We start from the raw sequence: 113,255 nt of genomic DNA, 5'->3' as shown, positions 1-113,255 counted from the left end.
GTGGAAGTGCGCGGCGAGGTCTATATGGCCAAGAGCGACTTTCTGGCGCTCAATGCCCAGATGGAGGCCGAAGGCAAGCAGACCTATGTGAACCCGCGCAACACGGCATCCGGTTCCCTGCGCCAGCTCGACGCCAATGTGACGGCGAAACGCAAACTGCGGTTCTTCGCCTATGCGCTGGGCGAGGTTTCGAATGGCGGCCAGCCGGCGCGGATTGCCGATACGCAATATGGCATCGTCGAGAAATTCCGGGAGTGGGGATTTCCGGTCAATCCGCTGATGAAACGATTCACCTCCGCCGAGCAATTGCTTGAGCATTATAATGAAATCGGCGTCGCACGGCCCGATCTCGATTACGATATCGACGGCGTGGTCTATAAAGTCGACCGGCTCGATCTGCAGGAACGGCTGGGCTTCCGCTCGCGCAGCCCGCGCTGGGCCACCGCCCATAAATTTCCGGCCGAGCAGGCGTTTACCACCGTCGAGAATATCGAAATCCAGGTGGGGCGCACCGGTGCCTTGACGCCGGTGGCACGTCTCACCCCGATCACCGTCGGCGGTGTCGTCGTCACCAATGCGACGCTGCACAATGCCGATTATATCGAAGGCATCGGCAATAGCGGCGAGCGCATCCGCCCCGAAGATCACGATATTCGCATCGGCGACACGGTGATCGTGCAGCGCGCCGGTGACGTCATTCCGCAGGTGCTGGATGTGCTTCTGGAAAAGCGCCCGGCCGAGGCAGTGAAATATGCGTTCCCGGAAAAATGTCCGGTCTGCGGCAGCCATGCGGTGCGGGAGCGCAATGAGAAGACCGGCAAGCTCGATTCGGTCACGCGCTGCACGGGCGGGTTCGTCTGCCGGGCGCAGGCGGTGGAGCACCTGAAACATTTCGTCTCGCGCAATGCCTTCGATATCGAAGGCCTCGGCACCAAGCAGATAGACTTCTTCTTCGAAAGCGACGATCCGGCGCTTTCGATCAAGACTGCGCCTGAGATTTTCACCCTCAAGGCGCGGCAGGAAGCCTCGCATCTGACCAAGCTCGAGAATATCGACGGCTTCGGCAAGGTCAGCGTCAGAAAGCTGTTCGACGCCATCGATGCCCGCCGCGAAATCGATCTGCACCGCCTGATCTTCGCGCTCGGCATCCGCCATGTGGGTGAGACCACGGCGAAGCTTCTGGCGCGCTCCTATGGCACCTATGAGCATTTCGAAGAGAGCATGAAGGCGGCAGCCGACCCGGCGAGCGATGCCTGGGTCGAACTCAACAGCATCGACGGCATCGGCGAGGTGGTGGCCCGCGCCATCATCGAATTCTACAAGGAGCCGCGCAATCTCGATGTCATCGACCGGCTGATACGGGAGCTTCGCCCGAAGGAGGCCGAAAAGCCCTCGACCGATGGCAGTCCGGTGGCCGGCAAGACGGTGGTGTTTACCGGCTCGCTGGAGAAATTTACCCGGGACGAGGCGAAGGCGCGCGCCGAAAGTCTGGGCGCCAAGGTTGCCGGTTCCGTTTCGAAAAAGACCGATATTCTGGTGGCAGGGCCGGGAGCCGGGTCGAAGCTTGCCAAGGCCACGGAACTGGGCGTGCAGACCATGGATGAGGACGAATGGCTGGCCTTGATCGGCGGCTGATGCACCGTCATGGCAATGTTGTCATCTGCCGCTAGAGCTTTGCGCCTGACACGGAGAGCACAGCATGGATGACCGCATTGTCGTCAACACAGAGCAGGTCCGGGCGCTGGTTGACAGCCAGTTTCCGCAATGGGCGGGGTTAAATATCCGGCCGGTGGAACTGAGCGGCTGGGACAATCGCAGCTTCCGTCTTGGCGATGACATGCTGATCCGCATGCCAAGTGCCGCCCGGTATGTTGCGCAGGTGGAGAAGGAGCATCGGTGGCTGCCGGCGCTTGCGCCGCTCCTGCCTTTTCCGATCCCTGCGCCGTTGGCGCTCGCGCAGCCGGGACAGGGTTATCCGTTTCGCTGGTCCGTCTATCGCTGGCTTGAGGGCGAACCGCTCGCCCGGTATCTGGATCGCGTTGATCTTTCAACCATCGCCATCGATGTTGCCGCGTTTTTAAGGGCATTGCACGAGGTGGATGCTTCGGATGGCCCACCCGCAGGTGCACATAACTTCCATCGCGGCGGCTCGCTTTCTGTCTATGACGGGGAGGCGAAGGCTTCGGCGGCGCGGCTTGCCGATGAGGTGGATCAGGCGCTGGCCATGGAGATATGGCAGCTTGCGCTTTCGAGCCATTGGCGGAAGCAGGGAGTGTGGGTGCATGGAGACATTGCCGAGGGCAATCTGCTGGTGAAGGACGGCCGGCTTTCGGCCGTCATCGATTTCGGCAGTTCCGGCGTCGGCGATCCGTCTTCCGATCTCATCCTCGCGTGGAATGTGCTCGATGCCGAAAGCCGCGCCGTTTTTCGCCGGGCGCTGGAGCTGGATGAGGCGACATGGCAGCGCGGGCGCGGCTGGGCGCTGTGGAAGGCTTTGATCGTGCTGGATGCGGAGCGCGGACGTAACGACAAAATGGCCGAATGGTCGCGGCGGACCATTCGGGAAGTGTTTGCGGATCACCTGGATAACTGACCGGAACTATCGAAGACGCGCCATCACGTGGGCATCGACATATTTTCCGTCACGATAGGCGTCGTTGCGCAGGGTGCCTTCGCGTTCGAAACCGAATTTCTCGTAAAGCCGGATTGCCGGGAGATTGTCGGTGAAGACGTTCAGCTCGATGCGGCGTATATCGTGCCAATTGTCGGCCGTGTCGATCAACGCCGCGAGGATATATGATCCGACGCCCTTGCCCGCAAAATCGTCGTGGACACTGATCACCAGATCGGCGATGTGGGACTGTCTTCCCGCCCTGCGAAACAGTCCTGCATTGGCAACGATCTTTTCACGCCATTCGCCAACGATGGCGATATCGTTCGGGCCGCGGTTTTCCATCGATTTTCGCGTTTTTTCAACGGACTGAAACGGCTGTCGGAGCGTGCCGTGACGGACGCCGGGCAGGTTGAACATTTCGGTCAGGGCTCCCGCATCGTCCAGGCGCGCCGCACGCAGGACGACTTCGTTCAAGCTGAATTGAGATTCTTCATTGTCGGCAAATTTCATGTTCTGCGTGCCTGTCTCCTTGGGCGTATGGGAGCAGGCTTGCGAACCCTGCTCTAGTGGCAGGGTGGAAATGGATCGCTTAACGCGACGACATACCTCTCCCCGCCGGGTGGCCGGTGATGGTATGGCGAAGGGTGATGTTCTGTTTCGTTGCGATCATGCGCGCAGGATGCTTTTGCCGCATGGTCCTGTCAAGCGGGTGCGTTGCGCAGCAGGCTTCTGAGTTTTGCCGGCAGCCTGCCGTCGATCGCGGCAAGACCGGCGGCGATCATTGCCATGCCGGCGAAGTGCTTCATCTCCAGTTGCTCTCCGAGGAGCAGCGAACCGAGCAGGATGGCGCTGACGGGAATGAGGAAGGTGACGAGGGCGAGGTTGGTGGCGCCGGCGCTGGCGAGGATGCGGAAGAAGATCAGATAGGCGAGCGCTGTCGACAAGAGGGCGATGCCGACAAGCGCGCCCCAGGTTCCGAGGCCCGGCATGGCGAGCGTCCATGGTTTATCGATGAGGAGGGCGGCCGGGATGAGCATCAGTGTCGAAGAGGAGATCTGGCCGGTCGCGGTCATCAGCGGCGGCACGCCCATGGCCTTGAAACGGCGGCCGAATATGCCCGCAAAGGAATAGGAGATGGCCGCGCCGAGAATGGCGATCTGGCCCCAGAGGCCGGATGAGCCGGTGAAGGCAGCGGGGCCGATCATGATCGCCACGCCGGCAAAGCCGATCAACACGCCGGTGAGCTTGTTGCCGGTCATCTTCTCGTCGGCGGTCAGAAAATGGGCGACGATGACGGTGAAGAGAGGTGTGGTGGCATTAAGAATCGAGGCTAGTCCGCTGGCAATATGCGTCTGGCCCCAGACGATCAGGCAGAAGGGAATGATGTTGTTGAGCAGACCCATACCGAAAAAGGCGCGCCACACCGCCCATTCGCGCGGCAGGCGAAGCCCCATGATGCGGCAGACGATCAGAAGTGCGATTGCCGCCAGGCTGACGCGCAGCGTGACGATGGTGACAGGCGGTAGTTCCTTGACGGCGACACCGATGAAAAAGAACGATCCGCCCCAGAGAAGCGAAAGCGCGACAAGCATCGCCCATTCACCGGCATCCATCTGTTTCTGTATCGCCATCGTCATCTCCCAAAAGCATGAGTATCGACATGATCGCAGGCGGGCTCGTCGCCATCCACCCGATATCAGTTGAGCTTAGCTCAAACTGGAGATGGATGGTTTTAACTGCGTTTCAGGTCTTGTTGCGTCTATTTACTCCCTGTTTTATGGTGTTTTCAAACGATTGTTTCTCGTTCGATAATTGAGATGAGCTAAACCATGGCAGCCGAACTTCCGTCTTTGAAAGGGTTGCAGGCCTTCGAGGCCGCGGCACGGTATCGCAGTGTCACGCTTGCTTCCAATGAGTTGAATGTCACGCCCGGTGCCGTCAGCCTGCAAATCCGGGAACTGGAGGCGCGGCTTGGCGTGCAATTATTTTTCCGCAAGCCGCGCAGCATCCAGCTGACGCGGGAGGGGGAGCGTTATTACGGCGCGCTTCGCACCGCCTTCCGGATGATGCGCGAGGCGACGGCGGAACTGACGGCGCGCTCCGAGATTACGGTTCTGACGCTTAGCTGTACACCGACCTTCGCCGTGCAATGGCTGATGCCGCGATTGCCTGCCTTCCAGCAGCAACACCCGCAGGTGGATGTCCGCATCAGCGTGACGAACCGATTGGTGGATTTTTCGAGGGACGATGTCGATCTGGCGGTACGGCACGGGTTCGGTCGTTATGAAGGTCTGGAGAGCATCCGCTTCATCGATGACAGCACCCTGCCGGTCTGTTCGCCGCAGCTTCTGGAAAAATATGGGCCGCTTCAGGAGGCGGGGGACCTGAAATCCATTCCGCTTCTGCACGATGAAAACCGCAATGAATGGCGGCGCTGGCTGGAGGCGGCGGGGGCTTCGGAGGTGGATGCCTCCGGCGGCACCGTCTTCATCGACAGCAATGGTGCGCTGGATGCGGCCAAGGCCGGGCACGGCATTGCGCTGACCCGGCGTTCTCTGGTTTCCCGCGAACTTGCGGAGGGCGCATTGATTGCGCCCTTCGGCAAGGACATGGCCAGCACGCTTGCCTATTTCCTCGTTTATCCGCGGCGCATGCTGGATAATCCCGATCTGGTGACGCTCATTGACTGGATGCTTTCGGAAGGGGGTTCTGCCGAGGCCGGTTCTCTTTGACGTCAATCCGGTCTATGCCGGAATGAAACAACGGGAATCACTCTTGAAAACCATCGCCATCGATTTCGAGACCGCCAATGAGGAACGGGGCAGCGCCTGCTCCGTCGGGCTTGCGTGGATAGAGGACGGCGAGATCGTTCGCGTCGAGGAACGGCTGATCCGGCCGAAGGACATGCGGTTTTCGCCCTTCAACATCGCGGTGCATGGCATCCGCCCGGCCGATGTCGAAGATGCGCCGGAATTTCCCGAGGTGATGGAGGAGTTCATCGACGACTTCCACGGCGCCACCATGATCGCCCACAATGCCGCCTTCGATTTCAGCGTCATGCGGGCGTCCTTCGATAAATACCGGCAGTCCTATCCCGATCTTTCCTATCTGTGCAGCGTCAAGATTGCCCGGCATGTCTGGCCCAATCTGGCTTCGCACAAGCTGAATGTCATCGCCCATCACCTGCAGCTGCGTTTCGTGCATCACAATGCCGCCGAAGACGCCGTTGTCTGCGCGGCCGCTTCGATTGCGGCGGCCAAGGCCTTGCGCGTCGCCCATATCCGCGATCTGCCGGAAAAGATCGGCATGGTCGCGGGGCGTCTCACCTCCACCGGTTACCAGCCCTGCAGCATGAAAAAACGCGCCGTCTCACGGGTTGCGTAACGGTGGCTTCCACCTATGTTTGAAGCAGCGTAACGGAGAAGATGCGATGACGATGAAAACTCTGTCGGGTTTGTTTGCGGGCTTTCTGGCATTGCTTCCGGTGACAGCGGCGCATTCGCAGGTTGTGGGAGAGGTCGGCGTCGACTGGATCGGCAACGATATCGTCATCGAGGCGATCGCCGATCCCAAGATCAAGGGCGTGACCTGCCATGTGACCTATTTCGAGCGCGGCGTCATCGACCGCCTGAAAAACGGCAACTGGTTCGAAGACCCTTCCAACAATGCCATTTCCTGCAGCCAGACGGGGCCGGTGGAGATCGGCGACATTGATCTGTCGAAGGGCGGGGAAGAGGTGTTCCGGCAGGGCATGTCGCTGGTCTGGAAGAAGCTCGTCGTCAGCCGCGTCTATGACAGGGCGAACGATACGCTGATCTATCTGGTGCATGCGCGGGAGCTGACCGACGGTTCGGCCAAGATGGCGATTTCCACGGTGCCGCTTTATAACCAGCAGGTCACATGGCAAAAGGGCAAGCCGTGAGATTTTGTCCGACCCTGTCCGTCATGCCGGACTTGATCCGGCATCCAGCCACGGCGCGTCTGCGCCGTGAAAGAGTCTTTTGCGATCAAGGACTTGATCGCGCTGGACCCCGGATCAGGTCCGGGGTGACGGAGTACTTCTGAAACGGGACTGCCAGACTATGCAACCCGCGCCGCTTCAACGGCGCTGGCGCCAGGCGCTCCAAATCCTATCAAGAGGCAATAGCCAGCCTTGATCAGGCCGCTTCGCGTGCCAGCTCGTCCGCAATCACGGTGTCGAGGTTGAGGAAGCAGACCATGCTCTTTTCCAGCGCCACGATGCCGCGGCAGAAGCTGCGCTGCTCTTCCGGAATGATATCGGGTGCGGGCTGCAGGTCTTCGGAGCGGATGGTCATCATGTCGGAGACCTGTTCCACCAGCAGGCCGACCAGCTTGCCGCCGATATCGGTGACGATGATGGCGGAGCGTTCGGACGGTTCGGTCATTTTCATGCCGAGGCGGCCAGCCATGTCGATGACGGGGATGACGGCGCCGCGCAGGTTGATAAGGCCGAGAACATAAGGCGGGGTGTGCGGCATCGGGGTAACCGGCGCCCAGCCGCGGATTTCGCGGATCGCCATGATGTCGATGCAGAATTCCTGATCGCCCAGATGGAAGGAAACGATTTCGAGATATGCGCCGGATTGCTTGATGGCGTTGGACATGACGGCAGGTTTCCTCTGATGGCTCTCTAACAGGCCCACGCAGGATTGAGCTTTATGCGGTGGCCGGAGAATGGACCGGGAGACATCATGTCGAGGCTTAAAAACCGCTATGGTCATAATGCGCAGCAAGATTTTAAACTTTCCCTAACAATTGCTGCTGCTGCGCCGGCAAAACCCAGTATTTTGGCGGTTTTCGCGCTCACGCAAACAGGTTATGATGGGCATATGAACGCACTCGTTTCCCATCCGCTGAAGTTTATTCTGGCTAGTCTTGCGGCTGTGGCCTCGCTTGCCATCGTGCTTCTTGCCTTTGACGGCTGGGTGCGGCACGGCACGGATATTTTCCTGTCCACGGTACAGAGCGGCATCGCCTGGTGCCTGTGAGGCGTTTTCCGGCTGCGGATTTGTGACAAATCAGCGCGGTTCCCGCAAATACGCCCAGTTGATTTGCCGTCCCCGTCGCCTTTCGTTATCTGTCTGCCAGGGCCTGCGATGTGCCGCCGGCTTTCGGGGTAGGATTGGACAATGAGAAATATTCGCATCGTATTGTGGGCCGTTGTGCTCGTTCTCGCCGGCGTTGTCAGCTGGTTGACGATCGAAATGACGAAGACGCGTAATGAAATGGTGGAGACGGCCTATGGCGTGCCCTTCCAACTCACGGCGCAAAACGGCCAGCCGATCACCGAAAAGGCCTTTCAGGGCAAGCCGACAGCGCTGTTCTTCGGTTTCACCCATTGCCCGGAAGTCTGCCCGACAACCCTGTTCGAACTGAACGGCTGGATGGAGAAGGTGGACCCGGCCGGCGACAAGCTGCAGGCCTATTTCGTCTCCGTCGATCCCGAGCGCGATACGCCTGAAATCATGCAGCAATATGTCTCCAACGTCTCGAAGCGCATCACCGGCATCACCGGCCCGGCCGACAAGATCGCCGAGACGCTGAAGGGCTACCGCATCTATGCCAAGAAGGTGCCGGTGGACGAGAAGGATCCGAATGGCGATTACACCATGGATCACACGGCGTCCGTCATCCTGCTGGATGCCAATGGCCGCTTTTCCGGCACCATTGCTTATGGTGAGAACCCCGAAGTTGCCGAGCAGAAGCTCCAGAATCTTCTGAAGGGCTGATAGAGGCGGCATAATTGCGCCGGGCTTATTGGACTGGCCGAGGTTTTGTGGCAAAGGCAAGAACAATAACCTCATCCAGAGAAAGCAGCCCGCCGTGAGCGAAATCCGACTTTACGTCACCACGACCGAAATCCAGGCGGGTGAAATCCTCGATCTCATGTCGGACTATTTCGGCGAGGAGGATGTCGCGATTGCCACGACCGAGGTGGATGAGAAGCGCGATATCTGGGAAGCCTCGGTCTATCTGATGGCCGAGCAGGAGGAAGAGTTCCGCGAGCGTGTCAGCGCCCTGCTTGCTCCCGCCTTTCCCGGGCTCGTCATCGAGAAGGAGATCGTTCCTGATGTCGACTGGATCGCCAAGTCGCTCGAGGGGCTGAAGCCGGTGCGCGCAGGGCGTTTCATCGTGCATGGCGCCCATGATCGCGACAAGGTGCGGGCGAACGATCTGGCGATCGAAATCGAGGCGGGACAGGCTTTCGGCACCGGCCATCACGGCACGACGGCCGGTTGCCTTGAGATGATCGAGGAGGTTCTGCGGGCGCGGACCGTGCGCAATGCGCTGGATCTCGGCACCGGCAGCGGCGTTCTGGCAATTGCCGTGCGCAAGATGCGTCCCATTCCCGTGCTTGCGACGGATATCGACCCCATCGCCGTCAAGGTGGCGAAGGAGAATGTGCGGCTGAACGGCATCGTCTCCGGGATGGCGCTGGAGACCGCGCCGGGCTTCCACTCGGACGCCTTCCGCAAGCACGGCCCGTTCGATCTCATCATTGCCAATATTCTGGCCCGGCCGCTCATCAAGATGGCGCCGCAGCTCGTCACGCATCTGGCGCCCGGCGGCACCGTCATTCTGTCCGGCATTCTGGCGTCGCAGCGCTGGAAGGTGCTTTCCGCCTATAATGGCGCCCGGCTTTCCCATGTCCGCACCATCTGGCGCAACGGCTGGGTCACGCTGCATCTGCGCAAAGACTGAACCAGCGGCGACATCCCTTTCGAGCAAAAGAAAAGGCGGCGCTTTCGCGCCGCCTGGAAACCCGCGAGCATGGGAGGAGCTTGCTCAAGCGGGTCGACGTATTCCTGTTCGGCGCGGTGGAGGGAGGATCGCCGCGCCGGACATCATCAGAATACGTAGCTGGACTTTGCCTTGCGACGAAGATCGGCGCGGTTCATGCCGAGCGCTTCCAGCGACTTGTCGTCGAGGTTCAGAAGGGCGGCGTTGACATGGCGGCTGACCTGACGCTCGCGTGCTTCAACGACGCGATCGAAGGCGGTGCGGAGGAAAGATTTTGCCATTGCTTCAAATCCTTGTTTGCCAGGAGAGTGTCTCTCTCGCTGTGTTGATCTGAAGATAAGCGATGTGTTTTTGTTTAGTTAGAGGGGATATCTCAGGGTAGGTATGCGTTTATTGCATCTCACTTTGCCTTGAGTATTACTTATTTCGCAAAATATGCACAATTTATCGCCGCGATCCGGTCTGTCATATATGGCTTGAAACCGGCTTTGTCCGCGTGGCATTGTCGTTGCGCGCCAATGATTTGACGGCGCACCTTGCAGCTTTTCTCATGACAGTTCCCGAAAGACGCCCATGTTCCAGACCTTCGAAAACAAATCCGCGCCGCAATTCGGCAAGGCCCGTGTCGAGGCGCTGCGCGCCGGTTTCGATGCCCTTGGTATCGACGGTTTTCTGGTGCCGCGCGCCGATGAATATCAGGGAGAATATGTGCCGGAATGCGCCGAGCGCCTGTCCTGGCTGACCGGCTTTACCGGTTCCGCTGGCATTGCGCTGGTGACGCGCACGGAGGCGGTGGTTTTTGTCGATGGACGTTATACGACGCAGCTCAAGTCGCAGGTCGATCAATCGGTCTTCAGCGGCGGCGATCTGGTTGGCGCGCCGCCTTCCGTCTGGCTGGCCGAACATGCTCCAAAGGGTTTCCGGCTCGGCATCGATCCGTGGCTGCACACCGGCGCGGAGTTGAAGCGGCTGGAAAAGGTGCTTGCCGGCAAGGGCGGTTCGGTCGTTCTTCTGGAAAAGAACCCGCTCGATGCCCTTTGGCAGGACCGTCCCTCCGAGCCGCTGGAGCCCGTCGTCATCCAGCCGGAGGCCTTTACCGGCAAGCTGGCGAAGGAAAAGATCGCCTCGCTGGCGGAGACGGTCTCGGCAAAGGATGCGGATGCCCTGCTGGTCACCGATCCGTCGTCCATCGCCTGGATTTTCAATGTTCGCGGCAACGACGTGCCGCATACGCCGCACCCGCTCGCCCGCGCCATCATCTATGCCGACGGCAGGGCGGATATTTTTCTCGACAAGCGCAAGACCGGCATCGAGACCGAGGCCTATCTGGCGCAGCTCGCGACACAATTGCCGCCGTCGAAGATCGCTGACCGTCTGCATGCTATCGCCAGCGCCAAGGGCCGCGTCATGGTGGATGCGGATTTGACTCCGGTGGCGCTGACCGGCGCAATCACGGCGGCGGGCGGCTCGCTGATAGAGGAGGCCGATCCCGTTCGCCTGCCGCGCGCGCGCAAGAACAAGGCGGAGCTTGCCGGCTCGGCAGCCGCCCATGTGCAGGATGGCGCGGCCATGGTCGAATATCTCTGCTGGCTGGACCGCCAGCAGCCGGGCAGCGTTACCGAAATCGCCGCCGTCAAGGCGCTGGAGGCCGCTCGGGTCAAGGTGGGGCAGGGGTTGCAAAACCCGCTCAAGGACGTGTCTTTCGATACGATTTCAGGTGCCGGCGAACATGCCGCCATCATCCATTACCGCGTCACCACCGATACCGACCGCACACTTGCGGAGGGGGAGATGTTTCTCGTCGATTCCGGCGCGCAATATGTCAACGGCACCACGGATATCACCCGTACCGTCGCAATCGGTGCCGTTCCGGAAGAGCAGAAGCGTTTCTTTACACTGGTGCTGAAGGGCATGATCGGCATCAGCACCGCGCGGTTTCCGAAGGGAACGCGCGGTTGCGATCTCGATCCGCTGGCGCGCATCGCGCTCTGGAAGGCGGGAGCGGATTACGCCCATGGCACCGGCCACGGCGTTGGCTCCTATCTTTCGGTGCATGAGGGGCCGCAGCGTATTTCGCGGCTTTCGACGCAGGAGCTTTTGCCCGGCATGATCCTGTCCAACGAGCCGGGTTATTACCGGCCCGGCGCTTTCGGCATCCGCATCGAGAACCTCATCTATGTCCGCGAGGCGGAAGAGGTCGCCGGCGGCGACCAGCCGATGTTCTCCTTCGAGACGCTGACCTGGTGCCCCATCGACCGCAGGCTGGTCGTCGCCGCTCTCCTGACCGATGAAGAACTGGACTGGCTGAACGCCTATCACGCCGGGGTTCTGGAGAAGCTGTCTCCCTTGATCACCGACGAGGAGGTTAAGACGTGGCTCGTTGCCGCCACGAAGCCATTGGAGCGGGTCGCTTAAAGCAGCCCGAAATGCCTGATGGCGATGACGATGGCCCAGCCGATGGCCAGCATCGTCAGGCCGGGAAAGCGCAGGCAGACCAGAAGCGCTGCCACCATGCCGATCTTCACCTCGTATCCGCCTTCGAAAAAGGCGGGTGCGACGAGCGTGGTCAAAACCGCGACGGGAACGGCGTTCAGTCCCGCCTCCATGCGCGGCGGGATGGATTTCATCCGCGTCATCAGCACATAACCGCCGATGCGGGTCAGATAGGTGGCGATGGCGGCGAGGGCGATCAGGATCAGCGTATCGATATGCAGCATGTCGCTCATGGCGTTTCCACCCCGCTTTCAGAATTCGCCGTGCCATTCGGCTTCGGTGGATAGAGGACCGCGACGAGAATTCCGGCGACGGCGCCGAGGCTGACATGCCACGGCGAGCCGACGATGTGATAGGCGACCGTTGCACCAACCGCGCTTGCCAGCATGACAGGGTAGAAATTCTCCCGCTGGCGGAAGCTCAAGACCATACCCATGAAATAGATCGGCAGCAGCACATCGAGACCGATGGCTTTGGGATCGCCGACCATATTGCCGAGCGATGCGCCGAGAATGGTCATGGCCAGCCACAGCACATAGACCGGTGCTGCAAAGCCCATGTACCAGGAAAAGCCGACCGTGCCGGTATTTTCGTATTTTCTGACCGATTCGGCGAATTGCGGATCGACCAGTACGAAGAAGCCCGCGGCCTTCTGCAGGAAAGACCAGTTCGAGATCATCCGGGCAATGGCGGCCGAATAGAGGATATGGCGGAAATTGACGGCGAAAACGGATAGAACGATCAGCCAGGGGGCAACCTTCTGGCCGAACAATTCGATACCCACGAGCTGGCTCGCGCCCGCATAGACGGTGCCGCTCATGATCGTGGCTTCGGTGACGCTGAGCCCGTTATCGACGGCGACCGCGCCGAACAGCGCACCGAAGGGGGCGGCGGAGAGGGCGATCGGGAAACCGCTCTTCAATCCCTCGCGAAAATCTGCATTGAACATTTCTGGAAACTCCTTGCCCGCCGCTCTATCGCCGTCCCGCCCGGCTGGCAAACGAATTGCATGAATGGATCGATTGATTCCCTTGAACCTTCCGTTACGGTAACGCCCCATATGGCCGGAGCCGGGCGGATGGTTTCACCGCCTTCCTCCCGTACCCCTCAACAGTCAGACGATGGAAGATCGATGCTGGAAAAGCAGGAAAAGGCCGCCCTGGCCGCACGTATCCGGGACTATCTTGCCCGGGAGACCGAAACCGAAATCGGCCTTCTGCAGGCGGAAATCTTCGTGGATTTTCTGGCCGAGGAGCTGGGTCACGTTTTTTATAATGAGGGGCTCAGGGATGCACATGCCGCGATCCTGAGACGCCTTGAGGATGCGGCAGGCGATATCGACGTGCTGGAGAAGCCGAAGCCGCGCTAAACTAGTCCCGCAATATGTCGCGGCTTTTGAGAATGGCCGCGCCTTTTTCCCGCATCGTCGAAATCGCGGCCTTGATGCCCTGCGGATCGATGCCGCGGCTAGCATCTTCGATGAAACGGACATTCACACCGGGCAGCATGTCGAGGGCATCGAGCACCGAAAAACTGACGCAATAATCGGTGGCAAGGCCGCAGACGTCGAGTTGCGTGACACCCTGACGGCTCAGATAGTCGGCCAGTCCCGTCGTCGCGCCCTGGTCATTGTCGCGAAAGGCGGAATAGCTGTCGACGGCGGGGTTTTCGCCCTTCTGCTGAATATAATCGAAGGCGTCCGTCTTGAGGTCGGGATGGAATTCCGCATCCGGCGTGCCCTGCACACAATGGTCCGGCCACATCATCTGTGGTTTGCCGGAGAGTTCGCCCATGTCGAAGGGCTTCTTGCCGGGATGCTGGGAGGCGAAGCTGCCGTGATTTTCAGGGTGCCAGTCCTGCGAGGCGACGATGAGATCGTAGCCGCCATTGTCGATCAGGGCATTGGCGATGGGCACGACCCTGTCGCCATCGGCAACGGCCAGATTGCCGCCCGGGCAAAAACCGTTCTGGATATCGATGAGCAGCAGCGCCTTCATGATGTGCCTCCCTTTTTAGGGCAGGATGCCAAGCCGGCTTTAACGGATCAAGCCCCTTTCGACCTATCCGGCAGGCACGGGTGTTTCGGGCAGGGGCTTGCCCTGTCGCAGTCCTGCCGCATTTGCAGCAAATTTCCGGCCAAGTCGGAATTTACCTGACAATGCGGCGACGGAAATTTTTTAGGCCGATGACGACCCTCTAAGGGGCATTTCCCCGGACGACGCAGTGCGGATGCACGCAGTCTCGGCGCAAGTCATTGTTTTGCCTTCGCCTTACAATGCGCAGACCTTAACGAATTATTTTTGCAGGGACTCGTAAACACTTTGGTTACCATAATTCGTCATGCTTCGAACCAGTCAGTTCCGAAACCGGCGTGGTGTTTGCCCGCCCTTCGGATGTCCCAAAATCCCTCCGGCGTCGGCCGGGTGTGCGTGAACGGTTCGAGTAACGAGTATCATGGCGTTTTCTGCTGCGGCCTATAATGGCGCCGGTCTTGCCGGTTCGTCTTCCGTCAAGAGAGGCAAATCCTTTGCGTTCGGCCGAATGTCCGCCCTTCTCGGTGGCGGTGCCTTTGCCGGCCTTTTCGCCTTCGCCGCCTTTGCCTCGCTGCACAGCATGGCCGCCGCTTCGCATGGTGTCGGGCAGTTTGAAAAGACGTTGGTGACGCGATTCGCTTCCACTGAAACGGCAATTGCCCACGCGGCCGCGCGGGATATTCACGTTCGCAAGTTTTCTCGCCTGAGCGACCACAGCCATGGCCAGCAGAAGGCGGTTCGGCTCGCCGGCATCATGCCCGAGATCGGTACGAAGGAATTCGGCGAGCGCTTCGGCGCGGCTGCCAATGCCAAGGGGCAGGCGACAGTGAAGCAGCTTGCCGCCCTCAAGCCGTCGGCGATCGTCGATTCGGCGCTGGGTCGCACCTCCGAGGTTGCCTATCAGAGCGCCGTTCCGCAGCATCCGGCATTTGAAGTGGCGCTGGCGCGGCCGCAGATCGAGGAAGAGGCAAGCAGCCTGCTGCCCGATGATGTGCCGCTTCCGAGCTTCCGTCCCGAGGTTGCAACGGCTCAGACGGTCGAGCCGTCACCGCGTCCCGCGACATCGTCCAAGACCGAGGACCATGTTCCGGCCGTCGCTTCGGCGCCGGCTTTCGATGCGCCGGTTCCCCTTCGCGCCCCTGCGCCGCCGAAGCAGAGCACCGGCGCCATGCTCGCCTTTGCAAAGCCTGACAATCCGATGCGCGAGCCGAGCAAGATGGATGCGGTTCCGTGGCCGGATCGCGGCAATGGCACGGCGATCTACGATATTTCCTCCGGCGTGGTACACATGCCGAATGGCGAGAAGCTCGAAGCGCATTCCGGCATCGGTAAGATGCGCGACAATCCCGATTACGTGCATGTGAGAATGCGCGGTTCGACGCCGCCTTCCAGCTATCGTCTGACGATGCGCGAGGCGCGGTTCCACGGCGTCGAGGCCATTCGCCTGACGCCGGAAAACGGCGTCAACCCGCATGGTCGAGACGGTCTTCTGGCGCATACCTACATGCTGGCGAAACGCGGCGAATCGAATGGCTGCGTGGTGTTCCGGGATTACCCGCGCTTCCTTGCGGCCTTCAAGCGCGGCGAAGTCAAGCGCATGGTGGTGGTGCCGAAGTTGAACGGCAACCGGCCGACACTTGCGAGCAGCGGCGGTAAAAGCGGCGGCAAGACCCTGCTCGGCATGTTTTCGCGCGGCAGCGATTCCTGAGCTTTCCGCATTTTCCTGACGTAAAACCGCTTTGCACTTTTACTGGAAATGCTCTAGCGACCGCGCCGCTGTGTCAGCACCATGCCGGCGAAGATGAGCAGGATGCCGAGTGCGCTAGCCCAGAGTTTCGGCGGATGATCGCCGAAAAGATCGAGAACCACGCCTGAGACCATCTGGCCGCTGATGACCAGAAGGGCGGTATTGACCGCACCGATGCGCGGAATGAGCCAGCTTCCCGAAGCGATGAAGACGACGCCGATCGGCCCGCCGATAAAGGCAAGCCAGGGCGCATCGGCCGCGCCCGGCGGAATGAGGCCGCCGACGATGAGGCCGATGACCGTCAATACGGCAAAACCGACAATGTGGTTCCAGAACGATGCGATGAGCGGCGAGTTGGACAGGCTGAGGCGGCCGTTGATCTGGCGGCTCAGCGCCACGAAGACGCCGCCGGTAAAGGCCATGGCGATCCAGACGATCATGCCGTTCTCCCGACAAGAATGATGAGGGCGCTGCCGCACAGGATCAGCGCCACAGCCGCCATGTCCCGCAGGTCCGGCTTTCTTCTGGGCAGGCCGAAGAGGCCGAAAAGATCCGCCAGGAGGCTGAAGATCACCTGTCCGCCAAGCCCGAGCGCAATGGTGCCGGAAAGCGCCAGCGGCGAATTGACGGCGGTGGAGGTGAGGATGACGATGGCGGCACCCACGACCCCGCCGCAATAGGCCCAGAGCGGCGCTTTCGGTTTTTCTGCCGCGCCCACGTCTTTCTTCGGACGCATGATGGCGAGATAGATCAGCGCCGCCACCGTGCCGGTGCCATGCGCCGTCCAGGAGGAAAACAGCGCATTGCCGTAATGGGCAAGCTGACCGTTGAAATGCACCATCAATGTCAAAAGGCAGCCGCTGGCGAAGGCGGCGGCAAGATGCAGCGGGTTGAGGCGTGGATGCGTCGTGTCTGTCATGGCGGGCCGGCAAAGCTGAAGATGGAGACGAGCTTTAGCCCATATGTGCCTGAAGCGGAATCGAATTGCGCCGGCTCACGGTTTTAGACGACATTATCCTGTGCGTTGCGGAACAAGCGATGCGGCCACGCATTATTCCACCATGAAGAAAACGACGCGCAAACCATTGAACCGGATGACGATTTTCGTCATTTCGATTTTCATTCTCGCAGCCGTGATCGCGGCCGTCTATCTCGTCGGCTTCACGCCTGGCGAAGTATAAGACGGATCGATCAATGACCGGCCGGGGCGGTCTTGCCTTTGCCGCGCTCCATCGCAACGCACACTTTGGCGACGGCGAAGCGAATGCCGCGCAGCAGGAACCGGCTGGTTTCCAGATAGGCGCGATAGGGCAGAACGGTGAAATAGCGCCAGCGCGGCAGGCGGTAGATGCGCAGATTGTTCTGGATCTGGCTTTCCCCATCCGCATCCTGCGTGGCGCAGAGCGGGTAGAGGAAGGCCGCCTTCAGCCCCGCGAGATATTCCAGATCGAATGCGATGTCATAAGCGAGCCGCATGGGGATGAGCTTCGATATCCATTTTCCGGCGCGGCGGTTGACGAGATAGGCTCCCGAGCCTTTTTCCCGCGTGAGCGCGATGGCAAGCGAGCGGCCATTGGAAAGCGGGCGGAACGGGAATTTCCGGCCATTGCTGACGGTCGTGAGCCGCAGCAAATCCCAGTCGCCGCCATTCAGCACCGCCTCGTCTATGGCGTTGAGAAAATCATCGTCGAAGACCACGTCATCCTCGAGGATGAGCGCGATATCGGCATCGCCCGCCATGAATTTATTGGCGCAGGCGACATGGCTGAGATAGCAACCGATTTCCGGCGGCGAGGTGCGGCGGCCATGCATGAGCATGTAGGAAATCTCGCTAAATTCCGGGATGGGGTAATTCAGTTCCCTGCCATTGACGCCGGGGACACGCTCCGCCTTGAGCCCCATGGCGTCGAGGCGCGCGGTCATATCCGCGAGGCGTTTGGTGGCGCTGTCCATATTGATCAGGAAAACGGCGAGCCTGCGCTGGCTTTTCGGTAATATATACAAAGCTGTCCTCGCCGGTTCCACTTCCCCATTGCAACTCCTTTATTGCAACGGCATGACGCAGGCTATGGAAAAAGCAGCCTTCAGGCACTCACGGTTGTCGAATCAGACCTTTTCCACAAATCCGTCCAGCACGCGCTTCTGGCCGGCGCGATCGAAGTCGATCGTCAGCTTGTTTCCTTCGATGGCGGAAATATTGCCATTGCCGAATTTGAGGTGGAAGACGCGGTCGCCGACGAAAAATTTCGATGGCGTGTCGGCGACGGATTTCGCCACCAGTTCACCATCGATAGTACGGGTGCGCGGGCCGCTTTCGCCATAACCGATCCGTTCCACCGCATGGCCGGAGCGCGTGCCCCAATTGTCGCGGGTGGCGTCGCTGCGGTTCTGCTGCGCGCGTTTCCAGCCGGGGGTGGAATAGTTGTTTGTGAAAGGATCGGCCTTGTCGAAACGCGACTGGCCGTAGCCGCCGCGTCCGCCATAACCGCCGTAACTGCTGTCGGATGCCGCGACATCCACATGGGCGGGCGGCAATTCATCGAGGAAACGCGAGGGCAGGGTGGATTGCCACAGCCCGTGAATGCGCCGGTTCGACACGAACCAGATATGGCAGAGCTTCTTGGCGCGGGTGATGCCCACATAGGCAAGACGGCGTTCTTCCTCCAGACCGGAGCGCCCGCCTTCGTCCAGCGCCCGCTGGTGCGGGAACAGGCCTTCTTCCCAGCCGGGCAGGAAGACGGTGTCGAATTCCAAACCCTTGGCGGAATGCAGCGTCATGATGGAAACGGCGTCGAGATTTTCGTTCTGTTCGGCATCCATGACAAGCGCCACGTGCTCGAGGAAGCCGCGCATGCTCTCGAAGGCCTCCATCGAGCGGATGAGTTCCTTGAGGTTCTCAAGTCGTCCGGGGGCCTCGGCCGTCTTGTCGGCCTGCCACATGGCGGTATAGCCGCTTTCGTCGAGAATCTGCTCGGCAAGCGTGGTGTGCTCGGTGTTTTCCAAGAGGCCCTGCCAGCGGCGGAAATCCTGCACCACATCGAACAGCGCCTTGCGTGCCTTCGGCTTCAGCTCGTCGGTCTCGATGATGTCGGCGGCTGCGGCCAGCATCGGAATATCGCGGGCGCGGGCATAGTCGTGCAGATTGCGGATCGTCGTATCGCCAAGACCGCGCTTCGGCGTGTTGACGATACGCTCGAAGGCGAGATCGTCGGCCGGCTGGCAGACAAGGCGGAAATAGGCCATGGCGTCGCGGATTTCGAGGCGCTCATAAAAGCGCGGGCCGCCGATGACGCGATAATTGAGGCCAAGCGTGACGAAACGGTCTTCAAATTCGCGCATCTGGAAGGAGGCGCGAACGAGGATGGCCATGTCGTTCAGATTATGGTTCTTGCGCTGAAGCTGTTCGATTTCCTCGCCGACCGCACGGGCTTCCTCCTCGGAATCCCAGGCGGCATGCACCACGACCTTTTCGTCATCCGGGCTGCTGCGTTCGGTGAACAGCGTCTTGCCGAGACGGCCCTCATTATGGGCGATCAGATGCCCGGCCGCGCCGAGAATATGCTCGGTGGAGCGGTAGTTTCGCTCGAGCTTGATGACCTTGGCGCCCGGAAAATCCTTGTCGAAGCGGAGGATATTGTCCACTTCCGCGCCGCGCCAGCCATAGATCGACTGGTCGTCGTCGCCGACGCAGCAGACGTTTTGCGGTTCGCCCTTGGCGCGCTGGGCCAGCAGCCTGAGCCACATATATTGCGCCGTGTTGGTGTCCTGATATTCGTCCACCAGAATGTAGCGGAACTTCTGGTGATACTCCTTCAGAATATCGGTGTGGCGGCGGAAGATGCTGATCGGGTGCATCAGAAGATCGCCGAAGTCGCAGGCATTCAGCGTTTTCAGTCGGTTCTGATAGGCGGTGTAAAGTTCGCGGCCCTTGCCGTTGGCGAAGGCGCGGCTGTCGCCCTCGGGAATGTCCGGCGGCGTCAGGCCCTTGTTCTTCCATCCGTCGATCATGCCGGCGAACTGCTTTGCCGGCCAGCGCTTGTCGTCCAGCCCTTCGGCTTGAATGAGCTGCTTGATCAGCCGCACCACGTCATCCGTATCGAGAATGGTGAAGTCCGATTTCAGGCCGACGAGTTCCGCATGGCGGCGCAGCAGCTTGACGCCGATGGAGTGGAAGGTGCCGAGCCAGGGCATGCCCTCCACCTCGCCGCCAATCAGAACACCGATGCGTTCTTTCATCTCGCGGGCGGCCTTGTTGGTGAAGGTCACGGCAAGGATCTCGCGGGGGTAGGCGCGGCCGGTGGAAATGATATGAGCTATGCGGGTGGTCAGAACCCGGGTTTTGCCAGTGCCTGCGCCTGCGAGAACGAGAACGGGACCATCCAGCGTCTCCACCGCCTCGCGCTGCTCGGGATTGAGGCCGGAAAGATAATCGGGTTTGGGTCGCGTCTGATCGCGCGCCGCCATGGCGCGGGCGGCAATGCCAAGCCCGCCGCCGCTTTCCGCACCGGCATTGTTCGTTGCCCTGCGCGGTGCGGCGGGTTCCTCATCGAAGAACGGCATATCGTCAAAACTGTTGCTCATGCGGCCCAATGTAGTGATTCGGGATATAAAGGCCAGAACCGTGTTCTGCTTTTATTCCGGTATCAACCGTCAAAACGCCCATTCCAAGGCATTTTTTCACTTCATGTCTGCCTGTCGGCGTCGAAAGCGGCGTCAACGGGCACTTGCAGCGCCACCGCAAGCTGGTTGGTCTTGGCGGCAAGCGCGATGACGCGCAGCAAATCGGCATGCTGCTCTGTCGTCATGCCTTTCGCTTTGGCGGCGGCCGTGTGGGAATGGGCGCAATAGGAGCAGCCATTGGTGACGGAAACGGCGATATAGAGCATTTCCTTCACCACGGGATCGAGCGCCGAAGGTGTCGCCATCACCGCCTTCACCTCACCCCATGTCTTTTCAAGCAGATCGGCATCGAAGGCGAGGTAGAGCCACATATTATTGATGAAATCCGATTTGCGGGTGGCGCGGATGTCATCGAACACCGCCTTGACGCGAGGATCGGTTTCCGGGTTTTCGGTCTTCGTCACGGTGCTCATCGCTTCCTCCGGTTATGGCGTCTCGGGGGCAGATTAGCCCAATGGCGGATATTTGCGACAGGAATGCGTGGCCCGGATTGCCGTTTGGCTGCGCCGGGCGGCATTTGCGCCCAAATTACAATTACGTAAGGAACGGATTTGTGCGTTGCCTTGCCTTGGCCAAGCAGGAATACTGCATCTGTCCCGGAACGTGTCGTTTTCGGGAATGCTTTGTGCTGCGCGGATCAACCGGAGAAATATATGCGGGTCTGGAAACAGGTGGGTGTCAGTGTAGCCGTGGTGGGAGCGGGGCTCTGTCTCTGGGGCTTCTATTCGCCCGAAGCCCGCAATGTGTTCGCCGCGATAGGGCTTGGCAAAACGCCTGCCGGGGCGATTGAAGTCGCCGCATCCGGCGGCCCGGCAGCCGGTGCGTCCACAGGCCAGAATGCCGGCGGTGCGCGCCGCAACGGCAACGCCACACTGGTGGTGACGGCCCCGGTGAAGAAAGGCACGGTCAATGACCGGCTGAACGCCATCGGCAATGGCGAGGCGATCCAGTCGGTTGTCGTCATGCCACAGGCCTCCGGCACGCTTTCCGAAATTCGCACGTCGTCCGGCGCTCGTGTCGTGAAAGGCCAGGTGCTGGCGCGGCTCGACGATGAAGAGCAGGTGATCGAGCGCGACAAGGCGCAGGTGGCGCTGCGCAGCGCCGTTGAAAAATCCAATTCCTACAAGAACCTGAAATCTGTTTCCCGCCTCGATGTGCTGGATGCGCAGATCGCCGAGGAAGCCGCCAAGCTGGCGCTGAGCACTGCCGAACTCAATCTGAAACGCCGCGACATCGTTGCGCCGATAGAGGGTGTGGCGGGTATTGTCGCCGCCAATATCGGCGATAACGTCACCACGCAGTCAACCATCGTCAGCATCGACGACCGTTCGGAAATTCTCGTCAATTTCTGGGCTCCCGAGCGGTTCGCAACCGCTATCAAGGTCGGCATGCCGGTGGAGGCGACGTCGATTTCCCGACCGGGCGAGACTTTCAAGGGTGAGATCGAGGCCGTCGACAACCGCGTCGATGAGGCGAGCCGCACGATCCGCATCCGGGCGAAGTTCGGCAATGAGAAGGACGAGCTGAGGGCCGGCATGTCCTTCGGTGTCACCATGCGCTTTGCCGGAGAAACCTATGCCTCGGTCGATCCGCTGGCCGTGCAGTGGGATGCGGAAGGCTCCTACGTCTGGCGTGTGACCGACAATAAATCGAACAAGGTGCGGGTGCAGATCGTGCAGCGCAATCCCGATGCCGTTCTCGTCAAGGCGGAGTTGGCGGATGGCGAGCCTGTCGTGATCGAGGGCCTTCAGCGTGTGCGCGAAGGCGGCGCGGTCCGCGTCGGCAGCCAGCCGAAGCCCGAGGAGGTTGCCAGCCAATGACGACGCAGCCGCCCTCCGGTCAGGATTCCAAACTCGCCTTTACGGCATTGTTCGTGCGCCGGCCGATTCTGGCGGCGGTTCTCAATACGCTGCTGGTCGTTGCCGGCCTTGCGGCGCTGGTGGGTGTCGAAGTGCGCGAACTGCCTGACGTCGACCGGCCGACGATCAGCGTCAGGACCACCTATGAGGGGGCCGCACCCGAAACCATCGATCAGGAAGTGACGCAGACCATCGAAGGTGCGGTGGCGCGTGTCAGCGGCGTCAAGTCCATCTCGTCCAACTCGCAGTTCGGCACCAGCCGCGTGACGCTGGAATTCGGCGACAATGTCGATCTCGCCGTCGCCGCCAATGACGTGCGCGACGCCATCGGCCGCGTCACCAACCAGTTGCCTGACGATGCCGACGAGCCGCAGATCATCAAGGCGGATTCCGACAGCCAGCCGATCATGCGCCTTGCCGTCACCTCCTCCACGCTCAGCATGGAAGACCTGACCAAGCTGGTGGATGACGAGATCATCGACCGTCTGGCCGCCGTCGACGGCGTGGCCGATGTGGAGCTCTACGGCGATCAGGAAAAGGTTTTCCGGGTCGATCTCAATCAGGCCGCATTGGCGAGCCGCGGTCTGACCGTGACCGACGTTTCCAATGCGCTTGCCAGCGCTGCCCTCGATGTGCCGGCGGGATCGCTGAAAAGCACGACGCAGGATATTGTCGTGCGCGCCACGGCCAGCCTGACGAAGCCCGAGGATTTCTCCAACCTTCTCATCAAGAACAATATCCGCCTCAGGGACGTCGCGACCGTGATGCTGGGTGCGGATGACGAATCCACCTCGTTGCGCTCCAATGGCGTGCAGGGCGTCGGTCTTGGTGTCATCCGTCAGGCGCAGTCCAACACGCTCAGCATCTCGACCGGCGTGAAGGCCGCCGTCGACGCCATGTCGGCCAATCTGCCCGAGGGCACGCGTATCGTCGTGACCAGTGACGATGCCGTCTTCATCGAAGGCGCGCTGCACGAGGTCGAACTGGCGCTCGGTCTCTCGGCGATCATCGTCGTCGTCGTGCTCTATCTCTTCCTGCGCGACTGGCGCGCCACCCTCATTCCGGCAATCACCATGCCGGTGGCGCTGATCGGCACCATTGTCGCCATCTATATGGTCGGCTTCTCGGTCAATATCCTGACGCTGCTTGCCATCGTTCTGGCGACGGGCCTCGTGGTCGATGACGCCATCGTCGTGCTGGAAAATATCGTGCGCCGCCGGGCGGAAGGCATGGGGCCGCGGGCCGCTGCCGTTCTCGGCACGCAGGAAGTCTTTTTCGCAGTCATCGCGACGACGGCGACGCTTGCCGCCGTTTTCATTCCGCTCTCCTTCCTGCCGGGCCAGCTTGGCGGTCTGTTCCGCGAATTCGGTTTCGTGCTGGCCTTCGCGGTGGGCTTGTCCTCCATCGTGGCGCTGACGCTCTGCCCGATGCTCGCCTCGCGTATGCTGAAGGAGGGGCTGAAGGAGCCAACGGGGCCGCTCGCATGGTTCGGCAATGTCTTTGCCTCCACCTACAAATCGACGCTTTCCGCCTGCCTCAACAATCCGCTGATCGTCATCGTCGTGGCGCTGATCTTTTCCGGTTTGTCATGGATCGCCTTCGGCATGATCCAGAACGAGTTGACGCCGCGCGAAGACCGCGCCTCGATCATGATGCGGGTGACAGCGCCGCAGGGCGTCAGCCTCGAATATACCCGCGACCAGTTGCAGCGGATCGAGGAAAACCTGCAGCCGCTGCGCGACAGCGGTGAAATCCGCAATATTTACTCCATCACCGGCATGAACGGCTCGTCCAATACCGGTTTCATGGTGCTGACGCTTGCGCCCTGGGCCGATCGTGAGAGGACGCAGAACCAGATTGCCGCAGATGTCACCTCCGCCGCCAACAGGGTTCCGGCGCTGCGCGGCAATGCGATGCAGCCGAACAGCCTCAGAATTCGCGGTGCCGGCAACGGCCTGCAGATGGCGATGGTTGGCAGCAACTATGCGGCGCTGACCGAGGCAACGCAGAAATTGCTGCTTTCCATGGAGGAAAGCGGCCTGTTCGATACGCCACGTTTCGACAATGAGCCCAATCAGGCGCAGATTTCCGTCTCCATCGACCGCGAGCGTGCGTCGGATCTCGGCATCGATATCACCGGCCTGTCGCGCGCCATGCAGTCGCTGCTGGAAGGACGCTCGATTGTCGACGTCTTCGTGGATGGCGATGCGATCCCGGTGCGGCTTTTGTCCTCCACCCGGCCGATCAACGATCCGACCGATCTTGAAAACGTCTTCCTGAAAACGGGTGACGGCAAGATCGTGCCGATGTCGGTCATTGCCACGCTGAAGGAAAATGCGGTTGCGCCGCAGTTGAACCGCGAGCAGCAGCTTCCCTCCGTCGGCTTCACCGCCAACCTCAAGGATGGCGTTTCGCTGGGTGAGGCCCTGCAAAAGGTGAATGAGCTCTCGCAATCCGTCCTGCCGCCCGGCGCACGCCTGCTGCCGCTGGGTGAGGCTGCGACGCTGGAGGAAAATTCGAGCGGCATGTTGCTGACCTTCGGTTTTGCCATCGCCATCATCTTCCTCGTGCTCGCCGCGCAGTTCGAAAGCGTGCTGAGTTCGGTCATAATCATGACGACGGTGCCGCTCGGCCTTGCCTGCGCTGTCATCGCGCTGCTGGTCACCGGCTCGAGCCTCAACGTCTATAGCCAGATCGGGCTCGTGCTGCTCGTCGGGGTGATGGCGAAAAACGGTATTCTCATCGTCGAATTCGCAAATCATCTGCGCGACCAGGGCGCAACCGTGCGGGAAGCCATTGAAAAGGCCACCAGCATTCGCCTGCGCCCCGTCATGATGACGATGATTGCGACCATTCTCGGCGGTGTGCCGCTGGTGCTGGCGCAGGGTGCCGGCGCGGAAGCGCGCATCGCGCTCGGCTGGGTCATCGTCGGCGGCCTCGGTTTTGCGACGCTGGTGACGCTTTACATCACGCCGGTCTCCTACCTGCTGATCGCCCGCTTCGCCAAGCCGCAGGCGGATGAGGAAATTCGCCTTCACCGCGAGCTTGAACTTGCCGCCCGCCGCAAGGCGCTGGAAGAGGACAAGCCGCTGCTCGCAGCGGAATGAAAAACGGTTGCCGCCAAACAGTGTTTGGCGCAATCGCGATGCTGGACAAAGCGTTAACCTTATCCCATACCACCTGACGGAATTTCGTAACGGATCGAATCCTTTACGGGCAGATGTTGCGGTGGAGACGGACGATGGCGCTGAAAGATGTGGTGGCGGGAAAGCGGAACGAAGAGGGTATCGCGTCTTCGCTCGCGGTGCTGAAGCAGCAGCTCGGCGACAGGCTCCAGACCGGACAGGCGTTTCGCGAGCAGCACGGCCACACCACAACCTATCTGACGCTGCAGGCGCCTGACGGTGTCGTTTTTGCCGAGAGCGCGGACGATGTGAAGGCGGTGGTAAAGGTCTGCGCGCAATATAAGGTGCCGGTCATTCCCTTCGGAACGGGGTCTTCGCTGGAAGGGCAGGTGAATGCGCCGAACGGCGGAATCTGCATCGATTTCAGCCGGATGAATCGCATCATTGAGGTGAATGCCGAAGATCTTGACGTGACGGTGGAGCCGGGGGTGACGCGCGAGGACCTTAATGTCTATCTGCGCGATACCGGCCTGTTTTTCCCCATCGATCCCGGCGCCAATGCCTCCATCGGCGGCATGGCCTCGACGCGGGCCTCCGGCACCAATGCCGTGCGTTACGGCACGATGAAGGACAATGTGCTGGCCGTTACCGCCGTTGTTGCCAATGGCGAGGAAATCCGCACCGCGCGGCGCGCCCGCAAATCATCTGCGGGTTACGATCTGACACGGCTTTTCGTCGGTGCTGAAGGCACGCTCGGTGTCATCACTTCCGTGACCTTGCGGCTTCAGGGTATTCCGGAAAAAATCGCCGGCGGGGTCTGCACTTTCGACAGCATCAAGGCGGCCTGCGATGCCGTCATCATGACGATCCAGATGGGGGTTCCGGTCGCCCGCATCGAATTGCTGGACGAAGTGCAGGTGCGGGCCTGCAACGCCTATTCCGGCCTGAACTATGCGGAGAAGCCGACACTTTTCGTGGAATTCCACGGCACCGAGGAAACGGCGGCGCTGCAATCGCAGCAGTTCGCCGAAATCGCGGCCGAATGCGGCAGCGTCGACTTCCGCTGGACAGGCGATGCGGCCGAGCGCAACAGGCTATGGAAAGCGCGGCACGACGCCTATTGGGCCTCGCGGGCGCTTGCCCCCCATCTCGACGGGCTTTCCACCGATGTCTGCGTGCCGATTTCGCGTCTTGCCGACTGCGTTGTGGAAACGCAGCGGGATATCGAGGAGAATGGCTTTCTCGCGCCGATCGTCGGCCATGCGGGCGACGGGAACTTCCACGTCCTTATTCTGTTCGATGGCAAGGACGCGGAAAGTGTGGCGAAAACCGAGGCCTTCGTCGCCCGTCTCAACCGCCGCGCCATCGCTATGGAGGGCACCTGTACCGGCGAACACGGCATCGGGCAGGGCAAGATGAGTTTCCTCGCCGAAGAGGCCGGCAATGCACTGGATCTCATGCGCGCCATCAAAACGTCGCTCGATCCCGATAACATCTTCAATCCGGGCAAGTTGTTCCGGCTTGTCTGATCATTCTCACAATTGATTGGTACAAAAGGCTGCTTGCCGTTAAGGCAGAAAAGAATAGGTTTGCAGCGTTCGCGAAGGGAGATGCAGGTCAGTGCTCGGACGTATTCTGGTTTTTCTGGGCGGACTGCTGGCCGTGGTGCTGTTTTCGGCGCTGCTTATTCCCTATTTCGTCGACTGGACGGATTTCCGCCGCGATTTCGAGGATCAGGCGAGCCGTATTCTCGGCAAGAAGGTGGTGGTGCATGGCCGGGTTGAAGCCCGTATCCTGCCTTTCCCTTCGGTAACTTTGCACGATGTGCGGGCCGGAACGGATGCGGATGGATCGCCGCTCATTCAGGTCGCCCGTTTTTCCATGGATGCGGAGCTTGCGCCTTTCCTCTCCGGCGAGGCGCGCATTTTCGACATGCGCATCGAGGAACCCAAGGCCAGGATAAGGCTGTTGAAGGACGGCACGCTGGACTGGATGCGCGGCAGCCGGGCGGAAATTCCCGCCCGCACCGTGGTTCTGGAAAGCGTGCAGATCGAAGGCGGGCAGATCGAATTCATCGATGAGCAATCCGGCCGCAACCGTGTCGTGACCGGCCTCAATGCCGACATGTCCGCCAATTCGCTGGCCGGGCCGTGGAAGGCGGAGGGACGCGCCGCCGTCGATGGCCATCCGGGCTCCTTCTCGCTCTCCAGCAGCGAGCCGGATTATGCCGCCGGCCGCATGGGGCTCAGGGTGCGGGTGGTGCCGGACGAACATCCGGTCGAGGTCGATCTCGATGGGGCGATTGCTGCAACAGCGGGCAAGCCCGCCTATAGCGGTTCTTTCGCTTTCAGTTTCCGCGAAGACGAAAAGCAGAAGCAGCAGGCCGGACAATCGCTGTTTTCCTCGCCGCGCACCCGCGGCAGCTTTGAACTCACCAATGAGAGCGTGCGCATCCCGAGCTACCGCATGGAGCTCGGCGGCAGCGAAAATCCCTATGTCGTGACCGGGGAAGCGACGCTCGATACCGGCGCCAAGCCGGAATTCCTGCTGACGGCCGATGGCCAGCAGATCGATGTCGCCCGCTTTGCGCCGCCCGTCGTGCAGGCGGGCAAGACCTCGCGCCAGCCCACCGCCTCGGTTCGCCAGCGTATCGAGGCCTTTGCGGCCATGGTGGCCCGCATTCCGGTGCCGCCGGTGCCGGGCAAGGCCAGCATCAGCCTTCCGGCGCTCGTTTCCGATGACACGACCATTCGTGACATCAGGCTGGATGTGCGTCCTGAAGGCAGCGGCTGGCAGGTGGTGAATGCCGTTGCGACCCTGCCGGGCAGGACGCAGCTCGAAGCCAAAGGATCGTTGACGCTTCTCGGCGGCCCTGCTTTCAACGGCAATCTGCTTCTCGCCTCAAACCAGCCTTCGGGTCTGGCGAACTGGCTTTCCGGTTCCGTCGATCCGGCGATCCGCCAGCTCAATGCTGCCGGTTTTTCTGCCGATGTCTCGCTGACGACGCTCAACCAGCGTTTCGACAATCTGGAGCTTGCAGTTGGCGATGCGTCGCTGAAGGGTGAGCTGGAGCGACGTTCCGACGGCAAGACCTCCAATCTTTCCATCGATCTTGCCGGAAACGAAATCGATCTCGATGCGCTGAAGGCGCTCGGCAGTCTGGCGCTTGGCGATCAGGTCGGCAGCTCCGTCCTTGACCACCGCATTACCGCAAAATTCAAGGCCGACCGGTTCAACATGGCCGGTGTGACCGCCAATCACGTCGAGACCGCCTTCACCATGGCGGGGGGCGTTCTCTCGCTGGAGAACATGACGGCCGGAGACATCGCCGGTGCGGAAGTCAGGGCAAGGGGTGAGCTGCAGGGTTCGCTGCTGAAATATGCGGGCAAGGGCACGGTGAACCTGCATGCGGCGGATATGCAGCCGTTCTTCACCATGCTGCAGCAGAAATTGCCGAACCATCCATTCCTCAGCCGTCTGGCGGCGAGCGCTCCGTGGTACGCCAATTCCGATCTTTCAATGGATGTTTCGGTCAATAGCGAAAATGGCGGCGCCAATGTCGCCGTTTCCGGCACCGTCAATGGCAGCCGGCTGTCGGCCGTGGCCAAGATGCCGGATTTCCTGTCGATCACCGATGATACCGCCATGTCGCTGGAAGCGGTTCTGAAAAACCAGTCGACGGCCATCCTGTTCGGGCAGGCGGGGCTCGATCCGCTGCCCTTCGATGCGGATGGCGAGGGGCTTTTGTCCATCAAGCTCAACGGCACGCTCGGCTCGCCCGCCCAGACCGAACTGCGTTTCTCGACGGAGCGCACGCATTTTTCGATGAACGGTTCCTTTGCCGTTTCGTCGGCCAATTTCGGTGAGGGCAGCGCCGACGTGGCGCTCGAAAGCGCCGACATCGAGCCCTATCTCATCATGAACGCCGTCGGCCTGCCGCAGCTTGGCGGCGGCATGGCGTTGAAGGCCAATGCGAAAGTGGCAGTGGATGGGCAAAAGATCGCGCTTTCCTCGATAGGCGGGCAGGCCGGCGGAAATCCGTTCTCGGGCAATCTGGCCTTCCAGCGCGCCGCGCCCTATCCCGTCACCGGCGATCTTACTGTCAGAACGGCCGATCTCGCCTGGCTGGGCGATGCGATCTATGGGCCGGTGATCGATCCGGAAACCGGGGCGCTCAATGCCAAGCCGCTGGCCATGGCCGCGTTCCCGCAGCTCAAGGCTTCGCTTGCCTTGAAAGCGGAAAGCTTCGAGGCCGGGCCCTTCGGCACGGTCACGGGTGTTTCGGCCAAGGTCACGCATGATGCGGGCAGTCTCTCGCTCGATGATGTTGCCGGCACCTTCATGGGCGGCAAGCTGACGGGGCGGCTCGCCATGTCGACGGGCGAGGGGGCGGGCATTTTCCGCACCAAGATCGCGGTGACCGATGCCAATCCGGAGCCGATCCTGTGGGCGAATGCCAACGGGCCGGTCGCGGCAGGCCGGGTCGCCATCGACCTGACGGCCGAATCGACCGGCAAGAGCGTCGGTGAAATGCTGAAATCGGCAGGCGGTTCGGGTGAAATCCGGGTCGGTGGGCTGGTGCTGAAGGGGCTAAATCCCGGTGCCCTGCCGCCGATCCTGCAGGCGGCCGATGGCTTGCAGCAACCGATCGACGCGCCCAAGGTGCGGCCGCTGGTGGACCAGAGCCTGTGGCAGGGTGAAATCGGCCTCGGCGATGTGGCCTTGCCATTCTCGCTGAATGGCGGCGCGCTTCATTTCAAGAATCTGCGGGCGGGGATCGATCCGGTAACGCTGACGGCCGATGCGACGGTCGATCTTGCGGCTTCGACAGTGAATGGCGACCTCGAGCTCCTGTTCAATCCCGGCACCGAAACGGTTGCGGGGGCCGAGCCTTCGGTGCGGCTGAATTATAACGGCCCGCTTGCCGCACCGGCTTTGACGACCGATGTTTCGGCGCTCAGCAATTACCTGTCGCTCCGGGCTTTCGAAAAGGAGCGCCGCCGGGTGGAGGCCATGCAGGCCAGCGTTCTCGAAAAGCAGCGACTGCGCCGGGAAGTGGCGCTTTATCGCTCTCAGGCGGCCGAGCGGCAGGCCGAGAAGGAACGGGCGGAGGCGGAAGCCATGGCCAAGGCCGAAGAGGAGGCGCGTTTAAAGGCCGCAGCCGAAGAACGTCTGCGTCAGGAAAAGGAACAGCAGGAGCGGTTGCAGCAGCAACAGCAGCAACAGGAACAGGGGCAACAGCCGACGCCCGAGCGGCAATCCGCGCCTGTTCTGGTGGTGCCTCCGACGGAAAACGCCATCCGGCAACTGGCGCCGGAAAACGCTCCCGCCACGCCGTAAGCTTGCGTGGCAAGCGAGGTCGATTTCCCTTTAAGCTGGTTGACGGACGGCGCGGGGCTTACCTCCGTATGCCGCGTCATGCTCCGGCCTGTTTTTAACGTGTTTAGATTTTTGGCGCAGTTCCGAGGACGTCGAACGAAAGTGCGTTCTTCACGGGCGACTTCAAGGGCACCGGACAGCAATGGTTTGACCTAGCGATAAGGCCAAATCCGGCAAAGGTCTGCGGCCTTCCACGGTGAGCATTTTGCGTTGCTCATCAATTGTTTTGACGGAAAAATCCTGACGAAATTATCAGACCCAGGTTTCGCGTTCGCCGAATGGCGTGTCGGCGTCGAAATTTTTGGTGCCGATCCTGGCGCTTTCACCGGAAAGGCCCGGCTTTTCCACATTCTCGCTCGAGGATGCCGATTTTTCGGCGCTGTTTTCGAGCGCCTCGAGCTGAGCCTTGAGCGACGCGATTGCGCTCTTCAGCTCTTCCTGTGCTTTCGCTTCCGTGGTCTGGGCAAGCTCCGACTGCTTTTCGGCAATCTGTGCTTTCAGTTCGGAAACGCTTGAAGACGATGTGGATGAAGAAGAAAGCAGGGAAACGGCGGCGCTCGTTCCCGAAACGGCAGAAACCATGGTCGCCTCGTGGCGGATATGTGGAATGGAAGGATATGAAACAAAATCTGGAAGCAAGGCTACGCAATACGGGGATGCCTTGGAGCGCAGATTATGCCGCTAATGTTTAATGAATACTTTCACGGCGTTACGAGTTTTCGGCGGAATTTTTCGTAGTGGCTGATGGGTAAAATCCGGCGGCGAGATGCCCGCTCGTGGCAGCAGCCTCTTTGACAGACAGGTTGCGAAAGGTCAGCGGGTTTTCAGCCAGTTCAACACATAGACCCGCAGCGACGAGGACAGATTGCTGTCGGCGGAGCGGTTGTCGTCTATTTCGGCAAGCAGGGCCGCGAAACTGATCTTGCGTCTTTCCGCAATGGTTTTCAGCTCGTCCCAGAAGGCGTCCTCGAGTGAAATGCTGGTGCGGTGGCCGTGCAGCGTCGCGGAGTGCTTGCGGATCATCAGATCGGTCTCCGGTGAAACCGGTTGGAGGTCTGAATCATGTCTCCCCGGCAAGTCCCTGTTTTGCGATTCTTTTCCGATAGTCCCGAAATCCGCGACGGTCGGCCGGCAGGTCAGTCTTTGCCGGTCCCGTCATCGTTTTTTTCGAGCCGCCCCTGATCGAGCGCCTTTCCGGCCTTTTCGTTCAGGGCCGAGGTGAGATTTTTTTCGGTCTTGGTGCGGCCGAAGGACAGGCGGTTCTGCTCCGCCTGCTTTTCTTTTTCGCTACGGGCTTTCTGTTTCCGAAACTGGCGCAGATTGACGATATCGGCCGCCATGGGGATTATGCTCCTCGGGTTTCGTAAGCTCGGCGTAAAAGCCGTTATTGCTTCTTGCGGAAGGCATCCAGCGAAACGACCGAGCCTTCCTTCTTTTCCTCGCCGGATTTGGGCGTCTCGGCAGCGGCAGCGGGCTTTGCCTCATGGGAAACGGGATAAGCGGTGATCTCCGCGTCTTCGATTTCTTCCTCTTCGGCCAGAGGCACGTCGAATTCGAGTTCGAAATTGACGGAAGGATCGTAGAAACCACGAATGGCGTTGTAAGGGATGACCAGCTTTTCCGGCGTATCCGAGAAGGACAGGCCGATTTCGAAGCCGGTTTCGGTTACTTTCAGGTCCCAGAACTGATGCTGGATAACAATGGTCATCTGCTCGGCATATTTCGCCTTGAGGTGCTGGGAAATCCGCACGCCCGGCGCGCCGGTCAGGAAGGTGATGAAAAAGTGATGGTCGCCGGGCAGACGGCCGGTTGCGGCCACTTCACCCAAAACCTTACGAATAACGCCGCGAAGGGCATCCTGTGCGAGAATGTCGTAACGGATATGATCCTGCCCCATGCGGTCCTGTCTTTCCCTTATTCGAACGTCTTTTCATGCACGGCGCGGCTTGCGCGCCAAGGACGCTGTAACACTTTGAATCTTCGCGTAATCCTTGAGCCCGGATCATTTCCGATCCTGACGCTCACGCGTTGGCCAAGTATACGCAATGTCCTGAACGGCAGCAACGGAAAAGCCGATGCCGATTGCGAGTCAGCTATCATATAACCAATTCAGGCAAAATGGAGAAGGTGGAGGTTTCTGTTGCCAGGTACCTCCGAACCCCGCCTCACGGGGCTAACCGTGAGGACTTTAGAGCGGAATTCCCGCACCGCCATTAGGCAGCGAGAGCATATTCCTTAGCGTTGTTGTCGTTTGCAACTACACTTGTGACCCGATAACGGCGGTATCATGCCGAGCAAAAGTTCGATCTTTACGCCCTTGTCGATCCTGTTTCGCCCCCATCAAAAGCCGGCCTTCGTTTCATGAAAGTCCGCCGGTTTTTGGTGGAGGCGCCGGGTACCGCCCCCGGGTCCAATAGGTTTATTACACCGACCGTTTATCGCCATAGCCGGGTTGCCCCGGCAAGGCTCATATAGGCGTTTCGACCGGCTGAGAAAAGGGGGGTGATGACAATTCCATGAAAAGGTTTCGTGATTGCGGCCCGCACTTTAGACAATTCTTGACGACGAGGGATTGCTGTCCCATTGTCCATGCAACCGGTCACCAGAAGCAACACCGGGCCGGGGACACACGAAGGAGTGGACATGACTGACTATCTCGCAGATGTGAAGAAATACGACGCAGCAGCCGACGAAGCCGTGGTCGGCAAGATCGTCAAGCATCTCGGCATCGCCCTGCGCAACCGGGATTCCTCGCTGGTGTCCGCTTCCGATCCGGAAGAGCTTGCACGTGTGAAGGCGAGCTGGTGCGGCAAGAAGCTCGGCGTGACCGACGGTACGGCCGATCAGGCAATCGATGCCGTTGCCAAGGCCATGGCGGCGGACCGCTCCAAATCGCGCGTGACCTTTTATTATCTGGTCGCCAAGGAACTCGGGAAACTGCAATCTCTCTGATTTTTCCTGAAAGGCGGGGATAAGCGTTTCCCCGGTGATTGGTTCTGCCGCCCTGTGCTATTATATTCCCTGGATATCAGGGAATCGGCGGCAGAACGCATGAAACAATATCTCGATCTTCTCCGGCATGTGATGGAAACCGGCTCCGACCGCGGAGACCGCACCGGCACGGGTACGCGCTCGGTGTTCGGTTACCAGATGCGTTTCGACCTTGCGCAAGGTTTTCCGGTTCTCACCACCAAGAAGCTGCATCTGCGCTCCATCATTCATGAACTGCTGTGGTTCCTGAAGGGCGATACCAATATCGCCTATCTCAAGGAAAACGGCGTTTCCATCTGGGACGAGTGGGCCGACGAGAACGGCGATCTCGGCCCGGTCTATGGTGCGCAGTGGCGCTCGTGGCCCGCACCGGACGGTCGCCACGTCGATCAGATCGCGCTTTTGATCGAGAGCCTGAAAACCAATCCGAACTCCCGCCGTCACATCGTTTCGGCCTGGAACCCGGCGCTGGTGGATGAAATGGCGCTGCCGCCCTGCCATTGCCTGTTCCAGTTCTATGTTTCCGATGGAAAGCTGTCCTGCCAGCTCTATCAGCGCTCGGCGGACATTTTCCTCGGCGTGCCGTTCAACATCGCGTCCTATGCGCTTCTGACGCTGATGGTAGCGCAGGTCACTGGCCTGAAGCCGGGCGATTTCGTCCATACGCTCGGCGATGCGCATATCTATGCCAATCATTTCGAGCAGGCGAAGCTGCAGATGACGCGCACGCCCAAGGCCCTGCCGACGATGCGCCTCAATCCGGATGTGAAGGACCTTTTCGCCTTTAAGTTCGAAGACTTTACGCTGGAAAACTACGAGGCCGATTCAAGCATCAAGGCGCCGATCGCGGTATGAGCGAGCCGCGCGTCACCATCATCGTTGCGGTGTCCGAAAACGGCGTCATCGGCCGCGACCTCGACATGCCGTGGAAACTCTCCACCGACCTCAAGCGCTTCAAGGCGATGACGATGGGCAAGCCGCTCATCATGGGCCGCAAGACATTTTTATCCGTCGGCGAGCGTCCATTGCCGGGCCGCCCGCATATCATCGTCAGCCGCAATGCCGATTACCGGCCGCAAGGCGTGGATGTCGTCTCCTCGCTGGAGGAGGCTTTGAAGCTTGCCAGAAGCAAGGCTGCAGAACTGGGTGTGGATGAGGTCTTCGTGGCGGGTGGCGGTGAGATTTACCGTCAGGCCATGCCCTTCGCCGATCAACTTTCCGTCACCCATGTCGCGGTAAAGCTCGATGGCGACACTTTTTTTCCGGAAATCGATCCTGCCGTTTTTGAGAAAATCGAGGAAATCCCCGCTCCCGCAGGGGAAAAGGACAATTATCCGGTTCTGTTTACCACTTATGTGCGAAGAGCCGCGTCAAAGTGAACTATTTACCCTGATTGGGTATTTAGTTACCACCTCTGCGTTGAAACGGACGCTTCTCCTTCCTATAACGGGTCGATATTCCCGCCGCACGCGAGCAATCGCTTTCGAACGGAACCGGGAGAGGCTTTTATAAAGAGGTATTGATGCCCTGGAGCAATCAGAATGGCGGCGGCGGCCCTTGGGGCGGCGGCGGTGGAGGAAACAACCAGGGCGGCGGTGGCGGCCCATGGGGGCAGGGGCCTAACCGGCCTCGCGGCGGTGGCGGCGGCAATGGCGGCCCGCCCGATCTGGAAGAGATCATCCGGCGCAGCCAGGACCGTTTCAAGAATGTGCTGCCCGGCGGCTTCAACGGCGGCGCAGTTGCCATCGTGGTTCTCGTCGTGCTGGTTTTCCTCAGCATCCAGTCCATCTATACCGTCCAGCCGGACGAGCGCGGCGTGGAGCTGCGTTTCGGCCGCCCGAAGGACGAAATCTCGATGCCCGGCCTGCATTTCCATCTGTGGCCAATCGAGACGGTTGAAATCGTCAAGGTCACCGAGCAGCAGCAGAATATCGGTTCGCGCGCCTCGTCGTCTTCGTCGAGCGGCGTGATGCTGACCGGCGACCAGAACATCGTCAACGTGCAGTTCTCGGTGCTCTATACGGTTTCGGATCCGAAATCCTATCTCTTCAACGTCGACAGCCCGGCCGAAACCCTGCAGCAGGTTTCCGAAAGCGCCATGCGCGAAGTCGTCGGCCGTCGTCCGGCACAGGACATTTTCCGCGATAACCGTCAGGCGATTGCGGCGGATGTGCGCACCATCATCCAGTCCACCATGGACGGTTATGGCGCCGGCATTTCCATCAATGCCGTGGCCATCGAAGATGCGGCGCCGCCGCGCGAAGTGGCCGATGCCTTCGACGAAGTGCAGCGTGCCGAACAGGACGAAGACCGCTTCGTTCAGGAAGCCAACCAGTACGCCAACCAGAAGCTCGGCGCCGCTCGCGGTCAGGCCGCGCAGATCCTCGAAGAAGCGAACGCCTACAAGTCGCGCGTCGTCAACGAGGCGCAGGGTGAGGCGCAGCGCTTCGTCTCCATCTATGACCAGTATCGCACCGCGCCGGACGTGACCCGCCAGCGCATGTTCCTGGAAACGATGGAACAGGTCCTGAAGGGCTCCAACAAGATCATCATCGACGAGAAACAGGGCGTGGTGCCTTATCTGCCTCTGAACGAGATCATGCGCAACAATCCGGGCGCAGCACAGCAGGGAGGCAACTGATATGGGTAACCGTCTTTCTGCCATTCTCGTCGGTCTCGCCGTCGTGCTTTTCCTCGGTTATTCGTCGATCTTCGTCGTCAACGAGCGCCAGCAGGCCATCGTCGTCCGCTTCGGTGAAATCCAGGATGTGAAAACCGCGCCGGGCCTCTATTTCAAGCTGCCCTTCGCCTTCATGGATGCCGACCGGGTACAATATATCGAGAACCGGGCGCTGCGCTTCGATCACGACAATATTCGTGTTCAGGTTTCCGGCGGCAAGTTCTACGAGGTCGATGCCTTCGTGGTCTATCGCATCACGGATGCGCGCCGCTTCCGGCAGACGGTCTCGGGTGACCAGATGTCGGCGGAATCGCGCCTGCGTACCCGTCTCGACGCATCGCTGCGCCGGGTCTACGGTCTGCGCGGTTTCGAATCGGCGCTTTCGGATGCACGTGCATCGATGATGCAGGAAGTGCGTGACGATCTGCGTCCCGATGCGGAATCGCTCGGCATCAGCATCGTCGATGTCCGCATCCGCCGTACCGACCTGACGCAGGAAGTCTCGCAGCAGACCTTCGAGCGCATGAAGTCGGAACGTCTGGCCGAGGCCGAATTGATCCGCGCCCGCGGTAACGAAGAAGCGCAGCGCCGCCGCGCTATCGCCGACCGCCAGGTCGTCGAACTGGAATCTGACGCCCGCCGTCAGTCCGAAGTGCTGCGTGGTGAAGGCGATGCGGAGCGCAACAAGGTGTTCGGCGAGGCTTTCCAGCGCGATCCGAACTTCTTCGAGTTCTATCGCTCCATGTCGGCCTATGCCAATGCGCTGAACGGCAACGGCACGACGCTGGTTCTGTCTCCGGACTCGACCTTCTTCCGTTATTTCAACAATATCGACGGTGCGGCTCCGGCTGCTCCGGCTGCCCCTGCGCCAGCGCCGGCGAACTGATAGCGGATAAAATGATTTTGGAGGGGCCGGTTTTACCGGCCCTTTCTTTTTGGTCCGTTTTCGTGCCAATGCTGTGGCTAAGGGCAAGGCGTCCCCCGCCTGTTCACGAAAAGGTATTTTTACACTTCATCATTCCGCCTTATGCTTTGCCGATATATGCAGGGCAAGACTATTTGAAACGCGAGGACGCTTATGGCCGTGACCCTTCTTTCGCCTTTTCGCAGCAGCATCGCCGCAGTCGCGGGCATCGCGCTTGTGGCAGGTAGCCTGACGGCGCCGGTTGCTGCGAGAGCGCAGAGCCATGGGCCGGAATCGGTGGCCGATCTTGCCGAGCCGCTTCTCGATGCGGTGGTGAATATTTCCACGTCGCAGAACGTCAAGACCGAGGGCAAGGGCCCGGTTCCGCCGCGTCTGCCGGAGGGCTCGCCCTTTCAGGAATTCTTCAAGGATTATTTCGACAGCCAGAAGCCCGAGGGCGGCGAAAAGGTGAGTTCGCTGGGCTCGGGTTTCGTCATCGATCCGGCCGGCTACGTTGTCACCAACAACCACGTCATCGAGGGCGCCGACGCCATCGAGGTGATTTTCCCGAATGGCTCGAAGCTCAAGGCGACGCTGGTTGGCACGGATACCAAGACCGACCTTTCGGTGTTGAAGGTGGAGCCGAAAACGCCGCTGAAGGCCGTCAAGTTTGGCGATTCGCGCAGCATGCGCATCGGCGACTGGGTGATGGCCATCGGCAACCCCTTCGGGCTTGGCGGCTCGCTGACAGTCGGCGTCATTTCCGCGCGCGGGCGTAACATCAATGCCGGTCCCTATGACAATTTCATCCAGACGGATGCGGCCATCAACAAGGGCAATTCCGGCGGTCCGCTCTTCAACATGAAGGGCGAGGTGATCGGCATCAATACGGCGATCATTTCCCCGAGCGGCGGTTCGATCGGCATCGGTTTCGCCGTGCCGACGGAGCTTGCCCAGAATATCGTCCAGCAGCTCATCGAGTTCGGCGAGACGCGTCGCGGCTGGCTCGGCGTTCGTGTTCAGCCCGTCACCGACGATGTGGCGGCAAGCCTCGGCATGGACAGCGCAAAAGGTGCGCTCATCTCCGGCGTCGCCAAGGGCGGACCGGTGGAGAACGGCCCGATCCAGGCCGGCGATGTCGTGCTGAAATTCGACGGCAAGGATATTCATGAAATGCGCGACCTCTTGCGGATCGTGGCGGAAAGCCCGGTCGGCAAGGAGGTCGATGTGGTGATCCTGCGTGACGGCAAGGAGGAGACCGTCAAGGTCAAGCTTGGGCAATTGCAGGATACGACCGACGAAAAGGCCTCGGCCGAAGATCAGCAGAGCGAAGATGGCGATAGCGGTGTGGTTGCACCGGAAGATGATGGCGGCGCCGACGATCAGGCGCAGGACCAGACGCCGGAAGTGCGCGAGGCGCCGCAGAGCGTGCTCGGCATGAATCTCGTGGTGCTGAGCAACGAGTTGCGCACCGAAAAGGGCATTGCCGAAAGCGTCGAAGGCGTGCTGGTGGCGAGCGTCGATCCGGGTTCGCCCGCCGAGCAGAAGGGCATGAAGGCCGGCGATATCATCGTCGAGGTCGGGCAGGACTTCATGGAAGTTCCGGGCGACGTGCTGGTGCGCGTCAACGGCCTGAAATCCGAAGGCCGCAAGAATGCGCATATGATGGTGGCCGATGCGCAGGGCAATCTGCGCGTCGTGGCGCTGCCGCTGGAATAAGGCGCTTTCCGCCCGGCCGGGCAGGAATCGGGTGGTTGTGATCCCGGCTGCTCTCTAATTCTTGGCCTCCATCGAACGGAGGCCAAGGATATGAAATTACTCGAAAACAAGGTTGCCATCATCACCGGCGCGTCATCCGGCATCGGCCGGGCGACGGCGATCCTGTTTGCCGCCGAAGGTGCGGCCGTTATCATCAACGCGCGCGGCGAAAAGGCCCTGCATGAGGTTGCCGCAGACATTCGTGAGGCTGGCGGCCGTGTCCACACGGTTGCTGGCGATGCCGGTGTTGCCGAAACCCATTCCCGGTTAGCGGATGAGGCCATAAGCGTCTTCGGTGGCCTCGATATCGCCGTCAACAATGCCGGTGCGGTGGGAGCCATGAAGCCGCTGGCGGAGATTTCGCCAGCGGAATGGGATCATGCGCTCAACGTCAATCTCACCTCCGCCTTTCTGGGGGCGCGTTACCAAATACCGCCGATGTTGATGCGGGGTGGAGGCTCCATCGTCTTTACCTCGAGCTTTGTCGGCACCAGTGCCGGCATACCGGGCATGGCGGCCTATGGCGCGGCCAAGGCGGGGTTGATGGGGCTGGTGAAAGGCATCACCGCCGACTATGCGGTCAAAGGCATTCGCGCCAATGCGCTGCTGCCCGGCGGGGTCGATACACCTGCCGCAGGAGACGACGCGCAAAAGGAATGGGCCGCCGGCCTGCACGCGATGAAACGTATCGCTGAGCCGCCGGAAATTGCGCGGGCAGCGCTTTTCCTCGCGAGCCCCATGGCGAGCTTCGTCGCCGGTGCCGCTCTGTTCGCCGATGGCGGCAATGCCGCGGTGAAATGACGGAACTGGCGGGCAGGTTTCTTATCGCGCCCGCCATTCCTCCAGCGTCAGCGCATAGGTGACGTGCGGCCGCAGATGCGGATGCGTATCTTCCGGCACGCGCGGATGGTCGAAATCGCGGGAAGGATCGCGCTTCAGGCCGATGCGCTCCATCACCGCCGTCGAACGGTGGTTGTTGTGGACGGCGAAGGAGACGATTTCCGGCGTTTCCTTTTCGTCGAAGGCCATGACGAGCAGCGACTGCGCCGCTTCCGTGACATAGCCGTGGCCCCAGAAGCGGGTGGCGAGCCGCCAGCCGATCTCCATGGTGCCGACCGGGAAGGGCGGATCGAGGTTCATGACGGGGGAGATGCCGCAGAAGCCCATGACCTCGCCGGTTTCGCGCAGTTCCATCGCATAAAAACCATAGCCGCTGCCGCGGATCATGCCGTTGATGGTTTCCAGCACGGCGTCCGCTTCCGCATGGCTGCGGCGGAAGGGGAAAAACTCCATGACCTTTTCGTCGGCGTTGATTTCGCGGAACAGGTCACGGTCGCTCTCCTTCCATTCGCGCAGAATGAGTCGTGGCGTCTCTCGGATAATCATGGAGTGACAAAATCCGTCTTGCGGTAGCCCTGGATGTAAAGAAGCGCCGTCAGGTCGCCATGGTCGATGCGCATCTGCGCCTCGGCGGCCACGGCCGGCTTGGCGTGCAGGGCAACGCCGGCGCCGGCCAGATGCAGCATGCCGAGATCGTTGGCGCCATCGCCGACCGCCATTGCCTCTTCCGGCGAGATGCCGAGCCTTGCGGCGATATCGTTCAGCGCATCCACCTTGGCCTGTTTGCCGAGGATGGGTTCGGCAACGGTGCCGTCAAGCTCGCCATCGGCTTCGCCGAGCAGATTGGCGCGGTTCTCGTCAAAACCCAGCATGGCGGCGACGCGGCCGGTGAAGACGGTGAAGCCGCCGGAAACGAGGGCGGTGTAATAGCCCTTGGCCTTCATGGTGGCGATCAGCTCCCTGCCGCCGGGGGTAAGCGTGATGCGCTTTTCGATGACATCATCGATCACCGAGACAGGCAGGCCCTTCAGCAGCGCCACACGTTCCCGCAGTGCGGGTTCGAAGGCGATCTCGCCATTCATGGCGCGGGCGGTAATGGCGGAAACTTTTTCCTTCAGCCCGACTTCGGCGGCCAGCTCATCAATGCATTCCTGGCCGATCATGGTCGAATCCATATCGGCGATCAGCAGTTTCTTGCGGCGCTGATCCTGTTCCTGGATGACGATATCGATCGGTTTTCCGACAAGCGTGGCTGCAATAGCACTGCGAGCCTGTTCGGCTGCGGTGCCGGAAGGCAGGGCGATATCGCAGGCAATGCCATCGGCCAGCCAATAAAGGCCCGATGCGTTGACGGCCTTTGCGGCCGCCTCGCCGAGGGCCGGTGTCAGAACAGGATTTGACGGATTGGCGATAAGCGTGGCAACGAGAGCCATGATGAAAAACCTTGATGAGAATTTTGATGCGATCCTGATAACCGGCCCGACGGCAAGCGGCAAGTCCGCGCTTGCGCTTCGTCTGGCGCGGGAGCGGGACGGCGTCGTCATCAATGCCGACAGCATGCAGGTTTACGACACGCTGCGGGTGCTGACCGCGCGGCCGTCCGACGACGAGATGGAGGGCGTGCCGCATCTTCTCTACGGCCATGTGCCGGCGAGCAGCCTCTATTCAACCGGCGAATGGCTGCGGGACATTTCCGCCCTGCTTGCGGATTTGCGCGGGCAGGGGCGTTTGCCCGTCATCGTCGGCGGTACGGGGCTTTATTTCAAGGCGCTGACGGGAGGGCTTTCCGACATGCCCGTCATTCCCGATGACATCCGCGATGGGCTGCGTGCCAAGCTGATCGGGGAGGGGGCGGCTGCGCTCCATGCCGAACTCACACGGCACGATCCAGCCATGGCGGATATGCTGCAGCCGGGAGACGGCCAGCGTATCGTCCGGGCGCTGGAGGTGCTCAAGGCGACCGGAAAGTCGATCCGGGATTTTCAGCGCGCCAGCGGCCCGATGATCGTCGATCCCGACCGGGCGCAAAAATTCGTCGTCCTGCCGCAAAGGCCCGTGCTGCATGACCGCATCAACCGGCGTTTCGAGATGATGATGGATAGCGGGGCGGTGGAGGAGGTGCAGGCGCTTCTCGCGCTCAACCTCGCATCCGATGCCACCGCAATGAAGGCGATCGGCGTTGCCCAGATCGCCGATATGCTGGCCGGGCGCATCGGCGAGGCGGAGGTCATCGAAAAATCGGCGGCCGCGACACGTCAATATGCCAAACGGCAGATGACCTGGTTCCGCAACCAGATGGGCGACGACTGGACACGTATCCAGCCGTGAGAGCGCCCGTCAGTCTTTCCGGTAGAGACTGCCTAGCGGCTTCTTCAGCAGGCTTTCGCGGAGCGAAGGACGTGCATCGCCAGGCGGCGGGCCATTCTGCGCCTGCATCTGGAAACTCGCCTTGCGCAATTCGTTGACCGCGCCGGAGGCGGCATCGGTTGCCGCCGGATTTGGCGATGCGGAGAGCGTGCGGCCGGGCAGCATGTCCGGGCGGTAGGGCTCGTATCCCTCCGGTGCGGCCGTTCCCAGTTCCCGCTTCCAGCGATCGATGTCGTCCGTCTCCCGTGGTGCGGCTGCCGGCTCCGGCAGATCGGAAAAGGCTGCTTCGACGCTTTGCTGGAAGCCGGTGATAACAGGCTTGGCCGTGGCGCGCATGCGGGTGACGATGTTGTTCAGATCGACCGTGTCAGGGGTTTCATGGTTCGTATGGCTGATGGTGCCGCTTGCTTTCGGCAATTTGGCTGTGGCCACGCGGTCGAAACGCATGCGCATCGGTACATTGACGGCCTCGCCAAAGGCGATGGCCTCGCCATTGCCGATGGAAGACAGAAAGCTGGTGGTCGAGGTCGATGCGTTCGGTACGGCGGAGAGAATGATCTTCTGGTCGATCTCGTTCGACAGCCGCATGGCGAAAACGGTCGAGCATTGCGACAGGATGGTCTGGTCCAATTCGCTTGGCCGCTGGCTGATGACGCCGAGCGAAATGCCGTATTTACGGCCTTCCTTGGCGATCTGGGCAATGGATTGCCGGGTGGGGAAAAAGCCGCGCTCGGGGTCGGCGGGTACATAACGGTGCGCTTCTTCGCAGACGACAAGCATATGCAGCGAGCCGCGCGCCAGCACCGCCAGTTCGAAAGACATGCGGCAGAGGACGGAGACCACCGAATTCACCACTTCGGAGGGGATGCCGGAAAGCTGGAACACCGAAATCGGCTTGCCTTCCCCCGGAATGCGGAAAATATGCGCGACCGTCTCCAGAATGGTGTCGCTGATCGTATTGCTGGAGAACATGAAATTGTAGCGCGTGTCGTTGATGGCCGAGAGGATGCGGCCTTTCAGCGAACGCAGCGCGGGTTTTTCGCCACGCCCTTCCAGCCGGCCGATACGCTCGTCGATGAGGGCGAGAAGATCGGCCATGCGATAGGGCACCGGCGTATCCGGCGTGATCGCGCTTTTGTCGGAGGTGCGACGCACGGCGGAACCCTCGGTGCCGCGAAATGCTTTTTTCGCTTCCGGAACGAGGTCGCGAAGGACATCCATTTCTTCCGGCACCGGTTTGCGGCCGCGGAAAATCACTTCCGCAAATTCCTCAAGGCGCATCAGCCAGAAGGGAAGATCCAGCGTATCGGTGTCGATGACGACCGAATGATCGGGAAAGGCGGCCGCGAATTCATTATGCGGATCGAGAATGAGGACGCGCAGCTTCGGGTCGGTCTCGATCGCCTTGTTCAGAAGCAGCGAGACGGCGGTGGTCTTGCCCACGCCCGTCGAGCCGACGACGGCGAAATGTTTGGCGAGCATCTGGGGAATGCTGATGGTGGCGTTGATCGTATCGTCCTGCGTCAGCCTGCCGATCGTGCAGGCGTCGCGCTTGCCGCTGTCGTAAATCTTGGCAAGATCGCTGGTGCGGATGCGATGCGCCACCGCACCGAGATAGGGATAACGGGAAATGCCGGTGGAAAAGCGCTCGCTGCCATCCTCGGTGCGATAGACTTCGCCCACCAGTTCAACGTCGATCAGCAGCCTGTTCGGCCTGTCCGCCGCCCAGTATTCCTCGCCGGTTCGCATGGAAAAGACCAGCGCTGCGACGCGGCTCGTACCCATTTCGATGGAGATAAGGCGTCCGACGGACCAGAGCTGCGATGCATCGGTGGTGCCGGGTTCGGTTTCGGCGGCGATGGTGGCATGCGCACCGTTACAGGCGATGACGCGGCCCAGCATGCGGTTCGCCGGCTGCTGGCCGGATCGCCGTTCGTTTTCGTCCATGCGGGACGCATTATGAAACGTGTCGTTACTCACATTTTTTCCCGGTACATGCGGATGATCGCGGTGGTGCGGGCAGTATCTGCGTTCTCGATATTAAAAGATTATGCTTAACAACATGTGTATCGGCTGCGTTCGAAAATTTCGCCGAAGCAGCCTTTCGGGTAATAAAAGAAGGCGACGGCGATTTTTTCCGGCAATATGCGTTGACGGCTGGCGCATTTCTGGCTAACACTCCGGCCCATGAAAAATCTTAACGTACTTATCGTGGTGGGACGGCGCATGGGCAGGATGGTGTAACCATCCGGCGAAAGCACCCATGCGCTGAACGAGGCTCCTCTAGGGGCCTTTTTTTATGTCTTCAAACAGGCCCTCGGGCTCCTCGATATCCAAAGCCAAAGCGGGATGGAAACAGGCAATGACGGATAAGGACAATACGGAAAACAGCAATCGCATGACAGGTGCGGAGATCGTTCTGCAGGCGCTGAAGGACAATGGCGTCGAGCACATCTTCGGTTATCCTGGCGGTGCCGTGCTTCCGATCTATGACGAGATTTTCCAGCAGGAAGACATCCAGCATATTCTCGTGCGCCACGAGCAGGGCGCTGGCCACGCCGCAGAAGGTTATGCCCGTTCCACCGGCAAGGTCGGCGTCATGCTCGTCACGTCCGGCCCCGGCGCCACCAATGCGGTCACCCCGCTGCAGGATGCGCTGATGGATTCCATTCCGCTCGTCTGCCTGTCCGGCCAGGTTCCGACATCGCTCATCGGTTCCGATGCGTTCCAGGAATGCGATACCGTCGGTATCACGCGCCCCTGCACCAAGCACAATTGGCTGGTCAAGGACGTCAACGAACTGGCGGGCATCATCCATGAAGCCTTCCGGATCGCGCAGACGGGTCGTCCCGGTCCTGTCGTCGTCGATATTCCGAAGGACATCCAGTTCGCCACCGGCACCTACACGCCGCCTTCCGCCGCCACCCAGCATGAGAGCTACAAGCCGAAGGTTCAGGGCGATCTCAACGCCATTCATGCCGCCATCGACCTGATGTCGAAGGCGAAGAAGCCGGTTTTCTATACCGGCGGCGGCGTCATCAATTCCGGCCCGGAGGCAACCCGGCTGCTGCGCGAACTGGTCGAGCTGACCGGCTTCCCGATCACCTCGACGCTGATGGGTCTCGGCGCCTATCCGGCTTCCGGCAAGAACTGGCTCGGCATGCTGGGCATGCACGGTTCCTACGAAGCCAATATGACGATGCATGATTGCGACGTTCTGGTCTGCGTCGGTGCGCGTTTCGACGACCGAATTACCGGCCGCATCAATGCGTTCTCGCCGAATTCCAAGAAGATCCATATCGATATCGACCCGTCCTCGATCAACAAGACGGTTCGCGTCGACGTGCCGATCATCGGCGATGTCAGCCATGTTCTGGAGGATATGGTTCGCCTGTGGCGCGCTCTGCCGAAGAAGGTTGAGAAGGCGCAGACGGCTGACTGGTGGGCGCAGATCGAGCGCTGGCGCGCCCGCAATTCCTTCGCCTACAAGAATTCCAACGATGTCATCATGCCGCAATATGCCTTGCAGCGGCTTTATGAGGCTTCGAAGGGCCGCGACACCTATATCACCACTGAAGTCGGCCAGCATCAGATGTGGGCGGCGCAGTTCTTCGGTTTCGAGGAGCCGAACCATTGGATGACCTCGGGCGGTCTTGGCACCATGGGCTACGGCCTGCCGGCGGCCATCGGCGTTCAGGTCGCGCATCCGGACGCGCTGGTCATCGACATTGCCGGTGACGCCTCGATCCAGATGTGCATTCAGGAAATGTCCTGCGCCATCCAGTACGGTCTGCCGGTGAAAATCTTCATCCTCAACAACCAGTATATGGGCATGGTGCGCCAATGGCAGCAGCTGCTGCATGGCAACCGCCTGTCCAACTCCTATACGGAAGCGATGCCCGATTTCGTCAAGCTGGCGGAGGCCTATGGCGCGGTCGGCATGTATTGCGACGACCCGAAGGAACTGGACGACAAGATTGCAGAAATGATCGCGGTCAAGAAGCCGGTCATTTTCGATTGCCGCGTCGCCAATCTTGCCAATTGCTTCCCGATGATCCCGTCTGGTAAAGCCCATAACGAGATGCTGTTGCCGGATGAGGCGACGGATGAAGCGGTTGCCAACGCCATTGACGCCAAGGGCCGTCAGCTAGTCTGAGCCGGGAGAGGAAAAGGACATGAACGCACACCTACAACCCACCGGCTCGGCTTATTTCATCCAGAAGGAAACGGCTGCCGTCGAAAATCACACGCTGTCGGTTCTCGTCAGCAACGAGCCGGGCGTCCTCGCCCGGGTCATCGGCCTGTTTTCCGGCCGCGGCTACAACATCGAAAGCCTGACGGTTTCGGAAACGGAACATGAGGCGCATCTGTCGCGCATCACCATCGTTACCCGCGGCACACCCATCGTGCTGGAGCAGATCAAGGCGCAGCTTGAGCGCATCGTGCCGGTGCACCGGGTTCTCGATCTCACCGTTCGCGCCCGCGAACTCGGGCAGGAGCGGCCTATCGAGCGCGAAGTGGCGCTCATCAAGGTCGCCGGTTCCGGCGAGGACCGTGCTGAGACGCTGCGCCTTGCCGATGCGTTTCAGGCCAAGGTGGTGGATGCGACGGTGGAGCATTTCATCTTCGAGATCACCGGCAAGTCGTCGAAGATCGACCAGTTCGTGGCGATCATCAAGCCGCTCGGCCTGATCGAGATTTGCCGCACCGGTATCGCGGCGATGAATCGCGGCCCGCAGGGGATGTAACCTCCATATCCGGAGCATATGCTGGAATATAAGCCCGCGGTTCGCCGCGGGTTTTTTTATGACTTCACCCGGATCGGCAGATATTCAACCATATGGTTGACTTTCCGCATCGACGGTCTATATTCAACAACATGGTTGAATTATCCGCTTCACATCTCGATACCGTCTTTCATGCCCTTGGCGACGCCACGCGGCGCACGATGCTACGCGATCTTTCCCTTGGTGAGCGAACGGTGAGCCAGTTGGCCCGGCCGTTCGACATATCGCTCGCCGCCGCCTCGAAACATATCAAGGCGCTGGAAAATGCGGGGCTTATCCGCCGCGAGGTGAGGGGGCGTATCCATGTCTGCCGCCTTGCGCCGGAACCCTTGGCAGAGGCGCATGAATGGCTCGATTTCTACCGACAGTTCTGGGGCAGCCGCCTCGATATTCTTGAGCAGATGCTCAGGGAGGATGATCAGGGAAAAATCCCTGCAGATGGAGGAAATGACAATGGCTGATATTGCAATGCCCGACGCCTATGGCCGTCTTGTCGAACCGACGACCCTGAAGATCGAACGGCTGCTGCCGGGGCCGATCGAGCGGGTATGGGCCTATCTGACACAAAGCGAGCTTCGCCGTCGCTGGCTCGCTTCCGGCGAAATGCGGCTTGCGCCCGATGCGCCGTTCGAACTCGTCTGGCGTAACGATGAGCTTTCCGATCCGCCGGGCCGTCGCCCGGAAGGCTTTTCCGAAGAGCACAGGATGGCGTCCCGCATCATCACCGTCGTTCCGCCGCACCGCCTTGTCTTCAGTTGGGGCGAGGGCGCGGAGGTGTCCATCGAGCTTCAGGCTTTGGGCAAGGACGTGCTTCTGACGCTGATCCATCGCCGGCTTGTGGATCGCACGACCAAGCTCAATGTCAGCGCCGGCTGGCACGTGCACCTCGATATTCTCGCTGCCCGGCTTCAGGAAGAGGAGCCGGGACCCTTCTGGGATACCTGGCTGGGGCTGAAAGAGGAATATGAACACCGTATACCGTGATGAAGCGCGGTGCGTTTTCATGGTCTGACGGCGCGGCTTGTCGCGCCGTTTGGTCTGGTCTGGGACTGATGACGCATCCCCGAACAACGGGCCTGCTTTTCGGCCTGGCGTTCACATTCCGATTCAACCGCTTGAGCGATTGATTCCGAAGTGTTTCGTAACCCTCTGTTACCTCACAGCATTTCCAGCGAGGTCTTGCGCGTTGGCGGCGGGAAGACGGCGTCGAGAGCGGCCCAGTCTTCCTCAGTTATTTCAAGATCGGTCGCGCCGCGATTTTCCTCGACACGGGAAACGCTGGCGGATTTAGGAATGGCGATGACGCCGTCCCTCTCCAGAAGAAAGGCGAGCGCCAGTTGCGCCGGTGTCGCCTGATAGGCCTTGGCGATGCGGATGAGTTCGTGGTTCTTCAAGATGCGGCCCTGCTCGATGGGGGAATAGGCCATCAGCGGCACGCCGCGCTCCTGGCACCAGGGCAGCAGCGAAAACTCCGGCCCACGCCGGGACAGATTGTAAAGCACCTGATTGGCGGCGCAGTTCTTGCCGCCGGGAACCGCGAAAAGCTCCTCCATGTCGTCGGTGTCGAAATTGGAGACGCCCCAGTCGCCGATCTTGCCGTCGCTCTTCAGCCTTTCGAAAGCCGCCACGGTTTCCGCAAGCGAATGCTCGCCGCGCCAGTGCAGCAGATAGAGGTCGATATGGTCGGTGCCGAGCCTTGCAAGGCTGCGCTCGCAGGCCTCTGCCGTGCCTTTGTCGCTGGCGTTCCAGGGGTAGACCTTGCTGACCAGGAACACGTCCTGTCGACGACCGGCGATGGCCGCGCCGACCACCTCTTCCGATCTGCCGTCCGCATACATTTCCGCCGTGTCGATCAGCGTCATGCCGAGATCGATCGCCTTGCGGATGCTTTCGACCTCCTGCGGCGCGGATGATCTCGTCTCCCCCATGTTCCAGGTGCCGAGGCCAAGGGCGGGAACCTCTTTTCCGGAGGGCAGGGTGACGGAAGGAATATCGTCATACATGGGTTCGCTCCAGCGGTTGGTCATCGGACAATAGAACTTTGTTCCGACTTCTCAAAGCCGGCATGGAGAGGATCGATCCATCAAAAAAATTGACCTCGGCTATCGATCCGGCGGGGTGGCCTGATTTTGGCCCGACGGATAGGATTTCGGCTCAAGGAGAAATCATGACTGTCGAAACTCTTGTCGCGCTGGTGCTGTTTGCCTTCACCACATCCATCACGCCCGGCCCGAACAATATGATGCTTTTTGCCTCCGGCGTGAATTTCGGATTCCGCCGCACCATCCCGCATATGCTTGGCATCGGGGCGGGGTTCCTGTCGCTGCTGATTGGGGTCGGCTTCGGTCTCGGCGCGTTGCTGCATTCGGTGCCCGTGCTTTACACCGGGCTGAAATTCGCAGGCGGGCTTTATCTCGTCTGGATCGCGTGGAAGATCGGCACCTCCCGCAGCCTGAGCGAAGGTTCGGCCGCATCGGAGCCGATGAGTTTCCTTGCCGCGGCCGCCTTTCAGTGGGTCAATCCCAAGGCGTGGGTGATGGCGGTGACGGCGATGGCGACCTATACGGATGAGCGGCAATATTTCCTCACCGTCCTTCTCGTCGGTGTGGCCTTCGCCGCGGTCAATCTTCCCAGCGTTTCCACCTGGGCCGGTTTCGGCTCGGCATTGCGGGAATGGCTGGCTGTGCCCGTCCGGCTCAAATGGTTCAATATCACCATGGCCGTGCTTCTCGTCATCAGCCTCTGGCCGATGCTGAAATAGCGGTCTTCACGTCGGGAACTGCCGGTAGCATTCCTCGGCGATTGCCTGCACCTCGTCGCGCGTCAGCTCGGCGGACACGGCGTAACCCAGTTCATTGTCGATCCAGTAGAAGGTCTCGATGCCGTCGGCGCTGGCCATGCGGAAGCTGGTGGTGCGGTTTTCCTCGTTGTGGCCGATCAGCACCGTCACCCGACGGCCGGTCTTGTCCTGATACATCAACATTGCGCCCGGTTTGCCACTGACGGGGATAACACGCCCGCCGACGAGGTCGTATCCGATCTTCGAGAGATCGGGGATGGTGAAGGGGTAACCGAGCCGCTTGCCGAGCCATGTGGCGAGATGCTGCTGTTCTCCGGCGCCGACTTCGACGGGATGGCGCACCTCGCTCGCATATATGAGATAGGCGGATTTCGCCTGCGCCGGAATATCCGTCGTCAGCGACGCCAGTGTCACGTCCTGCGGCGTGGAAAAAGACGGCGGTAGAAGTCTGCCCGCCGCGGCACCCGCCACGAAGATCAAAAGGGCTGCCGCTGTTTGCAGGAGAACCGGTTTTGCCCGCCATGCGCGGTCCCTCTTTTGCGGGCTGAGCATCGATGCATCATGCGGATGCGCGGCGGCATAGGAGGCGAAGGCATTGCGCAGAATATCGGCCTGTTTTCTCCATTCCTCCACGCGGGCCTGCTCTTCCGGCCTTTCCGCCAGCCAGGCCTCGACAGCCGCGCGGTCATCGTCGGAAAGAAGTCCGTCGACATAGGCGTGCAGATCGTCTTCGGTTATGGCCTCTAGCCGTTTCATCTTGGTCTCCGCAGGGGAATGATATTATCCGCCGCCAGATGCTGGCGAAGGGTTTCGCGGGCGCGGGACAGTCTGGACATGACGGTGCCGAGCGGGATCGACAATGTCTCTGCCGCCTCCTGATAGCTGTAGCCTTCCACCGTCACCAGCATCAGCACGGCGCGCATGTCCGGTGAAAGAAGTGCCAGAGCACCGTGCAGCCGGTCATTCTCCAGCGTATCGCCGAGGGTGTCGGCAATGGCGATGCTCTCATGGCCGTCCAGGCTCTCGGACGGGTGGCGTTTCTCGGCGCGGTGGCGGTTACGATAAAGATTCGTCATTATCGTATAAGCCCATGATTTCAAACCCGTTCCGCGCCATTGCCTTTTATTGGCCAGCGCCTTTTCCACGCAGTCCTGCAAAAGGTCCTCGCCATCGGCATCTGAACGGGAAAGGCTGCGGGAGTAACGGCGCAGCATGGGCATCAGCGCCAGCATTTCGGTTTCGAAACTGCCGGCTGCGGGGGAATGGTTCCCCCGCTTTTCGTCCGTCATGCCATCAGGGTTTTGCGGCATCCCATACACCGTTCACACCATCACCGGTGGCATCGCCCTTCTTGGTATCCTTGACCCAGTAATAAAGCGGCATGCCATCCTTTGCCCACTGCATCTTGCCATCCTTGCGCTTCACGAGGGAATAGGCGCCCTCGGCCTTGTCGCTGGCGGCTGCGAAAAACGGCGGCCAGTTCACCGCGCATTTGTCATAACAATTGGATACGCCCTTCTTGTCGTTCTTGAAAGTGTAGAGCGTCATGCCTTTTTCGCCCGCCAGCACATCGCCCTTGGCGGTCTTGACGGTTTCGACCATAGGGGCGGCGTAGGCCGTTCCGGCAAAAGCCAGAACGAGGGCGGGAACGATAAAGCGGATCTTCATGGACATATCCTCCTTGGTTCGGGCGGCCTCTGCCGCCAGCATATCAAGAGACACCGCAACCCGACGGATTATTCCCTGCGGCAAAGAATTTTCGCGATTTTTAAACTTATCCATTGAGCTAACTATTTCGACGTGATAGTTAGCCTTATGGAAAACTATTCAGCCGCGCTCGACGATATCTTCCAGTCTCTTGCCGATCCGACCCGCAGGGCGGTGATCCTGCGGCTGGGCGGCGGGGAGGCGAGCATCGGAACGCTGGCCGAGCCCTTCGACATGGCCCTGCCATCCTTCATGAAACATATCCGCCAGCTGGAAGAGGCGGGGCTGATCGTGACGCGCAAGCAGGGGCGTGTCCGGTTCTGTTCCCTGGAGAAGCAGAGGTTTTCCATGCTCGATGGCTGGTTGTCGCAACAACGCGCCATCTGGGAAGGCCGCACGGACCGGCTCGAACAATTCGTCATGGCGCAACAGGACAGGATGTCCAGCAAAGGGGAGAATGACCAATGACCGAGACTTTCAATCCCGATCTCGATCTGAAGATTTCACGCATCATCAGGGCGCCGCGCCGGCTCGTCTGGAATGCCTGGACGGACAAGGCCAGCCTCGAACAATGGTGGGTGCCGCATCCCGGCCAATGCCGGGTCGACAGCATGGAGCTCCATCCCGGCGGCGCCTTCGAAACGCGCTATAGCGAGGACGGCACGGCCTTCGGTCCGCATGTCAAAGGATGTTTTCTGGCGGTGGATCATGAGCAGCGTCTGGTTTTTACCGACGCGCTGACGGCGGGTTTTCGCCCCTCCGCCCAGCCGTTCCTCACCGCCGTGATGACGTTTCGCGATCACCCCGACGGCATGGAATATGTGGCCTATGCCATGCACAACAATCTTGAGGATCGCGACAGGCACGCGGAGATGGGCTTCTTCGACGGATGGAACACGGTTGCGGAGCAGCTGGCGCAGCTTGTCGAGCGACAGGCGGTCAATTGAGCCTTCATATTGGCGAGATGATTCATCTTTCGTTCTTTTTCTGTTGCGCATCAGGCTCGAATCCTGCGATGAGGGCGCATGTTATTTTCACCGCAACAGGACGAAGCGCTGAAGGCTGTTTCCCGCTGGCTGAAGGAAGGCCGGACGCCGGTTTTCCGGCTGTTCGGTTATGCCGGAACGGGCAAGACGACGCTTGCCAAGCATTTCGCGGAAAATGTCGATGGCGAGGTGCTGTTTGCGGCTTTCACCGGCAAGGCGGCGCAGGTGCTGCGCTCACGCGGGGCCACCAATGCCCGCACCATCCATTCGCTGATCTATCGCCCGCGCGGCGAAGAAACCGTGGAAGACGAGGAAACCGGCAAGACTTCGATCGCGCCGATGTTCTCCATCAACCGCCAGAGCCCGCTCGCCAAGGCGGCGCTCATTATCATCGATGAATGTTCGATGGTGGACGAGCAGCTCGGCAGGGACCTGATGAGCTTCGGCACGCCGATCCTCGTGCTCGGCGATCCCGGCCAGCTGCCGCCGGTTTCGGGCGGCGGTTTCTTCACCGAGCAGGAGCCGGATTATCTGCTGTCGGAAATCCATCGCCAGGCCAAGGACAATCCCATCATCCATCTCGCCATGGACGTGCGGGAGGGCCGCGAGATCATGCGCGGCGATTACGGGACCGCGCAGGTGATTTCCAAGTCCGAAGTGACGCAGTCGCTCGTGCTTGAGGCCGATCAGGTGCTCGTCGGCACCAATCGCACCCGCCGCCGCTACAATCAGCGGCTTCGCGAGCTGAAGGGTTTTACCGCCGATTACCCGCAATCCGGTGACAAGCTGGTCTGCCTCCGGAACGATCCCGCCAAGGGGCTGCTCAACGGTTCGCTCTGGCAGGTGATGAGTTCATCGCGCGAGACGGTGAAGCCCGGCATCAACCTGATGATCCGGCCCGAAGACGACGATATGGATCGCGGCGCGGCCAAGATCAAATTGCTGAAGGCGGCCTTCGAGGATGTGGAGACGGAAATTCCGTGGTCCACGCGCAAGCGTTATGACGAATTCGATTTCGGCTATGCGCTGACCGTGCACAAGGCGCAGGGTTCACAGTGGAACAACGTGGTTCTTTTCGACGAGAGCTATGCTTTCCGGGACTCGCGCGAGAGGTGGCTTTACACCGCCATTACCCGCGCGGCGGAGACACTGACCATCGTTCGTTGATCGTGACTATGCGCGGATGACGCCGAGCAGAACCGCCTTGGCGACCGCCTGAAAGCGGTTGCTGGCATTGAACTTGCCGATGATCTTCGCCTCGAGAACATTAAGGTCGCTGCCCGAAAGACCAAGGGCGCGGGCGAGCCGCACCGGCGCATAACCCTCCGCCATCAGTTCCAGGCATTTGCGTTCGGTGTCGGTGAGGGCGATGTCCTTTGCCGGCGCCCGTTCCGCGCCATCCATGCCGTCCGCATCGGTGTCAGTGACCAGCAGTTCCTCGATCTGCTGGGCCTGGCGCTGAAGGGTGGAAAGCTCGGCCGTCAATTCCCGCTTCCGCTGCCGAAGCGCGGCGTGGAATATATCGTCCGCCTCGCTTTGCGAGAGCGAACGGACGAATTTTTCCATGATCTCGGTAATGGCGGCGACGGAAATGCCCACTTCGCGGCAGACGTTGATGACGGCCATGCGCTGGACGTTGCGGTGGGTGTAGACCCGCATCTGGCCGATGCGCTTCGAGGTCAGCAGCGCCTTTTCTTCGTAAAAATGCAGCGTCCGGTGGGTCACCCCGAAGATATTGGCCATGTCGGCGATGGGCACGGGTTCCGCGGGCAGGGAGGAGGGCAGGCTTATATCCGGTAGAAAGCTGCTGATCCTTAGATTGGGTTTGTCCTCGTCGCCGTGACTTTCGAACGGCATCCGGCCATCCTGCATTGTCTCCCCCTTCGCGCTTTTCGACAGTGTGCCTGCCTTTTTTAAAGGTGCCCGTTGCTTGTTCCCCCAAGACGGACATGTTTTCCGATCAAGACCTCATGCCAAACGCTACATCAGAACCGTAACGTGTATTGCCTGTTTTCGTTCCCGCAATAATAAAAAATTTGCCGGCCTCCTTGCGATTGGCCTCAACCTGCGTGAAACAGGATGTCAATTCCGAACCGGAGCCCGATGCCATGCCCGCAAAACTTTCTGTCAATCTGAACGCAATTGCCATGTTACGCAACCGCCGCGATCTTCCATGGCCGGATGTCGCGCATTTCGGGCATATTGCACTGGCGGCGGGGGCAAGCGGGCTGACTGTACACCCGCGACCAGATCAGCGCCATATCCGCTTTTCCGATCTGCCGGTGCTGCGCGCCCTGATCGACGACAGTTTTCCCGGCGCGGAATTTAATATCGAAGGTTATCCGAGCGAGGATTTCCTCGTGCTTTGCGAGAAGACCCAGCCGGAGCAGGTGACGCTGGTGCCTGACGATCCGTCGCAGGCGACGTCCGACCATGGCTGGGATGTCCGCAAGCACGCCGTTTTCCTGAAAGACGTGGTGGGACGCCTGAAGGCCGGCGGCATGCGCGTCTCGCTTTTTGCCGATGGCGATGGCGAACGCGAGCCGATGGAACTGGCCGCCGAGACGGGTGCGGCGCGCATCGAACTTTACACCGGCCCCTATGGCGGCTGTTTTGACGATCCGCAAAAGGGTGAGGCGCTTCTCGAAAAGCTCGGGCAGACGGCGGATCATGCAAGAGCGCTTGGTCTTGCCGTCAATGCCGGCCATGATCTTACTGTCGCAAACCTGCCCAGGCTGATGAAACGTATCCCTTATCTGGCTGAGGTTTCCATCGGTCACGCGCTGACGGCGGATGCGCTTGAATATGGCATGGCTGAAACAGTCCGGCGTTTTTGTCACGCCTGCGGTCAGCCTATTTCATAACCAAAGTCAATTTTTTCGCCTATGCTTTGGCTGCGCATGCTCCGTGCGCGAGCTTTTGAAGGCAGAAGACATATGCAAGAACATCACGTTGTCGTCGTGGGTGGAGGCTTCGGCGGTTTGCAACTGGTACACGGGCTGGAGGGGGCCCCTGTCCGCATCACATTGGTAGATCGTCGCAATCACCACCTGTTCCAGCCATTGCTTTATCAGGTTGCGACGACGGCTCTGGCGACATCCGAAATCGCCTGGCCGATCCGCCATCTCTATCGCGACCGCAAGGAAGTCACGACCCTGCTTGCAGAAGTGACCGGCGTGGACCGTGCGGCGCGGACCGTGCATTTAAGTTCGGGTCAGGTGATCGGCTTCGATACGCTGGTGCTGGCAACCGGCGCGCGCCACGCCTATTTCGGCCGCGACGAGTGGGAGCGTTCCGCCCCCGGTCTCAAGACGCTTGAAGATGCGACGACAATCCGCCGCCGCCTGCTGCTGGCTTTCGAGCGGGCCGAACTCGCCACCAGCGAAGAGGAACGGCAGGCGCTGCTGACCTTCGTCATCATCGGCGCAGGCCCGACGGGCGTGGAAATGGCAGGCATGATTGCGGAGCTGGCGCACAAGGCGCTGCCGGCGGAATTCCGCAATGTGGATACCAGAAAGACCCGGGTGCTGCTCGTCGAGGCTGGCCCTCGCGTTCTACCGGTCTTCACGGAAGACCTTTCTGCCTATGCGAAGGAAGCGCTCGAAAAACTTGGCGTCGAGGTTCTGCTCGGCACGCCGGTGACAGCCTGCAGCGATGAGGGCGTGACGGTGGGCGAGACCTATTACCCCTGCCGCACCGTGGTCTGGGCCGCCGGCGTGCAGGCATCGCCCGCCGCAAAATGGCTCAACGCCGCCGCCGACCGGGCGGGACGTGCCGTTGTCGGGCCGCATCTTCATCTGGAAGACGATCCGAATATCTTCGTCATCGGCGATACGGCCGCCGTCAATCAGGAAAACGGCAAGCCGGTACCGGGCATTGCGCCTGCGGCAAAGCAGCAGGGCGCCTATGTTGCGAAGGTCATCAAGGCGCGGCTGGCCGGCCAGCCGTCACCACCGCCGTTCCGCTACAGCCATCAGGGCAATCTGGCGACCATCGGCAAACGCGCGGCGGTGATCGATTTCGGCCGGTTCAAGCTCAAGGGCGTGCTGGCGTGGTGGATATGGGGGCTTGCCCACATCTACTTCCTGATCGGAACCCGGTCACGGCTTGCCGTGGCTTGGAGCTGGCTGTGGATTTACCTGAGCGGCCAGCACAGCGCGCGGCTAATTACGCAGAAAGAGACGCTGAAGGACGAAGCCTGAAGGGCGGGCGGGCAAAGGAAAAGGCGGGAAGCATCGGCTTCCCGCCCTTATGTTATGACAGCTGCGCCAAACTACTCTTCCGTCATGCCGGACTTGATCCGCCATCCAGCCGCCGCGCGTATGCGCGGCGAGAAGAGTTTTTCAGCCCAAGGACTTGGGCTGGCTGGACCCCGGATCTAGTCCGGGGTGACGGAGTGTGGATGGGGCGGGTTTGCCCAATCCAAGGCTCACGCGTCGAGCGATGCCATGTCGATGACGAAGCGATACCGCACATCGCTCTTCAGCACGCGCTCATAGGCTTCGTTGACGTCCTGGATATTGATCGTCTCGATCTCCGAGACGATGTTGTGCTCGCCGCAGAAATCCAGCATTTCCTGGGTTTCCTTGATCGAACCGATCATCGAGCCGGACAGGTTCTTCGCACCGAAGATCAGCGCGAAGGCGTGAACCGGGATCGGATGTTCCGGCGCACCGACGACGACCATGCTGCCCTTGGGCTTCAGGAGGCCGAGATAGGCATTCCAGTCGATGGCGACGCCGGCCGTGCAGATGATCAGGTCGAAGGTGCCGGCCAGCTTCTCGAAGGTCGAGGCGTCGCTGGTGGCGTAATATTCCTTCGCGCCGAGCTTCAGGCCGTCTTCCTTCTTCGACAGCGTCTGGGAAAGCACGGTGATATCCGCACCCATGGCCGCACCGAGCTTGACGCCCATATGGCCAAGGCCGCCCATACCGACGATCGCGACCTTCTGGCCGGGACCGGCATTCCAGCGGCGCAGCGGCGAATAAAGTGTAATGCCGGCGCAGAGAAGCGGTGCGGAAGCGTCGAGCGGCAGGTTGTCCGGGATCGACAGGACGTAACCTTCCTTGACGACGATCGAGTCGGAATAACCGCCATGGGTCGCGGTCTTCGTGAAGGGATCGACGTCGTTATAGGTCTGGACGAGGCCGGGCATGTAATGCTCGTTGTCGAGATCGCGGGTGGCGCAGCCAACACAGGAATCGACGAAGCAACCGACGCCGACGTGGTCGCCGACCTTGAACTTCGTGACCTTGGAACCGACGGCTTTCACGACGCCGGCGATTTCATGGCCGGGAACGATCGGGTAGACGGCGTTCTTCCATTCGTTACGGACGGTGTGGATGTCCGAGTGGCAGATGCCGGCATATTTGATGTCGATGACGACGTCGTCATCGTTCGGCTCGCGGCGTTCGAAGGTGAACGGGGTAAGCGGCTTGGACGCGTCGGTCGCAGCGTAACCTCTAGCAATAGCCATCTGAATATCCTTATCGAGGGGGTTGGGGACGACGGAATATGCGATGGAAGCGCGAGACAGCGTTAGAGCGATCCTCCGAGCTTTTTGCACGATCCTGCAAAAATATGGTGGCGCACTCTTTGCGCAGGCCGCGCGGCTTTCTAGATAAAAGGCAGCAGACGCACCTCTTCCTTCAGTTAAGGGATTTCCCCTATGTCCTTGCCGTTCAATGTCTATCAGGAGATCGCCTCCATTGCCGCGCGGCATGCTACCCAGGACGGCGAGGTGCAGACGGCAATCGACTCCCTCGGCATCAGCAGGCGTACGACGCCGAGTGCGCCTTGCCACGGCAGCTATCGCCCCTGTCTCGCGCTGGTGATCCAGGGCTCGAAAAGCGTTCAATTGGGAACGGACACCATCAATTATGGCGCGGGGGATTATCTCCTGACCTCGCTCGATCTGCCGGTTGCATGGCGGGTGGTGGAGGCGAGCAGGGAGGTGCCGCATTTCTGCATTGCGCTTGCCATTGACAGTGAGAAGCTGCTCGATCTCATGCGGCGTGTGCCCATCGATCCGCCTGCCGAGCCGGCGAATGCCCAGCGCGGCATCGTCGTCAATACGGCCACGCCGGAACTTCTCGATGCGGCCATCCGCCTGTTGCGCCTGCTCGACCGTCCGGCGGACATTGCGGCCATGGCGCCGCTGATCGAACAGGAAATCCTCTACCGCATTCTGACGGGACCGGCGGGCGGGCAGCTTATGAACATCATCGCGGCCGGCAGCCATGGCAACCGCATCGCCCGCGCCATTGCCTGGCTGCGGGAGAATTTCGCGCGCCAGCTGCGCATCGAGGATCTGGCCGATCATATCGGCATGAGCGTCTCGTCCTTCCACCACCACTTCAAGACGATCACGGCCATGACGCCGGTTCAGTACCAGAAGCAGCTGCGGCTGCATGAGGCGCGGCGGCTGATGCTGCTGGAGCGGCTGGATGCGGGCACTGCCGGCCACCGCGTCGGTTATCAGAGCCCGTCGCAGTTCAGCCGCGAATATAGCCGCTTTTACGGATTGTCGCCGTCGCGGGATATCGATGCTTCGCGTGAGATCAGCGTGGCTGGGTAGATTGGTTCTTTGGGAAGGTTGTTCATTAACAGCGGACTGAGGTGGGCGGGGCTTTACCCCCCTCTGCCCTGCCGGGCATCTCCCCCTCAAGGGGGGAGATCGGCAGGAGGCCCTACCATCGCTCCATTCGCAAACGTGGAGGTGGGCGAGACCTAACCACGAGTCGATCTCCCCCCTTGAGGGGGAGATGCCCGGCAGGGCAGAGGGGGGTAAGCCCCACGCACCTTCGGTCCGCTACCAACGCAAAACCTCCTGGAGGTTCACCTCAAGCTTGCCGTGATACTCCGGGGCACCGCGTCAATTCTCATCCTCCCCCGAAGAATCCGCTTGACCCCAACGCTGCCTCCGCTTAAATGGCGCTCGAACCGTACCGTACGGTACATTAATCGAGCCCCTGGAGTGGAAAAGACTTGGCTTCCGACCCGATCACAGCGCAGGAATTTTCGCCGCGCCAGAACGTCGTTCTGGATCAGGCATTGCGTCTATTGGTCGAGGGTGGCGAGAAAGCGCTCACTACATCGGGGCTGGCGCGCGCTGCAAACTGTTCCAAGGAAAGCCTCTACAAGTGGTTCGGCGATCGCGATGGCCTGCTGGCGGCGATGATCACCTTTCAGCAGAGCAAGGTCCGCACCTTCGAGAAGGCGGGCGACCGCGTTTCCGCACCGCAGCTTGCCGATCACCTCGAAGTTTTCGCGCATGATCTGCTGGATGTGCTGGCGGGTGACGTGTCACTGGCGCTTAACCGTCTGGCGATAGGGCAGGCGAGCCGTGACGGCTCGAAGCTCGGCGATCTGCTCTTGGAACGCGGCCGTCGCCAGATCGACCGCCGCGCCCGTGGGCTGATCGAGGCGGGTCGCCGTTCCGGCTATCTGCGTTTCGATGACGCTGAAGAGGCGTATCGCAGTTTTTACGGTCTCATCGTTTCGGATCTGCATGTGCGCATGCTGCTGGGCGAGGCGCCGGACAAGGATTTTTCCGCCCGGGCGAAGAAGGCGGTCGTCGCCTTTCTGACCCTCTACGGCACGGAAAAGGTACATTCGGAACTCAGCGGCAAACCCGCCTGACATTCCGGTTCAGACAACTGAGAGACAAGCATTAGGGAAGGACCATAAAATGCGCGTTTATTATGATCGTGATGCCGATCTCAATCTCATCAAGTCCAAGAATGTCGTCATCGTCGGTTACGGCTCCCAGGGCCGCGCCCATGCGCTGAACCTTAAGGATTCCGGCGCCAAGAACGTCGTCATCGCCCTGAAGGCCGGTTCGCCGACCGTCAAGAAGGCTGAAGCCGACGGCTTCAAGGTCATGACCGTTGCCGAAGCCGCCAAGTGGGGCGACCTTCTGATGATGGCGACGCCGGACGAGCTCCAGGCCGACATCTACAAGGCCGACATCGCCGGCAACATCCGTGATGGCGCTGCAATCGCTTTCGCACACGGCCTCAACGTTCACTTCGGCCTCATCGAGCCGAAGGCGTCGCTCGACGTCGTCATGATCGCACCGAAGGGCCCCGGCCACACGGTTCGCGGCGAATACCAGAAGGGCGGCGGCGTTCCCTGCCTCGTTGCCGTTCACCAGAACGCTTCGGGCAACGCTCTTGAACTCGCTCTCTCCTACGCCTGCGGCGTTGGCGGCGGTCGTTCGGGCATCATCGAAACCAACTTCAAGGAAGAGTGCGAAACAGACCTCTTCGGCGAACAGGTCGTTCTCTGCGGCGGTCTCGTTGAGCTCATCCGCGCCGGTTTCGAAACCCTGGTTGAAGCCGGTTACGCACCGGAAATGGCCTATTTCGAGTGCCTGCACGAAGTGAAGCTGATCGTCGACCTCATCTATGAAGGCGGCATCGCCAACATGAACTACTCGATCTCCAACACGGCCGAATGGGGCGAATACGTCACCGGTCCGCGCATCATCACCGCCGACACCAAGGCTGAAATGAAGCGCGTCCTGCACGACATCCAGACCGGCAAATTCACTTCCGAGTGGATGCAGGAATGGAAGGCCGGCGCTGCCCGCTTCAAGGGTATCCGTCGCAACAACGACGCCCACCAGATCGAAGAAGTCGGCGCCAAGCTGCGCGGCATGATGCCCTGGATCGGCAAGAACAAGCTGGTCGACAAGGCTGTCAACTAAGCTTCATTGACTGGTAGAGAACAGGAAGGCCGGAGCGAAAGCTCCGGCCTTTTTTGTTTTCGATGCACCGTCACACGATGGCGTCGTCTTCCTCGATGACAACGGAAACGGGGAAGTGATCGGAAAAACCACCGAGATTTACGTTTTTGACCGCATCGCCTTTCGAAAGGCCGAAGCGGATCGGCCCCTCATTCTTGCTGTGACTGACCATGGCAGCAATCGCTTCGATTTTTGCCGTCTCCTCACGCGCCTTGAAGCCGCTGCTACCGGTCAGAAGCGATCTGGAGACGAGAATCTGATCGAAGATATTGGCGTCTCCGTTGAAATAGAGTGTGCCGTAGATCGTTCGTGCGGTGCCGACGGAATCGACCACCGGCTGGCGCAGGTAATTCCAGGTGAGATTGTAGAACATCGCCGATTGTGAATTTTCGACATCGTCGCGCTCGCGGGTGGAATTGGCGTGGTAGCGCAGCGATGCATCGGAAGGATCGTCGTTGAAGTCGCCGAAGGCGATGACGGCGATGTCGTTTCCTTTTTCTTCGCGAATTCGCTGGTGCCAATAGCCCAGCGTTTCACCTGCCGTCATACGAAAACCGGCGCTTTCCACCGCGCCGCCAGAGCGCGACGGCCAGTGGTTGGAGAGCGCGATAAGCTGGCGGCCGCCCTTGGTGATGAAGGTGCATTGGGTAATGTCGCGCGTGCCGGTACGGCGCATCACGAAATGGCTGAAAATCTCGTTTTCGTTGATCAGCAGCTTTTTGCTGTCATAGATGAAGGCGGTATCGATGCCGCGCTGGTCCTTGCTGGAATCGGCATGCACGACCCGATAGGCGCGCGCGGGCATGAGGTCGTTCAGATGTTCCGCCAGCGTCTCCAGAACGAAACGGTTCTCGACTTCGCACACACCGAGCAGATCCGGTCCCGCGCCGCCGATCTGGCTTATGATCAGACCGAGCTGTTTGACCTTGGTTTTGAACAGGTCCTCGGTCCAGCCTTTCAGATCGTTCTTCAGCCGCTCGGCAATCCACGGCTCGCGCGCCGGATAACCCTCCGGCGCAAACAGGTTTTCGACATTCCAGAACGCCAGGACATATTGGGTCATGATCCGCACACCTCCGGTTGGTTTTTCAAGCCTAGTGGAAGTTTTTGTCATAACAACTTGAAATTGTCATGAAGGCCGGCGGCCAGCGCAATTTTCCCGTTTTTGGCCTTATGTGGCGGGCGGGATGACGCCCTTCTTCAGAAGGAAGCAGCCATAAAATCGTGTCTCCCCCGTGGTGATGACGCAATAGGCTTTTTTTGCCTGTTCGTAGAAGGCGAAGCGCTCGATGCCATACATGGGAGCGGATTTTCCTTCCGCCGCGTCGATTTCCTTCTGCACTTCCACCTGTACCGGCTCCAGCTGATCCGGTGCGCCCATCACTTCCATGCGGCCGACGGAAGGCTGCAGCGGTGTATCGAGCGGCAGGACGGAGAGGATCGCCTTCATGGCGCGGGCTGCGGAGACGTTGTCGATATGCAGCACCTTGCCGACGGTCGTTTGGCGGGCAACCGAATCGGAAGGGAAGTTGGTGTCGGAGATCACCAGCGTATCGCCATGCCCCATGGCGCGCAGCGCGTGCAGGACATCGGCATTCAGCGCCGGGTCGATGTTTTTCAGCATGTCGTCAAACTCCCATGATGCTTTCGCCGTGTTGCGGCGCGCGCGCAATCCAGCCGGAAAACCATGCCGCGTCAATCGCAAAGGTGTGATTGTGAAGCTTTGCGCAAGGGTGTATTTGGCTTTGTCCGCAAAATCGGGCCTCAAGGCAGGTCGGTTGCGGGCAATGTGCAGGGAGGCAGAAATAATTCGAAAAACTGATAAGTCAGTATTGCTGACGTATCGACATTTCTGTAAAGATGCACGCATAAAAACGACACAAGAGGAAACGTACCCATGCTTAATTGGGAACAAATTTTCGCCACGCGCTCTTCGCGCATGAAAGCGTCCGAAATCCGCGAGCTGCTGAAGCTGCTCGAACAGCCCGATATCATCTCCTTTGCCGGCGGTATTCCGGACCCGGCTCTTTTCCCCGCAGAGGAGTTCCAGCAGGCTTATGCGGAAATTTTTTCGGGTTCGCAGGTAAACTCGGCGCTGCAATATTCGGTGAGCGAAGGTTACAAGCCGCTGCGCGAGTGGCTGGCCGGCGAAATGGCCGAGATCGGCATCGACTGCACCGCCGATAACGTCTTCATCGTTTCCGGTTCGCAGCAGGGTCTCGATTATCTCGGCAAGCTGTTCCTGTCGCCGAAGGATACGGCGCTGGTGACCTGGCCGACCTATCTCGGCGCGCTTTCCGCCTTCAACGCCTATGAGCCGAATTACGACCAGCTCAATCCCGGCGGCAACCGCACGCCCGAGGCTTACCGCGAAACGGCGGCCAAGCTCGGCGGCGCGGTGAAGTTCGCTTATCTCTCGGCCGATTTCTCCAACCCGACCGGCGAAACCGTCGATCTGGCCGGACGCGAAAAGGTTCTGGCACTGGCCGACGAGTTGGATATCGCCGTCATCGAAGACGCCGCTTACCAGTCGCTGCGTTACGATGGCGAGGCGGTTCCGCCGATCATGGCGCTCGACATCGCCCGCTCGGGCGGCATCGAGAACACCCGCACCATCTATTGCGGCAGTTTCTCCAAGACGCTCGCACCGGGCCTTCGTGTCGGTTACATTGTCGCTTCCGCGCCGGTCATTCGCAAGCTGGTGCTGATGAAGCAGGCCGCTGACCTGCATTCCTCGACCATCAACCAGATCGCCATCGAACGTGTCGCCTCGCGCGGCTTCGACAAACAGGTCGCCAAGATCAAGGCAGCGTATAGCGCCCGCCGTGACGCGATGCTGGCCGCGCTCGACAGATACATGCCGAAGGGCACGCGCTGGACGAAGCCGGAAGGCGGCATGTTCATCTGGGTGACGTTGCCTGAGGGTATGGACGGCGCGGCTCTGCTGGCGAAATCCATCGCCACGGAAAAGGTCGCCTTCGTTCCCGGCCGGGCATTCTTCGCGGATGGCTCCGGCACGAATACGCTGCGCATCAGCTTCTCCTGCGCCAACGAGGCGATGATCGAGGAAGGCATGAAGCGGCTTGGCCGGTTGATTGCGACGGCGCAGGCGGAAACGGGCGAGGCGATCGCGGCGATTTGAGGGCGCGCGGCAACGACGGAGTTTGCGGCTCACCCCCCTCTGTCCTGCCGGACATCTCCCCCTCAAGGGGGGAGATCGGCAAGAGGCGCTACCGCCACTTCATTCGCAAACGTTGAGATGGGGGAGACCTATCCGCGAGTCGATCTCCCCCCTTGAGGGGGAGATGCCCGGCAGGGCAGAGGGGGTGAGCCGCAAGCACTAAGGGGTACTGTTCCACTCAATCCCGCTTGCGCCAACAGATCCCACCCCAAAAATCCTGCCTGTCACATACATGTTATGCAATCATGTTTTAGCGGTCCCACCAAACAACAGGGACTGGACCCATGAAAACGTTGCTCTCCGCTTTCACCGCCATCGTGTCGCTCGGCTTCATCGCCACTGCCGCCAATGCCGCCGATCTGGTGCTTTACACCAGCCAGCCCAACGAGGACGCGCAGGCGACCGTTGATGGTTTCAAGGCCGCCAATCCCGGTCTCGAGGTTGAATGGGTGCGTGACGGAACGCCGAAGATCATGGCCAAGCTGATGGCTGAGATCAATGCCGGCAATCCGGTTGCCGACGTGCTTTTGATCGCCGATACCGTGACGCTGGAACGCATGAAGCAGGCCGGTCAGCTCCTCGCCCACAAGTCTGCGGAAGCCAAGAATATCGACGCCTCTCTCTACGATGCGGACGGCTTCTATTATTCCACCAAGCTCATCACCACCGGCATCATGTACAACACTGCCGCCGCGATGAAGCCGACGAGCTGGAAGGATCTTGCCAAGGCTGAAGCCAAGGGTCTCGTCACCATGCCAAGCCCGCTGACCTCGGGTGCGGCGCTGATCCATGCGCAGACGCTTGCCGCCGCAAACGGCCTCGGTTGGGATTATTACAAGCAGCTGAAGGCCAATGAAGCCATTGCCGGCGGCGGCAACGGCGCGGTCCTGAAGTCCGTCGCATCGGGCGAAAAGGCCTATGGCGTGGTCGTCGATTACATGCCGATCCGCGAAAAGGCGAAGGGTGCGCCGGTCGAGTTCGTCTTCCCGGAAGAGGGCGTTTCGGCCGTCACCGAGCCGGTCGCGATCATCAAGGGCACCAAGCATCAGGAAGCGGCGAAGAAGTTCGTCGATTACGTGCTGTCCGAAAAGGGCCAGCAGGGCTTCGTCAAGCTCGGCTATATCCCGGTTCGCGCCGATGCCGGCATGCCGGAAGGTTTCCCGGCCCGCGAAAAGATCAAGGTCCTGCCGCTCAACGCTGCCGATGCGCTGAAGAATTCCGAACAGGACCTGAAGACCTTCTCCGACATCTTCGGCTCCAAGGGCTGATATAGCGGAATGACCCGTTCCAATGCCTATGGAAGCAGCCAGCCGCGCTGGCTGTTTCCTTTTGTGGTCAGCGTTGTTTTTGCGCTCAGCGCCCTGCCGCTCGGCCGGCTCGCCTATACCGGCGTCATCTCGTCACTTAACGGTGACATATGGCGGCTTCTCGCCGATCCGGCCCTTTGGGATGCGGCGCTGAACACGCTCTCCACCTCGTTTTTCGGCATGCTGATTTCGCTTTTGATCGGCAGCGCTTTCGCGCTTTCGCTGACGCTTTGCGACATTCGCGGCAAGTCGATCCTAAGCTTCCTGTTCATGCTGCCGATGATGATACCGCCGCAGGTGACGGCGCTGTCGTGGATCGGCATGACTGGTCCTTCGAGCACGCTGTTGAAGGCTATCGGCCTTGCGCCGCCGATGGGATCGCCGCAGCCGCTTTATTCCATTGCGGGCATCGCGCTGCTGCTCGGTGTGCAGCACGCGCCGCTCGTCTATCTGTCGCTGCGGGCCGGTCTGCTCGCCTTGCCGCAGGACGGCATCGAGGCTGCGAAGCTCTCCGGCGCGTCGCCGCGTCGCGTATTGTTCGATATCATCCTGCCGCTGTCGACGCCGGGATTGATCGCCGGGGCGGCGATCTCCTTCGTCTCCAGTGTGGGCAATTTCGGCATTCCGGCGATCCTCGGCATCCCCGCCTCGATCTTTACCCTGCCGACGCTCATCTACAGCCGTTTTGCCAGTTTCGGCACAGGCACATTCGGCGATATCGCCATTCTCTCCACCATGATCGCCATCATCTCCGTCGCCGGGCTTGCGCTGCAGGAACGGGCGATGAAGGGCAGGGACTATCGCATCATCGGCCTTTCCGGCAAGGCGGCGACCTTCCGGCTGGGGCTATGGCGGGTGGCGGCGGAGCTTGCCCTGTGGCTCGTGCTGTTCTTCATGCTGGTGGCGCCGCTGACGGCGCTGGTGGCAAGCTCGCTCGCGCCCGCCTATGGCGTGCCGCTGAGCCTCAAGACCGCGACGCTGCATGCCTATGAAGAGTTGCTCTATCGGCAGAGCGTAACCCGCACGGCGTTCCGCAATTCGCTGTTTCTGGCGACGGCGACATCCTTGTGTCTCCTGGCGGTGACAGTGCTGACGGCTTATTTCCTCGTGCGCGGCAAAAGCCGTTTCATGTTCCTGCTCTCGGCGCTGGTGGATATTCCCTATGCGCTGCCGGGGGTGGTGATTTCCGTCTCCTTCGTACTGCTTTTCGCCGCTCCCATTCCACTGCTTGGCATCACGCTTTACGGCACGATCTGGATCATTCTGCTCGCCTATTTCTCCTCCTTCTTCGCCGTCAGCCTCAAGCCCATGGTCAGCGCTTTCCTGCAATTCGATCCGTCTCTGGAAGAGGCGGCAAGGCTCTCCGGCGCCGGTTTCTGGCGGCGGCTGAAGGATATAATCCTGCCGCTGGTCGGGCCCGCAGCGGGGGCTTCGGTCATTCTCGTTTTCCTCATCGCCTGCAACGAGCTGACGGTCTCGGCGCTGCTGTGGTCCGCCGGCACCCAGACGCTCGGCGTGCTTATCTACAATCTCGATGATAGCGGCAGCTTCGATCTCGCCTCGGCACTTTCGGTGCTTGTCGTCATCATGGTGATTTTCCTCATGGCTCTGCTGGAAATTCTGGGGCGCTATCTGCCGAAAGGAGTGGTCCCTTGGCGAAACTGATCCTCAACCGCCTGTCGAAGAGTTTCGGTGCCGGTTCGAAGCCAGCCGTGGACGATGTGTCGCTGACGGTGCGTGACGGCGGTTTTCTCGCTCTGCTCGGGCCTTCCGGCTGCGGCAAGACGACGGTGCTGCGCATGATCGCCGGTTTCGAACAGCCGACCGATGGTTCCATCCTGCTCGGCGAGCGGGTGCTGGCCGATGCCGGCAGCATGGTGCCGCCGGAGCGGCGCAACATGGCGATGGTGTTCCAGTCCTATGCGCTGTGGCCGCATATGTCGGTTGCCGACAATGCCGGTTATCCCTTGAAGGTGCGCGGCATTTCGGGCGAGAAATATCGCGAGAAGGTGCGCCAGGCGCTGGCCGCCGTTCGCCTCGAGAGCTTCGCCGATCGCCGCCCCGCCGAATTGTCCGGTGGCCAGCGGCAGCGTGTGGCGCTTGCCCGCTGCCTCGTTACCGAGCCTGACGTGGTGCTGCTCGACGAGCCGCTCGCCAATCTCGACCGGCATCTCAGGCAGGAGATGGAGGAGACATTCCGCGAGTTCCACATCCGCTCCGGCGCAACGATGATCTATGTCACCCACGATCAGGCCGAAGCCATGGCGCTGGCAACCGATGTCGCCGTCATGTCGCAGGGCAAGCTGCTGCAGGTCGCGCCACCGGCGGAGCTTTATGCGCGGCCGGAGGGCCGGCTCGTCGGCTCGCTGGTGGGGCAGGGGTCAATCCTCACCGTGCCGGTTCCGGAAGGCACCTCTCGGGATATCGACGGGACGGCGCTTCGGGCCGCGATGGAAAGCGGCCGGCAATTGCCGAAGGCGGATATTCTCGTGCGGCCGCAGGATGTGGTGCGGGATGCAGACGGCATCGCCTGCACCGTCACCTCGGTTCTCTACGAGGGCGAGCGTTATGCCCTGCGTCTCGACCTGCCGGACGGGCAGGCGCTCAGAGCCTATTCGCGCGAAGCGGTTGACGTCGGGGACCGTCTGCCGGTCGCCATTCGCGCGGCATGGCGGCTTTAGAGGTGGTGTCACGGGCGATCTGTCGATGCAATAATACGGCAGATCTCGCTTCTCCTATTTTATTGGGTTCCCCGTCGTTCCGGCCTTGAGCCGGAATCCAGCCGACGCGCGTCTGCGCGGCGAGAGAGTCCTTTCAGCCCAAGGACTTGGGCTGGCTGGATACCGGCTCAGGGCCGGTATGACGGAGAGAAATTCAGCAATGGGAAAGAGATAGGCAGCGCCGCACTCGTGCGAGAACACTCCACTGGCGAAACGGGTCTGGAATCGCTAATCTCGGTATTCAAAACAGGGATCATTCATGTCGCTTCGGCTTGCCACCTTCAATATCGAAAATCTCCTCACTCGTTTCGATTTCACCGGCTTTCGCAACCAGACGCGGCGCGACAGGGCGATCCAGCTTTTCGATATTCGCGACGAGGCGACCTATCAGGCGCTGGAAAGCGCGCGGATGGTGTCTTCCACAGACGATACGCGCCAGCTTTCGGCGCTCGCCATCGCCGATGCGGATGCCGATATTCTCTGCCTGCAGGAAGTGGACAACATGGCCGCGCTGCAGGCCTTCGAATATGGCTATCTCTATCGCATGGTTGGCAATGGCTACCTGCAGAAATATCTGGTCGAGGGCAATGACAGCCGCGGCATCGATGTCGCCGTTGTCATGCGCGAGGAGACGCGGGACGGCGACAGGATCGAGGTGGTCGATATCAAGAGCCATGCGGCGCTGACCTATCGTAATCTCGATCTCTTCAATTCCGCGCTTGCCGCCACAAACCAGGTCGACGACAAGATTTTCAAACGGGATTGCCTGGAAATCGATCTGAGGATCGGCGGCAAGCCGCTCACGCTTTACGTCACGCATTTCAAATCCATGACCAATGCCCGCGATGCGGTCGACGCCCGCATCGCCACCATGCCGATCCGCGAGGCGGAGGCCATGGCCGTGCGCCGTATCATTGAAAACCGCTGGGGTGTGGGCAATACTCGCAACAAGAATTTCGCGATCTGCGGCGATATGAACGATTATCAGGAGCGTGTCGCGATTTCCGGCGACAGGCGCAGCGGCTACAGCTTCACGCCCGTCGAGGAGGAGCGCAGCGCGCTCGATATCCTTTCGGCCGATGGTTTCGTGGTCAATCCGATGATGCGCCGTGATGTCATGGATCGCTGGACGCTTTACCATTCACGCGGGCCGCAGGAGCAGCATCTGTGCCAGCTCGACTATATCTGGCTGTCCCCGCGTCTGGCGGAGACGAACGCCACGCATGTCCCCGAGATCATCCGCAATGGGCAACCTTTCCGGACGGTATTCCCGCCGGGGCAGGAGGTCGAACGTTATCCCCGCACCGGCTGGGATCGCCCCAAGGCTTCCGATCATTGCCCCGTGGTCATGACGCTGGATTTGATCTAGTCGAAGCAAAACCCGCCGCCGGCGATGTTCTTAGCCGTTCGCGACCTTTGGGAAATAGGTTGCCCAGACCCGGTTGCGGCCCGCGCGCTTGGCTTCGTAAAGCCGGTCGTCGGCGATGGCGATCAACTCGTCCCAGCTGTTGATCGCACGCGCTTCCTGCCAGACCACGCCGAAACTTGCCGTCAGTGACAGGCCGCTTTGCTCGTCGATGGTCTGGGCTTCGATCAGGCGGCGAAGGCGGTCGGCCGTGGCCGTCGCCGTGGCGTGGCTGACATCCTGCAGCACGACGACGAATTCCTCACCGCCATATCGGGCGAGAATGTCGTGCTTGCGCAATGCGCTGCGCAGCAGGCCCGCGGTCTTCTGAAGCGCGATGTCACCCATGGCATGGCCGTAACGGTCGTTGATCGATTTGAAATGGTCGATATCGACAATCATCACGCCAAGCGACTGACATTGTTCGTCGCCCGTCAATATGGAGCGAACCGCCTTTTCGAGTGCGCGGCGGTTGAAGACGCCCGTCAGCGCATCGGTTTCGGAAAGGGTGCGCAGTTGTTCGGCCAGCGCACGCTGCTGGTTTTCCATTTCGCCCTTCTGGCGAAGCTGTTCGCGCAGGAAATCCAGTTCCTCGAACATCTTCTTCACTTCCGGAGCAACCCTGTCCTCATGATTGCTCTCGGAAAGATCCCCGCCAGCGATGGCGGCGATCTGCGCCTGGACGGATTGCATGGGCCGGAACAGCGCGGTTTTATAAACGGATGTCAGCCTTAACAGGACCAGGACCGCGATGCCGGCGACAAAGAGCGACGTTCCGCCGTAGATCAGGGCCTCCTGCTTTTTCTTTTCGATCCGCGCGCGCGTTTCGGACAGGATAAGGTCGCGCAGCGTATCGGACGACCGCATGCCGGCGATATAGTTTCTGGAAAATTCAAGTGCGCTTGGTTGGGCGGATGGCACGGCCATCACGATCGTATTCTGCGCGTAACGCAAAGCCTGACCGAAATACTGGGTTTCAAGATCGCGCAATGCCCCGTCCAGTCGCGGCGTCGACAGATAGGCGGCGGTATAATTGGTCAGCGATGCTTTCAGCGACAGCAGGCTCTGCATCTCGGAGTCGAACTTGGTGCGATAACCGAGCTTTTCCTGCCTGTTCGCCTTGAGACTCATGATCACATAGGAACCGAGGCGGCCGATCCGGTCCCGCATCACGCCCGCCGTGCCAGTCAGTGCGATGTCAATCGCCACGTCGGGCGTCACCTTGATGATGGCGCGTGCGGCCCTGCCGCGCAGCAGATTGACGCTGTCCGCCGCCTTGAACATCGATGAAATCGCGTTGGACGTCGCGCCGTGGTTGCGCGCGTCAGGGGGGAGTGCCGCAACCTGATCGACCAGCTCTCGCGATTGTTCGAGCTTCTGGCGAGTTTCAGCAAGCGAGTTCGCCAGTTCAGGCTGTGTCCGGATATCGTCGGCGAAGGATTTCTCCAGCTCCGACAGCTTGTCGTCCGTTGCCTTGCGCGCGGCGGCAAGCCCCTCGACCAGCCTTGCATCCGGCACGGATGCGCCCATCAGATTATTGGCGGGGCCTCGCTCGGCCGACACGAGCCATGCGGACTGGAGAGCGGTTTCAAAGCGGGTGAGCTGCGCGGCATTGGTGCGATAACGCAGATAATTGTAGACGCTGGGCAGCGCGGCAAGGGTTGCCAGCAGGATGGAGCTTACGGCGATGATGATCGTGCCCGTCAGCTGGATTTTCTGTATGCTCGCGCGCATATGATGCGTTGTTCTCACTGGAATGGTTATGTTTCATCGCCATTCTAGTGGTGCTGCGTAAATACTTCGCTTATTTTCCGGGCCTTTTGCTACAATTGCGATCACGCGAACAGCGCGTATGGCCACGGTGTGGAAAAGCGGTCTGTCGATGCCACGGCGCTAGTTTTTGCTTTACACCAAGTCAGAATCTGATAGTTGGCAAGGCACTGGCTTGCCCTTGTAGCTCAGTTGGTAGAGCACCTGATTTGTAATCAGGGGGTCGCGGGTTCGAACCCTGCCGGGGGCACCAGTAAAATCAATCGCTTAATCCTGAAATCTATTTGGTTGAATGCACCGTGTGACGGGTGGCGCTTTGCGTCTGCCCCTGCCGGTGGTTGAGCCCCGATGAAACTGGAATGCCCGGCTTCGGCGTGCCGGCCCGGGAAACTTTCGCATCGGGAAGCTGGTCCTGCCCACTGGAAGGTGAGATCGGGAAGGGCGGGGCATCCGCCAGAGTTGTAAAGCCCGAAGGTTTAAGCATATTGTTCGGCGGATAAGTTGAGCAACAGCGGGCGCTTTCAATGGATGCATATGGTCATTTGCGGATATTGGTAAGCCTCATCCTCGGCCTGGCCATCACCAGGGTGTTGTCCGGTCTTTCCAGAAGGCTGCAGGAGCCGCAGAAAACCGACCGCATGCACGCGCAGATCGTCTGGTCGATTGTCCTGCTTCTTGGAGCGGTCCATTTCTGGTGGTGGGAGTTTGCCCTGCGGCTGATCCACAACTGGAATTTCTGGATTTACATTTTCGTTCTGGTCTACACGTCGCTGTTCTTTTTGATGTCGACGCTGCTTTATCCCGATCACATTCAGGAATTGTCCGAACGGGAAAGTTTTTTCGTGCGCAGGCGACATGCGTTCTTTGCCCTGTTTGCCGCCTCCTTCGTCTTCGATCTGCTGGACACCTACATCAAGGGCAGGGAACACTTCGAACAGCTCGGGCCATGGTATCTGGCAAGGATAGTCGGCGGTCTGCTTATCGCGATTGTGGCGATGAGAACCGATAGCAGCCGCAAAATCATGTGGCTCGGTGTTATCTGGCTCTTCTTTAACGCGCTCTGGATAACGGCGATCTACAGCGACCTGTTCTAACTCCTTCATCGGAAAAGTAACCGGATCGCGAGCGGGGTGGCGGTTTCGGTGATGCCTACGGCTTTATGTGATAGAGCTTGTGCACGATCGACCAGTTGCCGTCGCGTTCCAGCAGGGAGAGATATTCGTAAAAATCCATGCCGTCGAAACGGGTCGTCAGCTTCACCGAGGCGCTGTCGCCTTCCTTGTCGATGCCCATGATTTCAAAGGCGGGATCGTGATCGGGGAGGCCGCGTTCGCTTTTGCGCATCTGGTCGACAAAGTCCTCCAGGGACAGCCATTCGATTTCGCCCTCGAAGGTTCCGACGATGCTGGCGCGCGGGTCGAAAACGTCGCGCATCAGGCTTTCATCCGCATAGGCCATGGCATGGACATAGTCCGTGACGGTCTGGGTAATCGTTTGCGGCATCGGATCGTCCTCCCTTTCAATCCAAAAGCCGAGCTTACACCCGTTGGCGTCTTTCCACCATAACCCCCTGAAAACGCGCCGGTTACGCTTCTCCCCATGGTGTTTTCCGGCCGGTTGCGGCAGCCGCGGTGCGGAACCGTGCGGCATGTTTTGCCGCCGCTTTCCACAATTTTGTCCTGCCTGTCATTATAGTCGCCTTGGGTCCGACAAATTTCGGCATCAAGGGCTTTTCCGCCCGTTACGATGCGGCGCGCCATGAGGCTTTGTGTGGGCTTTGCCGGTTTAACCGCCCGGGCGGGGTGCCGCGCCGGGCGGAATTGGCCTATGATCCGCCCGCGTGCCAGACGGGAGCGGTGTTGGGCATGCGGGTAACAGTTTGCGTTTGAAGGTGTTTTTGTGATTGATCCCTATGTTTTGCTTGGCGTGGAGCGCGATGCCGACGAGGCGGCGATCAAGTCGGCCTACCGCAAGGTGGCCAAGGCCGCGCATCCCGATAGCGGCGGCGACGCCGAGCAATTCGCGCGCCTGCAGACGGCCTATGAGCTGCTGAAGGATCCGGTGCGCCGCAAGGTATTCGACGATACCGGCTACGATCCGCAGCTTGCCGACGCCAAGGACCTCAAGGGCTTGCTGATGCTGGAAACGCTGGTGAATGAATTCATTCTGGACGAACGCGAACCCGGCAGTTTCGACCCCGTGGCCGCCATGCGCCGCAAGCTGACCGACGATATTCTGAAAAGCCGTTTCCATATTCTCGAGCTTGAACGGCACCGCACGCGGGTTCGCAAACATATGGACCGTCTCGGCCGCAAGCCGGAAACCGATGTGCTGAGTTCCATGCTGCGCGCCCGCAGCCAGTCCATAGCCGAAGCCATCCGTAATGCCGAAGCGCAGATCGAGGCAATCGAACAGGCCTATACGATGCTCGAAGGTTATTCCTACGAGCTGGAAAGCGTGACGCTGGCCGAGCCCCTGCTGAAAGGCGAGGCGGCGGAATAGCCGCGGCCGTTCAGGGGCCGCTGACGAGGGCGAGGATGAGCTGATGCACCCGCCCGCCCGGGGAAAGCTCGTCGCGGTCGAAATCGCGGCCGCGCTGGCGCTGCTCGTTGGAAAGCTCACCCAGACGCTGTTGCAGAACGGCGCGCACCTTCTGGCATTTTGGATCGTTCTCCGCCCTCAGCCCGATGCTGAAGGCCTCGATCTTTTTCACCATGTCGAGAATATGGTCACCATGGACGCGCTCGTGGGTTTCCACGCCGGAGATGAAGGTTCTCCAGCTGGCGGCGACGGCGGACGGCAGATTGGCCGGTGCTTTCGGCCAGGTGTAGATGATGGTGAGATTGGGCCTCGCTGTGGCCAGCACGCAGGCGCCATCCGGCTGCGGACGGTAATCCCGCCGCCATGTCAGCTTGAAGGTGGTGTGGGCAATGGCCTGCACGCCGGCGGTCGGACCTCGCTCGCCAATCGATTGATAAAGCGCACCGCCCGTATTGCCGCTGATGGCGTAGGTTTTTATCTGCTCGGCCGGTTTCCAGTCGGCCGCCTGCGCTGACAGCGGCAGGGCGCCGAGCGCGATGGCGGTGCTGATGGCAAAGGAAGAGAGGCTATTGGCGGGCACGCAGCGATCCTTGGTGATTTGCGCGCCGAAGATAGGCGAGAGGCGCGCCGTCAGGCAAGTGCCCTCCGGCGGGGCGTGCCGGGTTTTCCCTCAGGGCACCACACATGAAAACCCCCGCGACAGGGCGCGGGGGGACAAGCTTGCGGACTGCAGGGGTAATCAGTCGTCCAGCTTGTCGTAATCGAGCTTCGGGGCGTTCTGAAGCGCTTCCTTGGTGGTGTCGACATAGGCCTTCCAGGTGCCGTTGTCGTTGTGGACAGCAACGGAAGCCGGGTCGAGCACCACATAGCTCTTGTCGATGCCGAGGAAACCGCCGACGCTGGCCACAAGGCCGATCACCGACTTGCCGTCGCCGATGACGACATCTTCGATTTCGCCGATGTTTTCGTTCTGCGCGTTATAGATGTCCATGCCATCGAGCTGGGACGCGGTGAGGTCGGTCTTCTGGACATTGACGAACTTCAGCGGGCCGCTGGCCTTGGTGCCCATGGTAATGCCGGGGCCGGACAAAGTGGCGTCCGCGCCGGCAGCAGGAGCAGTAGTGGCCGTCTGGGCGAAAGCCACGGAAGAGGAGAGCGCTGCTGCGGCAGCGAGAGCGATGACCTTGATTTTCATGATGTTTCTTCCCTTTGTATGCTGAACGTTGCGTTCGGGAAGGAAACGGCGGGAGGCGGATTTGGTTCCTCATGGGAGGACAGGAAAATTTCGTCTATGCTAAAAAAAGGAACAGGCGTGCGTCGAAATCGGGAGGAAGCCATGGCGAAAAACACGATGACGAAAGATGCGGAGGAGACCGCACCATCGGACTTCATCGACCGCAAGATCGCGCAGCTCGGCGACTGGCGCGGCGAGACGCTCGCGCATATTCGCGCGGTAATCAGGAAGGCCGATCCGGAGGTGGTGGAAGAGGTGAAATGGCGCGGCGTGCCGGTCTGGTCGCATGCGGGTATCCTCTGCACCGGCGAAACCTACAAAAGCGCGGTGAAGATGACATTTGCGAAGGGCGCCTCGCTGGAGGACCCGGCGGGGCTGTTCAATTCGAGCCTTGAGGGTAATACGCGGCGGGCGATTGATTTTCACGAGGGGGATATCGTGAATGAGGAGGCGCTGGCGGCGCTGATCCGGGCGGCGGTGGCGTTGAACGAGGTGGGGAAGGGCGGGAAAAAGCGGGCCGGAAAGTAACCGGATTTATCCGGTGAGGAGAAAGAGGCCCACGCCTCAATCCTTGGCTTTGTCGGCAGCCTTGTCCCATTCCCCATCGATGAACTTCAGCGCGTCGATAATCGAAACCTTCCACACCGACCAGACGTGATCGCCGTCGGTCACCCGCAATTCGGATTTGCGCTTGTCGGCCTGCAGCGTTTCATGCAGGGCGATGGCGCCGCGCCAGAGGAAGAAGCCGTCATCGTCGCCGACGGTCAGATAGGTGGCGGGCAAATCCTGGCTTTCGGCCACATGCTGCGCAACGAGGGTGAAGACGTTCTTTTCGTTGAAGAGCCTTGCATCGAAAGGTGTGCCGAAGGCGCCGGAGAAATGGTCGCCGGTTGAGGGAAGCACGATGCCGCTGGTGACGGTGGTGCGGTCGACCCGGTGGAAAAAGGCGCTGTCCTGAATGAGCTTGAGTTCCGCGGGTGTCTTGTCGAGATCGGAGGCGGGGACATTCTGCCAGATGGCGCCCGACAGGCTGGCCACTGCGCCATAGAGGTCTTCATGGCCATAGGCGAGATGCAGGGCGCCGAAACCGCCCATGGAGAGGCCGGCGATGGCGCGGCCTTGCCGATCCTTCCGCACCGGCAGCGTTTTTTCGATTTGGTGGCGCAGATCGCCAGTCAGGGCGGTTTCGTAATCGCCGGGGCCGCCGACAGCGGCGGAATCCACATACCAGCTGTTCTTGACGCCCGGCATGACGACAACCAGCGGGCGGATGGCGCCGGCAGCGATGAGCGTATCGAGCGTCTTTTCGATATTGCCGAGATCGCGCCAGCTGTTCTGGTCGCCATCATGGCCGTGCAGGAGGTAAAGCACCGGCCAGCCGTTTTCCGGCGGCGCGCCGTCCGGGCGATAGATGTTGACAGGAAGCGACGCATTCAGGGCGGGACTATGGAAGGTCGCATCCTCGATCTGTCCGGCAAAAGTCGGGGTGCAGGTGACGAGAAGGCAGAATGCCGCCAGATTTTTTCGATACATGCGGTCGCTCCTGCTGCCGTTTCCGGAACATATCAACGTGCGCGCGCACTGGGCGTTCCGGAACCCATAATGTTGCGGCAATGTCGACCGTGCAAGTTTGCGCGCGATGCAACGGTTTCGGAAAACCCGATCCGGCAACCGTTCTGCATCGCGCTGCTGCTTTCAGGTTTTGATCATGATAAAATTGACTTTATCGCATTTCACACGATTTGTTTTGCTCCTGCTTCTTTCCGGCTGCATGACAGTGCCGATTTCCAGCATTCCCAAGCTCATGCGGCTCGATTTTCTGACAACGAATTTCGAGCATGTGCGGGTGGGTTTGCAGCTTCCTGCCTATCTTTCGTTAGGTTCCGGTGATGCGGTGATGATTATTCGCAGCGCTACAGATGGCGTAAAGGGCGAGACTGTCGACACATTTGCGTTGATCGAGGATGCAGACACCGTTGCCCGCGCGCAGTTCCACGCCGAAAAGCGGGCGGGAACTGCCACAAGCGTGTGGAGAATGAAGCCCGAGGAGGTTTCAAGGCTTACAACATTGCAGGAGAAGGTGCGCCGTTCCCGCATCGAGGGGCCACGCATCAGGGGAAGCACGGAGATCGAGATATTGCGCGCCTGTGTCGCGGGCGTCCTCCCGACCGGGCCGATCTATTTCTCGACTTACATCAAGCCGGCGGAAAATGAAGACTATATTCCCATGACCATGGATGCCGATCTGGTAAGAGTCTTCGGTGCGGGCGAGGTCGCGGCGCGGATCAGGCAGTGCGAAAGCTGATCGCCGTTGCCGGAGCGCGCAAGTGCTCCGGCCATGTTTTTCCCAATAGACACGCCTGGCGTCGAAGATCGCGGGCGCGTGCGTTAGCGCCCCGGCCGGCCCGTCTTGCCCTTGGTCCGGCTCTTGCGCTTCTGCTCGCCGGCATCCTCATAGGAACCCGCGCCAATCTTGCCACGCACCAGCGGCCGCGGGTCATCCGTGGCTCGTTCGGGCTGACCTTCGAGAAGCGGTGAGAACCGTTTGCCGGGCTCGGTCTCGGGCTTGTCGGGCACCGCGCCGCGCACGGGTTTTTCGGTCCTGCCCACCGTCATTTCGTCCAGCGTGTTCCTGCGGAAAAGCGGTTTTCCCGCATCCGAGCCGGGGCCCATTTCATCCAGCGAGGGTTTGGCGAAGAGGGATTTGCCGCTTTCGTTCGCTGCGGCGCCCGCCTCCGTCCTGCCGGATGTCTCACCCTCCGGCGGGGAGATCGACAAGTGGCTGCGTCTGTTGTTCTTTCCGCCGCCTTCGATGGCGCGGGCCTCCTCCTTGGCCATCGGGTCGTCCATCGTCGCCAGTTCGGCGGCCTTGAGGCGTTTGATTTCGTCGCGCAGGCGGGCGGCTTTTTCGAAGTCGAGATCGGCTGCGGCGTCGCGCATGGATTTTTCCAGCGCGTTGAGATGGGCCTGCAGATTGTTGCCGACGAGGTGGCCGCCATCGGCGAAGCCCTTGCCGGAAACGCCGGAAATATCGGCCCTTACGTGATCGCGCTCATAAACAGAATCAAGAATGTCGGAAATCTTCGCCTTCACCGATTCCGGCGTGATGCCGTGTTCGGCATTATAGGCCATCTGCTTTTCGCGGCGGCGGGAGGTTTCCTCCATCGCCCGCTTCATCGAGCCGGTGATATTGTCTGCGTAGAGGATGACCTTGCCGTCGACGTTACGGGCGGCGCGGCCGATGGTCTGGATCAGCGAGGTTTCCGAGCGCAGGAAGCCTTCCTTGTCGGCATCGAGGATGGCGACGAAACCGCATTCGGGAATATCGAGACCTTCGCGCAAGAGGTTGATACCGACAAGCACGTCGAAAGCGCCAAGGCGCAGGTCGCGGATGATTTCGATGCGCTCCAGCGTGTCGATATCCGAGTGCATGTAACGGACGCGGACGCCCTGTTCATGCAGATATTCGGTCAGGTCCTCGGCCATGCGTTTGGTCAGCACGGTGCAGAGCGTGCGATAGCCCTTGGCGGCGGTTTCGCGGATTTCGCCGAGAACGTCGTCGACCTGGCTGCGGGCGGAGCGCACTTCCACCGGTGGATCGATGAGGCCGGTCGGGCGGATGACCTGTTCGGCGAAGACGCCGCCGGACTGTTCCATTTCCCACGAGCCGGGGGTTGCCGAAACCGCCACGGTGAGCGGGCGCATCGCGTCCCATTCCTCGAAGCGCAGCGGCCGGTTGTCCATGCAGGAGGGCAGGCGGAAGCCGTATTCGGCCAGCGTCGCCTTGCGCCTGAAGTCGCCGCGATACATGCCGCCGATCTGGCTGACGGAGACGTGGCTTTCATCGATGAACAGCAGCGCGTTGTCAGGAATATATTCGAACAAAGTCGGCGGCGGTTCGCCGGGATTGCGGCCGGTGAGATAACGCGAATAGTTCTCGATACCGGCGCAGGAGCCGGTCGCCTCCAGCATTTCCACATCGTAGCGGGTGCGCTGTTCCAGCCGCTGGGCCTCCAGCAGGCGTCCGGCCTTTTCCAGTTCGGCGAGGCGGCCCTTCAATTCTTCCTTGATCGACTTGATCGCGCCGTTGAGCGTCGGGCGTGGGGTGACATAGTGAGAATTGGCGTAAATCTTGACGGATTGCAGATCGCCGGTCTTCTGGCCGCTCAGCGGGTCGAATTCGGTGATGGAATCGATCTCGTCGCCGAACATCGAGATGCGCCAGGCGGCGTCCTCAAGGTGGGCCGGGAAGATTTCGATGGTATCGCCGCGCACGCGGAACGAGCCGCGCTGGAAATCCATGTCGCGGCGCTTGTATTGCTGGGCCACGAGGTCGGCCAGAAGCTGGCGCTGGTCCAGCCGGTCGCCCACCTGCATCTGGAAGGTCATGGCCGTATAGGTCTCGACCGAACCGATACCGTAGATGCAGGAAACCGAGGCGACGATGATGCAGTCGTCGCGTTCCAGCAACGAACGGGTGGCGGAGTGGCGCATCCGGTCGATCTGTTCGTTGATCGAGGATTCCTTCTCGATGAAGGTGTCGGAGCGCGGCACATAGGCTTCCGGCTGGTAATAATCGTAGTAGGAGACGAAATATTCCACCGCATTGTCGGGGAAGAAATTCTTGAACTCCGAATAGAGCTGCGCGGCCAGCGTCTTGTTGGGCGCAAGGATGACGGCCGGGCGCTGCGTCGCCTCGATCACCTTGGCCATGGTGAAGGTCTTGCCCGAGCCGGTGACGCCGAGCAGCACCTGGCTGCGCTCGCCGGAATTGATGCCTTCGACGAGATCGGCAATGGCGGTCGGCTGGTCCCCGGCGGGCTGGTAATCCGAGGCCATGCGGATGGCGACGCCGCCTTCGGACTTCGGCGGGCGGGCCGGGCGGTGCGGCGTCCACAGCTTGCCGTCCTTGAACAGCGGATTGCCGCTCTCGATCAGCTTCGACAGCGCGTCCACCGTTGCGGTGACGGCGCCCGGCGCGAGGTTGGCGGCATCCTCCAGCGACACATCCATGCCGGCGACCGGATTGAGGCCGGCGGCGGCGCGGGTTTTCGGATCGCTCGATGCGCCGATGGAAACGCCGCGTGCGGTCTTGGAAGCCGTGGTGTTCTTGGCCGTCTTCGGGGGGGCTTTCTGGGCCTCCTTGCGTGCCTCGATCTCGATCTTCTTGCGGTGCTTGCCCGCCTTCGAGGCGATTTCGCGCTGGGTTTCCACGGAGGACGCCTCCGCTTCCGCCTCGAGCTGCTTCACCCAGTCAGCGACGCTGCCGCTGAGCGGCGCGCCTTCGAAGGACGATTGCGGAGCTTCCTCGAAGCCCGAGGGCGAGGAGGGGGACTTTTTCGGTGATCTGGCCATGGGCGAAATATGGAGGGAGTCACGCATAAAGGGAAGGGGATGCGGTGAAAAAATGAGTACAAAAAGGAAACGAAGCGCGGGGAACAAATTTTGGCCGAATGCGTTGCGTAGCGGCTGACGATAGCTCTGATAAAATCCGTAGAAAATCGATTCCGGTTTTCGGGCGGATGCGCTAGAGCAAATCCGTACGGGCGGAATGAGGGTTCCCTTCTGACTGCCTTTTCCTGCCGCATTTCATGACATCCCTCCCTTTTTTCCCAGGACCCATCATGCCGTTCTCAATCAGCCCTGCCCATATCTGGCCTGTCCTGATGCTTATCGCCTCCAATGTTTTCATGACCTTCGCCTGGTACGGCCACCTCAAGCACAAGGGCAGCGCGCTCTTTCTGGCGATTGTCGCCAGCTGGGGTATCGCCTTCTTCGAATATGTGCTTGCCGTTCCCGCGAACCGCATCGGTTCGGAGGTCTATTCCACCGCTCAGCTCAAGACCATTCAGGAAGTCATCACGCTCGCGGTCTTCGCGCTGTTTTCGATCTTCTGGCTGAAGGAAAGCATCACCATCAATCACGTGATCGGTTTCGCGCTGATCGCCTTCGGTGCGTCCTTCATTTTCCGCTCCTGAAAACCAACGACTAGACCGGCGCCTTGCCGGCCCGGAACAGTCGCAACGGATATGAGGTGATGTATCGATGAAAATACGGCCTGCGAAAGTTGACGATGCAACGGGAATGGCGGCGGTTCAGAACGAGATATTCTCGGTCGGCCTTCGAAAAGCGCCGACGGATATCACGGCGGTGCTGGAGAATTACATCCAGCACGCCGACCGTATCGAATGCTCGGTCGCCGAGGACGACGACGGGCGTATCCTGGGCTTCCAGTCGCTGCGTTATGCGCGGACGGACAATCCCTATGGCGTGGCGGAAGGCTGGGGCATCATCGGCACCCATGTCAGCCCGCAGGTGGCGCGAAGAGGTGTGGGATCCGCCCTCTTCGCGGCAACGCGCAGGGCGGCGGAGGCGCGCGGCCTTAAAAATATCGACGCCAGCATCGGCGCGGACAACATGCTCGGGCAAAGCTATTACGACGCCATGGGCTTTACGACCTATCGCCAGCCGGCAGGGCTGGTCTGCAAGGTTTACCGGCTGGGTTAGACGCGGTTTGCTTCCGGTCAGCCGCGACTGTCGTTTTCGGAATATTGCAGGCGCGCCTTGCAGATGCGAACGTGGTTCTCGTCAGCCCATTGCACCAGCAACTGCATCGGCACCAGAAACGAGCGGCCGAGATTGGTCAGCTCATATTCAACGCGCGGCGGCACCTCGGCATAAAGCGTGCGGCGGATGAAGCCATCCTCTTCCAGCCGTTTCAGGGTGCGGGACAACATCTGCTTGGAAATATCGTCGATCCTGCGGTTCAGCTCGTTGAAGCGCAGCACGCCGCCCTGCAGGGCTTCCAGAACCAAAAGGCTCCATTGATCGCCGATACGGTCCAGCACGTCGCGGATGGGGCAGGGCTGGTCGAAGGCAAAAACCTCTTTCGTCTGCGTATCCGCCATGTCCTTACCCCTTGCCCTTTTTACCCTTGCAGGTCATCGCCATGTGACCAGATCAGCCGCCGCTGACTTCTTGCGGCTATGGCTGCGATACCATAGCTCTTCTTCGCGGTCTATAATCTAGACCGCTAACGATAGTGACAAGAGGAAAGAAGCCATGGCTAAAATCGCGCTCATCGGCGCTTCCGGCAATGCCGGGTCCCGTATTCTGAAGGAACTTTCCGACCGGGGACATCAGGTGACGGCAATCGCCCGCAATCCCGAAAAGATCGCCAGCCTGCCGAATGTGGTGGCAAAGAAGGGCGATGTTTTCGATCAGGCAGGGCTTTCGGAACTGCTGAAGGGTCACGATGCCGTGATCAGTTCGGTGCATTTCACCGCCAGTGATCCGGCAACGCTGATCGAGGCCGTGCGCGCCTCCGGCGTTCAGCGCTATCTGGTCGTCGGCGGCGCCGGCAGCCTTGAAATCGCGCCGGGCCAGCGTGTGGTCGACCTGCCGGATTTCCCGGTCGCCTACAAGGCCGAAGCGACCAAGGGTGCGGAGTTTCTGGATATTCTGAAACAGGAGAAACAACTCGACTGGACCTTCCTGTCGCCGTCCGCCGAGTTCGTGCCGGGCGAAAGAACGGGCAAATTCCGCATCGGCAAGGATAATCTCCTCAGCAACGATGAGGGGAGTCGCATTTCCTTCGAAGACTATGCCATCGCGCTTGTCGATGAAATCGAGAAGCCGCAGCATTCCCGCCAGCGTTTCACCGTCGGTTATTGAGAGGTATCACCCATGAATTTCGTAACACGCCGTCTTGCCATCGCCGCCTTCGCCCTCGTGCCCGCCTTGATGGCGGCACCCGTTCTGGCGCAAACCGCAACGCGGGATTTCGCGCAGGAAGAAGCCAACCGCAAACTGGTGATCGAGTTTTACGACACGGTCTTCAACAAGCATGATGTGGCGAAGGGCGCCGCCGTCCTCGTCGACAGCTACAAGCAGCACAACCCGATGGTGCCGGACGGCAAGGCGCCGTTCGTCAATTATTTTACCGGCTTTTTCAAGGAGAATCCGCAGTCGAAAGCACGGATCGTGCGCAGCGCCACGGATGGCGATCTGGTCTATCTGCACATCCATTCGACGGAAAATGAAGGTGATCGCGGTAGGGCCATCGTCGATATCTTCCGTGTCACCGATGGCAAGATCACCGAGCACTGGGACGTGATCCAGGAGGTGCCGGAAAAGGCGGCGAACAACAATACGATGTTCTGAGGGCCGTTGCCGTCGCATTGCCGATAACAGGGAAACAGCCGGGATTTTCGCCCGGCTGTTTTCATTTTCAGATTGAACGTCGTTTCTGGCGCGACTGTACGATCAGATCCAGCGCCAGCATGGCCAGCAGGCTCGCGCCCACCAGCGGGAAAAGGATGCCGCCGATGGCGAGCATGACGAGCAGACCGTGCAGGGCGCGTTTCTCCTGCGGCAAAGGCGGCACGCCGAGCGACCCTTTCGGACGGCGTTTCCACCACATGATGCCGGCGGATACGGCAAGCAGCACAATGCCGATACAGGCCGCCAGAAGCACGATCTGGTTGGCGAGGCCATATTGCTGGCCCAGATGCACGTTGATGCCCCATTCCAGCGCCTTGCCGAGCGGGCCGTAATCGGCGTAGCTCATGTCGATCAGCGGGTCGCCGCTATATTGATCGAGATGGACGACCCGTTGCTGCGCCAGATCGTCTGGATAGACGGAGCCGCTATAGACGCCCGTTGGTTTTCCCGGCAGGGAGACAGCGTAACCGGCGGCAAGACCGAGCGCGTCGAAACGTGCTATCGCCTCGTCGATCCCGATTGGCTGGCCTTCGGGGGAATGGGTGGATTCCGGGATTTTCGCCTGCTCCAGCGACCAGCTTGTTTTCGCCACGTGATCGAGATGTTCGCCCGACATCGGAACATCGGTGCGAATGCCCGCCGGATATCCGAAGTTGCTGCCATTCGCCCATTCATTGACCTTGGCGCCCCACACGCCCGACCAGGGCATTCCGGTAACGGCAAGGAAAACGATGAAAAAACCGACGAAAATGCCGGTGACGGCATGGGTATCGCGCCAGAACACCCGCTTTTTCGGTGTGCCGCGCACGGTCACGACACCGCCGGTCTGTTTTCGCGGCCACCAGAGATAGATGCCGGTGGCGACGAGAAGGATGGACCAGCCGGCGGCGATCTCAATCAGATAGCGGGCATAGGTGCCGAAATATTTCAGGCTGTGGAGATAGCGGATCGTCCACATGACGGTGCCGCGATCCGGCAGGGAGCCCGCAACCTCGGCAGTAACGGGATTGACGTAGACGGCCCGCTTTCCATCTGCCGTATTGACGGTGATTTCCACCGACGCGCCCGGATCGGCGGGGGTGGTATATTTGACGGCTGTGCCGGGAACGGCCGCAAGCGCTGCGGTTACGATCTCGGAAGGCAGCGCTTTCGGCGCGTCTTGCACCACTTCGATCCGCTTCAGATCCGAATGGATGAGATTATCGAACTCGTCCCGGAAGAGATAAAGCGCGCCGGTGACGGCGAGCGATATCATGAAGGGCAGGACGAGCAGACCGGCGTAGAAATGCCAGCGCCATACGGCGCGATAAAGATTTGCGGACGAGGAATGCGCAGGCGCACGCTCGCCCCCGAAAGAGGTCGTAACGGACATGGATGTCTCCGCAAGAGAATTGATTTTCCGGCAGGCCGGAGAGTGTTCTAGCGCTGCGGAGCGGAGGGAGGTGCGCGCGGGCGCGATTCCAGATTGGGCGGCGATGGCGGCAACGCCGCGTCGATAGTCCGGAAGGCGACTTCGATCGCAGGGAGAATATTGTCCGTGCGCTCGATGGGAATAGCTGGAAGAGCGGCGACCGTGGCCGAGGCCAGACGGCAGAGCGTGCCGCAACAGTCGTCGGCAATCTTGCCGGCGGGGTTCTGTTTGCCGGAGCCGCCTTCCGGCATATGGCTGGAACAGATGATCTCATCCGCCGCCAGCGCGGCCATCGCCATGTTGCCGCTGGTCAGGCCGTTGGCGAGCCCCTGCAAAAGGAAAAGCAGAACCGCCAGCATGGCGATGGCGCCAGCCGAACTTCTGTCCTGCATGATCCTGCGAATGAATCCCATGAGAACGGGATGTCATATTTGCAGCGAAATGTCACCGCGACACAATGACGGCAACACAGGTCAGCGACCCTCAGCATCCTGACCCGGCCATGTAATTATACTGATAATTACTTTCGATTTTAATTGGATTTATAAGTTAAATCCGTTTATGTCTCTGCATAGATACGATTTTTATTTAATAATACGAATATAATCATGTTATTTTGTTTGCATCGTGGAAATAAAATAACTGAATTATCTCACGTCATTTCGCTCATGCCGCGATCATGATCCGGAGTTTCTGTAATTTGGTGCACTTGGCGAGACAAAAAAACGGCGGCCGCAGGGTATCCCTTTCATGAAAATAGCCATCGTGCAGTTCGATAGCCGTCCGCTCGATGCGCTGGGAATTCTCGCGCCGTTAATCGTCCGCAATTCGCATTATGCAGAACAGCAGGGGTACGAGCATTTTTTTGTCAATCGGCTCGGGATAGATATTCCGCCCTTCTGGGCAAAGCCTCTTGTCGTGACGTCCTATCTGCGGTCGGGCTATGACATCGTGTTATGGCTGGATACCGATGCGGTCGTTCACGATCTTTCGGTACCCGTCACCCGGTTTTTCGTGGGAGAAGAGGTTTTCATATATGCCTCGGATAACCCTTACTGGCGCAGTCCCTTCAATGCGGGCGTGTTCATCTGCAAGGGTACTCTCGCATTGGAGCTTATGCTGGAGTGGGCGGCGCTGTATCGGCCGGACCAATGGGAACAGCACGGCGAGCAGTGGCGATGCCGGGATGCGCGATGGGCGGGACCAGCCTATGAGCAGGGCAGTTTCGTCATCAACATCCTGCCAAAATACGGCCAGTCGGTTCTCTTCAAGCAACTGCCGTGGCAGGTGCTGCAAAGCCCGTTCCCGCTCGACAATTCATTCACCCTGCATTTTGCGGAGCGGTTCAAAGCCAATATCGGCGTTTATTGCGCCGCGTTCCCGCAAACCCGGCTTGCCCGCGAAGAATGATCGAGGCAATGCGTGTGGGCCGACGTGGCTTGCCGGATATATCCCTAAATGGAGAGCGGCGCTGAAGCCCAGCGCCGCAGCGCGCTTATTCCGCTGCCGGAATGGGCGTGGGTTGTCCGGTTTCGTCCATCGCCACCATGATGAAGGTTCCCGCGGTGACTTTTTCCAGCTTGTCGTAACGCGACCGCTGCGCCCAGGCTTCCACCGTCAGCGTGATGGAGGTGCGGCCAACGCGGGCGATATCGGTATAGATGGATAGCGTATCGCCGATCTTCACCGGCAGCTCGAAGGCCATTTCCTTGACCGCCGCGGTGACGACGCGACAGCGGGAACGCTCCGCTGCACGGATGCCGCTCGCCAAGTCCATCTGCGACATGACCCAGCCGCCGAAAATATCGCCGGCCGGATTGGCGTCGGCCGGCATGGCGAGCGTTCTGAGCGTCAGCTCGCCGGTCGGTTTGATGGTCTGGTCGGTCATGTTGAGATTTGCTCCGTGCGAATGACAAAGGCGCAGCATGCGTTGCGCTTTGCGATTTCGCAAGGAAGGCGAAGCGTCAGGACGACGCTTTGCCCAGAAATTGCTGCGTTGCATAAAGGGCGATGGCTGCGGCATTCGAAACGTTGAGCGATTTGATCTCGCCGGGCATATCGAGACGGGCGAGCGCCGAGACGGTTTCCCGCGTTTTCTGGCGCAGGCCCTTGCCTTCGGCGCCCAGCACCAGGGCGATTTTTTCACCGCTGAACGTCTGTTCGATGGGGGCGGGGCCTTCCGAATCCAGACCGACGGAGAAGAAGCCGAGCTTGTGCAGCTCGCCCAGCGCATCGGCCAGATTGGTGATCTGGATATAGGGAATGAGTTCCAGCGCACCGGAAGCCGATTTCGCCAGTACGCCTGACTCGGTCGGGCTGTGGCGCATGGTGGTGATGACGGCACCGGCGTTGAAGGCGACCGCCGAGCGCATGATGGCGCCGACATTGTGCGGATCGGTGACCTGATCGAGCACGAGAATGAGCGGGCTGTCCTTCAGCGCGCCGAGACGCTTGACCGGCAACGGCCGGGTTTCCAGCATCACGCCCTGATGGATGGCCTCGGGGCCGAGGACCCTGTCGATATCCTGCGGCGAAACCATCTCGACCGGGAAGGGCTGGGCATCCGCCTCGCCGATATCCAGCCGCGCAAAGGCGTTCTGGGTGACGGAGAGCTTGACGATCTGCCGTTCGGGATTGGCGAGTGCCGCACGCACGGTATGCAGGCCGTAAAGATGCACCTGATCGGGCGCAAGCTGCGGCGGCTTCCAGTCGTCTGCGCCACGGTTCTTGCGCTTCGGCTGCTGCGGGGTCGGAATTTCGCCGCGCTCGCGCTTGGCGTCGCGCACGGCGCGGCGCAGGTTGGCATAGTGCGTGTCGCGGGTGGATTTGTTCTTGGGATCGTCTTTGCTCATGGCGCCTTATATCTCCGCCGGGAGGCGCGCACCAGCCCCCGCGATAATCCACAGGGCCGTAAAGAGGTTTGAATTTTTTCCCGAAAATTCGTGAAAGGGCGTGTTGACAGAAACGAACGAGGCCGTCATATACGCGCCACAGACGACGCAACGGCGCTTCGCCGCAGCGAAATCTGAAGAGCTTGGTCGCTCGATCCTAGCAGAAAGCTGGAGGGATGCCCGAGTGGTTAAAGGGGACGGACTGTAAATCCGTTGGCTACGCCTACGTTGGTTCAAATCCAACTCCCTCCACCATTCTGCACGGATCGAAATCACCACCGCGGGTATAGCTCAATGGTAGAGCAGCAGCCTTCCAAGCTGAATACGCGGGTTCGATTCCCGCTACCCGCTCCAGCTTCTCCCCAATATCATCGATAAAGTTTCTTTAGCGCCGTTTTTCCGCCTTTGCCTCGATGGAAATATGCGCCCGTCTTCTGGCATTTTTCCACTTCTAGGAAGGGCATTCTTCCTGAGCGCTTTGTTCTGAGGTCTAAGGATTGCGTCTGTGGGCTCCTGCCATGCAGACCTCGTCTTTCAGGATGGCTCCAGCGCCGACTGGATCCGCAGTTTCTCCGCATCCAGTTCGCTCAGCCTTCCCATATGCGCCGTGATTTCCTCAAAGATCGAGGTGCGATCCGTTTTCGACAGGCGCTCCACGCGACGCAGGGCCGTGATGACTTCGATCAGATCAAGTCGTTCCTGCTCAAGCTTTTCCAGATTCCAGAACATCGCGTTTTCCCCGTTGGCACGCGTCGAAACGGCTCGCAGGGCAAAAGGTTCAGATCAGTAGAATTTAAGGTAAATTTTATCTTGTCGGCAACGGCCCGGGCTGGGGATGCAGCCCGGGCCTCAGCCGAATCAATAGGGTGAACGGCACTGCGTTCGCGTGCCGGCAGGGGCCATATAGCTGTTGTCGGTGGGATGGTAGGATGTGTAACGCGCCGCACACCATTTTATATGGTCGATTTCGGCTTGAGACAGGGCGTAGCCGTTGGGCGTGGCCTCTTCGCCTTTCCCTGCCGCAAAGGCAGACGCCGGGTAGCCCCGCTGATCTGAATTCTGCGCCTTCGCCTGTGTTTCGTAGGCAGGCTGTATGAGGCTCAACGCATGGGCGGGCACGACAGCGGCGGCAGATATCGCGACGCCAAGAGCGAGCGCGGAGATGGTCTTCGGCATCCTCAACATCGATAAATCCTCGTTATTCGTTCGGTATGCTAACGAAAACTTAGGAAATTCGTTCCGGTGAAGGGTTGACGCCACACGAACACGTGATTCTCCGGGCTGGGGGCAGGAGGCGGTTGAAGCAGCAATATCGGGATGCTCTCGGTCCTGTGGTGCGGCGTTCATGATGACGGTGCGATGCTGCCTTCACCGGGAAGTGGGTGTGTCCGGCAAGCAAGTTTCATTCCCGCCTGCTTCGCTTCCCGTCCTTTCGCACTGCTCGTTGACAAGCGGAAAATCCGGTCAGATAGTCGGCCGGCAATCATGCAAACGGGAGTCTTCAATGTTTAACAGGGTTGTCATTCTCTCATCCTTTGCGCTGCTGGCATCGGCGGCGTTTGTCTCCCCCGCAGCCGCACTCACCATGAAGGAGTGCAGCGTGAAATATCAGGCGGCGAAAGCCGACGGGTCGGCCAAGGACGTCAAGTGGAACGACTATCGCGCCAAGTTCTGCGGCAGCGAGGCGGCAGCCGAGGATGCGGCCGACGACAAGCAGGTCGCGGCCACCACCGAAAAAGAACCCGCAAAAGCGACGACAAAGGCCCCGAAGGGCGTCGCTTTCCCGAGTGCTGTCGATAAGAAATATTCAAGCGAGACGCCCGCAAAGGCCCGCCTGAAAACCTGTGTCGACTCCTATCACAAGAACAAGAATGACGGCACGCTCGGCGATCTGAAATGGATCCAGAAGGGCGGCGGCTACTGGAGCCTGTGCAACACGGCCCTGAAGAGCTGAGACAGGCAGGGGCGGATTACCTCCGGGACTGGCGCGTTATCCGACATGGTTTCGGATAACGCGTGAGCTGATTCGGTCGCGATCGTTTGCCCCTGGCCCCTTTTCCCCCCAGCCGCCATTCGCCGGCAGATGCGGATATCGCTTCCTGTCCGCGATCAGGACCTGATCGCGGATGAGCCCGTTGCCTGATGGGTGGAAACGCATGGCATGGGGCAACCCCGTTTTCGGGCGGGTAAAATCTGCGAATGGCTTGCGATTCAGTCTCTTGATAGAAAGACTTGACCCTGCGGCTCGATCCGCATCCAGCAATTCAACGGCTGCGGCTGTCCGATGACGGCTCGCCGGCAATGTGGGCGAATGACCAGACGATTTCGAAACTATCTCACCGTGCTGGCCATATCGCTGCTGATGTGGACGGTGATCCTTGGCGTCGGTTATTGGCTTTTTCGATAGGTTTTGCCACAGCTTGCCGGCCTGAATGAACGTGCCGCAAGGCCTGTGCGGCGACAAAGCCGCCTTATGCCTGCGAGGCCGATATTCCCGAAAATTTGCTATGGTGAGAGGCGGCCGCCCCATTTCGGCTTCGCTGGCGTAACCTTATGGTTCGGTGAAATCAGGAAAGGGTCATCATGAAAAAATCCGTTGCCGCGACATGCCTTGCAGCTTTCTCCATGTCGGTCGCTACCGGCGCCATGGCTGGAGAGCTGGTGATTCCGCTTCCGAAAGACACGACGGTCGAAAAGGTGGAGACCGTCTATCAATGCGCCACTGATAAGGTGGAGGCCGTCTATTTCAATGCCGGTGAGATCAGCCTCGTACGGCTGGGGCTGAAGGATGGCGTCACCGTTGCCGCAAATGTCATTTCCGGGTCGGGCGTCAAATATCAGGGCGGCATTTATGTCTGGTGGTCGAAGGGCGAGGAGGCGGATCTTTACGATCTGATGGCGGATCCGGAGATGAAAAAGCCGGTTCACTGCGTGGAAGCGAAGAAATCCTGATCGTCGGGAGCTTTGCCTCAAAGGAGCGGCGGCAGGGCGGTTTTTTAAAAACCTTGCCATGCCGCCGGTCAGCGTGGGAGTGCGCGCGCGGCGCGTTCAGCCAAGAACGAGCGACGCAAGAAGCGCCAGCAGGATAAGAGAGCTGGCGACAACGCCGAGCCTCACCCTGCGAAGGCGGCGGGTACGACCGCCGCTCCAGTCATAAGCCATTGGCAGCTTTACCTTTCTTTTTATTATTATGACTTATTGACTAGCTCCCTAGGCTTGCCCGTGGCTGACCTCAATTGTCAGAAACCATCGGCGAAAATTCACGATTTCCCTGTCTTATCCCGATGTTGCAGCAAGCGCGGCGATTGATTCTTCCTCTCCTGCGACGGCAAAGAGGATGAGGCGACCTGACGGGCGCAGGCCATGAAAAAGGCCCGGAAACTGGCGTTTCCGGGCCTTGTGGAGAAGCGTGTCTGCTGGTCGTTTCAGCTCAGATAGGGCTGGAGATAGGGCAGAACTTCGAGGGTGCCGTGATACAGCATGTTGAGGGCGACATAGATGATGACCATCAGGCCGAGATAGGAAATCCAGCGATAGCGGTGCAGCAGCTTGGCGACGAAGTTGGCGGCGAGGCCCATGAGCGCAATCGAAACGACGAGGCCAATGATCAGCACCGTCACATGTTCCTGTGCGGCGCCGGCGACGGCAAGGACGTTATCCAGCGACATGGAAACATCGGCGATGACGATCTGGGTCGCGGCCTGGAAGAAGGTCTTGTGCCCCTTGGTCAGGTCGGCCTCTTCGTCCGTCACTTCGTCTTCGATGGAGCCTGCGGCCTCGCGCAGTTCGACCCACATCTTCCAGCACACCCAGGCGAGCAGCAGGCCGCCGAACAATTGCAGGCCGACAATGGCGAGAAGCTGCACGGTGACGGCGGCAAAGCCGATGCGCAGAACCGTGGCGGCGATGATGCCGACCAGGATCGCCTTGCGGCGGAGGTGAGCGGGCAGACCGGCGGCTGCAAGGCCGATGACGATGGCGTTGTCGCCCGCCAGCACGAGGTCGATTGCGATGACCTGTAAGAATGCCGTGAAACCGGCGGCTGTGAAGATTTCCATGGGATGGTCCTGAAACGGATAGAGAGGTCGCGAGGGAAGCGACGGATCGAGATATGGCTTGGGATGGCGCGTCCGCGCCGGATTCCAGTCGCCCGTCTCCCCCCGGCGATGAAATGTCCTTAAGCCATCATGCCGGTGCAGGTAAAGAAGTTGTGATAGAAATATCTTATTTAGTGATCGGCCATTCCGGAGGAGGGGGGCCGTCGGGCGGATGCCCGCTTCGCCCTTGCGAGGGTTTGAATGTCGCAAATCAGATACCATATACGGGCCTCAAGGCACGCTTAGGGCGCGCGCGAAGACGCTTTCACAATTAAGTCTTGCGCATTCGCTTACAAAGCCTTAAACGGCGACACCAAACCGGTACGCCGGGGAAACTACTTCACGTTCACAGGAAGAAATTCACATGGCAAAGAGCAAGTTTGAGCGCAATAAGCCGCACGTCAACATTGGCACGATCGGTCACGTTGACCATGGCAAGACGTCGCTGACGGCAGCGATCACGAAGTTCTTCGGCGAATTCAAGGCGTATGACCAGATCGACGCCGCGCCTGAAGAAAAGGCCCGTGGTATCACGATTTCGACGGCACACGTTGAATACGAAACGCCTGCCCGTCACTATGCGCACGTCGACTGCCCCGGCCACGCCGACTACGTGAAGAACATGATCACCGGTGCTGCCCAGATGGACGGCGCGATCCTGGTTTGCTCGGCTGCCGACGGCCCGATGCCGCAGACCCGCGAGCACATCCTGCTTGCCCGTCAGGTTGGCGTTCCGGCGATCGTCGTGTTCCTCAACAAGGTCGACCAGGTTGACGACGCCGAGCTTCTCGAGCTCGTCGAGCTTGAAGTTCGCGAACTTCTGTCGTCCTACGACTTCCCGGGCGACGATATTCCGATCATCAAGGGTTCGGCACTTGCCGCTCTTGAAGACTCTGACAAGAAGATCGGTGAAGACGCGATCCGCGAGCTGATGGCTGCGGTTGACGCCTACATCCCGACGCCTGAGCGTCCGATCGACCAGCCGTTCCTGATGCCGATCGAAGACGTGTTCTCGATCTCCGGCCGTGGTACGGTTGTGACGGGTCGCGTTGAGCGCGGTATCGTCAAGGTCGGTGAAGAAGTCGAAATCGTCGGCATCCGTCCGACCTCGAAGACGACTGTTACCGGCGTTGAAATGTTCCGCAAGCTGCTCGACCAGGGCCAGGCCGGCGACAACATCGGTGCTCTCGTTCGCGGTGTTAACCGTGACGGCGTCGAGCGTGGTCAGATCCTGTGCAAGCCGGGTTCGGTCAAGCCGCACAAGAAGTTCAAGGCTGAAGCCTACATCCTGACGAAGGAAGAAGGCGGCCGTCATACGCCGTTCTTCACGAACTACCGTCCGCAGTTCTACTTCCGCACGACGGACGTAACGGGCATCGTTACGCTTCCGGAAGGCACGGAAATGGTTATGCCTGGCGACAACGTGACCGTTGACGTCGAGCTGATCGTTCCGATCGCGATGGAAGAAAAGCTGCGCTTCGCTATCCGCGAAGGCGGCCGTACCGTCGGCGCCGGCATCGTTGCCTCGATCGTCGAGTAATCTTTTCCCGCAAGGGATTTGAGAAAACCCCGCTGGAGACAGCGGGGTTTTTTATTGCCCGAAAGGGCCAGAGTCCGTTTGAAAACGTCGGACGGGTCGATCCGGCGATGCTTTTTGCGTCTGGCTGCGTCGAAAATCTTGACGATATCATCGGATATCGCCTTCGATCTTCTTCTTGCCAGACACAAAAATCACCAGCCGGCTCTCCGCCGCCGAGTTTCCAAACGGACTCTCAGCAGTCGATGCGGACGATGTCGCCATCCTTGAGATGGAAGAATGCGTCCTGCGGCACATCGAGGCGCAATGCTTCCTCCTTTGGAAGGTTCGCATAGACGCCGCGCAAAAGGCGGCTGGTGATGCCGTGGCAGATGACGATCGCATCGCGCGCCTGTCTCTGCTGAATGGTCTCCAGGCTGCGGGCCACCCGGCTCGTCATTCTTTCGAATGTCTCACCGCCCGGCGCGTGGAAGAACCATTCGTATCGATCCAGCCCGTCGCGCATGCCGGGATATTCATAGTCGATCTCGTAATCCGTCATGCCGTCCCATACGCCCATGCCGATCTCCATCAGGCCGGGATCGAGGGTGATGCCGTCGATCATGCCGATTTCGCCCGCGACGATCTCGCAGGTCTGCCTCGCCCTGCCGAGCGGGCTGGAGAAAATATGGACTTCATCGGTTTCGATCAGCGCGGCGAGCCTGCGGCCCATGCGCATCGCCTGTTGTCGCCCCAGTTCCGTCAACGGCGAATCGACCTGACCCTGCCAGCGGCGAACGGCGTTGAATTCGGTCTGGCCGTGACGGACGAGATAGATGCTCATGGGCGTTCCTGTGAAATGCGGGGAAGATCAGCGAATTGAACGATGTACCCCGTGGGCGGGGTGTGCCAGGGTATTTTGCCAGACAATGTGAAAAAACAAAAAACACACTTGCCATTCTTTTCCCTGCACCTTAAAGGAGCGCATACCGAATTGGCCAAGCGATTTCGCGGCCGGTTCAGGTGATCAAGGGGTATAGCTCAGTTGGTAGAGCGGCGGTCTCCAAAACCGCAGGTCGGGGGTTCGAGCCCCTCTGCCCCTGCCACTTTCCATTCGCAAGCGCGGGTCCTCGCTGCATGGCAGATGGGTGCCGGATTTCCGGCGAATTTCGCGGAATGTCGATTTCCTCTTGTTAAAAAGGGAATCGGTGTTTATGTAGGGTCAAAACAGACACGCGGTGCGTGGGGCTGATCAGTATCGGCTTTACGCGCCGTAATTGCGTGGGCAGTCAATGGCATCCAAAACCAATCCGTTTACGTTTCTGCAGCAGGTTCGCGCCGAAGCGTCAAAAATCACTTGGCCGTCGCGCCGCGAGACCATGATTTCGACGGCTATGGTGCTGGTGATGGTCATTTTTGCGGCTCTGTTCTTCTTTGCTGCGGATCAGCTCATCGGCTGGCTGCTCAGCCTGGTGCTGAACGTAGGCCGGTAACGGCGCGGTCAAAGGCCCGGTGGAAGGATCGAACGGAGAATAAAAATGGCAGCGCGCTGGTATATCGTTCACGCATATTCGAATTTCGAAAAGAAGGTCGCCGAGTCGATCGAGGAAAAGGCCCGTCAGAAGGGTCTGGATCATCTTTTCGAGAAAATCCTCGTGCCGACCGAAAAGGTGGTCGAGGTGCGTCGCGGCCGCAAGGTCGATAGCGAGCGCAAGTTTTTTCCAGGTTACGTGCTGGTGCGCGCCAACCTGACGGATGAGGCCTATCACCTCATCAAGAACACGCCGAAGGTTACCGGTTTCCTCGGTTCGGACAGCAAGCCTGTTCCGATTCCCGATTATGAAGCCGAGCGTATCCTCGGTCAGGTTCAGGAAGGTGTCGAGCGTCCGAAGTCTTCGGTTTCGTTCGAGATCGGCGAGCAGGTTCGCGTTTCCGACGGTCCGTTCGCGTCGTTCAACGGCGTGGTTCAGGATGTCGACGAAGAGCGTTCGCGCCTGAAGGTGGAAGTGTCGATTTTCGGCCGCGCTACGCCGGTCGAGCTGGAATACAATCAGGTCGAAAAGGTCTGATTGGCGGGGCGAGACCCCAAGCGCGTGGAAGGCTAACTGGCTCTTTAAGCCGGGGCAGGGTGCCGCACCACGCAACCGCAGCCGCCGGAGCAATCCGGCTTAAGAGAAGCCGGGTAACCGGTTTGAATTGAAAGGCAGAGAGATATGGCTAAGAAAGTTGCAGGCCAGCTCAAGTTGCAGGTAAAGGCCGGGGCGGCCAATCCGTCCCCGCCGATCGGTCCGGCACTTGGTCAGCGTGGCATTAACATCATGGAATTCTGCAAGGCGTTCAATGCCGCCACGCAGGAAATGGAAAAGGGTATGCCGATCCCGGTCGTCATCACCTATTACCAGGACAAGTCCTTCACCTTCGTCATGAAGCAGCCGCCGATGACCTACTGGCTGAAGAAGGAAGCAAAGATCACCTCCGGTTCCAAGACGCCTGGCAAGGGCGCCAAGGTCGGCTCCATCACCAAGGCTCAGGTCAAGACGATCGCTGAAGCCAAGATGAAGGATCTGAACGCAGCCGACATCGAAGGCGCAATGGCAATGGTTGAGGGCTCTGCCCGCGCCATGGGCCTGGAAGTGGTAGGTTGATCATGGCCAAGGTAGCAAAGCGCATTCAGAAGATCCGCGAAGGCGTGGATCCTAACAAGCTTTACGTTCTCACCGACGCCATTTCGATGGTCAAGGAACGTGCTGTCGCCAAGTTCGACGAAACCGTTGAAGTTTCGATGAACCTCGGCGTTGACCCGCGCCATGCGGACCAGATGGTTCGTGGCGTTGTCAACCTGCCGAACGGCACTGGCCGTGACGTTCGCGTCGCCGTTTTCGCCCGTGGCGCCAAGGCTGATGAAGCCACGGCTGCTGGCGCTGACGTTGTCGGTGCAGAAGAACTGGTTGAAATCGTTCAGGGCGGCAAGATCGACTTCGATCGTTGCATCGCGACCCCGGACATGATGCCGCTCGTCGGCCGTCTCGGCAAGGTACTCGGCCCGCGTGGCATGATGCCGAACCCGAAGGTCGGTACGGTGACGATGGATGTTGCCGGCGCCGTCAAGGCGTCCAAGGGCGGCGCTGTCGAGTTCCGCGTCGAAAAGGCCGGTATCGTACACGCTGGCGTTGGCAAGGCTTCGTTCGACGCCAAGGCTCTTGAAGAAAACATCAAGGCTTTCGCCGATGCCGTCATCAAGGCAAAGCCGACCGGTGCCAAGGGTAACTACGTCAAGCGCGTCGCGATTTCCTCGACCATGGGTCCGGGCGTCAAGATCGACCCTTCGTCGGTTACGGCTTAATCAATTCTCGCGCTTCTTAACGGAAGTGTGAATAAAAGAATTTCCGGCTCCCAGGAGCCGGAGATTTCCGGGGAAACCCGGAACTCCTGTCCGAGATTGCGGGTGGCCATGTCTTTCGGGACCTGGCCTTAATCATTCAACCTGCATGAGACGGGTGAGGCTGGATTTGAGGCATCCTAGATGCCTGACTGTCCGGTTCGAACCTGGTGTGCCTGTGCCTGAAGCCGTTTGCGGCGACAGAGCGGGGGACAGGATCCTCGAGCGTCGCTCGGGATCTTTGTAAAAAGGTCCCTTGGGGCAAAGGCAAACCCGACGGGTTCACATGTTGTGTTCCCGTCTACTGGAGACAGACAGTGGAAAGAGCGGAAAAACGCGAATTCGTCACGGAGCTGAACGAAGTCTTCAAGGCTTCCGGTTCGGTTGTCGTGGCCCACTATGCTGGTGTCACCGTTGCGCAGATGAACGACTTCCGTTCGAAGATGCGCGCTGCCGGAGGCACCGTCAAGGTCGCGAAGAACCGCCTGGCCAAGATCGCTCTTCAGGGCACGGAGTCGGAAGGGATGACAGATCTCTTCAAGGGCCAGACGCTGATTGCATACAGCGTCGACCCGATGATCGCTCCGAAAGTCGTCATGGATTTCGCCAAGACCAACGACAAGGTCGTTGTTCTCGGTGGCGCCATGGGTGCAACCACGCTCAACGCCGAAGCAGTCAAGTCGCTTGCGACCCTGCCTTCGCTGGACGAGCTGCGCGCAAAGCTGCTGGGCCTTCTCAATGCCCCGGCAACCCGCGTCGCTACGGTTGTCGCCGCACCTGCAAGCCAGCTGGCACGGGTGTTCTCGGCTTACGCCAAGAAGGACGAAGCCGCTTAAGGCGGTTTTTCGCTGTAAATATTCAAACTGGTTCGAACTGAACAAAAGGAACTATCAAAATGGCTGATCTCGCAAAGATCGTAGACGACCTCTCCTCGCTGACCGTTCTGGAAGCTGCAGAACTGTCCAAGCTTCTCGAAGAAAAGTGGGGCGTTTCCGCTGCTGCTCCGGTAGCTGTTGCTGCTGTTGCTGGCGGTGCAGGCGCTGCTGCTGCTGCTGAAGAAGAAAAGACTGAATTCGACGTGATCCTGGTTGACGCTGGCGCCAACAAGATCAACGTCATCAAGGAAGTCCGCGCTATCACGGGCCTCGGCCTGAAGGAAGCCAAGGACCTCGTTGAAGGCGCTCCGAAGGCTGTCAAGGAAGCTGTTTCCAAGGCTGAAGCTGCTGATCTCAAGAAGAAGCTTGAAGAAGCCGGCGCTAAGGTCGACGTTAAGTAATCTTGCGATTACTGGCGGGAAGGGGCTTCATGCCCCTTTCCGTCGTTATCGTTTTTAAAACTCATTACCCAAAAGCCGCGTGAAAATGGCTTTTGGGTAATGGGTTCTTCAAGAGAATGGTTCCGAACCGGCTCATCTAGGCAATCCGGCCTGATCGATCCGGGATGTGGAACGAGATTGATGACACCCATTGCTTGACGGGATCGACTGGCCATCGGTTCCCGTCCGTTGCAGGCCCGGATGCAATTTTAAAGGAGCGACGATGGCTCAGACCCTTTCGTTTAACGGTCGCAGGCGCGTACGCAAGTTTTTCGGCAAAATTCCAGAAGTAGCGGAAATGCCGAACCTCATCGAGGTTCAGAAGGCTTCGTACGACCAGTTTCTCATGGTTGACGAGCCCAAGGGTGGCCGTCCCGACGAGGGATTGAATGCCGTATTCAAGTCCGTATTCCCGATCACCGATTTTTCCGGCGCCTCCATGCTTGAATTCGTGTCCTACGAATTCGAAGCGCCGAAGTTCGACGTCGAGGAATGCCGTCAGCGCGATCTGACCTATGCTGCGCCGCTGAAAGTGACGCTGCGCCTCATCGTGTTCGATATCGATGAAGATACCGGCGCGAAGTCCATCAAGGACATCAAGGAACAGTCCGTCTACATGGGCGACATGCCGCTCATGACCAATAACGGTACGTTCATCGTCAACGGCACCGAGCGCGTCATCGTTTCGCAGATGCACCGTTCGCCGGGCGTGTTCTTCGATCACGACAAGGGCAAGAGCCATTCTTCCGGCAAGCTGCTCTTCGCTGCCCGCGTCATCCCCTATCGCGGTTCCTGGCTCGACATCGAGTTCGACGCCAAGGACATCGTCTATGCGCGTATCGACCGTCGCCGCAAGATCCCCGTGACCTCGCTGCTGATGGCGCTTGGCATGGATGGCGAAGACATTCTGTCGACCTTCTACACCAAGGCTTCCTATGAGCGCGACGGCGACGGCTGGCGCATTCCCTTCCAGCCCGAGACGCTGAAGAACGCCAAGGTCATCACCGACATGATCGACGCCGATACCGGCGAAGTCGTGGTCGAAGGTGGCAAGAAGCTGACCCCGCGCCTGATCCGTCAGCTGACGGAGAAGGGCCTGAAGGCGCTGAAGGCGACCGACGAAGACCTCTACGGCAACTATCTGGCCGAAGACATCGTCAACTACGAGACGGGTGAAATCTATCTCGAAGCTGGCGACGAAATCGACGAGAAGACCCTCGGTCTCATCCTGCAGTCCGGCTTCGACGAGATTCCGGTCCTCAACATCGACCACGTCAATGTTGGCGCCTATATCCGCAACACGCTGTCCGCCGACAAGAACGAGAACCGTCAGGAAGCCCTGTTCGACATCTACCGCGTCATGCGTCCGGGTGAGCCGCCGACCATGGAATCGGCGGAAGCGATGTTCAACTCGCTGTTCTTCGATGCAGAGCGTTACGATCTGTCGGCCGTTGGCCGCGTCAAGATGAACATGCGCCTCGACCTCGATGCGGAAGACACCGTGCGCACGCTGCGCAAGGAAGACATCCTCGCCGTCGTCAAGATGCTGGTCGAACTGCGCGACGGCAAGGGCGAAATCGACGACATCGACAACCTCGGCAACCGCCGTGTCCGTTCTGTCGGCGAACTGATGGAAAACCAGTATCGTCTGGGCCTTCTGCGCATGGAACGTGCGATCAAGGAACGTATGTCCTCGATCGAAATCGACACCGTGATGCCGCAGGACCTGATCAACGCGAAGCCGGCAGCAGCCGCCGTTCGCGAATTCTTCGGTTCCTCGCAGCTGTCGCAGTTCATGGACCAGGTGAACCCGCTTTCGGAAATCACCCACAAGCGCCGTCTTTCGGCTCTTGGACCGGGCGGTCTGACCCGCGAGCGCGCCGGCTTCGAAGTCCGCGACGTTCACCCGACCCATTACGGCCGTATTTGCCCGATCGAAACGCCGGAAGGCCCGAACATCGGTCTGATCAACTCGCTTGCAACCTTCGCCCGCGTCAACAAGTACGGCTTCATCGAAAGCCCGTACCGCAAGATCGTCGACGGCAAGGTGACCAATGACGTGATCTACCTCTCCGCCATGGAAGAGGCCAAATATTACGTCGCGCAGGCCAATGCGCCGCTCAATGAAGACGGTTCGTTCTCGGAAGAGTTCGTCGTCTGCCGTCACTCGGGCGAAGTTATGCTCGCACCGCGTGACAACATCAACCTGATGGACGTTTCGCCGAAGCAGCTCGTTTCGGTCGCAGCGGCTCTCATTCCGTTCCTGGAAAACGACGACGCCAACCGCGCCCTCATGGGCTCGAACATGCAGCGTCAGGCCGTTCCGCTTCTGCGCGCCGAGGCACCGTTCGTCGGTACCGGCATGGAGCCGATCGTCGCCCGTGACTCCGGCGCTGCCATCGCAGCCCGTCGTGGCGGTGTGGTCGATCAGGTGGATGCGACCCGTATCGTTATCCGCGCCACGGAAGACCTCGATGCCGGCAAGTCCGGTGTCGACATCTACCGTCTGCAGAAGTTCCAGCGTTCGAACCAGAACACCTGCGTCAACCAGCGTCCGCTGGTTTCCGTCGGCGACAACATCTCCAAGGGCGATATCATCGCGGACGGTCCGTCGACCGACCTCGGCGATCTGGCTCTCGGCCGCAACGCGCTTGTCGCGTTCATGCCCTGGAACGGCTACAACTACGAAGACTCGATCCTGATGTCGGAGCGTATCGTTTCCGACGACGTGTTCACCTCCATCCACATCGAAGAATTCGAAGTGATGGCGCGCGACACGAAGCTTGGTCCGGAAGAAATCACGCGCGACATTCCGAACGTTTCGGAAGAAGCGCTGAAGAACCTCGACGAAGCCGGTATCGTTTACATTGGTGCGGAAGTTCAGCCGGGCGATATCCTCGTCGGCAAGATCACGCCGAAGGGCGAAAGCCCGATGACGCCGGAAGAAAAGCTTCTGCGCGCCATCTTCGGTGAAAAGGCTTCCGACGTTCGCGACACCTCCATGCGCATGCCTCCGGGCACGTTCGGTACGGTCGTCGAAGTCCGCGTCTTTAACCGTCACGGTGTGGAGAAGGACGAGCGCGCGATGGCTATCGAGCGCGAAGAGATCGAGCGCTTAGCGAAGGACCGCGACGACGAGCAGGCAATTCTTGACCGTAACGTCTACGGCCGCCTGATCGACATGCTGCGTGGCCACGTTTCCATCGCCGGTCCGAAGGGCTTCAAGAAGGGCGTCGAGCTTTCCAACGCCGTCGTCTCCGAATATCCCCGCTCGCAGTGGTGGATGTTCGCGGTCGAAGACGAAAAGGCTCAGTCCGAGCTGGAAGCGCTTCGCGGCCAGTACGACGAATCCAAGTCGCGCCTTGAACAGCGCTTCATGGACAAGGTCGAAAAGGTCCAGCGCGGCGATGAAATGCCTCCGGGCGTCATGAAGATGGTCAAGGTCTTCGTTGCTGTTAAGCGCAAGATCCAGCCGGGCGACAAGATGGCCGGCCGTCACGGTAACAAGGGCGTCGTCTCGCGTATCGTACCGGTCGAGGACATGCCGTTCCTCGAAGACGGCACGCATGTCGACATCTGCTTGAACCCGCTCGGCGTGCCTTCGCGCATGAACGTCGGCCAGATCCTCGAAACCCACCTCGCATGGGCATGCGCAGGCATGGGCAAGAAGATCGGCGAGATGCTCGAAGAGTATCGCAAGACGATGGACATCAGCGAGCTTCGCAGCGAGCTGACGGAAATCTACGCGTCTGAAGCCAATGACGAGGTTCAGCGTTTCGACGACGACTCGCTGGTGAAGCTTGCCGAAGAAGCCAAGCGCGGTGTTTCCATCGCGACCCCGGTCTTCGACGGTGCGCATGAGCCCGACGTCGCCGCGATGCTGAAGAAGGCAGGTCTGCATGAATCCGGTCAGTCCGTCCTTTATGACGGTCGTACCGGTGAGCCGTTCGACCGCAAGGTCACCGTCGGCTACATGTACATGATCAAGCTGAACCACCTTGTCGACGACAAGATCCACGCTCGCTCGATCGGTCCTTACTCGCTCGTTACCCAGCAGCCGCTGGGCGGCAAGGCGCAGTTCGGCGGACAGCGCTTCGGGGAAATGGAAGTCTGGGCTCTGGAAGCATACGGCGCGGCCTACACGCTGCAGGAAATGCTGACCGTCAAGTCGGACGACGTGGCCGGCCGCACCAAGGTCTACGAAGCGATCGTCCGTGGCGACGATACCTTCGAGGCCGGTATTCCGGAGAGCTTCAACGTTCTCGTCAAGGAAATGCGGTCGCTCGGTCTTTCGGTTGAGCTGGAAAACTCGAAGATCGAGAACCAGCCCGAAGACCAGCTGCCCGACGCGGCGGAATAAAAATGAGAGAGGCGGGCGCCTTCCGGGCGCCTGCCGGTTTCCCGTCAGCCCGGCTGGCGTGGGACACTTTCGCCGCATTGTGCGGTTAATCCGTATTTAAAGCTCTGGACGGCGACCCGGGAAGAAACCGGTCCGGATGCAAACAGGGGCAGCAGCTAGCCTCTCAAGGAGACAAGGCATGAACCAAGAGGTCATGAATCTTTTCAATCCTCAGGTGCCTGCGCAGCATTTCGATTCCATCCGGATTTCGATTGCTTCGCCGGAAAAAATCCTGTCGTGGTCCTACGGCGAGATCAAGAAGCCGGAAACCATCAACTACCGTACGTTCAAGCCGGAACGCGACGGCCTTTTCTGCGCGCGTATCTTCGGACCGATCAAGGACTACGAGTGCCTGTGCGGCAAGTACAAGCGCATGAAGTACAAGGGCATCATCTGCGAAAAGTGCGGCGTCGAAGTCACGCTGTCGCGCGTTCGCCGTGAGCGCATGGGCCACATCGAGCTCGCAGCGCCGGTTGCCCACATCTGGTTCCTGAAGTCGCTTCCCTCGCGTATCTCGACCCTGCTCGACATGACGCTGAAGGATGTCGAACGCGTTCTTTATTTCGAGAACTACATCGTCACCGAGCCTGGCCTCACTTCGCTGAAGCAGAACCAGCTTCTGTCCGAAGAAGAGTACATGATCGCCGTCGACGAGTTCGGCGAAGACCAGTTCACCGCCATGATCGGCGCTGAAGCCATCTACGAGATGCTGGCTTCGATGAACCTCGAAAAGATCGCCGGCGACCTGCGTGCCGAACTTGCTGAGACCACATCTGATCTCAAGCAGAAGAAGCTGATGAAGCGCCTGAAGATCGTCGAGAACTTCATGGAATCCGGCAACCGCCCGGAATGGATGATCATGAAGGTCGTTCCTGTGATCCCGCCGGACCTGCGTCCGCTGGTTCCGCTGGATGGCGGTCGTTTTGCGACGTCCGACCTCAACGATCTCTATCGCCGCGTTATCAACCGTAACAACCGTCTGAAGCGTCTGATCGAGCTTCGTGCGCCTGGCATCATCATCCGCAACGAAAAGCGTATGTTGCAGGAATCCGTCGATGCGCTGTTCGATAACGGGCGTCGCGGTCGCGTCATCACGGGTGCCAACAAGCGTCCGCTGAAGTCGCTCTCCGACATGCTCAAGGGCAAGCAGGGCCGGTTCCGCCAGAACCTTCTCGGCAAGCGCGTCGACTATTCCGGTCGTTCGGTCATCGTGACCGGTCCGGAACTGAAGCTGCACCAGTGCGGCCTGCCGAAGAAGATGGCGCTCGAACTGTTCAAGCCGTTCATCTACGCCCGCCTCGACGCCAAGGGTTACTCCTCGACCGTCAAGCAGGCCAAGAAGCTGGTTGAAAAGGAAAAGCCGGAAGTCTGGGATATCCTCGACGAGGTCATCCGCGAGCATCCGGTTCTCCTGAACCGCGCACCGACGCTGCACCGTCTGGGTATCCAGGCTTTCGAACCCATGCTGGTCGAAGGCAAGGCCATTCAGCTGCACCCGCTCGTCTGCACGGCCTTCAACGCCGACTTCGACGGTGACCAGATGGCTGTTCACGTGCCGCTTTCGCTGGAAGCCCAACTGGAAGCACGCGTGCTGATGATGTCGACCAACAACATCCTGCATCCGGCGAACGGTCATCCGATCATTGTTCCGTCGCAGGACATGGTTCTCGGCCTCTATTACCTGTCGATCATGAACCAGAACGAGCCGGGTGAAGGCATGGCCTTCTCGGATATCGGCGAGTTGCATCACGCGCTTGAAAACAAGGTCGTGACGCTGCATGCCAAGATCCGCGGCCGCTTCAAGACCGTGGATGCCGATGGCAAGCCGGTTTCGAAGATTCATGAGACGACCCCTGGCCGTATGCTGATTGGCGAACTTCTGCCGAAGAACGTCAACGTGCCTTTCGACGTCTGCAACCAGGAAATGACCAAGAAGAACATCTCCAAGATGATCGACACGGTCTACCGTCATTGCGGCCAGAAAGACACGGTCATCTTCTGCGACCGCATCATGCAGCTCGGCTTTGCCCACGCCTGCCGCGCCGGCATTTCGTTCGGCAAGGACGACATGGTCATTCCGGACAGCAAGGTGAAGATCGTCGGCGACACCGAAGCTCTCGTGAAGGAATACGAACAGCAGTATAATGACGGTCTCATCACCCAGGGCGAAAAGTACAACAAGGTTGTCGACGCCTGGGGCAAGGCAACCGAAAAGGTCGCCGAAGAAATGATGGCACGCATCAAGGCTGTCGAGTTCGATCCGGAAACGGGTCGCCAGAAGCCGATGAACTCCATCTACATGATGTCCCACTCGGGTGCTCGTGGTTCTCCGAACCAGATGCGTCAGCTGGGCGGCATGCGCGGCCTGATGGCGAAGCCGTCGGGTGAAATCATCGAGACGCCGATCATCTCGAACTTCAAGGAAGGCCTGACCGTTAACGAGTACTTCAACTCGACCCACGGTGCCCGTAAGGGTCTGGCAGACACCGCCCTGAAGACGGCGAACTCGGGTTACCTGACCCGTCGTCTCGTCGACGTCGCGCAGGATTGCATCGTCAACTCCAGGGATTGCGGCACCGACAAGGGCCTCACCATGACCGCCATCGTCGATGCCGGTCAGGTCGTTGCCTCGCTCGGCGCGCGTATCCTCGGCCGTACGGCTCTGGATGACATCGATAATCCGGTCACCGGCGAGAACATCGTCAAGGCTGGAACGCTGATCGACGAAGCCGACGTTGCGACCATCGAAAAGGCCGGCATCCAGTCCGTCCGCATCCGCTCGGCGCTTACCTGCGAAGTGCAGATCGGCGTCTGCGGCGTCTGCTACGGTCGCGACCTTGCACGCGGTACGCCTGTCAACATGGGCGAAGCCGTTGGCGTCATCGCCGCACAGTCGATCGGTGAACCGGGCACGCAGCTCACCATGCGTACGTTCCACCTTGGCGGTACGGCAAACGTGGTCGACCAGTCGTTCCTCGAAGCCTCGTATGAAGGCACGATCCAGATCAAGAACCGCAACATCCTGCGGAACTCCGAAGGCGTTCTCATCGCCATGGGCCGTAACATGTCCGTTACGATCCTCGATGAGCGCGGCGCGGAACGTTCCACGCAGCGTGTGGCCTACGGTTCGAAGATCTTCGTGGACGATGGCGACAAGGTTAAGCGCGGTCAGCGTCTTGCAGAGTGGGACCCCTACACCCGTCCGATGATGACGGAAGTGGAAGGTACCGTTCACTTCGAAGACCTCGTCGATGGTCTCTCCGTTCTGGAAGCGACCGACGAATCCACCGGCATCACCAAGCGTCAGGTCATTGACTGGCGTTCGACGCCGCGCGGTTCGGACCTCAAGCCTGCTATCGTCATCAAGGATGCTTCCGGTGCGGTTGCGAAGCTTGCCCGTGGTGGCGAAGCCCGCTTCCAGCTGTCGGTCGACGCCATCCTGTCGGTCGAGCCGGGTGCGAAGGTCTCCCAGGGTGACGTGCTTGCACGTTCGCCGCTGGAAAGCGCCAAGACGAAGGACATCACCGGTGGTCTGCCGCGCGTTGCCGAACTGTTCGAAGCCCGTCGTCCGAAGGACCACGCCATCATCGCTGAGATCGATGGTACGATCCGCCTCGGCCGCGACTACAAGAACAAGCGTCGCGTGATGATCGAGCCTGCGGAAGACGGCGTCGAGCCGGTCGAATACCTGATCCCGAAGGGCAAGCCCTTCCATCTTCAGGAAGGCGACTATATCGAAAAGGGTGAATACATCCTCGACGGTAACCCGGCGCCGCACGACATTCTGGCGATCAAGGGTGTGGAGGCTCTGGCTTCCTACCTCGTGAACGAAATCCAGGAAGTCTACCGACTGCAGGGCGTTGTGATCAACGACAAGCACATCGAGGTGATCGTTCGCCAGATGCTGCAGAAGGTCGAGATCACCGATGCCGGTGACAGCCAGTATATCGTCGGCGACAATGTCGACCGTATCGAGCTGGACGACATGAATGACCGTCTGATCGAAGAGGGCAAGAAGCCGGCTTACGGCGATCCTGTTCTGCTTGGTATCACCAAGGCTTCGCTGCAGACGCCGTCCTTCATCTCGGCCGCATCCTTCCAGGAAACCACCAAGGTTCTCACGGAAGCTGCGATCGCCGGCAAGACGGACACGCTGCAGGGCCTCAAGGAAAACGTCATCGTCGGCCGTCTCATCCCGGCCGGCACCGGCGGCACCATGACGCAGATCCGCCGCATCGCCACGTCGCGCGACGACCTCATTCTCGAGGAACGCCGCAAGGGCACCGGTGCAGGTTCTGCGAACCAGATGCTGCAGGACATGACGGACCAGGCTCCGGCCGCCGAATAAGGCGGGAAGGGCAGGGGCTTTGCGAAGCCCCGCTAAAGTTCAGAACAAAACGCCCGGAGCAATCCGGGCGTTTTTGTTTGTGCGGAATAGGGGCTGTCGCTTTTGCGGTCGGCCGGTGTCTCCAGCCACGTGCGGCGGGGTCAGCCCTGTTCGCGGATGTTATAACGGGTCAGGACGGAGAGCCGGCGAACGAGATCGGTCTGGCCGGTGCTGCCGGTCTTCGCATAGATCGACTTGGCGTTGCTGCGCACCGTTTCGTGGGAAATCTGCAACTGCTTCGCCACGGCGGGAAGCGAAAGCCCCTTCATGATTTCCAGCGCCACACGGGCCTCGCCTCTGGTGAGGTCGTAAAGCCCCTTCAGCAGTGAGGTCGCGTCGGCGACGGTGCCCATGGGTTGCGATATCAGCACGATGGCGCAGCCTTTCGGGGACAGATCCAGCGCGTTCCTGCGCAATGGTATGACGTGCAGGATGCAGGAGCGATCTTCGCCGGTCGGCAGGGGGAACGAGCCGATATTATGCCCGGCAAGCGCCTTATAGAGCAGCCGGTTCACTCTTTCGTCGGAGATCACGAGCCTGTCGTGGGCGCGGGTGGAAATACATTTCCTGAGGGAGAGAAACATGTCGTTTGCCGAAAGCAAACGGCCGCTCGCCTGAAGCACCGCCGCCGGCGCCCCGATGGCGTTCAGTCCAAGCGTCATGGCATCGGCTTTCTGCCGCTGCAAGCGGGTTGCCAGCGTGAGGCTGCGGGCAATATGCGGCCTCAGCCGGCCCAGCGCCGCCATGGTTTCCGGCCCGATGACGCCGCTATCGAGCTTGCGTTCGAAAAGCACTGTCATTGCCGGATGGTCGGGCGGGGCAACCTGGGTGGCCGCGCCATATCCCAGGCCGCGCGGCATGAGGAAATCGCGCACGATCGGCAGTCCCGCCCATTCATCATGGGTAAAGACATCGAAATCCTGCACGAAGGAAAATTGTCCCTCACGGATTGCGCGGGTCAGGCGGTCGTTTCGGCGGTTCCAGCCGCCATCCATGAAGGCCTGCATCAGCTCCTGGAAATTGGGCGTGTAAAGCCAGGCTTCTTCTTCACCCTTGCCCCAGGTAAGGGCGCCACCCCAGAAATCCAGCCGGTGGCCGATGGCGGCAATGACCTGTGCCCAACGATCGGGGAAAAGCGCTGCCTCATAAATGTCATCGATAATGTCTGCCGACAATATAGTATTCAACCCGTCACTGGAATCTTGTGTCGGGGGTATTTAAACATCATATTCCGGTATTGTTCAACGTATAATCAAATAATACTATTGTATTCAAAGTATATAATCTATGAGTGACTTAATATATTGACCAATTTGCCAAAGGGATCGCGCAGAAACAGCCGGCGCACGCCCCAGGCCTCGGTAACCGGGCCATAGTCGATCGGCAAGCCCGCTTTCAGGATTCTTTCGTGGACCTCTTCGAAATTATCGACCTCGATGGAAAGGTCCGGCACTGCCGCGCCGGAGCCGCCTTCGCTTGCGAAGCTGACCTGCGCCCTGGCTTCGAGCGGACTGGCATAGGTCAGTATCCAGCCGTGGTCCATGGCGACGTTCATGCCGAGAATATCGCCATAGAACGCCTGAGCCCGAGCGGGGTCGGGCGTTGCGATGTTGGCGACGACACGTCTTACCGCCACGGACCTGCGCCTCAGGCGAAGCGGATGATGGCGACTTCGCCTTCAAGCGCGCCCTGATAGGCGGAGGCGTGCGGCTCTTCATCGGGGATCTCGGTCAGCATGCCGATCTGGTCGAGATCGGCTTCGATGAAACCTTCCTCGGAAAGGGCATTCAGCGTTTCGCGCACGGCGGTATCGTCGTCCGGTGCCCGCAGGATGACGTGGATGTCGATGCCCTCGGAATTGTCGGTCTCATAGGCCTTGCCGATGACGATGAAGACCATCGGCTCGTCGCGTCCGTTGTCGTTGTCGGGGAGGGTGCTCATGACGCGGTTCCTTGATCTGTCGTTGCTGTGATGCGGGCCGAGGGAATCGGTCCCGCCCATGGCGAAGCCGCTCCGGCCCGCCATGGGGAATCAATAGACGGATTTTATGAAAAGCCAAAGCGCGGAGGTCAAAATCGCTGCCTTCCGTGCCGACTTATGTTAAAGCAGGTTGGAAATGGCCCGGACGTGGACTTTGCGGCCATGGGTGGCGGCGCAAAATGTGGATTCACCCTTGACGAAAGCTGGCTAAAACAGTAGTACGCCCGCCATCGGAGCCTCTGTGGGTGCTGGCCGTTCGGTAAGCTTTTTCCCGAACATCATCTCAAACGGGTCTCCATTGCACGTAGAAGACACGAATGTTGCACGCAAGACGCCTCATCCGGTGTCCTCTGCTCTTGGTGGTCCATCCGTGAAAACGGATCGGGCCACGTTTTGCGCATGAGGATATATGCGTGCATCGTCGCCGGCAACGGCATAGCCGCCACCCGTGAGGGTGGCTAAAGTAGTTTTTGCAAGGGATGGTTATATGCCTACCGTAAACCAGCTGATCCGCAAGCCTCGCCAGGCACAGGTAAAGCGCAACAAGGTTCCTGCTCTTCAGGAAAACCCGCAGAAGCGTGGTGTTTGCACCCGCGTTTACACGACGACCCCGAAGAAGCCGAACTCGGCTCTGCGTAAGGTTGCCAAGATCCGCCTCACCAACGGCTTCGAAGTCATTGGCTACATTCCGGGCGAAGGTCACAACCTTCAGGAACACTCCGTGGTCATGATCCGCGGCGGCCGCGTAAAGGACTTGCCGGGCGTGCGTTACCACATCATCCGCGGTGTTCTCGATACCCAGGGCGTCAAGAACCGCAAGCAGCGCCGCTCCAAGTACGGTGCGAAGCGTCCGAAGTAATTCGGGTTTAAACAAATTCCGGCGCTGCGCGAGGTTCTCCGCGTGGTTTAGCGTCAATAACATTGAGAGACAAAGAATATGTCCCGTCGCCATAGTGCAGAAAAGCGTGAGATCAACCCGGACCCGAAGTTCGGCGATCTGGTCGTCACCAAGTTCATGAACGCCATCATGCTTCACGGCAAGAAGTCGGTCGCAGAAAGCATCGTTTACGGCGCATTCGACGTCGTTCAGGGCAAGACGAAGCAGGAGCCGCTCGGCGTGTTCCACTCCGCCCTCGACAACGTTGCTCCGCACGTTGAAGTGCGTTCGCGCCGCGTTGGTGGTGCCACGTATCAGGTTCCCGTCGACGTTCGTCCCGAGCGCCGTCAGGCCCTCGCTATCCGCTGGCTGATCACGGCTGCCCGCAAGCGCAACGAAACGACCATGGTCGATCGCCTTTCCGGCGAACTCATGGACGCTGCGAACAACCGCGGTTCCGCTGTCAAGAAGCGCGAAGACACGCACAAGATGGCCGACGCCAACCGCGCATTCTCGCATTACCGCTGGTAATCTTAACCGGTCGCATATCGAAAGGCAGTCCATTATGGCTCGCGAATATAAAATCGAAGACTACCGCAATTTCGGTATCATGGCGCATATCGACGCCGGCAAGACGACGACCACCGAGCGTATCCTTTATTACACCGGTAAGTCGCACAAGATCGGCGAAGTTCACGATGGCGCTGCCACGATGGACTGGATGGAGCAGGAGCAGGAGCGTGGTATCACCATCACCTCCGCTGCTACCACGACCTTCTGGAAGGGTCGCGACGGCAAGATGCGCCGCTTCAACATCATCGACACCCCCGGCCACGTCGACTTCACCATTGAAGTCGAGCGTTCGCTGCGCGTTCTCGACGGCGCCATCGCGCTGCTCGACGCTAACGCCGGTGTTGAGCCGCAGACGGAAACCGTCTGGCGTCAGGCCGAGAAGTATCATGTTCCGCGCATGATCTTCTGCAACAAGATGGACAAGACCGGTGCTGACTTCTACCGCTCGGTAGAAATGATCAAGACCCGTCTCGGCGCCATCGCCGTTGTCATGCAGCTGCCGATCGGCGCTGAGACCGAGTTCAAGGGCGTTATCGACCTGATCGAGATGAACGCACTCATCTGGCGCGACGAATCGCTCGGCGCTCAGTGGGACGTCGTCGAAATCCCGGAAGACATGAAGGCCAAGGCTGACGAATATCGCGAAAAGCTGATCGAGACCGTTGTCGAGATCGACGAAGAAGCGATGGAAGACTACCTGAACGGCATCATGCCCGACAACGACAAGATCCGTGCGCTCGTTCGCCGCGGCACCATCGACGTGAAGTTCCACCCGATGTTCTGCGGTACCGCGTTCAAGAACAAGGGCGTTCAGCCGCTTCTCGACGCAGTTGTCGACTACCTGCCTTCTCCGCTGGACATTCCGGCGATCAAGGGTATCGACTTCAAGACCGAAGCCGAAATCGAGCGTCATGCCGACGACAGCGAGCCGCTTTCCATGCTCGCGTTCAAGATCATGAACGACCCCTTCGTCGGTTCGCTGACCTTCGCACGCATCTACTCGGGCAAGCTCGAAAAGGGTACGTCCGTCATCAACACGGTCAAGGACAAGCGCGAGCGCGTCGGCCGTATGCTGCAGATGCACTCCAACAGCCGTGAAGACATCGAAGAAGCCTTTGCCGGCGACATCGTTGCTCTGGCTGGCCTCAAGGAAACCACCACTGGCGATACGCTCTGCGATCCGCTGAAGCCGGTTATCCTCGAGCGCATGGAATTCCCCGAGCCGGTCATCCAGATCGCGATCGAGCCGAAGACCAAGGGCGACCAGGAAAAGATGGGCCTCGCGCTTAACCGTCTGGCTGCTGAAGATCCTTCGTTCCGCGTCAAGACGGATGAAGAATCCGGTCAGACGATCATCGCGGGCATGGGCGAACTTCACCTCGACATTCTCGTTGACCGTATGCGTCGCGAGTTCAAGGTTGAAGCAACCGTCGGCGCTCCGCAGGTTGCCTATCGCGAAACCATCACGCGTCAGCACGAAGAAGACTACACGCACAAGAAGCAGTCCGGTGGTACCGGTCAGTTCGCGCGCGTCAAGATCATCTTCGAACCGAACCCCGAAGGCGAAGACTTCAAGTTCGAGTCCAAGATCGTCGGCGGTGCTGTTCCGAAGGAATACATCCCGGGCGTTCAGAAGGGTATCGAAAGCGTTCTGTCTTCCGGTCCGCTGGCTGGCTTCCCGATGCTCGGCGTCAAGGCGACGCTGGTCGACGGTGCATTCCACGATGTCGACTCGTCGGTTCTCGCCTTCGAAATCGCATCGCGTGCCTGCTTCCGTGAAGCAGCGAAGAAGGCTGGCGCACAGCTTCTCGAGCCGATGATGAAGGTCGAAGTCGTAACGCCGGAAGACTATGTCGGTGACGTTATCGGCGACCTGAACTCCCGTCGTGGTCAGATCCAGGGCCAGGAAAGCCGTGGTATCGCCGTCGTCATCAACGCGCATGTTCCGCTTGCGAACATGTTCAAGTACGTCGACAACCTGCGCTCGATGTCGCAGGGCCGTGCACAGTACTCGATGACGTTCGACCACTATTCGCCGGTTCCGTCGAACGTGGCGCAGGAAATCCAGGCTAAGTACTCCGGTCAGAAGTGATCGGGGTACGCCCCACCGAATTTTGAAGATTATTCCCGTCAAGGGACAAGAATGGAGAGCCACTAATGGCAAAGAGCAAGTTTGAGCGCAATAAGCCGCACGTCAACATTGGCACGATCGGTCACGTTGACCATGGCAAGACGTCGCTGACGGCAGCGATCACGAAGTTCTTCGGCGAATTCAAGGCGTATGACCAGATCGACGCCGCGCCTGAAGAAAAGGCCCGTGGTATCACGATTTCGACTGCACACGTTGAATACGAAACGCCTGCCCGTCACTACGCGCACGTCGACTGCCCCGGCCACGCCGACTACGTGAAGAACATGATCACCGGTGCTGCCCAGATGGACGGCGCGATCCTGGTTTGCTCGGCTGCCGACGGCCCGATGCCGCAGACCCGCGAGCACATCCTGCTTGCCCGTCAGGTTGGCGTTCCGGCGATCGTCGTGTTCCTCAACAAGGTCGACCAGGTTGACGACGCCGAGCTTCTCGAGCTCGTCGAGCTTGAAGTTCGCGAACTTCTGTCGTCCTACGACTTCCCGGGCGACGATATCCCGATCATCAAGGGTTCGGCTCTTGCCGCTCTTGAAGATTCTGACAAGAAGATCGGTGAAGACGCGATCCGCGAGCTGATGGCTGCGGTTGACGCCTACATCCCGACGCCTGAGCGTCCGATCGACCAGCCGTTCCTGATGC

110 protein-coding genes, 4 tRNA genes and 1 other RNA gene (1 of these 115 running past the window's edge) are annotated in these 113,255 nt (G+C 60.0%); 69 read left to right on the top strand and 46 right to left on the bottom strand.

From position 1 onward, the window contains the following. A protein-coding gene (gene ligA / locus EM858_RS16275; RefSeq protein WP_127757258.1) for an NAD-dependent DNA ligase LigA crosses the window boundary here: on the top strand, positions 1-1,635 show its 3' portion. It extends 540 nt beyond the left edge of the window; the window shows 1,635 of its 2,175 coding nt (coding positions 541-2,175); its start codon lies off the left edge, out of view; the stop codon is at positions 1,633-1,635. A gap of 64 nt (positions 1,636-1,699) precedes the next feature. Then, complete coding sequence (locus EM858_RS16270; protein ID WP_127757257.1) at positions 1,700-2,593, top strand: aminoglycoside phosphotransferase family protein; 894 nt, start codon at positions 1,700-1,702, stop codon at positions 2,591-2,593. A gap of 6 nt (positions 2,594-2,599) precedes the next feature. Here EM858_RS16270 and EM858_RS16265 read toward each other — a convergent pair whose 3' ends face one another. Further along, positions 2,600-3,124, bottom strand: coding sequence for a GNAT family N-acetyltransferase (locus EM858_RS16265; protein WP_127757256.1), 525 nt, complete (start codon positions 3,122-3,124; stop codon positions 2,600-2,602). Between the two features lie 191 nt (positions 3,125-3,315). Next, positions 3,316-4,245 carry a DMT family transporter gene (locus tag EM858_RS16260; RefSeq protein WP_164865452.1) on the bottom strand — a complete coding sequence of 310 codons (930 nt, stop codon included), beginning with the start codon at positions 4,243-4,245 and terminating at the stop codon, positions 3,316-3,318. 198 nt (positions 4,246-4,443) lie between these two features. Between EM858_RS16260 and gcvA the strand changes: the two genes are divergently transcribed. Genes gcvA through EM858_RS16245 form a run of 3 tightly spaced genes read left to right on the top strand, consistent with a single transcriptional unit; the run spans position 4,444 to position 6,536 of the window. Then, positions 4,444-5,346, top strand: coding sequence for a transcriptional regulator GcvA (gcvA, locus tag EM858_RS16255; RefSeq protein ID WP_127757255.1), 903 nt, complete (start codon positions 4,444-4,446; stop codon positions 5,344-5,346). A gap of 43 nt (positions 5,347-5,389) precedes the next feature. Beyond that, positions 5,390-5,998 carry a 3'-5' exonuclease gene (locus EM858_RS16250; protein ID WP_127757254.1) on the top strand — a complete coding sequence of 203 codons (609 nt, stop codon included), beginning with the start codon at positions 5,390-5,392 and terminating at the stop codon, positions 5,996-5,998. A gap of 46 nt (positions 5,999-6,044) precedes the next feature. Continuing rightward, the gene (locus EM858_RS16245; RefSeq protein ID WP_020810267.1) at positions 6,045-6,536 is read left to right on the top strand and encodes a CreA family protein; all 492 of its coding nucleotides are present in this window, start codon (positions 6,045-6,047) and stop codon (positions 6,534-6,536) included. A gap of 235 nt (positions 6,537-6,771) precedes the next feature. Here the strand turns inward: EM858_RS16245 and EM858_RS16240 are convergent, their stop codons facing one another. After that, positions 6,772-7,239: a chemotaxis protein CheW gene (locus EM858_RS16240; RefSeq protein WP_003522339.1), complete on the bottom strand. Its 468-nt coding sequence runs from the start codon at positions 7,237-7,239 to the stop codon at positions 6,772-6,774. Positions 7,240-7,326: 87 nt separating this feature from the next. Between EM858_RS16240 and EM858_RS16235 the strand changes: the two genes are divergently transcribed. The 3 genes from EM858_RS16235 (at position 7,327) to EM858_RS16225 (ending at position 9,337) form a co-directional block, all read left to right on the top strand. Then, positions 7,327-7,623: a hypothetical protein gene (locus tag EM858_RS16235; protein ID WP_236774905.1), complete on the top strand. Its 297-nt coding sequence runs from the start codon at positions 7,327-7,329 to the stop codon at positions 7,621-7,623. Positions 7,624-7,764: 141 nt separating this feature from the next. Further along, the gene (gene sco / locus EM858_RS16230) at positions 7,765-8,364 is read left to right on the top strand and encodes a cytochrome oxidase assembly protein Sco (protein WP_003522341.1); all 600 of its coding nucleotides are present in this window, start codon (positions 7,765-7,767) and stop codon (positions 8,362-8,364) included. A 94-nt stretch (positions 8,365-8,458) separates the two neighbouring features. Beyond that, the gene (locus tag EM858_RS16225; protein WP_080818669.1) at positions 8,459-9,337 is read left to right on the top strand and encodes a 50S ribosomal protein L11 methyltransferase; all 879 of its coding nucleotides are present in this window, start codon (positions 8,459-8,461) and stop codon (positions 9,335-9,337) included. Between the two features lie 146 nt (positions 9,338-9,483). Here EM858_RS16225 and EM858_RS27160 read toward each other — a convergent pair whose 3' ends face one another. Then, the gene (locus EM858_RS27160) at positions 9,484-9,657 is read right to left on the bottom strand and encodes a hypothetical protein (RefSeq protein WP_003522343.1); all 174 of its coding nucleotides are present in this window, start codon (positions 9,655-9,657) and stop codon (positions 9,484-9,486) included. Between the two features lie 292 nt (positions 9,658-9,949). Between EM858_RS27160 and EM858_RS16215 the strand changes: the two genes are divergently transcribed. After that, the gene (locus EM858_RS16215; protein ID WP_127757253.1) at positions 9,950-11,791 is read left to right on the top strand and encodes an aminopeptidase P family protein; all 1,842 of its coding nucleotides are present in this window, start codon (positions 9,950-9,952) and stop codon (positions 11,789-11,791) included. Here the strand turns inward: EM858_RS16215 and EM858_RS16210 are convergent. Further along, on the bottom strand, positions 11,788-12,102 hold the full coding sequence (locus tag EM858_RS16210; RefSeq protein WP_080790335.1) for an AzlD family protein: 315 nt from the start codon (positions 12,100-12,102) through the stop codon (positions 11,788-11,790). The genes EM858_RS16215 and EM858_RS16210 overlap by 4 nt on opposite strands. Further along, on the bottom strand, positions 12,099-12,818 hold the full coding sequence (locus EM858_RS16205; RefSeq protein WP_080816508.1) for an AzlC family ABC transporter permease: 720 nt from the start codon (positions 12,816-12,818) through the stop codon (positions 12,099-12,101). The genes EM858_RS16210 and EM858_RS16205 overlap by 4 nt, the downstream gene beginning before the upstream one ends. 183 nt (positions 12,819-13,001) lie before the next feature. Here EM858_RS16205 and EM858_RS16200 point away from each other — a divergent pair, with 183 nt between their 5' ends. Next, a complete protein-coding gene (locus EM858_RS16200) occupies positions 13,002-13,238 on the top strand; it encodes a DUF2164 domain-containing protein (RefSeq protein ID WP_127757252.1) in 237 nt (78 codons plus the stop codon). Between the two features lies 1 nt (position 13,239). Here the strand turns inward: EM858_RS16200 and pncA are convergent, their stop codons facing one another. Then, positions 13,240-13,866: a bifunctional nicotinamidase/pyrazinamidase gene (gene pncA, locus EM858_RS16195; RefSeq protein ID WP_003522349.1), complete on the bottom strand. Its 627-nt coding sequence runs from the start codon at positions 13,864-13,866 to the stop codon at positions 13,240-13,242. A 457-nt stretch (positions 13,867-14,323) separates the two neighbouring features. On the opposite strand from pncA, the gene EM858_RS16190 reads away from it, so the two are divergent. Next, positions 14,324-15,610: a DUF2778 domain-containing protein gene (locus EM858_RS16190; RefSeq protein ID WP_127757251.1), complete on the top strand. Its 1,287-nt coding sequence runs from the start codon at positions 14,324-14,326 to the stop codon at positions 15,608-15,610. Between the two features lie 53 nt (positions 15,611-15,663). Here EM858_RS16190 and EM858_RS16185 read toward each other — a convergent pair whose 3' ends face one another. The 5 genes from EM858_RS16185 to EM858_RS16165 form a co-directional block, all read right to left on the bottom strand. Next, positions 15,664-16,089 carry a DMT family transporter gene (locus tag EM858_RS16185; RefSeq protein ID WP_020812062.1) on the bottom strand — a complete coding sequence of 142 codons (426 nt, stop codon included), beginning with the start codon at positions 16,087-16,089 and terminating at the stop codon, positions 15,664-15,666. Further along, positions 16,086-16,568, bottom strand: coding sequence for a DMT family transporter (locus tag EM858_RS16180; RefSeq protein ID WP_080816515.1), 483 nt, complete (start codon positions 16,566-16,568; stop codon positions 16,086-16,088). Before EM858_RS16180 ends, EM858_RS16185 begins: the two co-directional genes overlap by 4 nt. A gap of 272 nt (positions 16,569-16,840) precedes the next feature. Then, a complete protein-coding gene (locus tag EM858_RS16175) occupies positions 16,841-17,653 on the bottom strand; it encodes a glycosyltransferase family 25 protein (protein WP_127757250.1) in 813 nt (270 codons plus the stop codon). Positions 17,654-17,755: 102 nt separating this feature from the next. After that, a complete protein-coding gene (locus EM858_RS16170; protein ID WP_127757249.1) occupies positions 17,756-20,230 on the bottom strand; it encodes a UvrD-helicase domain-containing protein in 2,475 nt (824 codons plus the stop codon). A 101-nt stretch (positions 20,231-20,331) separates the two neighbouring features. After that, entirely contained in the window at positions 20,332-20,742 is a 411-nt protein-coding gene (locus EM858_RS16165; RefSeq protein ID WP_065655832.1) for a carboxymuconolactone decarboxylase family protein, read from the bottom strand. Positions 20,743-20,982: 240 nt separating this feature from the next. Between EM858_RS16165 and EM858_RS16160 the strand changes: the two genes are divergently transcribed. The 4 genes from EM858_RS16160 to EM858_RS16145 all read left to right on the top strand — a co-directional run bounded on the left by EM858_RS16160 (position 20,983) and on the right by EM858_RS16145 (position 30,653). Further along, entirely contained in the window at positions 20,983-22,149 is a 1,167-nt protein-coding gene (locus EM858_RS16160; RefSeq protein ID WP_127757248.1) for an efflux RND transporter periplasmic adaptor subunit, read from the top strand. Further along, the gene (locus tag EM858_RS16155) at positions 22,146-25,295 is read left to right on the top strand and encodes an efflux RND transporter permease subunit (protein WP_127757247.1); all 3,150 of its coding nucleotides are present in this window, start codon (positions 22,146-22,148) and stop codon (positions 25,293-25,295) included. The genes EM858_RS16160 and EM858_RS16155 overlap by 4 nt, the downstream gene beginning before the upstream one ends. Positions 25,296-25,429: 134 nt before the next feature. Beyond that, entirely contained in the window at positions 25,430-26,842 is a 1,413-nt protein-coding gene (locus EM858_RS16150; RefSeq protein WP_127757246.1) for an FAD-linked oxidase C-terminal domain-containing protein, read from the top strand. Between the two features lie 91 nt (positions 26,843-26,933). Beyond that, positions 26,934-30,653 (top strand): AsmA-like C-terminal region-containing protein, encoded by a 3,720-nt coding sequence (locus EM858_RS16145; RefSeq protein WP_127757245.1) that lies wholly within the window; start codon positions 26,934-26,936, stop codon positions 30,651-30,653. 291 nt (positions 30,654-30,944) lie between these two features. On the opposite strand, the gene EM858_RS16140 is transcribed toward EM858_RS16145, so the two are convergent. From EM858_RS16140 to ssrA, 5 genes are all read right to left on the bottom strand, one after another. Beyond that, positions 30,945-31,274: a hypothetical protein gene (locus tag EM858_RS16140; RefSeq protein ID WP_127757244.1), complete on the bottom strand. Its 330-nt coding sequence runs from the start codon at positions 31,272-31,274 to the stop codon at positions 30,945-30,947. A 231-nt stretch (positions 31,275-31,505) separates the two neighbouring features. Further along, a complete protein-coding gene (locus EM858_RS16135; RefSeq protein WP_003522362.1) occupies positions 31,506-31,715 on the bottom strand; it encodes a ribbon-helix-helix domain-containing protein in 210 nt (69 codons plus the stop codon). 113 nt (positions 31,716-31,828) lie between these two features. Continuing rightward, a complete protein-coding gene (locus EM858_RS16130) occupies positions 31,829-32,032 on the bottom strand; it encodes a DUF4169 family protein (protein ID WP_127757243.1) in 204 nt (67 codons plus the stop codon). Positions 32,033-32,076: 44 nt separating this feature from the next. After that, positions 32,077-32,589, bottom strand: coding sequence for an SspB family protein (locus EM858_RS16125; RefSeq protein ID WP_127757242.1), 513 nt, complete (start codon positions 32,587-32,589; stop codon positions 32,077-32,079). A gap of 229 nt (positions 32,590-32,818) precedes the next feature. Then, positions 32,819-33,193, bottom strand: a transfer-messenger RNA (tmRNA) gene (gene ssrA, locus EM858_RS16120). A 142-nt stretch (positions 33,194-33,335) separates the two neighbouring features. On the opposite strand from ssrA, the gene EM858_RS16115 reads away from it, so the two are divergent. The 7 genes from EM858_RS16115 to EM858_RS16085 all read left to right on the top strand — a co-directional run bounded on the left by EM858_RS16115 (position 33,336) and on the right by EM858_RS16085 (position 39,826). Next, complete coding sequence (locus EM858_RS16115) at positions 33,336-33,644, top strand: DUF2853 family protein (RefSeq protein ID WP_003522365.1); 309 nt, start codon at positions 33,336-33,338, stop codon at positions 33,642-33,644. Positions 33,645-33,743: 99 nt separating this feature from the next. Beyond that, a complete protein-coding gene (locus tag EM858_RS16110; protein ID WP_127757241.1) occupies positions 33,744-34,538 on the top strand; it encodes a thymidylate synthase in 795 nt (264 codons plus the stop codon). Continuing rightward, entirely contained in the window at positions 34,535-35,062 is a 528-nt protein-coding gene (locus EM858_RS16105; protein WP_127757240.1) for a dihydrofolate reductase, read from the top strand. Before EM858_RS16110 ends, EM858_RS16105 begins: the two co-directional genes overlap by 4 nt. Positions 35,063-35,205: 143 nt before the next feature. Further along, on the top strand, positions 35,206-36,324 hold the full coding sequence (gene hflK / locus EM858_RS16100) for an FtsH protease activity modulator HflK (RefSeq protein ID WP_127757239.1): 1,119 nt from the start codon (positions 35,206-35,208) through the stop codon (positions 36,322-36,324). Position 36,325: 1 nt separating this feature from the next. Continuing rightward, a complete protein-coding gene (locus EM858_RS16095) occupies positions 36,326-37,249 on the top strand; it encodes a protease modulator HflC (protein WP_020812048.1) in 924 nt (307 codons plus the stop codon). Between the two features lie 192 nt (positions 37,250-37,441). Next, entirely contained in the window at positions 37,442-38,986 is a 1,545-nt protein-coding gene (locus EM858_RS16090; RefSeq protein WP_059756718.1) for a Do family serine endopeptidase, read from the top strand. A 90-nt stretch (positions 38,987-39,076) separates the two neighbouring features. Continuing rightward, the gene (locus EM858_RS16085) at positions 39,077-39,826 is read left to right on the top strand and encodes an SDR family oxidoreductase (protein WP_127757238.1); all 750 of its coding nucleotides are present in this window, start codon (positions 39,077-39,079) and stop codon (positions 39,824-39,826) included. A gap of 21 nt (positions 39,827-39,847) precedes the next feature. Here the strand turns inward: EM858_RS16085 and EM858_RS16080 are convergent, their stop codons facing one another. Both EM858_RS16080 and serB read right to left on the bottom strand, forming a co-directional pair. Beyond that, complete coding sequence (locus EM858_RS16080) at positions 39,848-40,411, bottom strand: GNAT family N-acetyltransferase (protein ID WP_059756722.1); 564 nt, start codon at positions 40,409-40,411, stop codon at positions 39,848-39,850. Beyond that, positions 40,408-41,298 carry a phosphoserine phosphatase SerB gene (serB, locus tag EM858_RS16075; RefSeq protein ID WP_127757237.1) on the bottom strand — a complete coding sequence of 297 codons (891 nt, stop codon included), beginning with the start codon at positions 41,296-41,298 and terminating at the stop codon, positions 40,408-40,410. The genes EM858_RS16080 and serB overlap by 4 nt, the downstream gene beginning before the upstream one ends. Here serB and miaA point away from each other — a divergent pair. Next, positions 41,297-42,193 carry a tRNA (adenosine(37)-N6)-dimethylallyltransferase MiaA gene (gene miaA / locus EM858_RS16070; protein WP_127757236.1) on the top strand — a complete coding sequence of 299 codons (897 nt, stop codon included), beginning with the start codon at positions 41,297-41,299 and terminating at the stop codon, positions 42,191-42,193. The genes serB and miaA overlap by 2 nt on opposite strands. A gap of 9 nt (positions 42,194-42,202) precedes the next feature. Here the strand turns inward: miaA and EM858_RS16065 are convergent, their stop codons facing one another. Then, positions 42,203-44,212 (bottom strand): ATP-binding protein, encoded by a 2,010-nt coding sequence (locus EM858_RS16065; RefSeq protein ID WP_080816543.1) that lies wholly within the window; start codon positions 44,210-44,212, stop codon positions 42,203-42,205. 382 nt (positions 44,213-44,594) lie between these two features. Between EM858_RS16065 and EM858_RS16060 the strand changes: the two genes are divergently transcribed. The 4 genes from EM858_RS16060 (at position 44,595) to EM858_RS16045 (ending at position 48,003) form a co-directional block, all read left to right on the top strand. Then, positions 44,595-46,388 carry an acetolactate synthase 3 large subunit gene (locus tag EM858_RS16060; protein ID WP_127757235.1) on the top strand — a complete coding sequence of 598 codons (1,794 nt, stop codon included), beginning with the start codon at positions 44,595-44,597 and terminating at the stop codon, positions 46,386-46,388. A 19-nt stretch (positions 46,389-46,407) separates the two neighbouring features. After that, positions 46,408-46,980: an acetolactate synthase small subunit gene (gene ilvN, locus EM858_RS16055; protein WP_003522378.1), complete on the top strand. Its 573-nt coding sequence runs from the start codon at positions 46,408-46,410 to the stop codon at positions 46,978-46,980. 131 nt (positions 46,981-47,111) lie between these two features. Then, positions 47,112-47,480: a metalloregulator ArsR/SmtB family transcription factor gene (locus tag EM858_RS16050; protein ID WP_031233868.1), complete on the top strand. Its 369-nt coding sequence runs from the start codon at positions 47,112-47,114 to the stop codon at positions 47,478-47,480. Then, positions 47,473-48,003, top strand: a complete 531-nt coding sequence (locus EM858_RS16045) for an SRPBCC family protein (RefSeq protein ID WP_127757234.1) — start codon at positions 47,473-47,475, stop codon at positions 48,001-48,003. The genes EM858_RS16050 and EM858_RS16045 overlap by 8 nt, the downstream gene beginning before the upstream one ends. A 173-nt stretch (positions 48,004-48,176) precedes the next feature. Here the strand turns inward: EM858_RS16045 and EM858_RS16040 are convergent, their stop codons facing one another. Then, positions 48,177-49,022, bottom strand: coding sequence for an aldo/keto reductase (locus EM858_RS16040; RefSeq protein ID WP_127757233.1), 846 nt, complete (start codon positions 49,020-49,022; stop codon positions 48,177-48,179). A gap of 164 nt (positions 49,023-49,186) precedes the next feature. On the opposite strand from EM858_RS16040, the gene EM858_RS16035 reads away from it, so the two are divergent. Beyond that, a complete protein-coding gene (locus tag EM858_RS16035; RefSeq protein WP_080818672.1) occupies positions 49,187-49,780 on the top strand; it encodes a LysE family translocator in 594 nt (197 codons plus the stop codon). Positions 49,781-49,786: 6 nt separating this feature from the next. Here EM858_RS16035 and EM858_RS16030 read toward each other — a convergent pair whose 3' ends face one another. Genes EM858_RS16030 through EM858_RS16020 form a run of 3 tightly spaced genes read right to left on the bottom strand, consistent with a single transcriptional unit; the run spans position 49,787 to position 51,487 of the window. After that, entirely contained in the window at positions 49,787-50,575 is a 789-nt protein-coding gene (locus EM858_RS16030) for an anti-sigma factor (RefSeq protein ID WP_127757232.1), read from the bottom strand. After that, complete coding sequence (locus tag EM858_RS16025; RefSeq protein ID WP_164865451.1) at positions 50,572-51,129, bottom strand: RNA polymerase sigma factor; 558 nt, start codon at positions 51,127-51,129, stop codon at positions 50,572-50,574. The genes EM858_RS16030 and EM858_RS16025 overlap by 4 nt, the downstream gene beginning before the upstream one ends. Next, positions 51,113-51,487, bottom strand: coding sequence for a hypothetical protein (locus EM858_RS16020; RefSeq protein ID WP_175422005.1), 375 nt, complete (start codon positions 51,485-51,487; stop codon positions 51,113-51,115). The genes EM858_RS16025 and EM858_RS16020 overlap by 17 nt, the downstream gene beginning before the upstream one ends. 147 nt (positions 51,488-51,634) lie before the next feature. Here EM858_RS16020 and EM858_RS16015 point away from each other — a divergent pair, with 147 nt between their 5' ends. The 3 genes from EM858_RS16015 to EM858_RS16005 all read left to right on the top strand — a co-directional run bounded on the left by EM858_RS16015 (position 51,635) and on the right by EM858_RS16005 (position 53,679). Beyond that, positions 51,635-51,994: a metalloregulator ArsR/SmtB family transcription factor gene (locus EM858_RS16015; protein WP_162936619.1), complete on the top strand. Its 360-nt coding sequence runs from the start codon at positions 51,635-51,637 to the stop codon at positions 51,992-51,994. After that, on the top strand, positions 51,991-52,473 hold the full coding sequence (locus EM858_RS16010; protein ID WP_127757231.1) for an SRPBCC family protein: 483 nt from the start codon (positions 51,991-51,993) through the stop codon (positions 52,471-52,473). The genes EM858_RS16015 and EM858_RS16010 overlap by 4 nt, the downstream gene beginning before the upstream one ends. 78 nt (positions 52,474-52,551) lie before the next feature. Continuing rightward, complete coding sequence (locus tag EM858_RS16005; RefSeq protein ID WP_127757230.1) at positions 52,552-53,679, top strand: ATP-dependent RecD-like DNA helicase; 1,128 nt, start codon at positions 52,552-52,554, stop codon at positions 53,677-53,679. A 6-nt stretch (positions 53,680-53,685) separates the two neighbouring features. On the opposite strand, the gene EM858_RS16000 is transcribed toward EM858_RS16005, so the two are convergent. Continuing rightward, positions 53,686-54,384: a MerR family transcriptional regulator gene (locus tag EM858_RS16000; protein ID WP_080816562.1), complete on the bottom strand. Its 699-nt coding sequence runs from the start codon at positions 54,382-54,384 to the stop codon at positions 53,686-53,688. A 236-nt stretch (positions 54,385-54,620) separates the two neighbouring features. Here EM858_RS16000 and EM858_RS15995 point away from each other — a divergent pair, with 236 nt between their 5' ends. Next, positions 54,621-55,376: a pyridoxine 5'-phosphate synthase gene (locus EM858_RS15995; RefSeq protein WP_127757229.1), complete on the top strand. Its 756-nt coding sequence runs from the start codon at positions 54,621-54,623 to the stop codon at positions 55,374-55,376. 72 nt (positions 55,377-55,448) lie between these two features. Then, complete coding sequence (locus tag EM858_RS15990; protein WP_080816564.1) at positions 55,449-56,714, top strand: NAD(P)/FAD-dependent oxidoreductase; 1,266 nt, start codon at positions 55,449-55,451, stop codon at positions 56,712-56,714. Positions 56,715-56,941: 227 nt separating this feature from the next. Here EM858_RS15990 and EM858_RS15985 read toward each other — a convergent pair whose 3' ends face one another. Continuing rightward, entirely contained in the window at positions 56,942-57,988 is a 1,047-nt protein-coding gene (locus tag EM858_RS15985; protein ID WP_052817970.1) for an NAD(P)-dependent alcohol dehydrogenase, read from the bottom strand. 192 nt (positions 57,989-58,180) lie between these two features. On the opposite strand from EM858_RS15985, the gene EM858_RS15980 reads away from it, so the two are divergent. The 3 genes from EM858_RS15980 to ilvC all read left to right on the top strand — a co-directional run bounded on the left by EM858_RS15980 (position 58,181) and on the right by ilvC (position 61,222). Then, complete coding sequence (locus tag EM858_RS15980; RefSeq protein ID WP_127757228.1) at positions 58,181-59,089, top strand: AraC family transcriptional regulator; 909 nt, start codon at positions 58,181-58,183, stop codon at positions 59,087-59,089. A gap of 410 nt (positions 59,090-59,499) precedes the next feature. After that, complete coding sequence (locus EM858_RS15975) at positions 59,500-60,153, top strand: TetR/AcrR family transcriptional regulator (protein ID WP_127757227.1); 654 nt, start codon at positions 59,500-59,502, stop codon at positions 60,151-60,153. A gap of 49 nt (positions 60,154-60,202) precedes the next feature. Further along, entirely contained in the window at positions 60,203-61,222 is a 1,020-nt protein-coding gene (ilvC, locus tag EM858_RS15970) for a ketol-acid reductoisomerase (protein ID WP_035260000.1), read from the top strand. Positions 61,223-61,292: 70 nt separating this feature from the next. Here the strand turns inward: ilvC and EM858_RS15965 are convergent, their stop codons facing one another. Beyond that, positions 61,293-62,324 (bottom strand): endonuclease/exonuclease/phosphatase family protein, encoded by a 1,032-nt coding sequence (locus EM858_RS15965; RefSeq protein WP_127757226.1) that lies wholly within the window; start codon positions 62,322-62,324, stop codon positions 61,293-61,295. A 108-nt stretch (positions 62,325-62,432) separates the two neighbouring features. Beyond that, positions 62,433-62,885: an RbsD/FucU family protein gene (locus EM858_RS15960; RefSeq protein ID WP_127757225.1), complete on the bottom strand. Its 453-nt coding sequence runs from the start codon at positions 62,883-62,885 to the stop codon at positions 62,433-62,435. A gap of 273 nt (positions 62,886-63,158) precedes the next feature. Between EM858_RS15960 and EM858_RS15955 the strand changes: the two genes are divergently transcribed. The 5 genes from EM858_RS15955 to EM858_RS15930 all read left to right on the top strand — a co-directional run bounded on the left by EM858_RS15955 (position 63,159) and on the right by EM858_RS15930 (position 69,838). Continuing rightward, on the top strand, positions 63,159-64,403 hold the full coding sequence (locus EM858_RS15955) for a PLP-dependent aminotransferase family protein (RefSeq protein ID WP_127757224.1): 1,245 nt from the start codon (positions 63,159-63,161) through the stop codon (positions 64,401-64,403). Between the two features lie 323 nt (positions 64,404-64,726). After that, positions 64,727-65,710, top strand: coding sequence for an ABC transporter substrate-binding protein (locus tag EM858_RS15945; RefSeq protein WP_127757223.1), 984 nt, complete (start codon positions 64,727-64,729; stop codon positions 65,708-65,710). Between the two features lie 9 nt (positions 65,711-65,719). Beyond that, positions 65,720-67,414 carry an iron ABC transporter permease gene (locus EM858_RS15940; protein ID WP_127757222.1) on the top strand — a complete coding sequence of 565 codons (1,695 nt, stop codon included), beginning with the start codon at positions 65,720-65,722 and terminating at the stop codon, positions 67,412-67,414. Next, positions 67,402-68,430: an ABC transporter ATP-binding protein gene (locus EM858_RS15935; protein ID WP_127757221.1), complete on the top strand. Its 1,029-nt coding sequence runs from the start codon at positions 67,402-67,404 to the stop codon at positions 68,428-68,430. The genes EM858_RS15940 and EM858_RS15935 overlap by 13 nt, the downstream gene beginning before the upstream one ends. Before the next feature lie 298 nt (positions 68,431-68,728). Beyond that, positions 68,729-69,838, top strand: a complete 1,110-nt coding sequence (locus EM858_RS15930) for an endonuclease/exonuclease/phosphatase family protein (protein WP_127757220.1) — start codon at positions 68,729-68,731, stop codon at positions 69,836-69,838. 30 nt (positions 69,839-69,868) lie between these two features. On the opposite strand, the gene EM858_RS15925 is transcribed toward EM858_RS15930, so the two are convergent. Then, positions 69,869-71,608 (bottom strand): GGDEF domain-containing protein, encoded by a 1,740-nt coding sequence (locus EM858_RS15925; RefSeq protein WP_080816589.1) that lies wholly within the window; start codon positions 71,606-71,608, stop codon positions 69,869-69,871. Positions 71,609-71,821: 213 nt separating this feature from the next. Here EM858_RS15925 and EM858_RS15920 point away from each other — a divergent pair. Next, positions 71,822-71,897 (top strand) — tRNA-Thr (locus EM858_RS15920). Between the two features lie 271 nt (positions 71,898-72,168). Continuing rightward, positions 72,169-72,738, top strand: a complete 570-nt coding sequence (locus EM858_RS15915) for a hypothetical protein (RefSeq protein WP_080816595.1) — start codon at positions 72,169-72,171, stop codon at positions 72,736-72,738. A gap of 55 nt (positions 72,739-72,793) precedes the next feature. Here EM858_RS15915 and EM858_RS15910 read toward each other — a convergent pair whose 3' ends face one another. Next, complete coding sequence (locus tag EM858_RS15910; RefSeq protein ID WP_003522435.1) at positions 72,794-73,147, bottom strand: nuclear transport factor 2 family protein; 354 nt, start codon at positions 73,145-73,147, stop codon at positions 72,794-72,796. Between the two features lie 396 nt (positions 73,148-73,543). On the opposite strand from EM858_RS15910, the gene EM858_RS15905 reads away from it, so the two are divergent. Further along, positions 73,544-74,146, top strand: coding sequence for a J domain-containing protein (locus EM858_RS15905; RefSeq protein ID WP_003522436.1), 603 nt, complete (start codon positions 73,544-73,546; stop codon positions 74,144-74,146). 10 nt (positions 74,147-74,156) lie between these two features. On the opposite strand, the gene EM858_RS15900 is transcribed toward EM858_RS15905, so the two are convergent. Next, positions 74,157-74,765 carry a DUF922 domain-containing Zn-dependent protease gene (locus EM858_RS15900; protein WP_127757219.1) on the bottom strand — a complete coding sequence of 203 codons (609 nt, stop codon included), beginning with the start codon at positions 74,763-74,765 and terminating at the stop codon, positions 74,157-74,159. A gap of 159 nt (positions 74,766-74,924) precedes the next feature. Further along, a complete protein-coding gene (locus EM858_RS15895) occupies positions 74,925-75,380 on the bottom strand; it encodes a PRC-barrel domain-containing protein (protein ID WP_003522438.1) in 456 nt (151 codons plus the stop codon). A gap of 141 nt (positions 75,381-75,521) precedes the next feature. Between EM858_RS15895 and EM858_RS15890 the strand changes: the two genes are divergently transcribed. After that, positions 75,522-75,947, top strand: a complete 426-nt coding sequence (locus EM858_RS15890; RefSeq protein ID WP_127757218.1) for a DUF1801 domain-containing protein — start codon at positions 75,522-75,524, stop codon at positions 75,945-75,947. Positions 75,948-75,983: 36 nt separating this feature from the next. Here EM858_RS15890 and EM858_RS15885 read toward each other — a convergent pair whose 3' ends face one another. Continuing rightward, positions 75,984-76,952: an alpha/beta hydrolase family protein gene (locus tag EM858_RS15885; RefSeq protein ID WP_127757217.1), complete on the bottom strand. Its 969-nt coding sequence runs from the start codon at positions 76,950-76,952 to the stop codon at positions 75,984-75,986. A 106-nt stretch (positions 76,953-77,058) separates the two neighbouring features. On the opposite strand from EM858_RS15885, the gene EM858_RS15880 reads away from it, so the two are divergent. After that, positions 77,059-77,724, top strand: a complete 666-nt coding sequence (locus tag EM858_RS15880; protein ID WP_236776315.1) for a hypothetical protein — start codon at positions 77,059-77,061, stop codon at positions 77,722-77,724. 83 nt (positions 77,725-77,807) lie between these two features. Here the strand turns inward: EM858_RS15880 and uvrB are convergent, their stop codons facing one another. Then, positions 77,808-80,774 (bottom strand): excinuclease ABC subunit UvrB, encoded by a 2,967-nt coding sequence (gene uvrB, locus EM858_RS15875; RefSeq protein ID WP_127757216.1) that lies wholly within the window; start codon positions 80,772-80,774, stop codon positions 77,808-77,810. Between the two features lie 269 nt (positions 80,775-81,043). On the opposite strand from uvrB, the gene EM858_RS15870 reads away from it, so the two are divergent. Next, positions 81,044-81,397: a DMT family protein gene (locus EM858_RS15870; protein ID WP_003507620.1), complete on the top strand. Its 354-nt coding sequence runs from the start codon at positions 81,044-81,046 to the stop codon at positions 81,395-81,397. A 106-nt stretch (positions 81,398-81,503) separates the two neighbouring features. Then, the gene (locus tag EM858_RS15865) at positions 81,504-81,926 is read left to right on the top strand and encodes a GNAT family N-acetyltransferase (protein WP_127757306.1); all 423 of its coding nucleotides are present in this window, start codon (positions 81,504-81,506) and stop codon (positions 81,924-81,926) included. Positions 81,927-81,943: 17 nt separating this feature from the next. Here the strand turns inward: EM858_RS15865 and EM858_RS15860 are convergent, their stop codons facing one another. Further along, complete coding sequence (locus EM858_RS15860) at positions 81,944-82,327, bottom strand: helix-turn-helix domain-containing protein (RefSeq protein WP_059759567.1); 384 nt, start codon at positions 82,325-82,327, stop codon at positions 81,944-81,946. Between the two features lie 154 nt (positions 82,328-82,481). Between EM858_RS15860 and EM858_RS15855 the strand changes: the two genes are divergently transcribed. Next, a complete protein-coding gene (locus EM858_RS15855; RefSeq protein WP_127757215.1) occupies positions 82,482-83,093 on the top strand; it encodes an NAD(P)-dependent oxidoreductase in 612 nt (203 codons plus the stop codon). Between the two features lie 12 nt (positions 83,094-83,105). Further along, positions 83,106-83,582: a nuclear transport factor 2 family protein gene (locus EM858_RS15850; protein ID WP_080816607.1), complete on the top strand. Its 477-nt coding sequence runs from the start codon at positions 83,106-83,108 to the stop codon at positions 83,580-83,582. Positions 83,583-83,649: 67 nt separating this feature from the next. On the opposite strand, the gene EM858_RS15845 is transcribed toward EM858_RS15850, so the two are convergent. Together EM858_RS15845 and EM858_RS15840 are read right to left on the bottom strand one after the other, a co-directional pair. Beyond that, positions 83,650-85,014, bottom strand: a complete 1,365-nt coding sequence (locus tag EM858_RS15845; protein ID WP_127757214.1) for a PepSY domain-containing protein — start codon at positions 85,012-85,014, stop codon at positions 83,650-83,652. Positions 85,015-85,061: 47 nt separating this feature from the next. Continuing rightward, complete coding sequence (locus EM858_RS15840; protein WP_127757213.1) at positions 85,062-85,466, bottom strand: DUF2946 family protein; 405 nt, start codon at positions 85,464-85,466, stop codon at positions 85,062-85,064. Positions 85,467-85,803: 337 nt separating this feature from the next. On the opposite strand from EM858_RS15840, the gene EM858_RS15835 reads away from it, so the two are divergent. Then, positions 85,804-86,463 carry a hypothetical protein gene (locus EM858_RS15835; RefSeq protein WP_127757212.1) on the top strand — a complete coding sequence of 220 codons (660 nt, stop codon included), beginning with the start codon at positions 85,804-85,806 and terminating at the stop codon, positions 86,461-86,463. A gap of 85 nt (positions 86,464-86,548) precedes the next feature. Here EM858_RS15835 and EM858_RS15830 read toward each other — a convergent pair whose 3' ends face one another. Further along, entirely contained in the window at positions 86,549-86,941 is a 393-nt protein-coding gene (locus EM858_RS15830; RefSeq protein WP_035263398.1) for an acyl-CoA thioesterase, read from the bottom strand. Between the two features lie 76 nt (positions 86,942-87,017). Beyond that, positions 87,018-87,905, bottom strand: coding sequence for a 23S rRNA (guanosine(2251)-2'-O)-methyltransferase RlmB (gene rlmB, locus EM858_RS15825; RefSeq protein ID WP_003522448.1), 888 nt, complete (start codon positions 87,903-87,905; stop codon positions 87,018-87,020). A 209-nt stretch (positions 87,906-88,114) separates the two neighbouring features. On the opposite strand from rlmB, the gene EM858_RS15820 reads away from it, so the two are divergent. Next, positions 88,115-88,199, top strand: a tRNA-Tyr gene (locus EM858_RS15820). Positions 88,200-88,224: 25 nt separating this feature from the next. Further along, positions 88,225-88,298, top strand: a tRNA-Gly gene (locus tag EM858_RS15815). Between the two features lie 180 nt (positions 88,299-88,478). Here EM858_RS15815 and EM858_RS15810 read toward each other — a convergent pair. Both EM858_RS15810 and EM858_RS15805 read right to left on the bottom strand, forming a co-directional pair. Then, positions 88,479-88,673, bottom strand: a complete 195-nt coding sequence (locus EM858_RS15810) for a hypothetical protein (RefSeq protein WP_035263387.1) — start codon at positions 88,671-88,673, stop codon at positions 88,479-88,481. A 129-nt stretch (positions 88,674-88,802) separates the two neighbouring features. Next, positions 88,803-89,129: a BA14K family protein gene (locus EM858_RS15805; RefSeq protein WP_127757211.1), complete on the bottom strand. Its 327-nt coding sequence runs from the start codon at positions 89,127-89,129 to the stop codon at positions 88,803-88,805. 319 nt (positions 89,130-89,448) lie between these two features. Here EM858_RS15805 and EM858_RS15800 point away from each other — a divergent pair, with 319 nt between their 5' ends. Both EM858_RS15800 and EM858_RS15790 read left to right on the top strand, forming a co-directional pair. After that, positions 89,449-89,898 (top strand): hypothetical protein, encoded by a 450-nt coding sequence (locus tag EM858_RS15800; RefSeq protein ID WP_035263391.1) that lies wholly within the window; start codon positions 89,449-89,451, stop codon positions 89,896-89,898. 629 nt (positions 89,899-90,527) lie between these two features. Next, on the top strand, positions 90,528-90,896 hold the full coding sequence (locus EM858_RS15790) for an MliC family protein (protein WP_127757210.1): 369 nt from the start codon (positions 90,528-90,530) through the stop codon (positions 90,894-90,896). A 473-nt stretch (positions 90,897-91,369) separates the two neighbouring features. On the opposite strand, the gene EM858_RS15775 is transcribed toward EM858_RS15790, so the two are convergent. After that, positions 91,370-92,002 (bottom strand): TerC family protein, encoded by a 633-nt coding sequence (locus EM858_RS15775; protein WP_035263395.1) that lies wholly within the window; start codon positions 92,000-92,002, stop codon positions 91,370-91,372. A 403-nt stretch (positions 92,003-92,405) separates the two neighbouring features. Between EM858_RS15775 and tuf the strand changes: the two genes are divergently transcribed. After that, positions 92,406-93,581, top strand: a complete 1,176-nt coding sequence (gene tuf, locus EM858_RS15770; protein ID WP_003525183.1) for an elongation factor Tu — start codon at positions 92,406-92,408, stop codon at positions 93,579-93,581. 232 nt (positions 93,582-93,813) lie between these two features. On the opposite strand, the gene EM858_RS15765 is transcribed toward tuf, so the two are convergent. Beyond that, the gene (locus EM858_RS15765; protein ID WP_020812237.1) at positions 93,814-94,401 is read right to left on the bottom strand and encodes a histidine phosphatase family protein; all 588 of its coding nucleotides are present in this window, start codon (positions 94,399-94,401) and stop codon (positions 93,814-93,816) included. A 186-nt stretch (positions 94,402-94,587) separates the two neighbouring features. Here EM858_RS15765 and EM858_RS15760 point away from each other — a divergent pair. From EM858_RS15760 to rpoC, 9 genes are all read left to right on the top strand, one after another. After that, positions 94,588-94,663: transfer RNA gene (locus tag EM858_RS15760), tRNA-Trp, on the top strand. Positions 94,664-94,849: 186 nt separating this feature from the next. After that, a complete protein-coding gene (secE, locus tag EM858_RS15755) occupies positions 94,850-95,050 on the top strand; it encodes a preprotein translocase subunit SecE (RefSeq protein WP_003523719.1) in 201 nt (66 codons plus the stop codon). Between the two features lie 45 nt (positions 95,051-95,095). Then, entirely contained in the window at positions 95,096-95,626 is a 531-nt protein-coding gene (gene nusG, locus EM858_RS15750) for a transcription termination/antitermination protein NusG (RefSeq protein WP_003523721.1), read from the top strand. Positions 95,627-95,770: 144 nt separating this feature from the next. Continuing rightward, positions 95,771-96,202, top strand: a complete 432-nt coding sequence (gene rplK / locus EM858_RS15745; RefSeq protein ID WP_003523723.1) for a 50S ribosomal protein L11 — start codon at positions 95,771-95,773, stop codon at positions 96,200-96,202. A gap of 2 nt (positions 96,203-96,204) precedes the next feature. Continuing rightward, positions 96,205-96,900: a 50S ribosomal protein L1 gene (rplA, locus tag EM858_RS15740; protein WP_003523724.1), complete on the top strand. Its 696-nt coding sequence runs from the start codon at positions 96,205-96,207 to the stop codon at positions 96,898-96,900. Positions 96,901-97,253: 353 nt separating this feature from the next. Continuing rightward, positions 97,254-97,772, top strand: a complete 519-nt coding sequence (gene rplJ, locus EM858_RS15735; protein ID WP_003523725.1) for a 50S ribosomal protein L10 — start codon at positions 97,254-97,256, stop codon at positions 97,770-97,772. 59 nt (positions 97,773-97,831) lie between these two features. Then, positions 97,832-98,212, top strand: coding sequence for a 50S ribosomal protein L7/L12 (gene rplL, locus EM858_RS15730; RefSeq protein WP_003523726.1), 381 nt, complete (start codon positions 97,832-97,834; stop codon positions 98,210-98,212). Between the two features lie 262 nt (positions 98,213-98,474). Continuing rightward, positions 98,475-102,611 carry a DNA-directed RNA polymerase subunit beta gene (gene rpoB, locus EM858_RS15725; RefSeq protein ID WP_003523727.1) on the top strand — a complete coding sequence of 1,379 codons (4,137 nt, stop codon included), beginning with the start codon at positions 98,475-98,477 and terminating at the stop codon, positions 102,609-102,611. A gap of 178 nt (positions 102,612-102,789) precedes the next feature. Then, positions 102,790-106,998 (top strand): DNA-directed RNA polymerase subunit beta', encoded by a 4,209-nt coding sequence (gene rpoC, locus EM858_RS15720; protein ID WP_080816633.1) that lies wholly within the window; start codon positions 102,790-102,792, stop codon positions 106,996-106,998. A gap of 140 nt (positions 106,999-107,138) precedes the next feature. Here rpoC and EM858_RS15715 read toward each other — a convergent pair whose 3' ends face one another. The 3 genes from EM858_RS15715 to EM858_RS15705 form a co-directional block, all read right to left on the bottom strand. Next, positions 107,139-108,224, bottom strand: a complete 1,086-nt coding sequence (locus EM858_RS15715) for a helix-turn-helix transcriptional regulator (protein ID WP_127757209.1) — start codon at positions 108,222-108,224, stop codon at positions 107,139-107,141. Positions 108,225-108,322: 98 nt separating this feature from the next. Beyond that, positions 108,323-108,673, bottom strand: a complete 351-nt coding sequence (locus tag EM858_RS15710; RefSeq protein ID WP_127757208.1) for a VOC family protein — start codon at positions 108,671-108,673, stop codon at positions 108,323-108,325. 11 nt (positions 108,674-108,684) lie between these two features. Then, entirely contained in the window at positions 108,685-108,978 is a 294-nt protein-coding gene (locus EM858_RS15705) for a hypothetical protein (protein WP_003523731.1), read from the bottom strand. Between the two features lie 526 nt (positions 108,979-109,504). On the opposite strand from EM858_RS15705, the gene rpsL reads away from it, so the two are divergent. From rpsL to EM858_RS15685, 4 genes are all read left to right on the top strand, one after another. Further along, a complete protein-coding gene (rpsL, locus tag EM858_RS15700) occupies positions 109,505-109,876 on the top strand; it encodes a 30S ribosomal protein S12 (protein ID WP_003507760.1) in 372 nt (123 codons plus the stop codon). Positions 109,877-109,954: 78 nt separating this feature from the next. Then, positions 109,955-110,425 (top strand): 30S ribosomal protein S7, encoded by a 471-nt coding sequence (gene rpsG / locus EM858_RS15695; RefSeq protein ID WP_003507761.1) that lies wholly within the window; start codon positions 109,955-109,957, stop codon positions 110,423-110,425. 34 nt (positions 110,426-110,459) lie between these two features. After that, the gene (gene fusA / locus EM858_RS15690; RefSeq protein WP_003523732.1) at positions 110,460-112,559 is read left to right on the top strand and encodes an elongation factor G; all 2,100 of its coding nucleotides are present in this window, start codon (positions 110,460-110,462) and stop codon (positions 112,557-112,559) included. Positions 112,560-112,624: 65 nt separating this feature from the next. Next, the coding region (locus tag EM858_RS15685; protein WP_127757207.1) for a GTP-binding protein at positions 112,625-113,255 on the top strand (631 nt) is incomplete at its 3' end.

This window comes from Agrobacterium sp. CNPSo 2736 (assembly GCF_004005385.1).
Lineage (GTDB): Bacteria > Pseudomonadota > Alphaproteobacteria > Rhizobiales > Rhizobiaceae > Agrobacterium > Agrobacterium leguminum.
Note: the sequence above shows the minus strand (reverse complement) of the source record. Positions and strands in the feature narration are given on the sequence as shown.

Coding starts and splice junctions, on each gene's coding strand:
- EM858_RS16270 (WP_127757257.1), top strand. CDS start 1,700: ATGGATGACCGCATTGTCGTCAACACAGAGCAGGTCCGGGCGCTGGTT.
- EM858_RS16265 (WP_127757256.1), bottom strand. CDS start 3,124: ATGAAATTTGCCGACAATGAAGAATCTCAATTCAGCTTGAACGAAGTC.
- EM858_RS16260 (WP_164865452.1), bottom strand. CDS start 4,245: ATGGCGATACAGAAACAGATGGATGCCGGTGAATGGGCGATGCTTGTC.
- gcvA (WP_127757255.1), top strand. CDS start 4,444: ATGGCAGCCGAACTTCCGTCTTTGAAAGGGTTGCAGGCCTTCGAGGCC.
- EM858_RS16245 (WP_020810267.1), top strand. CDS start 6,045: ATGACGATGAAAACTCTGTCGGGTTTGTTTGCGGGCTTTCTGGCATTG.
- EM858_RS16240 (WP_003522339.1), bottom strand. CDS start 7,239: ATGTCCAACGCCATCAAGCAATCCGGCGCATATCTCGAAATCGTTTCC.
- EM858_RS16235 (WP_236774905.1), top strand. CDS start 7,327: ATGTCGAGGCTTAAAAACCGCTATGGTCATAATGCGCAGCAAGATTTT.
- sco (WP_003522341.1), top strand. CDS start 7,765: ATGAGAAATATTCGCATCGTATTGTGGGCCGTTGTGCTCGTTCTCGCC.
- EM858_RS27160 (WP_003522343.1), bottom strand. CDS start 9,657: ATGGCAAAATCTTTCCTCCGCACCGCCTTCGATCGCGTCGTTGAAGCA.
- EM858_RS16215 (WP_127757253.1), top strand. CDS start 9,950: ATGTTCCAGACCTTCGAAAACAAATCCGCGCCGCAATTCGGCAAGGCC.
- EM858_RS16210 (WP_080790335.1), bottom strand. CDS start 12,102: ATGAGCGACATGCTGCATATCGATACGCTGATCCTGATCGCCCTCGCC.
- EM858_RS16205 (WP_080816508.1), bottom strand. CDS start 12,818: ATGTTCAATGCAGATTTTCGCGAGGGATTGAAGAGCGGTTTCCCGATC.
- EM858_RS16200 (WP_127757252.1), top strand. CDS start 13,002: ATGCTGGAAAAGCAGGAAAAGGCCGCCCTGGCCGCACGTATCCGGGAC.
- pncA (WP_003522349.1), bottom strand. CDS start 13,866: ATGAAGGCGCTGCTGCTCATCGATATCCAGAACGGTTTTTGCCCGGGC.
- EM858_RS16190 (WP_127757251.1), top strand. CDS start 14,324: ATGGCGTTTTCTGCTGCGGCCTATAATGGCGCCGGTCTTGCCGGTTCG.
- EM858_RS16185 (WP_020812062.1), bottom strand. CDS start 16,089: ATGATCGTCTGGATCGCCATGGCCTTTACCGGCGGCGTCTTCGTGGCG.
- EM858_RS16180 (WP_080816515.1), bottom strand. CDS start 16,568: ATGACAGACACGACGCATCCACGCCTCAACCCGCTGCATCTTGCCGCC.
- EM858_RS16170 (WP_127757249.1), bottom strand. CDS start 20,230: ATGAGCAACAGTTTTGACGATATGCCGTTCTTCGATGAGGAACCCGCC.
- EM858_RS16165 (WP_065655832.1), bottom strand. CDS start 20,742: ATGAGCACCGTGACGAAGACCGAAAACCCGGAAACCGATCCTCGCGTC.
- EM858_RS16160 (WP_127757248.1), top strand. CDS start 20,983: ATGCGGGTCTGGAAACAGGTGGGTGTCAGTGTAGCCGTGGTGGGAGCG.
- EM858_RS16155 (WP_127757247.1), top strand. CDS start 22,146: ATGACGACGCAGCCGCCCTCCGGTCAGGATTCCAAACTCGCCTTTACG.
- EM858_RS16150 (WP_127757246.1), top strand. CDS start 25,430: ATGGCGCTGAAAGATGTGGTGGCGGGAAAGCGGAACGAAGAGGGTATC.
- EM858_RS16140 (WP_127757244.1), bottom strand. CDS start 31,274: ATGGTTTCTGCCGTTTCGGGAACGAGCGCCGCCGTTTCCCTGCTTTCT.
- EM858_RS16135 (WP_003522362.1), bottom strand. CDS start 31,715: ATGATCCGCAAGCACTCCGCGACGCTGCACGGCCACCGCACCAGCATT.
- EM858_RS16130 (WP_127757243.1), bottom strand. CDS start 32,032: ATGGCGGCCGATATCGTCAATCTGCGCCAGTTTCGGAAACAGAAAGCC.
- EM858_RS16125 (WP_127757242.1), bottom strand. CDS start 32,589: ATGGGGCAGGATCATATCCGTTACGACATTCTCGCACAGGATGCCCTT.
- EM858_RS16115 (WP_003522365.1), top strand. CDS start 33,336: ATGACTGACTATCTCGCAGATGTGAAGAAATACGACGCAGCAGCCGAC.
- EM858_RS16110 (WP_127757241.1), top strand. CDS start 33,744: ATGAAACAATATCTCGATCTTCTCCGGCATGTGATGGAAACCGGCTCC.
- EM858_RS16105 (WP_127757240.1), top strand. CDS start 34,535: ATGAGCGAGCCGCGCGTCACCATCATCGTTGCGGTGTCCGAAAACGGC.
- hflK (WP_127757239.1), top strand. CDS start 35,206: ATGCCCTGGAGCAATCAGAATGGCGGCGGCGGCCCTTGGGGCGGCGGC.
- EM858_RS16095 (WP_020812048.1), top strand. CDS start 36,326: ATGGGTAACCGTCTTTCTGCCATTCTCGTCGGTCTCGCCGTCGTGCTT.
- EM858_RS16090 (WP_059756718.1), top strand. CDS start 37,442: ATGGCCGTGACCCTTCTTTCGCCTTTTCGCAGCAGCATCGCCGCAGTC.
- EM858_RS16085 (WP_127757238.1), top strand. CDS start 39,077: ATGAAATTACTCGAAAACAAGGTTGCCATCATCACCGGCGCGTCATCC.
- EM858_RS16080 (WP_059756722.1), bottom strand. CDS start 40,411: ATGATTATCCGAGAGACGCCACGACTCATTCTGCGCGAATGGAAGGAG.
- miaA (WP_127757236.1), top strand. CDS start 41,297: ATGATGAAAAACCTTGATGAGAATTTTGATGCGATCCTGATAACCGGC.
- serB (WP_127757237.1), bottom strand. CDS start 41,298: ATGGCTCTCGTTGCCACGCTTATCGCCAATCCGTCAAATCCTGTTCTG.
- EM858_RS16060 (WP_127757235.1), top strand. CDS start 44,595: ATGACGGATAAGGACAATACGGAAAACAGCAATCGCATGACAGGTGCG.
- ilvN (WP_003522378.1), top strand. CDS start 46,408: ATGAACGCACACCTACAACCCACCGGCTCGGCTTATTTCATCCAGAAG.
- EM858_RS16050 (WP_031233868.1), top strand. CDS start 47,112: ATGGTTGAATTATCCGCTTCACATCTCGATACCGTCTTTCATGCCCTT.
- EM858_RS16045 (WP_127757234.1), top strand. CDS start 47,473: ATGGCTGATATTGCAATGCCCGACGCCTATGGCCGTCTTGTCGAACCG.
- EM858_RS16040 (WP_127757233.1), bottom strand. CDS start 49,022: ATGTATGACGATATTCCTTCCGTCACCCTGCCCTCCGGAAAAGAGGTT.
- EM858_RS16035 (WP_080818672.1), top strand. CDS start 49,187: ATGACTGTCGAAACTCTTGTCGCGCTGGTGCTGTTTGCCTTCACCACA.
- EM858_RS16030 (WP_127757232.1), bottom strand. CDS start 50,575: ATGAAACGGCTAGAGGCCATAACCGAAGACGATCTGCACGCCTATGTC.
- EM858_RS16025 (WP_164865451.1), bottom strand. CDS start 51,129: ATGCCGCAAAACCCTGATGGCATGACGGACGAAAAGCGGGGGAACCAT.
- EM858_RS16020 (WP_175422005.1), bottom strand. CDS start 51,487: ATGAAGATCCGCTTTATCGTTCCCGCCCTCGTTCTGGCTTTTGCCGGA.
- EM858_RS16015 (WP_162936619.1), top strand. CDS start 51,635: ATGGAAAACTATTCAGCCGCGCTCGACGATATCTTCCAGTCTCTTGCC.
- EM858_RS16010 (WP_127757231.1), top strand. CDS start 51,991: ATGACCGAGACTTTCAATCCCGATCTCGATCTGAAGATTTCACGCATC.
- EM858_RS16005 (WP_127757230.1), top strand. CDS start 52,552: ATGTTATTTTCACCGCAACAGGACGAAGCGCTGAAGGCTGTTTCCCGC.
- EM858_RS16000 (WP_080816562.1), bottom strand. CDS start 54,384: ATGCAGGATGGCCGGATGCCGTTCGAAAGTCACGGCGACGAGGACAAA.
- EM858_RS15995 (WP_127757229.1), top strand. CDS start 54,621: ATGCCCGCAAAACTTTCTGTCAATCTGAACGCAATTGCCATGTTACGC.
- EM858_RS15990 (WP_080816564.1), top strand. CDS start 55,449: ATGCAAGAACATCACGTTGTCGTCGTGGGTGGAGGCTTCGGCGGTTTG.
- EM858_RS15985 (WP_052817970.1), bottom strand. CDS start 57,988: ATGGCTATTGCTAGAGGTTACGCTGCGACCGACGCGTCCAAGCCGCTT.
- EM858_RS15980 (WP_127757228.1), top strand. CDS start 58,181: ATGTCCTTGCCGTTCAATGTCTATCAGGAGATCGCCTCCATTGCCGCG.
- ilvC (WP_035260000.1), top strand. CDS start 60,203: ATGCGCGTTTATTATGATCGTGATGCCGATCTCAATCTCATCAAGTCC.
- EM858_RS15965 (WP_127757226.1), bottom strand. CDS start 62,324: ATGACCCAATATGTCCTGGCGTTCTGGAATGTCGAAAACCTGTTTGCG.
- EM858_RS15960 (WP_127757225.1), bottom strand. CDS start 62,885: ATGCTGAAAAACATCGACCCGGCGCTGAATGCCGATGTCCTGCACGCG.
- EM858_RS15955 (WP_127757224.1), top strand. CDS start 63,159: ATGCTTAATTGGGAACAAATTTTCGCCACGCGCTCTTCGCGCATGAAA.
- EM858_RS15945 (WP_127757223.1), top strand. CDS start 64,727: ATGAAAACGTTGCTCTCCGCTTTCACCGCCATCGTGTCGCTCGGCTTC.
- EM858_RS15940 (WP_127757222.1), top strand. CDS start 65,720: ATGACCCGTTCCAATGCCTATGGAAGCAGCCAGCCGCGCTGGCTGTTT.
- EM858_RS15930 (WP_127757220.1), top strand. CDS start 68,729: ATGTCGCTTCGGCTTGCCACCTTCAATATCGAAAATCTCCTCACTCGT.
- EM858_RS15925 (WP_080816589.1), bottom strand. CDS start 71,608: ATGCGCGCGAGCATACAGAAAATCCAGCTGACGGGCACGATCATCATC.
- EM858_RS15915 (WP_080816595.1), top strand. CDS start 72,169: ATGGATGCATATGGTCATTTGCGGATATTGGTAAGCCTCATCCTCGGC.
- EM858_RS15910 (WP_003522435.1), bottom strand. CDS start 73,147: ATGCCGCAAACGATTACCCAGACCGTCACGGACTATGTCCATGCCATG.
- EM858_RS15895 (WP_003522438.1), bottom strand. CDS start 75,380: ATGAAAATCAAGGTCATCGCTCTCGCTGCCGCAGCAGCGCTCTCCTCT.
- EM858_RS15890 (WP_127757218.1), top strand. CDS start 75,522: ATGGCGAAAAACACGATGACGAAAGATGCGGAGGAGACCGCACCATCG.
- EM858_RS15885 (WP_127757217.1), bottom strand. CDS start 76,952: ATGTATCGAAAAAATCTGGCGGCATTCTGCCTTCTCGTCACCTGCACC.
- EM858_RS15880 (WP_236776315.1), top strand. CDS start 77,059: ATGCAACGGTTTCGGAAAACCCGATCCGGCAACCGTTCTGCATCGCGC.
- uvrB (WP_127757216.1), bottom strand. CDS start 80,774: ATGGCCAGATCACCGAAAAAGTCCCCCTCCTCGCCCTCGGGCTTCGAG.
- EM858_RS15870 (WP_003507620.1), top strand. CDS start 81,044: ATGCCGTTCTCAATCAGCCCTGCCCATATCTGGCCTGTCCTGATGCTT.
- EM858_RS15865 (WP_127757306.1), top strand. CDS start 81,504: ATGGCGGCGGTTCAGAACGAGATATTCTCGGTCGGCCTTCGAAAAGCG.
- EM858_RS15860 (WP_059759567.1), bottom strand. CDS start 82,327: ATGGCGGATACGCAGACGAAAGAGGTTTTTGCCTTCGACCAGCCCTGC.
- EM858_RS15855 (WP_127757215.1), top strand. CDS start 82,482: ATGGCTAAAATCGCGCTCATCGGCGCTTCCGGCAATGCCGGGTCCCGT.
- EM858_RS15850 (WP_080816607.1), top strand. CDS start 83,106: ATGAATTTCGTAACACGCCGTCTTGCCATCGCCGCCTTCGCCCTCGTG.
- EM858_RS15845 (WP_127757214.1), bottom strand. CDS start 85,014: ATGTCCGTTACGACCTCTTTCGGGGGCGAGCGTGCGCCTGCGCATTCC.
- EM858_RS15840 (WP_127757213.1), bottom strand. CDS start 85,466: ATGGGATTCATTCGCAGGATCATGCAGGACAGAAGTTCGGCTGGCGCC.
- EM858_RS15835 (WP_127757212.1), top strand. CDS start 85,804: ATGAAAATAGCCATCGTGCAGTTCGATAGCCGTCCGCTCGATGCGCTG.
- EM858_RS15830 (WP_035263398.1), bottom strand. CDS start 86,941: ATGACCGACCAGACCATCAAACCGACCGGCGAGCTGACGCTCAGAACG.
- rlmB (WP_003522448.1), bottom strand. CDS start 87,905: ATGAGCAAAGACGATCCCAAGAACAAATCCACCCGCGACACGCACTAT.
- EM858_RS15810 (WP_035263387.1), bottom strand. CDS start 88,673: ATGTTCTGGAATCTGGAAAAGCTTGAGCAGGAACGACTTGATCTGATC.
- EM858_RS15805 (WP_127757211.1), bottom strand. CDS start 89,129: ATGTTGAGGATGCCGAAGACCATCTCCGCGCTCGCTCTTGGCGTCGCG.
- EM858_RS15800 (WP_035263391.1), top strand. CDS start 89,449: ATGTTTAACAGGGTTGTCATTCTCTCATCCTTTGCGCTGCTGGCATCG.
- EM858_RS15790 (WP_127757210.1), top strand. CDS start 90,528: ATGAAAAAATCCGTTGCCGCGACATGCCTTGCAGCTTTCTCCATGTCG.
- EM858_RS15775 (WP_035263395.1), bottom strand. CDS start 92,002: ATGGAAATCTTCACAGCCGCCGGTTTCACGGCATTCTTACAGGTCATC.
- tuf (WP_003525183.1), top strand. CDS start 92,406: ATGGCAAAGAGCAAGTTTGAGCGCAATAAGCCGCACGTCAACATTGGC.
- EM858_RS15765 (WP_020812237.1), bottom strand. CDS start 94,401: ATGAGCATCTATCTCGTCCGTCACGGCCAGACCGAATTCAACGCCGTT.
- secE (WP_003523719.1), top strand. CDS start 94,850: ATGGCATCCAAAACCAATCCGTTTACGTTTCTGCAGCAGGTTCGCGCC.
- nusG (WP_003523721.1), top strand. CDS start 95,096: ATGGCAGCGCGCTGGTATATCGTTCACGCATATTCGAATTTCGAAAAG.
- rplK (WP_003523723.1), top strand. CDS start 95,771: ATGGCTAAGAAAGTTGCAGGCCAGCTCAAGTTGCAGGTAAAGGCCGGG.
- rplA (WP_003523724.1), top strand. CDS start 96,205: ATGGCCAAGGTAGCAAAGCGCATTCAGAAGATCCGCGAAGGCGTGGAT.
- rplL (WP_003523726.1), top strand. CDS start 97,832: ATGGCTGATCTCGCAAAGATCGTAGACGACCTCTCCTCGCTGACCGTT.
- rpoB (WP_003523727.1), top strand. CDS start 98,475: ATGGCTCAGACCCTTTCGTTTAACGGTCGCAGGCGCGTACGCAAGTTT.
- rpoC (WP_080816633.1), top strand. CDS start 102,790: ATGAACCAAGAGGTCATGAATCTTTTCAATCCTCAGGTGCCTGCGCAG.
- EM858_RS15705 (WP_003523731.1), bottom strand. CDS start 108,978: ATGAGCACCCTCCCCGACAACGACAACGGACGCGACGAGCCGATGGTC.
- rpsL (WP_003507760.1), top strand. CDS start 109,505: ATGCCTACCGTAAACCAGCTGATCCGCAAGCCTCGCCAGGCACAGGTA.
- rpsG (WP_003507761.1), top strand. CDS start 109,955: ATGTCCCGTCGCCATAGTGCAGAAAAGCGTGAGATCAACCCGGACCCG.
- fusA (WP_003523732.1), top strand. CDS start 110,460: ATGGCTCGCGAATATAAAATCGAAGACTACCGCAATTTCGGTATCATG.